This is a genomic window from Chromobacterium sp. S0633, from assembly GCF_024158805.1.
Classification (GTDB): Bacteria; Pseudomonadota; Gammaproteobacteria; order Burkholderiales; family Chromobacteriaceae; genus Chromobacterium.
In genome coordinates, this window is the sequence record NZ_JAMZGH010000009.1 from 1 (window position 1) to 114,615 (window position 114,615).

A 114,615-nucleotide genomic window follows, 5' to 3' on the forward strand; every position below is an offset into this window, starting at 1 on the left:
TGGCGCTCTTCAGCGGAATGCGGGTTTCGATCTTGGCTTCGCCCCCGCTGACGATCTCATCTAGGAACGGGCTGGCCTGGCGCGCGTGGCGCCCCACTTCGGACATCCCCTTCTTGTGGGTGTCCAGTTCTTCCAGCGTGATGATGGGGATGAACACATCGTGTTCTTCGAAGCGATACAAGCAGGTGGGGTCGTGCAGCAGCACGTTGGTGTCGAGAACAAACAGCTTGCTGGCGCTGATTTTTTTGCGGCTGGCCATGATGATCCCCTGGTTTTATCGCGGGGCGGGCCGGGAATCGGCCGACCCCGTCGCAGTTTTTAGAGCGTCTTGACGAAGTCCAGCACCGCCGCGGCGTGGCCTGGCACTTTGACGCCGCGCCATTCGCGCGCGATGTCGCCGTTCCGGCCAATCACGAAGGTGCTGCGTTCAATCCCTCTGACCTGTTTGCCATACATATTCTTCATCTTGATGACGCCAAACAGATTGCAAACAACCTCCTCTGCATCGGACAACAATTCGAATGGCAGCTCCAGCTTGGCTTTGAAGTTCTCGTGAGACTTCAGGCTGTCGCGGGAAATGCCGACAACGGCGGCGCCGGCGGCGGCGAATTCGGCGTGCAGATCGCGGAAATCCATGGTTTCGTTGGTGCAGCCGGGGGTGTTGTCTTTGGGGTAGAAGTAGATCACCAGCGGCTTGGGGCTGCTGGACAGCTGAAACGAGACGCCGGCGGTGCCGGGCAGGGTGAAGTCGGGGCAAGCAATGCCGGACATGCAGTAACTCCTGTGGTGGAACTGGGTTGGTGCGTCCGCCTTGTTTTGAGATTAGCGGATTCCCGCCCGGTTAGACAATGGGAATGGGTAACGAAATTTTCACGGCGCGTGTTCCCGCCGCAGCAGCACCAAGAGCGCGCCGGCGCCGCCCATGGATTCGCCGGCCTCGCAAAAGGCCAGCACATCGGGGTGGTGCTTGAGCCAGGCGCGCACCATGCGCTTGAGCACGGGCTGGCCGTTGGAGCCGAAGCCCTTGCCGTGTATCACCCGCACGCAGGGGCCGTGGCGCCGCGCCTGGTGCAGGAACAGCGCCAAGGCGTCCTGGGCCTGGTAGCGGTCGCAGCCGTGCAGGTCGAGCTGGCGGCAGACCGGCCAGAAGCCTGCGCGCAGCTTTTTCAGCGTGGCGGAGGGCATGCCGGGGCGGGCGAAATGGGCGTCGATCTCTGCCGGTTCGAACCACCCCACCATCTGCTGCAGCAAGGCCTGTTGCACCGCTTCCGACGTCTGGCCGTGCTGATGGCGGCGGCGCGGATGCGGGCTGGGCTTGGGGCGAGGGCTGGCGTGGCGGTTGTCCGGCTTCAGCGGCTTGACGTCGCGGAACAGCTGGCGGAAATCCGGTTCCGGTTCGGCCGGCGGCGCGGCGGAAACGGAAACGCCAGCCGGCGCGCGGGAGTCGCGCACCTGCTGGCGCAGGCCTTGCAAGGCTTTCTTGAAGGCTTTCAAGTGTTTACTTCAGGCTGTCCAGGTAACGTTCCGCGTCCAGGGCGGCCTGGCAGCCGGAGGCCGCGCTGGTCACCGCCTGGCGGTAGATGTGGTCCTGCACGTCGCCGGCGGCGAACACGCCCGCCGCGCTGGTGGCGGTGGCGTTGCCCTCGCGGCCGCTCTTGGTGATCAGGTAGCCGGTGCCGTCCATTTCCAGCTGGCCTTTGAAGATCTCGGTGTTCGGCTGGTGGCCGATGGCGACGAAGAGGCCCATTACCTTGATTTCTTCGGTGGAGGCGTCCTGCATGGACTTCAGGCGCAGGCCGGTGACGCCGGAAGCATCGCCCAGCACTTCGTCCAGGGTGGCGTTCAGCTTCAGGCTGATCTTGCCTTCCTTGACGCGGTCCATCAGCTTGTCGATCAGAATCTTCTCGGCGCGGAAGGTTTCGCGGCGGTGGATCAGGGTCACGTGCTTGGCGATGTTGGCCAGATACAGCGCTTCTTCCACCGCGGTGTTGCCGCCGCCGATCACCGCCACGTCCTGGTTGCGGTAGAAGAAGCCGTCGCAGGTGGCGCAGGCGGACACGCCCTTGCCCTTGAACGCTTCTTCGGAGGCCAGGCCCAGGTATTTGGCCGAGGCGCCGGTGGCGATGATCAGCGCGTCGCAGGTGTATTCGCCGGCGTCGCCCACCAAGCGGATCGGTTTTTCATGCAGATGGGTGGTGTGGATGTGGTCGAACAGGATTTCGGTGCCGAAGCGCTCGGCGTGCTGCTGAAAGCGCTGCATCAGTTCCGGGCCCATCACGCCGGCGGCGTCCGCGGGCCAGTTGTCCACGTCGGTGGTGGTCATCAACTGGCCGCCTTGCGCCAGGCCGGTGACCAGCACCGGCTTCAGGTTGGCGCGCGCCGCGTAAACGGCGGCGGTGTAGCCGGCGGGGCCGGAGCCAAGAATCAGCAGGGGGCTGTGGCGAGTCGTGGTCATGATGTTTTCCTGTGTGAGAAGCGGGTAATGAAACCGATTGCGTCAAACCGGGGCGGCCGGTTGGGCGCCGAGGTCGAGTCGTTCAGTTCTGAAGTATGGTGTCTGTCCGTCGGAATCCAAGAGCAAGAGCGGACTATTCAGCCAGCGGGCCCGCGCGCGGGCGCCGGCGTTTCGGCTGACAATATACAAGAGCGGCGGGGCAAGGTTAAGCGTTGGCTTGATTGGAATATTCAACATTGCTGATTGAATTCCTTTATCGCCGTTCCCGGCCGTCCTATCGGCCGGGCTTGGTTCTGGCTGAAATCATTTGCGCATTCACGCGTCGATTCAAAAGCTTGCCGTTTTTCGGGGCGCCGTCATGCCGGAATCCGCGGCGGGGCTAGGCCCGCTTGGCCCGCCGCGGCCGCGCGGCGGCTACTTGCCAGCACCGGCCGCGTGCTATACTGTCCGTTTTCGCGTTGGGTGCGTGGTGTAACTCCGCGCAGCGCCACTTCTGAGGTGAGGCAATGTCCTTCGTGTCTGCCGATCCGTGGCGTCGTACCGTCCCAGATGACTAAACCTGTCACACACTTAAGGATTTAACATGCAAGTACAGCTGGAAACATTGAGCAATCTTGAGCGCCGCATGAATATCGCCCTGCCGATGGCGGCCATCGACACGCAAGTGGCCGAGCGCCTGAAGCGCGTGGCCCGCAACGCCAAGATTCAAGGTTTCCGCCCGGGCAAGGCTCCGCTGAAGATCGTGGAAATGAACTACGGCGCCCAGGTGCGTGAAGAAGTGATGGGTGAACAGGTTCAACAGGGTTTCTACTCCGCCGTGAGCGAGCAGAAGCTGCGCGTTGCCGGCTACCCGCGCTTCGAGCCGGTAGCCGCCGGCGACGACAAGGAAAACTTCAAGTTCGCCGCCACTTTCGAGGTTTACCCGGAAGTGAAGGTTGGCGAGCTGGCCGGCAAGGAAGTGGAAAAGCCGCTGACCCCGGTGACCGACGCCGAAATCGAGAAAACCATCGATATCCTGCGCAAGCAGCGCACCCGCTACAACCGCGTTGAGCGCGAAGCCGCCACCGGCGACCGCGTGATCATCGACTTCAAGGGCGCCATCGACGGCGTGCTCTTCGAAGGCGGTTCTTCCGAGAACTTCCCCTTCGTGCTGGGCCAAGGCCAGATGCTGGCCGAGTTTGAAGCGGGCGTCGCCGGCATGAAGGAAGGCGACATCAAGAGCGTGGAAGTGAGCTTCCCCGAGGATTACCACGGCAAAGACGTGGCCGGTAAAACCGCCGTGTTCGAAATCCTGCTGAAGAACGTGGCTGAAGCCGTGCTGCCGGAAGTGAACGAAGAGTTCGCCAAGCTGCTGGGCATCGCCGACGGCGACGTTGAGAAAATGCGCGCTGAAATCCGCAAGAACGTGGAACGCGAAGTGAAGCGCCGTCTGCAGGCCCGCACCAAGGAAAACGTGATGCAGGCGCTGTTGGACGCCACCGAGATCGAACTGCCGAAAGCCCTGGTCAGCCTGGAAATCGGCCGTCTGGTCGAGCAAGCCCGTCGCGACATGCAGCAACGCGGCATGAACGTCAAAGACATGCCGTTCCCGCCGGAACTGTTCGCTCAGCAAGCCGAGCGCCGCGTGGCTCTGGGCCTGATCCTGTCCGAAGTGGTGGAGTCCAACAAGCTGGAAGCCAAGCAGGACCAAGTCAAGGCCATGATCACCGAGTTCGCCGACAGCTACGAAGATCCGGCTGAAGTGCTGACCTGGTATTACGCCAGCCCGGACCGCCTGGAAGGCCCGACTTCCATGGTACTGGAAGACAATGTGGTTGAATTTGTGCTGTCCAAGGCCAATGTTGTAGAGAAAGAACTGTCCTTCGACGCCCTGATGGGCAACAACGCCTGATAACAGCTGGAGTGGCCGATGAAATCGATGATGGAACCTCAAGGTCTGGGCCTGGTGCCCATGGTGGTGGAACAGAGCGGCCGCGGCGAGCGCGCGTATGACATCTACTCGCGTCTGCTGAAGGAACGCATCGTGTTCCTGGTGGGCCCTGTCACGGATGAGTCGGCCAACCTGGTTGTGGCGCAGATGTTGTTCCTTGAATCGGAAAATCCGGACAAGGACATCCACTTCTACATCAACTCGCCGGGTGGGTCGATTACCGCGGGCATGTCCATTTACGACACGATGAACTTCATCAAGCCGGATGTTTCCACCTTGTGCATTGGCCAGGCCGCCAGCATGGGCGCCTTCCTGCTCGCCGCCGGCGCGCAGGGCAAGCGCTTCGCGCTGGCCAATAGCCGGGTGATGATTCACCAGCCGCTGCTGTACGGCGGCGGCCTGTCCGGCCAGGTCACCGATATCGAGATCCATGCTCGCGAACTGGTCAAAGTCAAGGCCAAGATGAACGAGCTGCTGGCCAAACATAGCGGCCAGCAACTGGAGCGGGTGATCGCCGACACCGAGCGCGACAACTTCATGTCCGCCGACGAGGCACAGGCCTACGGCTTGATCGACAAAGTGCTGACGTCCCACAAGGACGTGAAAGCTTAAGGAGCGATGGAATCCGCCAATGGCTGATAAGAACAGCAATGAAAAGCTTCTCTACTGCTCTTTCTGCGGCAAGAGCCAGCATGAAGTCCAACGCCTGATCGCCGGGCCGCAGGTCTTCATCTGCAACGAATGCGTCGAGCTGTGCAACGACATCATTCGCGAGGAGCTGGAGAAGGGCGTCGGCGACGCCGCGTCCTCCTCCGAAGACAGTCCGCTGCCTACGCCTCAGGAAATCCGCGCGGATCTCGACCAATACATCATTGGTCAGGATTTCGCCAAGAAGACCCTGTCGGTGGCGGTGTACAACCACTACAAGCGTCTGAGCAGCCCGGCAAGCAAGAGCGAGGTCGAGCTGGCCAAGAGCAATATCCTGCTGATCGGTCCGACCGGTTCCGGCAAGACCTTGCTCGCCCAGTCTCTGGCCCGCTTGCTGGACGTGCCCTTCGTCATCGCCGACGCCACCACGCTGACCGAAGCGGGTTACGTGGGCGAGGATGTCGAGCACATCATCCAGAAGCTGCTGCAAAAATGCGACTACGACGTGGACAAGGCCCAGCGCGGCATCGTCTACATCGACGAGATCGACAAGATCTCGCGCAAGTCGGAAAACCCGTCCATCACCCGCGACGTATCGGGCGAGGGCGTGCAGCAGGCTTTGCTGAAGCTGATCGAGGGCACCGTGGCCTCGATTCCGCCGCAGGGCGGCCGCAAGCATCCGAATCAGGAATTCATCCAGGTGGACACCACCAATATCCTGTTCATTTGCGGCGGCGCTTTCGACGGGCTGGAGAAGATCATTCGCCAGCGCTCGGAAAAGGGCGGCATCGGTTTCGGCGCCGACATCAGCTCCAAGGACGACGGCAAGAGCTTGTCCATGTTGTTCCAGGAAGTGGAGCCGCAGGATCTGATCCGTTTCGGTCTGATTCCCGAGCTGATCGGCCGGCTGCCGGTGGCGGCCACGCTGGAGGAGCTGGACGAAGAGGCGCTGGTCACCATCCTGACCCAGCCGAAGAACGCGCTGATCAAGCAGTATCAGAAGCTGTTCTCGATGGAGTCGGTGGAGCTGGAAGTGCGTCCGTCCGCCTTGCGGGTGATCGCCAAGCAGGCGCTGAGCCGCAAGACCGGCGCGCGTGGTTTGCGCTCCATCCTGGAACGGGCGCTGCTCGACACCATGTACGAGCTGCCGTCCATGGCCGACGTGGAAAAAGTCGTGGTGGATGAAAAGGTTATCGACAAGGGCGACAAACCGCTGTTCATTTATCGCGACAAGGACGACAAGGCGCAATCGGCCTGATTGTCCGCCGCGACTCCGGAGACCGCCCAAACCGGGCGGTTTTTTATTTGTAGAGCCGGAAATCTGATTTAGTATGGGGGTGTTGAATTTTACTGTCCGCCCCCCCATCTCCCAAGCATTGTTTCATAAGCAAGGTTAGGTGATATGCCGCAACCCGCAGAACTCAAAGAAGAAGCCACGCTGCCATTGCTGCCGCTGCGCGACGTGGTGGTCTTCCCCCATATGGTGATCCCGTTGTTCGTCGGCCGCGCCAAGTCCATCCGCGCGCTGGAGCTGGCGATGGACGAGGGCAAGCAAATTCTCTTGGTGGCGCAGCGTTCCGCCTCCAAGGACGAACCGTCCGCCGACGACCTGTATCAAGTCGGCACCATCGCTTCGGTGTTGCAGATGCTCAAGCTGCCGGACGGCACCGTCAAGGTGCTGGTCGAAGGCCGTCAGCGCGCGATGATCGAATCCGTGGGCGAAGAAAACGAATGCTTCGTCGGCGCTTTCAAGCCGCTGAGCCCGGAGGCCGAGGAATCGACCGAGACCGAGGCGATGCGCCGCGCGCTGCTCGCGCAGTTCGAGCAGTACGTCAAGCTGAACAAGAAGATTCCGCCGGAAGTGTTGAACTCGCTGGCCGGCATCGACCGCGCCGGCCGCATGGCCGACACCATCATCGCCCACCTGCCGCTGAAGCTGGAGCAGAAGCAGGAGGTGCTGGAGATGTTCGACGTGCAGCAGCGCCTCGAGCACCTGATGTCGCAGCTGGAAGGCGAAATCGACATCCTGCAGGTGGAAAAACGCATCCGCGGCCGCGTCAAGCGGCAGATGGAAAAGAGCCAGCGCGAGTACTATCTGAACGAGCAGGTCAAGGCGATTCAGAAAGAGCTGGGCGAGATGGACGAGGTCAGCGACCTCGACGAGCTGGAAAACAAGATCAAGGTCGCAGGCATGAGCAAGGAGGGTCGCGAGAAGGCGATGTCCGAGCTCAAGAAGCTGCGCATGATGTCGCCGATGTCGGCGGAAGCCACCGTGGTGCGCAACTACATCGACACCCTGCTCGAACTGCCGTGGAAGAAGAAGACCAAGATCAGCAAGGACGTGGCCAAGGCCGAGGAAGTGCTGGACGAGGATCACTTCGGCCTGGAGAAGGTCAAGGAGCGGATTCTGGAGTACCTGGCGGTGCAACAGCGCGTCGACAAGCTCAAGGCGCCGATTCTGTGCCTGGTGGGGCCGCCGGGCGTGGGCAAGACCTCGCTGGGCCAGTCCCTGGCGCGCGCCACCAACCGCAAGTTCGTGCGCATGGCGCTGGGCGGGGTGCGCGACGAGTCCGAGATCCGCGGCCATCGCCGCACCTATATCGGCTCCATGCCGGGCAAAGTGCTGCAGAACATGAGCAAGGCGGCGGTGAAGAACCCGCTGTTCCTGCTGGACGAAGTGGACAAGATGGGCGCGGATTTCCGCGGCGATCCGTCGTCGGCCTTGCTGGAGGTTTTGGACCCGGAGCAGAACCACTCCTTCATCGATCATTACGCCGAAGTCGAATTCGACTTGTCCGATGTGATGTTCGTGGCCACCGCCAACTCGCTGAACATTCCGCCGGCGCTGCTGGACCGGATGGAAATCATTCGTCTCGCCGGCTACACCGAGGACGAAAAGGTCAATATCGCCACCAAATACCTGCTGCCCAAGCAAATGAAGGCCAACGGCGTGCAGGAGGGCGAGCTGGCGGTGCAGGAGACCGCGCTGCGCGACATCGTGCGCTACTACACCCGTGAAGCCGGCGTGCGCAGCCTGGACCGCGAAATCGCCAAGATCTGCCGCAAGGTGGTGACCAGCGCCTCGCTGAAGGCCGGCAAGGCGAGCAAGGTGACCGTCAGCGGCCGCAACCTGGACAAATTCCTGGGCGTGCGCCGTTTCGATTACGGCATCGCCGAGGACGAGAACCGCATCGGCCAGGTCACCGGCCTGGCGTGGACCGAGGTGGGCGGCGAACTGCTGACCATCGAGGCGGTGTCGCTGCCGGGCAAGGGCAACATCATCCGCACCGGCCAGCTGGGCGAGGTGATGCAGGAGTCCATCACCGCGGCGATGAGCGTGGTGCGCAGCCGCGCGCGTTCGCTGGGCATCAAGCCGGACTTCTACGAGAAGAGCGATATGCACATCCACGTGCCGGAAGGCGCGACGCCCAAAGACGGGCCCAGCGCCGGCATTGCGATGACCACGGCCCTGGTGTCCATCCTGACAGGCATTCCGGTGCGCGCCGACGTGGCGATGACCGGCGAGATCACGCTGCGCGGCGAGGTATTGCCTATCGGCGGCCTGAAAGAGAAGCTGCTGGCGGCGCATCGCGGCGGGATCAAGCACGTGTTGATCCCCAAAGGCAACGAAAAAGATTTGGTTGAAATTCCCGCCAATATCAAGCATAAAATCGAAATCCATGCCGTTAAGTGGATAGACGAAGTCTTGGCTTTGGCCTTGGAGCGGCAACCGGAGCCTTTGTCGGAAGAAGAAAAGCCGGCGGAGGAGTTGCGAGGGACGCAGGAGGCAGCGCAAGGCGTGTCCGTGATGAAGCATTAAGAATCATGGCCTTAGCCGAACGCTGAATAACTTGTGTTCAAGCGGCTTTCCAGTGTGTTTGCGAAATGGCAAAATGCCCGTCAAAGCCGCTTGACACAAGGATTTCGCCCTTGCTATAAAGCAAGCGGTTTTTATCCGAATTACGTAGACCGAGAACGACGAAAGGGGACTTACGTGAACAAGTCTGAACTGATTGACGCTATTGCCGCTGAGGCCGATATCTCCAAAGCCGCCGCCGCCAAGGCGCTGGACGGCATGGTGGCCGCTGTAACCGACGCTCTGAAAAAGGGCGACACCGTGACCCTGGTGGGCTTCGGCACCTTCTACGTTGGCGAACGCGCTGAACGCAGCGGCCGCAACCCGAAGACCGGCGCCACCATCAAGATCCCGGCAGCTCGTTCGCCGAAGTTCCGTGCTGGCAAGGCACTGAAAGACGCGCTATAATTAGCGGCCTTGGCAGCCCCTAGCGGCTGGCAAGGTGTTTCGAGGGGCGTTTAGCTCAGTTGGTAGAGCGTCTGCCTTACAAGCAGAATGTCGGCGGTTCGACTCCGTCAACGCCCACCACAGTCCGGAGCGGTAGTTCAGTTGGTTAGAATACCGGCCTGTCACGCCGGGGGTCGCGGGTTCGAGTCCCGTCCGCTCCGCCAGAACTCACAAAAAGGTGAACGAAATACAGCGTTCACCTTTTTTTTTGACAAGGGTGGCTCAAGCCAATCGCCATGTTCGAGTTTGTCCAGAACAATAAAGTCTTCATTCAGGTTGTATTGGGAGCTGTTGCGTTGACCTTCGTGGGCTTCGGCGTGGGCAGCTATGAAGCAGCTTCCGACGACCCTTATCTCGCCAAGGTAGGTTCCGCCAAGATTTACAAGCGCGATCTGGATCGAGCCTTGGAGGGCCAGCCCACCGATCCGGCAAGCCGCCAGGCCGCGCTGGAAAACCTGATCCGCCAGGAACTGCTGCTGTCCGACGCGCACGACCGCGGCGTCACCGTCAGCCCCGAGCAGCTGCGCAAAGTCATCGCCTCCATTCCCGCCTTCCAGGACAACGGCAAGTTCAGCCCGGAACGCTATCGCGAATTCCTGCAAAACCGCTATCCGTCTCCTGAAGCCTTCGAAGCCCAGGTCAAGCGCGACATCGTGCTGCAAAGCCAGCTGACCGGCATCGCCGGCACCGAGTTCGTCGCCGGCACCGTGGTCAACCGTCTGGCCGGCCTGTTGGGCGAGGGCCGCGAAGTGCGCTCTTTGCTGTTGAAGCCGGCGGATTTCGCCGCCGAGGTCAAGACCGACGACGCCGCGCTCAAGGCCTTCTACGACGCCAACCTGAAGCGTTTCCGCGTACCGGAGCGGGTCAAGCTCGACTACGTGCTGCTGTCCCAGGACGCCTTGGCTCAAGGCCTTAAGCCCAGCGACGCCGAGCTGCAGAAATACTACGAAGAACACAAGGCCGAGTTCAGCAACGAACAGCGCCGCGCCTCCCATATCTTGCTGACGGTGGCCAAGGACGCCAAGCCGGAGCAGAAGGCCAAGATCAAGGCCGAAGCCGAGGCCTTGCTGAAGGACGTGCGCGCCAATCCGGCCCGTTTCGCCGAACTGGCCAAGGCCAAGTCGCAAGATCCGGGCTCCGCGGCCAATGGCGGCGATCTGGGTTTCTTCGGCCACGGCATGATGGTCAAGCCTTTCGACGACGCGGTGTTCCGCATGAAGCCGGGCCAGATCAGCGAAGTGATCGAAACCGAGTTCGGTTATCACATCATCAAGCTGGACGAAGTGAAGGCTCAGGACTTCGCCGAAGTGAAAGCGGCTATCGCCGAGAAGCTGCAGCGTCAGCAGGCGGGCAGCCTGTTCCGCAGCCAGGCCGACAAGCTGACCGAACTGGCCTACCAGCAGGGCGATTCGCTGAAGGCGCTGCAAGAGCAGTTGAAGCTGCAGCCGCAGCATTCCGATTGGCTGAGCCGCGGCAAGCCGGCGGCGGACCCGCTGCTCAACAGCCCCAAAGTGCTTGAGGCGGCGTTCAGCGAAGACGTGCTGAAGAAGAAGCACAATAGCGAGCCGGTGGACATCGGCAACAGCCGCCTGTTGGTGGTGCGCGTGGCCGAACATCAGCCGGAGCGTCAGCAGACGATGGACGAGGTGCGCGAGGTGATCAAGGCCGAGCTGGTGGCCAAGGAAGGCGCCAAGCTGGCCGAGAAGAAGGGCCAGGCGCTGTTGGCCGAGCTGAAGGCGGGCAAGGGCGAGGGCAAGGCTTGGAGCGAAGCCAGGACCCTGCTGCGCCGCGATCCGGCCGGCCTGCCCATCGCCGACGCGCGGGCGGTGTTCGCCGCTCAGGCGGGCAAGCTGCCGGCCTTCGCCGGCGCCAAGCGCGACAACGGCGAATACGCGCTCTATCGCATCGACAAAGTGATTCCGGCGCCGGCGGCCAGCGAGGCCGAACGCGGCCAGCTGAGCGCGATCCTGGGCGAGATGAACGCCAACGCCCAGCTGTCCAGCTATCTGGACACCTTGCGTCAGAAGTACAGCGTGACGATGGGCAAGCAGGGTTTGTCCGACGCGCAATAAGTCCGGTTTGAACGATGTCCGATCGCCGCCGCCAGCGTTTGCTGGCGGCGGTTTTTCATATGCCGCGCGCTGATTTGCTTATAAGTTTGAGCGCTAAGCGGGCAATTTTTTTTGAGTGGGATGAGATAATTTCAATCTTTTTTAGTCGGAACTATTGACTGGAAACGAAAATAGATGTTCAATCATAAACAAATTTAGTCGCCGATTTGAACACAGCTTGCGGGCGTAAAACAGCTAAAGCGTGGGTAAGCAGCCCCAGGACGTGATCCAGCATCTGCTTACAGTAATCTCGATTCCGCAGTGATTCCGAAGATTCCCATGCAAGGCCCGCCAAGTTCATTGGCGGGCCTTGTGTTTTTGGAGTATTTGGAATGATTCATCTGCAAAATGTTCGTAAGCGTTTCCGTCACCCCGAGGGGGGCTGGTTCGATGCGGTCACGGACACCTCTCTCACGATTCGTCCGGGCGAAGTCTTCGGACTAATCGGCTTTTCCGGCGCCGGCAAATCCACCTTGCTGCGCCTGATCAATCTGCTGGAGCGTCCGGACCACGGCGCCGTCATCGTCGACGGCGAAGACCTGACCAGCCTGTCCGCCAAGGCCTTGCGCCGCGCGCGCCAGAATATCGGCATGGTGTTCCAGCAATTCAATTTGATGGCCAACCGCACCGTGGCCGGCAACGTCGCCTTCCCGCTGGAAGTGGCGGGCTGGGCCAAGGCGGATATCGACAAGCGCGTCCATGAATGCCTGGAAGTGGTGGGCCTCTTGGACCGCGCCAATCACTATCCGGCGCAATTGTCCGGCGGCCAGAAGCAGCGCGTCGGCATCGCCCGCGCGCTGGCGCCCAATCCCAAGGTGATCCTGGCCGACGAGCCCACCTCGGCGCTGGACCCGAAAACCACTCAAGCCGTGCTGGATTGTCTGAAGGACATCAATCAACGCTTTGGCGTCACCATCGTCATCGTCACCCACGAGATGGGCGTGGTGAGGGCGATCTGCCATCGCGCGGCGGCCCTGGACGCCGGCCGGGTGGTGGAAGTGGTGGATGTGTCGAATAACGAGGTGGCGGCGGATTCCGATCTGGCGCGCTCGCTGCTGGAGGCCGCGTAATGGATGCCGCAACCCTGAACGAAGCATTGCAAAACCTGGTGAGCATGGGGCCGGAAATCTGGCAGGCCTTCCAGGAAACGCTGGTGATGCTGGGCATAGGCCTGAGCGCGGCCGTCTTGCTGGGCGGTCCGCTCGGCATCGTGCTCTACCTGACCCAGCCGGGTCAGCAGTTCGCCAACCGCGCGCTGAACGGCGTGCTGGGCTGGGTGGTGAACCTGGTGCGTTCCTTCCCCTTCATCATCCTGATGGTGTCGCTGGTGCCGCTGACGCGAGCGCTGGTGGGCAGCACCATCGGTCCGGTGGCGGCTTCGGTCCCGCTGGCCTTTGCCGCGATTCCGTATTTCGGCCGCCTGGTCGAGCAGACGCTGCGCGAAATTCCGCGCGGCGTGGTGGAGGCGGCCGAGGCGATGGGCGCCAGCCCGCTGCAGATCATCTGCAAGGTCTTGCTCAACGAGGCGCGCTCCGGCCTGATTTCCAGTCTGACCATTCTGACCATCAGCTTCCTGAGCTATACCGCGGTGGCGGGGGTGGTGGGCGGCGGCGGCATCGGCGATCTGGCCATCCGTTACGGCTACTACCGTTATCAAACCGATGTGATGGTGGCCATGGTGCTGATGCTGGTGGCGCTGGTGCAAGTCATCCAGCTGCTGGGCAACCGGCTGGCCGCCAAGCTGGACAAACGTTGACATCCGCCGGCGCCAGGCGCCGGCAGGGCTAAGCTTTTACCTATCAATGGACAAGCAGGAGAAACAAATGCGTAGATTCGTGATCAAGGCAGTGGCGGCGTCGGTATTGGGCTTGGCGACAGCGGGCGCGGCGCTGGCGGCGGACCCGGCCAAGAAGGACATCGTGATCGGCACCACCGTCGGCGATTTCGGCGATATGGTCAAGCAATCGATCAAGCCCATCCTGGAAAAGCAGGGTTACAAGGTCAAGCTGGTGGAGTTCACCGATTACGTGCGTCCTAATCTGGCCTTGCAGGAAGGCGCGCTGGACGTGAATGTGTTCCAGCACAAGCCCTATCTGGACAACTTCGTCAAAGAGCACAAGCTGAACCTGAAAGAGGCGTTCCAGGTGCCGACCGCGCCGCTGGGCATCTACGCCGGCAAGATCAAGGCGCTGAAAGACGTCAAAGTGGGTTCCACCGTGGCCGCCCCCAACGATCCGTCCAATTTCGCCCGCGCGCTGGTGATGCTGGCCGATCTGGGCTGGGTCAAGCTGAAGCCGGGCATCAACCCGCTGACCGCTTCCGAGCGCGACATCGCCGTGAATGTGAAGAAGATCAAGATCATTCCGCTGGAAGCCGCGCAACTGCCGCGTTCGCGCAGCGATGTGGACTTCTCGGTGATCAACGGCAATTACGCCACCAGTTCCGGCATCAAGCTGACCGAGGCGATCTATCAGGAAAAGAGCTACGCCTACGTCAACTGGGGCGCGGTACGCACGGCGGACCTGGCCAAGCCCTGGGCCAAGGACGTGGTGGCGGCTTACAACTCGCCGGCGTTCAAGGCTTTCGCCAAGCAGAAGTACGCGGGCTACAAGCTGCCGCAGAATTGGAACTAAGCGAGATCGCTTACTCGCGCGCCGGCAGACGGCCGGCGGCGCAGGATTTCTTGTAACACTCCTGGCTACAAGACTTGATGGGAGGGCTTAGCCCTCCCAATTTTTTTGCGCGCTTAGAACGTGTTTACGATCTCGCGAGCGAAGGTGAGACAAGGCGAAAACCGCTGAGAAAGCGGAGTGTACACACGGTACATGAGTATTTCGAAGGGATACTCACCGTGTAACGCTCCACAACGCGCAGCAGATCGTAAACAGGTTTCTCAGGCCCGCTGACAAAACCCCTGATCCTGCGTTGCGCCTCCTTGTCGTACTGGTACTGTCTGTGTCGGCGCGCCGTAGCTCAGGTGCGCAGCGCGGTTTTGTTAGGGCTCTTATTTCAGATAGGAGCGTAAGACACCCACCACCTGTTCCAGGTCCCGGCTGCGCTGCAGCGGGTCGTCGGCCTCAGGGCCCAGATGTTCGCGCAGATGGCCCTCCATCACTTCCATCATCAGCCCATTGACGGCGCCGCGCACCGCGGCGATCTGTTGCAGCACGGCCGAGCAATCGACTTCCTGTTCCAGTGCGCGTTCCAGCGCTTCCGCCTGGCCCTTGATGCGGCGGACGCGGGTCAATAATTTCTTCTTGTCTTTCACGGTATGCGGCATGCGCGCAGCTTCCTTCTATTGATAATATACTGGGGTATAGTATATTGACGCCAATCCGCCGCCGGACGCGTTGATTCCAATCGTCCACGGCGGCCAAATGGAACTCATTGTAAAGAAGGTCAAAGATGCCGCCAATCGCCGAGCTGATCCAACAGGGCAACATCAATCTCTGGCTGTTCATTCCGTCCGCCATCCTGTTGGGTGCGCTGCACGGGCTGGAGCCCGGGCACTCCAAGACCATGATGGCGTCTTTCATCATCGCCATCCGAGGCAGCATAGGCCAGGCGGTACTGCTGGGCCTGTGCGCGGCCTTGTCGCATTCGCTGATCGTCTGGCTGCTGGCGGCGCTGGCGCTCCAATACGGCAATCAGTTGATCGCCGAACAGGCGGAGCCGTATCTGATGCTGTTTTCCGCCGTAGTGGTTTTGGCGGTGGCGGCCTGGATGTTGTGGCGCACCCGGCGGGACAATCTGGTGGCGCGGGCCATGCGGCGGCCGCCAAACGGCGGCAGCATGATAGACACCGGCCATGGTCTGGTCGAGGCCTTGCTTCTGCGCGAGGACGGTCTGCGCGTGGCCTTGTACCAGTACAGCGCCGGCCTGCGACGGCTGAAACCCGATGGGCGCGGCTTGGCGCTGGCGTGGCAAGGCGAGGAGGAGGCCGGGGAACTGGCTTTTGAAACTGAGGGGGAGTATCTGCTCAGCCCGCGCTTGCCGGCCGGGGCGATGGCGAAGGCCTTGCTCCTAAGCCATGGCGGCCACGTTCATCGCTATCCCGTGCGTTTCGCGCCGGCGGTGGCCGGCGTCGAGGGGGCGGGGACGTATCGCCGGGCGGTGAGCGCGGGGCCGGCCAAGCCGGCGCGAAGAGCGACGGCGACGCTGCCCGCCTATCAGGACGCGCATGAACGCGCGCACGCCGAGCACATCCAGCGGCGCTTCGCCGGCAGGAAGGTGGGTAATGCGCAGATCGCCTTGTTCGGCCTGACCGGCGGGCTGATACCGTGTCCGGCCTCGGTGACCATTTTGCTGCTATGCCTGCATCTGAAGCGCTTCTCCCTGGGCGCCACCATGGTGGCTTCGTTCAGCCTGGGGCTGGCCTTGGCGCTGGTCAGCGTCGGCGTGCTGGCGGCCTGGGGCGTGCGCCAGGCGGGCGCCCGTTTCGGCGGCCTGGGCGAGTGGGCGCGGCGCGCGCCCTATCTGTCCGCCGGCCTGATGTTCCTGGTGGGCTTGGCGATGGCCGCGCAGGCCGCGCGCGGCCTCGCCGCTTAGCGCTTGTTCAAGGTCTGCCGCGCTTCGTGGGACGCGGCGCGGCGAGTACGGCTTCGAAATGCCCATGCAGCGCTTGCACGCTCCGCTTTCTCCGCCGCAAGGCCTTGTCCCGCTCGTGCTCGCGCGACTCTGAACGGTTTCCTAGGACGGCTGCCGCGCGGCGCCGGCGCGGCCCAGGTAACGTCCCAGCCAGCGGTCCTGTTCCCACAGCATGTGCAATATCGATTCGCGAGCGCGGTAGCCGTGGCTTTCCGCCGGCAGGGTCACCAGCCGCGCAACCGCGCCCAGGCCTTGCAGCGCCTGGTATAGACGCTCGCTTTGCAGCGGGAAGGTGCCCGGGTTGTTGTCCATTTCGCCGTGGATCAGCAAGAGCGGGTCCTTGATCTGATTGGCGTAGTTGAACGGCGACATGGCTTGATAAACCTCTTTGGCCTGCCAGAAATTGCGTTCCTCCGATTGGAAGCCGAAGGGCGTCAGCGTCCGGTTGTAGGCGCCGGAGCGGGCGATGCCGGCATGGAACAGCCGGGTGTGTGCCAGCAGATTGGCGCTCATGAAGGCGCCGTAGGAATGGCCGCCGACGGCGATGCGGGCCGGGTCGGCCACGCCCAGGCGCACCACTTCGTCCACCGCGGCCTGGGCGTTCATTTTCAGCTGCGGCAGATAGCTGTCGTTCGGCTCTTTCTCGCCTTCGCCGACGATGGGCATGCCCGGATCGTCCAGCACCGCGTAGCCGCGCGCCAGCATGGCCAGCGGTCCCCAATAGCTGATCCGATTGAAGCGGTAGGGCGATTCCGTCACCTGGCTCGCCGCGGCGGCGGTTTTGAACTCGGTGGGATAGGCCCACATCAGCACCGGCAGCGGGCCGTCGCGCTTGGCCTCGTAGCCGGGCGGCAAATAGAGGGTGGCGGTCAGCGCCACGCCGTCGGCGCGCCGGTAGCGCAGCAGTGTCTTGGCGACGTCCTTCAATTGCGGCGTCGGGTGCGGCACATGGGTCAGCGCCAGCGGTCCGGACGCTTGCCCCAGCGTCAGACGGTAGAGATTGGGCGGCTGGCTGACGGATTCGCGGCTGAGCAGCAGGTCCCGGCCTGCGTCGTCCAGCAGCGCGGCCGGCCGTTCGAACCAGGGCGCTTGCGATTGCCACAGCCGCGTGGCGCGTTTGTCGTCCAGCGCGTAGCGGTCGACGAAGGGACGGTCGCCTTCGGGGCCGGCGCCTTCGCCCAGCAGATAGATGGCCTTGCCGTCCGGCGTGGTTTGCAGCACGGATTGTCCGTTGACGTTGCTGATCATGGCCGCCTCGCCGGGGTCGCTGTAGCGGTCTTCCGATTTGCGGCTGCTTAGCAGTTCCGGCGGACGATCCTGGTCGGGGCGCGCGCGCCAGACTTTCAGTTCACGGCTTTTCCACCAGTGTTCGCGCACCAGGGCCAGGTCGCCGCGGCCCCAGCGGACGTCGGCGAAGCGGCTGGCCAGCCGCTGCAGCTGCCGCGGCGCTTGCTGGAAGGGCGCGGCTTGCAGATAGAGCGCGTCGCGCTCGGCGGCGTTTTGTCCGGGGTCGCCGCCGTCCAGCGCTTCGACCCAAAACAGGCTGGCCGGCGCGTCGGCGCGCCAGGCGATTTCGCGCGGGCCGGTCTCCACCGCGTCGTTGCCGGAAGGCATGCGTTCCAGCAGCGGCCGCTGGGTCACGGTATGCGCGATGCGGCCTTGCCGGTCCAATACGTCGACGCGCTTGGGGAAGCGGGAGATCGGCACCAGGCCGGAGTAGGGGCGTTGCAGTCGGGTGGCCAGCAGGTATTGGCGATTGGGCGAAGCGCTGACGCCGAGATAGCGGTCGGGCTGGCCGATGGGGCTGAGCTTGCCGTCCAGGCTGAGCAAGGCCAATTGGCTTTGCAGCTGGTAGTCCAGCAGGTCGGCGTCGTACGGGGTCTTGAGCAGGTCGGGATAGGTCCGGGTCTGGGACAGCGCGCCGCCTTCGCTTTGCTGGATATTGGGGCCGCTCGGAGCCTGGGGCGGCCGCGGCGCCGGGCCTTGCTTCGCCGGCACGCGCTTGATCAGCAGCTGTTCGCCGAACCAGGCGAAGCCGGGGCCGGTGGTGGCGTTGAGGTGGACCTCGCCCAGCCGGCGCGCGCGGGCGTCGGCCACGTCCAACAGCCACAGCTCCACGCCCTTGGCGCCCCATAGGCTGAAAGCCACGCGGCTTTCGTCGGCGGACCAGGCGCTGTCGGCGATGCGGGCTCCGGCGGGCAGGCCGCGCACCGCGCGGCTGCGGCCCTGTTTCACGTCCAGCAGGCTTAGCGCGTTGCCGAAGTCGAAACGGCTGGCGGCGCGCATGGCGGGGTTCAGGCGCAAGCCGGCCAGCTTGAGTTCGGGCTGGGCGACGTCGGCGATGCCGGGCAGACCGGGGCGATGGATTTGCAGCAGGGTCCGGCGCTTGGGGCCCAGGCTTTGCAAGGGCGGGCGCGGCGCGTCCACCAGGGCGCGCAATTCGGCGGGCGGGGTCTGATAGCCCTGTTCGGCGGCGCTTGACGGCGCAGCGGCCAGCAGGCCGGCGATCAGCGGCGCGCCGGCCAGCAGCGGAATACGAGGGGGCATGCGGGGCTCCTGTGAGGGATGGCGGGCAAGCGGAAAAACTTGCCCTAGTCTCGCAGGAGCGTCAAGGCGCGCCGCGCGCGGGCGGCGGAAGGCGCGAGCGCCCTAGAGCGGCGCGGGAACGCTAAGTAGTTCTTTTTGTTGCGGATTGGCCGGCGTCACCGGGTAGTCGAAGAACTGCAGCGTCAGGCCGCCGCCGTCCGCGCTGAAGCGGGCCGGGAAGCCCAGCGGCAGCGTGGTCTTGTCGTGGACATGACCAAAAGGAATGCCTGTCAGCACCGGAACGCCGGTCAGACGGCGGATTTCCGCCAGCACCGCGTCCAGGGTGTAGCCGGGGTCGTAGAGGTCGACCTGGCGGCTCATATTGAAATCGCCGATGAAAATGGCGCGCTGTTTGGCCAGCACGCCGGCCAGATGCAGCTGCTGCAGCATGCGTTCGATGCGGTAGGGCTGTTCGGCGACGTCCTCCAGGAACAGCAGGCCGCCCTTGATGTCCGGCAGATAGGGCGTGCCGACCAGGCTGCTGAGCACGCTGAGGTTGCCGCCCCAGAACACGCCTTCGCCGCTGGCGTTGTGGCGCTGCGGCGCGTCGACGCGCAGCTGGCGGTTGGCCGTGGTGGTGGTGGTCAGGAATTCATTGAGGGTGAAGGCGCTGGGTTGTTTGGCGCCGAAGTCGCTGACCATGGGGCCGGCGAAGCTGCCCAGCCCGCCCTTGGCCAGCAAGGCCAGCTGAATGGCGGTGAAGTCGCTGTAGCCGATCAGCTGGCTGCCGGATTCGCGCAGCAGCGGGCAGAGCCGGCCGTAGTCGATGTGGGGCAGCAGCCGCGTGGCGCCGTAGCCGCCGCGGCCGGCCACCAGCAGCTGCGGCGCGCTGCGGCGCGAGATCAGCTGATTGAGGTCGGCCAGCCTTTGCGCGTCGCTGCCGGCGAAACGCTGATGGCGGCGGTCCAGCGCCTGGACGTTTTCCAGCTGATAGCCGGCCAGGCGCAGCCGCTCCACGGCTTGCTGCTTTTGGCGCGCGTCCGGCAGCGGGCCGGAGCAGGCGGTGAAATAGAGGCTGCTGCCGACGGCTGCCGGCGCGGGAAGGGATTGGTCAACCATGGTGCGACATCCTTGCAAGAGGCCAAGGCCGGCGCTGAGCGCGCCCATCTGGAGTAGTTGGCGACGAGAGTATTGAATGCGGGCAGTCATTGAATCCGGGGCCGAAGGGCCGGTGCAAACGGGGTTCGACAGCGCGAGGCTGCGTGAGTTGCGTCAGTATACGGCAAACGCCGCGACGGCGCAGAGCGCCGCCGCCGGCGTCGCCGCGCTCAAGCCAGCAGATTGGCCAGGCTGGAGGTGGACTGCTGCATGGCCGACAGCTCGCTGTTGAGCGCGGTGTATTCGTTCAGCAACGAGCTTTTCTCGTTGGCCAACTGGTTGTTGAGCTGAGCCTGCAGATTGGTTTCGTCGTTGATCTTGACGTTGATGTCGCCCTGATCGGCGGTGATCATGCCGTTGGGGCCCAGCAGATTGTTGATGGCGGTGTTGAAGGCGTTGGCGTAGCCGTTGTTCTGGGCGTTGCCGAACAGATTGGCCACCGCGCCGGGATCGGCGTTCAGCGCGGTGGTGAAGGCGCTGGAATCCAGTTTCAGCGTGCCGTCCGCCTGCTGAGTGATGCCGACCTGGGCCAGATAGGCGTAAGAGGAGGAGGCGTTGACGCCCGGCACCGGCGTGCTGAGCAGGCCGGACAGCTGCTCTTGCAGGCCGATGACGTCGCTATTGTTCTTCATGCTGCCGTTGAGGGCGGCGTTGCTGGCGCTGATCACCTGGTTGTAGGCGCTGACGAAGGTTTGCAGCGTGGAGGTGACGTTGGCGGTGTTCTGGCTCATGTTCAGCGTCACCTGGCCCAGCTTGTTGAGGTTGACGGTGGCGCCGTTGATCACATTGCTCAGGGTGTTGCTGCTGCTGGACACATTGACGCCGTTGACGGTGAGCAAGGCGTCCTGGGCCGCCGCGGATTCGCCGGCGGCCGCGCCGCTCTGGCTCAGGCCGGCCAGAGTGTTGCCGGACGCGGCGCCGCTGTCGCTGCCGCCGGCGGCGATGCTGAAGGCGTTGGCGGGGCCGGATTGCGCGGAGGCCAGCACCAGCGAGAACTTGCTGTTGTACTCCACCACCGAGGCGTTGACGCCGATGCCGGCGCTATTGATGCTGTCGGCGATGGAGGACAGCGAGACGGCGGAGCCGTTCTGGCCCAGCTGCACGGTGCTGGTGGTCCCGTTGACGGTGAAGCTCAGCGCGCCGGGCGCGCCGGCCAGCGCGGCGTTCTGGTCGGTGATGGCTTGCCCGCCCGAGGTTTGGTCGAACACCAGTTGTCTCGGCTGGGCCAACTGGGTGACGTTGAGCGCGTAGTTGCCGGCCACGCCGCCGCTGGTGGCGCTGGCGCTGGCGATGGTGTTGTCGGTGGAGGCGATCTGGAATTGCTGCAGAAAGCTGCCGGAGGCCATGGCGGTGGAGGCGGTCTGCAGGCTGGACAGCGCGGAGCTGATCTGGCCGATGGAGCTGAGCTGGGACTGATAATTGCTGACCCGGCTCTGGCTTTGGGTCAGCGGTTGCGAGTCCACTGCGATCAGCTGGCTGACAATGCTTTGCACGTCCAGCGGCCCTACGCTGGTGGTGATGGATGCCATGACGACGCCTCCCTGGCGCGCCGCTGCCGCTGGCGCGCTTGTCTTGCGAGAAAATCAAGCGTTGTGGTCGTTGCGTGTTCCATCACGGGGCCGCCGGCTGCCAGCCGGCGGGGGAATACTGTCATGTTATCGGCCGTTTGGCCGTCAACTTTAATCCCCGGCCCGACTCTCGCAATAACGCGGGCCGGGCCGGGCGGTTGACGGCCCTGCGGCGGTTCAAGAGTGGTTTTTGAGCTCGGCGGCGGGGTCCGCGGCGGCGTCTTCCTGCGCGACGGTCTTGGGCGGCAGGAAGAAGGACAGCGGCGCGCTGAGGAAGCGCTTGAGCAGCATCGGCACCAGCGGCCACAGTAGGCTGCCGGACAGCTTGCGCGAGCGCAAGGCCACCCACAAAGCCAGCGAGAAGCTGACCGCCAGATTGGTCAGGCCGATCAGCGCCACGCCGGCGCAGCCGAGCAGCACGGTGGCCAGGGGCAGCTGGAAGTCCTGCGCCACGGTGGCGAAGGCCAGATTGGCGGCGGAGAAGGTGATGTGGCGGATATCGATGGGCAGGCCGAGGATGAAGCCTATGGTGCCGGTCAGGCCCAGGAACATGCCGAAGTAGAAGTTGCCGGCCAGCGCGCCCAGATTGTGTTCGATATAGTTGCCCAGTCTCCAGGCGCGGTGTTCGCCCAATAGCCGCTTCAGCCCGGCGTGGGAGGCGATGCGCTCAGGGATGCGGCGGTAGATCGCCTTGTTGTCGTAATAACCGGCGATCAGGCCGGACAGGAACAGAAACACCCCGGCGATGGCGGCGTGAGGCAGCGCCAGGCTGTGGATGGGGTCGATGTCGTGCAGCAGACTTTGCGCCTTGGCCACGTCCACCACCGGCGCGCCGAAGGCGGCCTGCCAGGCGAAGGCGATCAGGCCGGCGGTGGGGATGGCCAGCAGCACATTGCCGAGGATGGCGACGAACTGGGTGCGCATCACTTTGACCACCAGGTCGGCCAGGTCCTCCAGCTGCTTCTTTTGTCCGTTGTTTTCGTGCAGCACCGCGGCGATGCGCGCGGCGGTCATCGCCGGCTGCTTGGTGGCGATGGTCAGGTGCAGGATTTGCACGATGATGAAGCCGATCGCGTAGTTGAGGCCGAAGGCGATGCCTTCCCACAGCGGCGGCAGGTGGCCGCGGCTGAGCATCAGCTTGATCAGCGCCATGAAGCCGACGATGAGGCCGGCGCCCATCGCCGCCTTGGCCATGGCGGACCACTCCTTGCGGCTTTCCGCGATGTAGTGCTCGCCGTGGCGGCCGGCGTGCTCGGTGACTTGCAGCGCCAGCAGTTCCACATTGGACTTGAACAGATCGCGCAGGCTGTATTTGCGGTTTTCCGCGCGCGCGAAGGTGACGATGAGCTGGAACAAGTGCGGTTCCGCGGCCGGGTCGTGTTCCGGGTCCAGGATGGCCAGCAAGGCGCGGATGCGGGCGATGCTCTGCGCCAGCCGCAGACCGTGGTAGGTGAGGTTGACCGAGATGCCGAAGCGGCGCGCGTTCTTGCGCACCTTGTTGAGTATGCTTTCGCACTGGTCCAGCAGCACCAGCACGTGCTTGTCGTCCTCGGCGCGCGGCAGGCCCTCGATCAGATCGCGGCGGTAGCCGTCGACGTAGCGCTGCACTTCGGCGTTCAGATTGAGAAACGGCGATTCGAAGCGTTCGATGTCCGGATTGATGCGCACCAGCTCCGGTTCCAGGCCGATGGCGGTGATCTGGGCCGACAGCACTTGCACCGATTCCAGCAACTGCAGCCGAGTCTGCTGCCAGCCGTCGGCGTTGTCGTTCTCCTGCCAGGCCATCGCCCGCCACAGCGCGTGCCAGGTGGCGTCGGGGATGGCCGCCAGCCAGATGTAGTCCTGCTTCCAGCTGAACAGCCGGCTGAAGCGGTCCTGCAGCGAATCCGCCTTATAAGGCATGGGCAGAATGCGTTCGCCGACGCGTCGCAGCAAGGTGGAGCCGAAGCCTTCGTTGGCCAGGATGCCGCATTCGGTGTACAGCGGAATCTGCCGGGTTTCGGTCAGCAATTGCAGCAGCGCCTTGCGCAGGGCCGCGCGGTATTCGGCATGGTGTTCCAGCAGATAGGACAGCGCCTGCAGATTGACGACGGCTTGTTGCGGCTTGCCGGCGTCGTCGGGGCGCAGGCACTGCAGCAGCGCGGACAGGGCGTCGAGCTGGGCCGGCGCTTGGCTGATCTGGCGCAAGGCCTGCTCCAGGCTGGGGGACTGATTGTTTTCGCTCATCTAGGGTGCTGGTTAGGGGGCTAGTGGGTGATGGGGGCGCGATTCCGGCCCATGACCTTAATGGTAGGCGCAAGCGGGCTGATTTTCCGACGCGGCGCGGACGGCCGGCGGCGCGTGGAATCGGCATCGGGGTTTAGAGATGGGGACGATTGATTCAGTTTCCAGCTTTGCTTGCAAAATCGCGCAATTGACACCTTACTGACCAGTAAGTAGAGTGCTTCGCATGACTCAAGGCCCAGATCCCAAGACCGACACCCGCAAGCGCATCCTGGACATCGCCGAGCAATTGCTGCTCAGCCGGGGCTTCAACGCTTTCAGCTACCAGCACATCAGCTCGGAGCTGGGCGTGCGCAACGCCGCCATTCATTATCACTTCCCCAAGAAAAGCGATCTGGGCGTGGCCTTGATCCAGCGTTACCGCCGGCGTTTCCAGCGCTTCATCGATCAGCAGGCGGCGCTGGATCCCCAGGCGCAGCTGGAGGCGTATTTCGGTCTGAGCGACAGCTATTATCGGCAGCACCGGCAGATCTGTCCCAGCGGCATTCTCAGCACCGAATTCCTGACGCTGCCGGAGGAAATGCAGCGGGAAGCGGCGGCCTTCATCGACGAGATGCGGCTGTGGGCGGTGGACATCACCAGGCGCGGCGCGGCCAGCGGCCAGATGCGTTACGCCGGCACGCCGGAGGCCATCGGCATGATGCTGTTCTCCGCCTTGCAAGGGGCGCTGCAGCTGGCGCGCATAGATCAGCACGCGCTGGAGACCATCAAGCAGCAAGTGCGCGCGGTGCTGGGCCTGGGCGGGCATTGAGTGCCGGAATCACGACAACAACAGAGGGGCGCTACATGGAGTACAAGAAAAACAGCATGAGCCGCATTGCCGACAAAGTGGGCAAGTTGCCGGCGGGAATGCGCAGCACGGTATTGAGCATGATGTTCGGCAAGATCGTGCCGTTTCTGTCCACCGCGGGCCTGCGTTTCGAGGAGGTGGGCCATCAGCGTTTGACAGTGTCCATCCGCAACCGCAAGAAGGTGCAGAATCACATCCGCGGCGTGCACGCCGCGGCGATGGCCCTGCTGGCGGAGACCTCGACCGGCTTCGTCGTCGGCATGAATATGCCGGACGACAAGCTGATGCTGCTCAAATCGATGAAGGTCAACTACGTGCGCCGCTCGCAAGGCGATATGCGCGCGGTGGCCAGCCTGAACGCGGAGCAGATCCAGCTGATGCACGACACGGAAAAGGGCGAGGTGCTGGTGCCGGTGCTGGTCACCGACGAGTCCGGCGAATCGCCGATCGAATGCGAAATGCTGTGGGCGTGGATTCCCAAGAAACGTCCGGAACAAGGAGCGGCGGCATGATCAATCTGGAAACGATACGGATCGAGCTGAACGAACACGTGGCCTTGATCCGCCTCAATCGCGCGGACAAGGCCAATGCGCTGAACCAGCGGATGTGGCAGGACTTGCGGGCCGCCTTCGAGTGGCTGGACGACACCCCGGCCGCGCGCGTGGGCGTGCTGGCCGGCGAGGGGCGTCATTTCTGTTCCGGCATCGACCTGGGCATGCTGATGGGCGTGCAGGCGGAGATCGCCGACGACTGCGAGGCGCGCAAGCGCGAGAAATTGCGCCGTCTGATCCTGGATCTGCAGGGCTGCGTCAATAGTCTGGAGCGTTGCCGCAAGCCGGTGATCGCCGCGGTGCACGGCGCCTGCGTCGGCGGCGGCCTCGACATCGCGCTGGCGGCGGATTTCCGCTTCGCGGCCGCGGACGCGGTATTTTCGGTGCGCGAGATCGACGTCGGCATGGTGGCGGACGTGGGCTCGCTGCAACGGCTGCCGCGGGTGGTGGGCGAAGGCCTGGCGCGCGAGCTGGCCTTGACCGGCCGCGACGCGACGGCGGAAGAAGCGTTGGCCATCCGCCTGGTCAACCGCGTGCTGCCGGATGCGGACGCGGTGCTGGCGGCGGCGCTGGAATCGGCGCGGCTGATCGCCGGCAAGTCGCCGCTGGCGATGCGCGGCTGCAAGGAGGTGCTCAATTACAGCCGAGACCACTCGGTGGCGGACGGCCTTGAATATGTGGCGAACTGGAACGCGGCGATGCTGATCTCCGAAGACATCCAGAAGGCCGGCATGGCCATCCTGACCGGGCACGCGGCGCAGTTCCGCGACTGAGCGAGGCTTGTCTCGCGGGTTTCCAATGGCGCCTTAGGGCGCCATTGTTCGTTCTTGGCCCCGTTCACCCGCCGCCGCGCTTCGTGAGCGGCGGGGCGCAAAAAAAGAGGCGCGGAGCGCCTCTTCGGTTCAAGCGGTAGGACTGGGCTTACTGGGCGGCGCTGGCGGCCGGCGCGGCGGCGGCTTCGCCGCCGACGGTGGACACCACTTCCCACTTGCCGCCCTTGACCTGGTACACGGTCACCGCGCCGTTCTTGATGTCGCCCTTGTCGTCAAAGGCGATCTTGCCGGTCACGCCGGTGTAGCCGGTCTTGCCCACTTCGGCCAGATAGGTTTTGGGGTCGGTGGATTTGGCGCGTTTCATCGCGTCCACCAACACCATCACCGCGTCGTACTCATACGGTGCGTAGATCTGCACCTCGGTGTTGAATTGCTTCTTGAACTTGTCGTTGAACGCCGCAAAGCCCGGCATCTTGTCGCGCGGCACGCCGCAGCTGGACGCGTACTGGCCGTCGGAAGCCTCGCCGGCCAGCTTGATGAATTCCGGCGTCTGCCAACCGTCGCCGCCCATCAGCTTGGCCTTGAGGCCCAGGCGCTGCATCTGCTTGGCCAGCGGGCCGGCTTGCGCGTCCATGCCGCCGTAGAAGATCAGGTCCGGCTTGCTGGCCTTGATCGAGGTCAGAATGGCGTTGAAGTCGGTGGCGGTGTTGGTGGTGAACTCGCGTTTCACCACTTCGGCGCCCTTGCCCTTGACCGCGGCCTCGAACTGATCGGCCAGGCCCTGGCCGTAGGCGGTGCGGTCGTCGATGATGGCGATCTTCTTGGCTTTCAGACCGGTGGCGGCGAATTCGCCCAGCGCGCGGCCTTGCTGCACGTCGTTGGCGATCACGCGGAAAGTGGTCTTGAAGCCTTGCTTGGTGTAGTCCGGGTTGGTGGCGGACGGAGAGATCTGCGGAATGCCGGCGTCGGAGTAAATCTTGGACGCGGGGATGGTGGTGCCGGAGTTCAGGTGGCCCACCACGCCGGCCACGCCGGCGTCAACCAGGCGCTGCGCCACTTGGGTGCCGATCTTCGGGTCGCCCTGGTCGTCTTCCGACACCAGTTCGAATTTGAGCTTCTTGCCGCCGATCTCCACGCCGGCGGCGTTCAGGTCGGCAATGGCCAGCTTGGCGCCGTATTCATTGTCCTTGCCCAGATGGGAAATCGGACCGGACATCGGCGATACCTGGCCGATTTTGACGACGGCGCCGTCGCCTGCGGCTTGAGCCGGGGCCGAAGCCGCCTGGTTGGCGGCCGGTTGCTCTTGCTTGCCGCAGGCGGCCAGGGTCATGGCGGCAGCGGCAATGACGCTGAGGCGGACATATTTGTTCATGTGATGTATCCCCTGATTCTCTATTCTGTAGACTCTAGTCATCTCTTTGTGGCCAACGGTATTTGGTGAAAATGACCATTGGTTGCGTTTGATTATGGGTAGCTGTTTGCGCGAGTGTCAATGTCAAAACCGGGGAGGGGTGCAACTATTTGTAAACTTCTTGGGTAATGGTGTGTCTAAAGCGCAAACGCCACCTGGAATAACTGCCAGGTGGCGTTTCTTGTTTTTCAAGTTTTTGAATTTAAACGACTTGTTCGGATTTTTGCCGGCAGTCCGGTTTCAGGTTTTGGCGCCCAAGGCCTTGGCTCGTTCCTGGCGTAGCGGGGCGTTTTCCTCCGGGGCCTCGCACCATCCCGCCAGATTCTGTTTGATCATAGTCGAGATTGCGTGAATCCATTGCGGGTTTTCATTCAAACACGAAATGTATCGATATTCGCCGCCGCCATGGCTGAGAAAGGTCTCCTTGCCTTCCATCGCGATTTCTTCCAGCGTTTCCAGGCAATCGGCGATAAAGCCGGGACAGAGAATATCCAGCTTGCCGGTCTTGTCTTTGCCCAACTGAGCCAATACTTCGCTGGTATAAGGCTGCAGCCATTCCGCGCGGCCGAAACGGCTTTGGAAACAGACTTGGTACTCCTGTTGCGTCAAGCCCAGCGCTTCCGCCAATAAGCGTCCGGTTTTCTGGCATTCGCAGTGATAGGGGTCGCCCTTGTCGCGGGTGAAGCGCGGCACGCCGTGGAAGCTCATCACCAATTTGTCGCCGCGGCCGTGTTCGCGCCAATGCGCGCGCACTTGTTCCGCCAGCGCGCGGATATAGCCGGGGTCGTCGTGGAAATGGCGAACGGTGCGCAGCTCCGGCATATTGCGCAGCTTCATCAGCGCGCGGAAGACCTGGTCCAAGGCGGTGGCGCTGGAGGAGGCCGCGTATTGCGGATACAAGGGCAGCACCAGCAGCCGTTCCACGCCTTGTTCGCGCATGCGGGCGATCACATTTTCCACCGAAGGCTCGCCGTAGCGCATGGCGAAGTCCACCACCAGATTGCGCAAGCCCATCTCGCCCAACTGGCCCTTGATCAGCGCCGCCTGTTTGCGGGTGTGGGTGTAGAGCGGCGAACCGTCCTTTTCCCAGATCGCCGCGTATTTCTTGGCGGATTGGGCCGGGCGGGTGTTCAGGATCACGCCATTGAGGATCAGCCACCAGAGCGCGCGCGGGATTTCGATCACGCGGCGGTCGGACAGGAATTCTTTCAGGTAGGGGCGCAGCGCCTTGGCGGTGGGCGCTTGCGGCGTGCCCAGATTCATCAGCAGCACGCCGGTCTTGGGCGCGTAGTCGTGACGAAACGGGGGTTCGGGCTTGAAATCCGCCATGCGGGACCTCTTGGTTGAGGCCGGGCGGCATGGCGCCCGGCCGGGTTTGGTGGCTTGTCTTAGTCTTCGCGGGACGGCGCCAGCACTGCGCGGTTGCCGTTGCTTTCCATCGCCGAAACCAGGCCGGCGGACTCCATTTGCTCGATCAGCCGCGCGGCGCGGTTGTAGCCTATGCGCAGATGACGCTGCACCGAGGAGATGGACGCCTTGCGCGTCTTGAGCACGATGGCGACGGCTTCATCGTAAAGCGGGTCGGCTTCGCCGTCGGATTCGCCGTCGAGGCCGGAGGACGCGCCGTCGTCGCCCTCGCTTTGGCCGGTAAGAATGCCTTCCACGTAGTCCGGTCCGCCGGTGCTTTTCAGGAACTCCACCACATGGTGGACTTCCTCGTCGGCGACGAAGGCACCGTGCACCCGCACCGGGTAGCCGGTGCCCGGCGGCAGATAGAGCATGTCGCCCTGGCCCAGCAGGGTTTCCGCGCCCATCTGGTCCAGAATGGTGCGGCTGTCTATCTTGCTGGACACCTGGAAGGCGATCCGCGTCGGGATATTGGCCTTGATCAGGCCGGTGATCACGTCCACCGACGGCCGCTGGGTGGCCAGGATCAGATGGATGCCGGCGGCGCGCGCCTTCTGCGCCAGCCGCGCGATCAATTCCTCGATCTTCTTGCCGGCCACCATCATCAGGTCGGCCAGCTCGTCGATCACCACCACGATCAGCGGCAGGGTGTCCAGCGGTTCAGGCGTTTCCGGCGACAGGCTGAAGGGGTTGGGGATCTTCTCGCCGGCCTTGTCCGCGTCCTTGATCTTTTGGTTGAAGCCGGCCAGATTGCGCACGCCCAGCTTGGACATCAGCTTGTAGCGGCGCTCCATCTCCGCCACGCACCAGTTCAGCGCGTTGGCGGCCTGCTTCATATCGGTGACCACCGGGGCCAGCAGATGCGGAATGCCTTCGTAGATCGACAATTCCAGCATCTTGGGGTCAACCATGATCAGCCGCACTTCCTTGGGCGTGGACTTGTAGAGCAGGGACAAGATCATCGCGTTGATGGCCACGGACTTGCCGGAGCCGGTGGTGCCGGCCACCAGCACGTGCGGCATCTTGGCGAGGTCGGCGGACACGGGCTGGCCGGCGATGTCCTTGCCCAGCGCCATGGTCAGCCGGGAGGCCATGTTCTGGTAGCCGTCGGAGCCGACGATTTCCGACAGACGCACGATCTGGCGTTTGGGATTGGGCAGCTCCAGGCCCATATAGGTTTTGCCGGGAATGGTCTCCACCACACGGATGGACACCAGGGACAGCGCGCGCGCCAGGTCCTTCATCAGGTTGACCACCTGAGCGCCCTTGACGCCCACCGCGGGCTCCACCTCGTAGCGGGTGATCACCGGGCCGGGATAGGCGGCCACCACTTTGACGTCGACGCCGAAGTCGGCCAGCTTGCGTTCGATCAGCCGCGAGGTGTATTCCACCGTGTCCTGCGATACCGGCTCCTGCTGCTCCTTGGGCGCTTCCAGCAGCGTCAGGCCGGGCAGCGCGCCGTCCTTGGGATCGGCGAACAAGGAGTGCTGCACCGGCTTTTGCGCCTTGGTGGACAGCGGCACGTCCAGCACCGGCGGTTCGATGCGCAGAGGAATTTTCTCTTCGTTCTTCTTTTTCTCGGTGGTGATCTTGGCTTCGCGCTTCTGCGCGGTTTCCTTGCCGATTTCCCTGTCCTTGCGCGCCTGCCAGCTGTGCCACAGCTTCAGGGCGCCGTCTTCCAGCGCGCCGCCCAGGCGTTCCATGATGTCCAGCCAGGACAGGCCGGTGAACAGGGAGAAGCCGATGGCGGCCAGCACGCTGAGCAAGAGATAGGCGCCGGACAGGCCCAGGCCGTGGGCGATGCCTAGGCCGATGAAATGCCCCAGCATGCCGCCGGCGGACAGCGGCAGGTTCAGCGCTTTTTCGGCCAGGATGATGGCTTCAATGCTGGCGCTGGAAAACAGCAGCAGCAGAAAGCCGCCGATGGCGGCGACGGTGATGGGATTGAGCTTGAAGCCCAGGGTTTCCATCCGCTGATAGCCCCAGGCGATGGCCACCAGGCAGAACACCACCAGCCACCAGGCGGACAGGCCGAACACATAGAGCAGCATATCGGACAGCCAGGCGCCGAAAGCGCCGCCGTAGTTGCGCACCGTGGGGTCGGAAGAGCTGTGGGACCAGGAGGGGTCGAGCGGGGAGTAGCTGGCCAGCACCAGCACCAGATAGACGGCCAGCACGGCCATCAGCAGCCACCACGCCTCGCGCAGCAGCGAGGCCAGCTGCGGCGGCAGCGGCGTCTGGCTGTTTTTGACTACGGCTTTGCGCTTGAAAAGTCGCATTTTTCTCTTGTTCGGCTATGACTGTCGCTGATTATAGCCTGACACGCCCGGTTTAAGCGTGTCGGAATGTATTCAGCTCCGCTGACAAGACTTGATGGCGTTCCCTATTGAAACGCTTAGCGGGGATACAGCGCGCCGAGCACGCGTCCGCCGGCGGCGCCGGTCACTTCCGGCAGGTTGCCGGCCAGGCGGCGCAAGAAGCGCCAGCCCAGCCAGGCGAAGGCGGCGGCCTCCACTTGGTGCTCGGGCAGGCCCAGCGCGGCGGTGCCGGCGATGGCTTGCTCCGGCAGCAGCGCGGCCAGCCGGCGCATCAGCGCGCCGTTGCGCGCGCCGCCGCCGCAGACGAAGACCGTCTGATTGCCGGGGCAGTGCAGGGCGATGGCCTGGGCGATGCCGCGCGCGCTCAATTCCAGCAGCGTGGCTTGCACGTCCGCGGCGGGCACATGGCGGCCCAGCAGCTTTTGCTCCAGCCAGGGCAGGTCGAACAGATCGCGTCCGGTGCTCTTGGGCGGCGGCAGACGGAAGAAGGGTTCGTCCAGCAAGGCCTGCAGCAGCGAGTTCTCCACCGCGCCCTGGGCCGCCCACTGGCCGTCGGCGTCGTAGGGCCGGCCCTGGTGGCGCAGGCACCAGGCGTCCATCAGCATATTGCCGGGGCCGCAGTCGAAGCCGACCACCGCCTGGCCCGGATGCAGCCGGGTCAGATTGCTGATGCCGCCGATGTTCAGGATCACGCGGTTTTGTTCCGGCGCGCCGAACACCGCCTGGTGGAAGGCCGGCACCAAGGGCGCGCCTTGGCCGCCGGCGGCCAGGTCGCGGCTGCGGAAGTCGGCGATCACGTCGATGCCGCTCAGTTCGGCGAGGCGGGCCATATTGCCGATTTGCCAGGTGTAGCCGGCGTCCGGCGCGTGACGTATGGTCTGGCCGTGGCTGGCGACGGCGGCGATGTCGGCCGGCTTCAGCCCCTCGGCCGCCAGCAGGCCGTTGACGGCCTGAGCGTAGAGTTCGGCCAGTTCATTGGCCAGCCGGGCGGCGCGGTCCAGTTCGTTGTCGCCGATCGCCTGCAGCGCCAGCGCCTGTTCGCGCAGCCGCGGCGGGTAGGCGACGAAATGGTCGGCTTCCACGCTGGGCGCGCCCTGTTCGTCGAAGCGCACCAGCACGGCGTCGACGCCGTCCAGGCTGGTGCCGGACATCAGTCCGATCAAGCGTTCATTCATCAGTCTAGCAATGCGATATTGGTGGGCAGTTCGCGCAGCAGTTTCAGGTGCGCGGTCAGCGATTGGTTGCCGGATTTGAACTCGGCCAGCTGGGTGGCGCTCAGGCCCGGGGTCGGCAGCGCGTTGGTAGCCGGGTCCACTGCCTGGCCGTTGATCCGCACTTCAAAGTGCAGATGCGGGCCGGTGGAGCGGCCGGTGCTGCCGACATAGCCTATCACCTCGCCGGCCTTGACGCTCTTGCCGGAGCGGGCGCCTTGGGCGAAGCGGCTCATGTGCGCGTACAGCGTGGTCATTTTCTGATTGTGGCGGATTTCCACCATATTGCCATAGCCGTTTTGACGCTCCACCTTGACCATGGTGCCGTCTGCCGGGGCGATGATGGGGGTGCCGGTGACGGCGGCGTAGTCCACGCCGGAATGCAGGCGCAGAGAGCGCAGGATCGGGTGTTTGCGGAAGCCGAAGCCGGAGCTGATGCGGGCGTTGGCCACCGGCTGGTGGCTGAAGCCCTGTTTGATCGGCTTGCCTTGCGCGTCGTAATAGGCACCGGATTCGCTGTCGTGGGCGAAGTAGAACGCCTGGTGCAGCTTGCCGGAGCGCTGGATTTCCACCGCCAGCAGGTTGCCGGCGGCGATGGGCGCGCCGTTGTAGAGCAGGGTTTCGTACACCAGATTGATGCGGTCGCCCTTGCCCAGGGAGTTGATGTTGAACTGATCGGCGAAGATTTCCGTCAGCTGGGCGCGGATGTCGCGCGGCACCTGGGCCTTGGCCAGCGCGGCGCCGACCGAGCGGGTGATCAGCAGCGAGCGCACCGTCTGCACCGCCTCGGTGGCGATCGGGTCGGCGCTGGCCTGCCATTCGCCTTTGACCTTTTCGATGGCCACCAGCACCTGTTCGCCGTTCTCGTCGTCATTGAGGAAGCGCAGGCCGAAGAGTTCGCCCAGATCGTTGGTTTGCACCGACAGCGTGGCGCCGGTCTTCAGCTTGAGCAGGTCCTTGGACAAGGGGCTGGAGTGCAGGAAGCGGTTGGCTTCGCTGTCGCGGATGCCCAGCCGGTTCAACACGCGGGCGATGGTGTCGCCTCGCTGTATCGCCTCGTCCCGCCAATAACGGGTGCCGCTCTCGCTGAAGCTGAAGGCGGGCAGGCTGAGTTGTTCGGTCACTTCTTTTTGCTGGATGTCCGCGGCGGCGGGTTGGGCGCCGTTCTGAGCCACGGCGAAAGCGGTGGCCATGCCGAACAAGGGCAGGGAGGCGGCCGCGCCGATCAAGCTCAGATGGTGGTTCATCAGCTTGTGGAAGCATTTTTGCGGGATATGTAGCAGTTTGCGATAATCCATCGTTCACTATAAAAGGCTGGCCATGAGCCAACCTTATGTAAATTCCGTATTTGCCAATCACAGGCCTTGCGGCCGCGTCTCAACATTTGGGGAGCTTGCGCGGCATAAGTTCCTGTGCAAACTGTAAATTATAGCCGCGATTCCGGATGCTATCCGCCTGATTTCGCCGGGCGCCCATGCCAGGGCGTTTTTGCAAGGCTTTGATATTACTTCGATCTTGTCATCCATGTGTAGCGATAAATGAAATTGACATTGTTGTTGCCCGGTCTGCTCTGGCTGGACGGCCACGACGGCGCCGATGTGTGCAAGGGCCTGGATTTGCCCGCCTTGCAGCGTCTGCTGGGCCAGGGCGAACGCGCCGCCAGGCCGGCGGCGCTGAGCGAACTGTTGACCGCGCCGTGGCGCGGCCCCGCGGCGGGTCTGGCGCGGCTGCGGGCGCGCGGCGCCGGCCTGCCGGCGGAGCGGGGGGACTGGCTGCTGGCCGATCCGGTGCATGTGCGCGTGGACCGCGACCGCGCCTTGCTGGCCGATATCGGCGTGATGAGCTTGAGCCAGGCCGAGGCCGAAACCCTGGCCGACGCAGCGAACCGTCATTTCGCCGACGACGGCTGGCGCATCCACCCGCTGGAGCCGGGCCGCTGGCTGCTGCAGCTGGACGCGCCGGCCGCCGCGAGCTTCAGTCCGCTGCCGGACGTGGTGGGCGAGGACATCAACGCGCATTTGCCGCAGGGCGAGCGCGGCCTGGACTGGAGCCGGCTGCTGAATGAATTGCAGATGCTGTTGTACGCCCATCCATTGAACGACGAGCGCGAGGCGCGCGGCGAACTCGGCGTCAACAGCCTGTGGCTGTGGGGCGGCGGCGCGGAGCCGGGCTGGCGCGCGCCGGCCGAGCAGGTGTTCGCCGACGAGGACTGGCTGGGCTGGATCGCCGCCGAGGCCGGCGAGCCCTGCTTGCCGGCGCCTTACGATTTTTCCGGCTTCGTCGACCAGGCCGGCGGCCGCGACAGTCTGCTGGTGCTGGACGCGCTGCAGGCGGCGGCGCAGTACCGCGACGCCTGGGGCTGGCGCGAAGCGCTGCAGCGCCTGGAGCGCGACTGGTTCGCGCCCTTGCTGCAGGCGCTGCGCCAGGGCCGGATCGACAGCCTGGTCTTGCGCGCGCACGGCCCCGAGGGGCTGGAGCTGAGGGCGCGCCGCAACGACCTGTGGAAATTCTGGAAGCGGCCGCTGCCGCTGTCCGCCTTGTATTGAGAAAACATGTCCCAAATCGTTTCCCGAACCATTCCCGCCGACACGCATGAGCAATTGCTGCGCCAGGGCCTGAGCCCGCTGATGGCGCGGCTGTACGCCGCGCGCGGCATCTGCGACTGCGCCGAGCTGGATTACGGCCTCAAGGCCTTGCTGCCCTATCAGAGCCTGAAAAACATCTTGCCGATGGCGCGCCGCCTGGCCGACGCCATCGCCGGCCGGCAACGGCTGCTGGTGGTGGCCGATTACGACGCCGACGGCGCCACCGCCTGCGCGGTGGCGGTCAAGGGCCTGTCCATGCTGGGCGCGCGCGTCGACTTCATCGTGCCCAACCGCTTCGAATACGGCTACGGCCTGACGCCGGAGATCGTTGAGCTGGCCGCGCGCCAAAGCCCGGACATCATCGTCACCGTGGACAACGGCATCGCCAGCGTGGACGGCGTGCTCGCCGCCAAGGCGCGAGGCATCGAGGTGCTGGTCACCGATCACCACCTGCCGGGCGACACCTTGCCGGAGGCGCTGATCGTCAACCCCAATCAGCCGGGCTGCGAGTTCCCGTCCAAGAACCTGGCCGGCGTCGGCGTGATGTTCTACGTGCTGATGGCCTTGCGCGCCGAAATGCGCCAGCGCGGCGTCTTCGACGAGCGCGGCCAGCCCAATCTGGGCGAACTGCTGGATTACGTGGCGCTGGGCACGGTGGCCGACGTGGTGCGGCTGGACCAGAACAACCGCACCCTGGTGGAAAACGGCCTCAAGCGCATGCGCGCCGGCCGCATGGCGCCGGGCATCGCCGCCTTGTTCCGCGTCGCCGGCCGCGCCCATTACAAGGCCAATACCTTCGATTTGGGGTTCACGCTGGGCCCGCGCTTGAACGCCGCCGGCCGTTTGGACGATATGAGCCTGGGCATCGCCTGCCTGCTGTCCGGCAACGAGGAGCAGGCGCAGCGGCTGGCGCAGCAGCTGGATCAGCTCAACCGCGAGCGGCGCAGCATAGAACACGGCATGCAGGACGAGGCGCTGGCGGCGCTGTCCGGCATCGACGCCGACAACCGCTATACGCTGACCCTGTTCCGCGACGACTGGCATCAGGGCGTGGTGGGCATCGTCGCCTCCCGGCTCAAGGAGCGCTTCCACCGGCCGGCCATCGTGTTCGCGCCCGGCGACAACGGCGAGATCAAGGGCTCGGGCCGCTCGATTCCCGGCTTCCATCTGCGCGACGCGCTGGACCTGGTGTTCAAGCGCCATCCCGGTCTAATCCTCAAGTTCGGCGGCCATGCGATGGCGGCCGGCCTTAGCCTGCGTCAATCGCGCTTTGACGAATTCCAGCGCGCCTTCGAGGCGGTGGCGCGCGAACTGCTGGAAGAGCGTCACCTGACCCGCACCATAGAAACCGACGGCAGCCTGGCGCCGCGCGAATTGAACCTGGCGTTCGCCGAGCAATTGGCGGCCGAAGTGTGGGGTCAGGGCTTCCCGGTGCCGTATTTTCACGACCGTTTCGCGGTGATGAGCCAGCGCGTGGTCGGCGACAAGCACCTGAAGCTGCGGCTGGCGCGCGACGGGGAGGAGTTCGACGCCATGCTGTTCAATCAGGTGGAGTGGCTGCCGGACAATGTCGACGCGGTCTACCAGTTGATCGCCAACGAGTGGCAGGGCCGCAAGGAACTGCAAGTGTATTTGCAGCACTGGGCGGCGACGTGAGTCGGCCGGCGGATTCGCGGCGGCTGGTGCTGACCGGCGGTCCGGGCGCCGGCAAGACCGCCTTGTTGGAAGCCTTGCGCGACGCCGGGTTTTCGGTGATGGACGAGGCCGGCCGCGCCGTCATCCAGGATCAGGCGTTGATCGGCGGACGCGCCTTGCCCTGGGTGGACCCCGGCGCTTTCGCCGAGGCGATGCTGGCCTGGGAGTTGCGCAGCCTGCGGCTGGCCGAGGGTTTGCCCGGGCCGGTGTTCTTCGATCGCGGCCTGCCCGATGTCTTGGGTTATCTTGATTTGCAGGGCTTGCCTATACCTGCGCATATGCAAGCCGCCGCCGAGCGGTTTCCCTACCATCGCCAAGTGTTTTTGCTGCCGCCGTGGCGCGAAATCTTCATTCAGGATCAGGAGCGCAAGCAAGGCTTTGCCGAGGCGGAGCGCACTTGCGCCGCGATGGAGCGGACGTATCGGCGTCTGGCTTATCAAATCATCGAAGTGCCGCCGGCGCCCTTGGCCCAGCGACTCCGCTTCGTCATCGAACAATCGCGGCTTGGCCATGGAGAGCGGGCCGGCCAATTTAAGGCTTCATGATGGAAATGTTGGTGATCGGTCTGTTGCTGGGCTTGCTGGCCGCCGGCGCGGCCGCGGCCTTGCTGCGCGGGCGCTTCGCGCGGGAGGGGGCGGATCTGCGGGCGCAGCAGGAGATGTCGCGCCTGCAATTGGAAGAGTGTAGGCAGCGGGAACGGGCCGCGCTGGCGCAAGTGCAGCAACAGGGGCAGCAACTGGGCGATGTTCAGACCCAGTTGGGCGCCTATGTGGCGCGCGCGCAGCGCGTGCCGGAGCTGGAGCGGCAGGCGCAGGAGCGGGAGAGGCAGCTGGAGCTGCTGCAGGCGGAACTGCGTCGCCTTGGCGCGCAGCTGGCCGCCAGCGAGGAGCAGGGCAAGATGCTGGCCGTTTTGCAGGGGCGCGCGCAGACGCAGGGCGAGGAAATCACCCGGCTCACCGCGCGCGAGCAGGAGCTGGCGACCTTGCTGGAGCAGGAGCGCGGCCAGAACGCCGAAAAGCTGGCCTTGTTGACCGAGGCGCGCGAAAGCATGGCGGGGCAGTTCAAGGCCTTGGCCGGCGACATCCTGGAAGAGAAGGCCAGGCGCTTCACCGAGCAGAACCAGCAGAACCTCGGCCATCTGCTCGGGCCCTTGCAGCAGCGGCTGCAGGATTTCGGCAAGCTGGTGCAGGACAGTTATGAAAAAGACAGCCAGGGGCGCTTGTCGCTGGAGGCGGAGCTCAAGCGGCTGCAAGAACTCAACAGCCGGCTGGGCGACGACGCCATCGCGCTGACCAGGGCTTTGACCGGCGCCAGCAGCAAGGCGCAGGGCTCCTGGGGCGAGATGGTGCTGGAACGGGTGCTGGAAACCTCCGGCCTGCACAAGGACCGCGAATACCGGGTGCAAGTGTCCGACGTGGTGGCCGGCGAGGACGGCAACCGCCGCTACCAGCCCGACGTGGTGATAGACCTGCCGGAAGGCAAGCAGCTGGTGGTGGATTCCAAAGTGTCCTTGAACGCCTATGTGCGCTACACCGCCGCCGAGGACGAGGCCGAGCGCGCGGCGGAAATGAAGGCGCATGTCGCGGCCATCCGCAACCACATCCGCACCTTGTCGGAGAAGCGCTATCAGGACCTGTACCGCTTGAACACCCTGGACTTCGTGTTCATGTTCATCCCGGTGGAGCCGGCCTATCTGCTGGCGGTGCAGCAGGACATGAGCTTGTTCAACGAGGCCTTCGAGCGCCGCATCATGATCGTCGGCCCCAGCACCCTGCTGGCGACGCTGCGCACCGTGGCCAGCATCTGGCGCTACGAATACCAGAACCAGAACGCCCAGGAGATCGCGCGCCAGGGCGGGGCGATGTACGACAAATTCGTCGGCTTCGCCGCCAATCTGGAAAAGCTGGGCAAGCAGCTGGAGGTGGCGCGCGACAGCTTCGGCGACGCGATGAAGCAGCTGTCCAGCGGCCGCGGCAACCTGGTCGCCAGCGCCGAGCGCCTGCGCAAGCTGGGGGTGCGCAATAACAAGCAATTACAGCAGCATCTTAAACTGGGCGCGGCGGAAGACGAGGGCGCGGAAGGGGCGGAAGAGCCCGGTCCGGACTGACGGAAGTCCGTTGGAGATGACCGTTTCGTGATAGAATACGAGCTGTCATTACCTATGCTGGCCGCCCTGCGGCGGGCGCGTGAATGCACCCGCAATCGCAGCGCGGCCTGTTCATCCTTACGAATCAAGAAACTATGACCGATAACCAGTTCGCCAAGGAAACCATCCCCATCAGCCTCGAAGAGGAGATGCGCCGCTCTTATCTGGATTACGCGATGAGCGTGATCGTGGGCCGCGCCTTGCCTGATGTGCGCGATGGCCTGAAGCCGGTGCACCGTCGGGTGCTGTACGCCATGCACGAGCTGTCCAACGACTGGAACCGCGCGTACAAGAAATCGGCGCGTATCGTTGGCGACGTGATCGGTAAATACCACCCGCACGGCGATAGCGCGGTATACGACACCATCGTGCGTCTGGCGCAGGATTTCTCGCTGCGCTACCCCTTGGTGGATGGTCAGGGCAACTTCGGTTCGGTGGACGGCGACAACGCCGCTGCGATGCGGTACACCGAGATCCGCATGGCGCGCATCGCCCATGAGCTGCTGGCCGACATCGAGAAGGAAACCGTGGACTTCGGTCCCAACTACGACGGTTCCGAGCACGAGCCGCTGATTCTGCCGGCCAAGATCCCCAATCTGCTGATCAACGGTTCCTCCGGCATCGCCGTGGGCATGGCCACCAATATTCCGCCTCACAATCTGAACGAGGTGGTGGACGCCTGCCTGGCCTTGCTGGCCAACAGCGAGCTGACCATTGACGAGCTGATCGACATCATTCCGGCGCCGGACTTCCCCACCGCGGGCATCATCTACGGCACCGCCGGCGTCAAGGAAGGCTACCGCACCGGCCGCGGCCGCGTGATCATGCGCGCGCGCGTCCATTTCGAAGACATCGGCAAGGGCGACCGCCAGGCCATCATCGTCGACGAGATCCCGTACCAGGTGAACAAGGCGCGGCTGCTGGAACGCATCGGCGAGCTGGTGCGCGACAAGCAGATCGAAGGCATTTCCGACCTGCGCGACGAGTCCGACAAGTCCGGCATGCGCGTGGTGATCGAGCTCAAGCGCGGCGAAATGCCGGAAGTGGTGCTCAACCACCTGTACAAGCTGACCCAGCTGCAAGACAGCTTCGGCATCAATATGGTGGCGCTGGTGGACGGCCAGCCGCGCTTGCTGAACCTGAAGCAGATCCTGGTGGAATTCCTGCGTCACCGCCGCGAAGTGGTGACCCGTCGCACCATCTTCGAACTGCGCAAGGCGCGCGAACGCGGCCACATCCTGGAAGGCCTGGCCGTCGCGCTGTCCAACGTCGACGAAATCATCGCGCTGATCAAGGCGTCTGAAACCCCGCCGCAAGCCAAAATCGCGCTGATGGAGCGCGAATGGCGTTCGCCGCTGGTGGAGGAAATGCTGTCCCGCGTGGATCAGGACAAGGCGCGCCCGGACGGGCTGGCGGAAGAGTTCGGCCTCAAGGCCAGCGGCTACCGGCTGTCCGACGCCCAGGCCCAGGCCATCCTGGAGATGCGCCTGCAACGCCTGACCGGTCTGGAGCAGGACAAGATCGTCGCCGAATACCGCGACATCATGGCGGTGATCCTGGACCTCCTGGACATCCTGGCCAAGCCGGAGCGCATCAACCAGATCATCAGCGAAGAACTGACCGCCATCCGCGCCCAGTTCGGCGACGCGCGCCGTTCCGAGATCGAGCCTTTCGGCGGCGACATCAATATCGAGGACCTGATCACCCCGCAGGACATGGTGGTGACCATTTCCCATACCGGCTACATCAAGGCCCAGCCTATCGACGACTACAGCGCCCAGCGGCGCGGCGGCCGCGGCAAGCAGGCGGCGGCCACCAAGGACGACGATTTCATCGACACCTTGTTCGTGGCCAATACCCACGACTTCGTGCTGTGCTTCTCCAGCCGCGGCCGTTGCTACTGGCGCAAGGTTTACGATCTGCCGCAGGGCGGCCGTCAGAGCCGCGGCAAGCCCATGGTCAACGTGCTGCCGCTGGAAGAGGGCGAGAAGATCAACGCGCTGCTGCCGGTCAAGGAATTCCGCGACGACCAGTACGTGTTCATGGCCACCGCCGACGGCACCGTGAAGAAGACGCCGCTGCGCGCCTTCTCCAAGCCGCGCGCGGCCGGCATCATCGCCATCAATCTGGACGAAGGCAATTATCTGATCGGCGTGGCGCTGACCTGCGGCAAGAGCGTGGCCGGCCAGGGCGACGAGGATGACGAGGCCATCGTAGAAGAAGACATCGCGGTTGAAGGAGAGCTGATCGAGGACGGCCTGCCGGTCGAGGGCGATCAGGTGATGCTGTTCTCCGACGCCGGCAAATCGGTGCGCTTCAGCGAAAGCCAGGTGCGGCCGATGGGACGCACTTCCAGAGGCGTGCGCGGCATGAAGCTGGGCGAAGGCCAGAAGCTGATCTCCCTGCTGGTGACCAACTCCGAAGACCAGATGGTGCTGACCGCCAGCAACGGCGGCTACGGCAAACGCACCCGCACCGGCGACTTCCGCCTGACCAGCCGCGGCACCCAGGGCGTGATCGCCATGGACCTGACCGACAAGACCGGCTTCAAGCTGGTGGCCGCCAGCCTGGTGGAGGAAACCGACGACGTGATGCTGATCACCACCGGCGGCGTGCTGATCCGCACCAAGGTGGCCGAAGTGCGCGAAACCGGCCGTTCCGCCCAGGGCGTGCGCCTGATCAATCTGGACGAAGGCGAGCAGCTGATCGGCCTGGAGAAAGTGGCCGAGGGCGATAGCGACGACGAGGCGGACGCGCTGGAAGGCGAAGACGGCGTCGAAGCCGCCGACGAGGGCGGCGAGGCATGATTCCGACGCCGGCCAATCCCGAAGTACTGGAGGCGATGAGCCAGCTTTTCGTCTCCTTTCCGCACTGTCGCGCCCTGGGTTTCCAGTACATCGGCACCGAGGGGCGCCGGCCCACTCTGAAAGTGGACTGGCGCGAGGACTTGGTCGGCAATCCGGTCACCGGCATCCTGCACGGCGGGGTGATCACTTCGCTGGTGGACACCTGCAGCGCGGTGGCGGTGACGGCGCATCTGCCGGAGATGGAAACCATCGCCACGCTGGATCTGCGCATCGATTACCTGAAGGCGGCCACGCCGGGCAAGCCCATCTTCTGCCGGGCGGAATGTTATCGCCTGGCCAGCCAGATCGCCTTTACCCGCGCCGTGTGCTATCACGAATCGCCCAGCGATCCGATCGCCCACGGCGTGGCCACCTTCATGCGCGAATCCAGCCGCACGCCGATGTTGCCGGAGGCCGCCGCATGAGCCGCTTCATGGAACGTTTCAACGCGCTGCGCGATCAAAAAGCCTATGCGCTCATCGTGGAAGAGCTGCCCTACATCAAGCTGATGGGGGTGGAGCTGGGCGAGGACGAGGCCGGCGAGCTGTTGTTTCAGCTGCCCTTTTCCGAGCGCAATGTCGGCAACACCGCCTTGCCGGCGCTGCACGGCGGGCTGATCGGCGGCTTTCTGGAAAGCTCGGCGATGCTGCACCTGATGTGGAACCGCGAATCGCTGGAAACGCCGAAAATCGTCGATTTCTCGCTGGACTATCTGCGTCCGGGCCGGCCGCAAACCCTGTACGCCAAGTGCGAGATCACCAAGCAGGGCAAGCGGGTGGCCAATGTGCTGATCGAAGCCTGGCAAGAAGACCGGCGAAAGCCGGTTGCCGTGGCGAGAGCCCACTTCCTGCTCAGTCAGTAAGCTATAACAAAGGCCCGGCGCTTCGCGATCGGGCCTTGTCGCATACCAAGGCCCGAAAGTTCGCCGGTGCGGGCGCCAAGGGCCGTCAACGCAAATAGAGGATGAACATGGCCAAAGTGTACAACTTCTCCGCCGGCCCCGCCGTGCTGCCGCACCAGGTGCTGGCCGAAGCGCAAAGCGAAATGCTGGACTGGCACGGCTCCGGCATGTGCGTGATGGAAATGAGCCATCGCGGCAAGGAGTTCATGGAGATCATCCATGACGCCGAGCACGATCTGCGCGAGCTGATGGGCATTCCCGCCAACTACAAAGTGCTGTTCCTGCAAGGCGGCGCCTCGCTGCAGTTTTCCCAGGTGCCGCTGAATCTGCTGGGCGAGCGCGACAGCGTGGACATCGTCAACACCGGCCACTGGTCCAAGCTGGCGATCAAGGAAACGCGCCGCTACGCCAAGGTGAACGTGGCGGCCAGCAGCGAAGACCGCAATTTCGCCTACGTGCCGGACGAAGCCGGCTGGCAGCGCGATCCCAAGGCGGCCTATCTGCATTACACCTCCAACGAGACCATAGGCGGCCTGCAATTCCCCTTCGTGCCGCAAAGCCTGCCGGACGTGCCGCTGGTCTGCGACATGTCCTCGGACTTCCTGTCGCGGGAAGTGGACGTCAGCCAGTTCGGCCTGATCTACGCCGGCGCGCAGAAAAACATCGGCCCGTCCGGCCTGGTGGTGCTGATCGTGCGCGAAGATCTGCTGGGCAAGGCGCGGGCCGATTTGCCCACCATGCTCAACTACCAGGTGCACGCCGACGCCGATTCCATGTACAACACGCCGCCCACCTTCCCGATCTACATCTCCGGCCTGGTGTTCAAATGGCTGAAGGAGCAGGGCGGCGTCAAATCCATCGCCACCCGCAACGAGGAAAAGGCCGGCTTGCTCAATCATGTGATCGAGTCCAGCGGCGGCTTCTACCACACTCATATCGACGCGCCGTTCCGCTCGCGGATGAACGTGGTGTTCCGCTTGAAGGAAGAAGCGCTGGAGGAGACCTTTTTGCTGGAAGCGCGCAAGAACGGCCTGATCCAGCTGAAAGGACACCGCGCGGTGGGCGGCATCCGCGCCTCCATCTACAACGCGATGCCGATCGAGGGCGTCAAATCGCTGGCCAACTTTATGCAGGACTTCGCCCGCATGCACGGCTGAGCCGTCGCGCACGCCTTCCAGCCCGCCGTCAGGCGGGCTTTTTCATGGCGGAGGCGAACGAAGCCGCCGCGCCGCGGTCTATCCCCGGTCGCCGCCGAATGGCCGGCGGCCGGCAGCCAAGAACAGGAGTGAAATGATGAAATCCGCCGTATTCGCCGTACTGGCCCTGAGCAGCGCGGCCGCGCTGGCCAAACCGCTGACCTTGCCGGAGATCCCGGCCGGACAGCGCCAGATCGTCAACTACGTCTGCGCCGACGGCGCCAAGCTGACGGTCAAGTATTACAACGTCAAGAACGGCCAGAGCTTCGCCGTATTGCCGATCAAGGGCAAGACCATGCTGCTGAGCAATGTGCTGTCCGGTTCCGGCGCCAAATACGCGGCCGAGCAATACAGCTGGTGGACCAAGGGGCCGGAAGGCTCGCTGCGCGACGAAATCGCCGACAAGGCCTTGCTGGACGACTGCAAGGAAAGCCGGCGCTAAGAGCCGGGCTCAGACGCGCGGCAGATCGTAAACAGGTTCTAAGGCGCCGCGTCGGCGTCGGACGCCGCCGCCCGCGCGGCGTCCAGTTCCGGGCGCAGCAGAAACTCGCGCAGCGGCATCGGCCGCGCAAACAGATAGCCTTGCAGCCAGCCCACGTCCAGGCGGGTCAGGTAGGCGCGCTGGGCCTCGGTTTCCACCCCTTCCGCCACGATTTCCAGTTTCAATTTGTGCGCCAGCTCCGCCACGCTGTCGACAATGTGGCTGGACGGCGCGTCTGCGCCTATGCTGGCGGTGAAGCTCTTGTCTATCTTGATGCCGTCCAGCGGTAGCTGTTGCAGATAGACCAGGCTGGAATGGCCGGTGCCGAAATCGTCTATCGCGATCTTCACCCCCAGCTCGCGCAGCCGCGCCAGCCGCGCGCAGGCCTCCGGCGTGGGCTCCACCATCTCTCTTTCCGTCAACTCCAGCACCAGATTCAGCCCCCCGGGCGGGAAGTGGGCGAGAAATTGCCGGCAGTCCCCCAGCAAGACGTCGTCGCGCAGATGAGCGGCGGTGATGTTGATGCCCAGGTGAAATTGAGGCGGCAGCCGGCTCCGCCCCAGGGTCCGCGCCAGTTGGCGCATCATCTGCCGCGTCATCGGCACGATCATGCCGCAATCCTCGGCGCGAGGAATGAACAGGTCCGGCCGGATCAGGCCGTCGCGCGGATGGCGCCAGCGCATCAGCGCCTCCGCGCCTTGCCAGCCCAGCCCGTCCGAGCGCACCACCGGTTGCAAAAAGGGCTCGAACTCGCCGTTGTCCAGCGCGCGCTGCAATTCCACGGTGGGCGAGGCCGGCCGGTTCAGCTGCCAGCGCAGCGCGGCGGCCAGCACCAGACCCAGGGCCGCCATGCTGAGAAACACCAGCTCGTAGCTGTTGGCCATCTGGCGGTACAGGTCGCGGTGGTTGAAGCCGCTGATCACGGCATAGGGGTGGCGGGGGGAGGCGCGTTCTATGGTGAGCAGATCGAAGGACGGGCTGGGGTTGAGGTGTACCGCGTGGTCCGGCCCTATCCAGTGCGGACCTACGCGCATATAGACCGGACTGTAGTCGCTGGCCATGTCCAGGCTGAACTGCAGATGCACGCCGTCGATGGCGATGTAGATGGCCGTCGGACCCGCTTGCTTGCGGTAGATGATCAAGGGCCGGTCCGGCGTCAGCTCGTTGCCGGACATCAGGCGCAGTTCGGTGGCCGACCGCGGCGTGTCCGGCGGCGAAATCTGCCGGTGGTAGACGCCGAACAGCGAGGAGCAATAAAGAATGCCGTCGCGTTCCAGGGTGACGCTGCGGATGAAGGGCACGATGGTGACTTGTTTGCGCAGCGCCTGTTCAATCCGCGAACACGGCTGGCCGGTCAGTGGGGCGACGGTGACGGTGGCCTGTTCCGCGTAGTCCAGCATCAGATCCAGCATGTTTTCCGCCTGGCTCGTCTGCAGGGTGGCCTGCTGCCGCAGTCGGTTGCTTTCCTGCCAGTAAACGATGGGGGTGATCACGGCCAGCGGCAGGAGCGCGGCGACGCCGATCAACAGCCAGCGGCTGATGCGGGCGGGCAGGGTGAGGCGGCGGGACATCATGGCGCGGATGCGGAAGTCGGCATGGTTCATGATATACGAGGGCCGCCGCCGTTGCCGGGCCGGCTAGCGCTCCGCCGCTTCCGGCTGCGACAGGTAGACCAGGCTCAGCAGGATGAAGCCGATGAAGGCGTAGGCCTTCATCTGGCCGTTCCACTGGCTGGCCCACATCGCGAAGTATTCTCCGCCTATCACCGCGAAGCCGGTGTACCAGACCAGCAGCGCCGGAACGCAGCCCAGCGTGAACAGCGTCTTGCCACGCAGATAGGCGTCCTCGCGTCCGCATAGCGCGCCGCGCAGCATGGCGCAGCCGCCCCAGGCGCAGATCAGGCCGAACAGCAGCTCGCCGGCGATGATGGCCAGATAGGCGGCCTGCTGCAAGCCGGGATTGGTGATGGCTCGGCTTTTCAACGCGTGGCCGTTAAACCAGGGTTCCATGCCGTCCATGGCCAGCACATGGCGGACGAACTGCCAATTGCTGTCGTAGTCCAGCATATTGCCGCTGGCCGCCAGCAGGCCGAACAGGGCGATGGAGAGCGCGAGCAGGCTTTTCAGGCCTTGCTGGGCGCGGCGCAAAGAGGGCAGATGCATGGGATTTCCTTATCGTGAGGGATGGGGCGATTGTGCCAGCGCGGCAAGACGCTGGGAATGGCCGGCGCCGGCGTAAAAAAACCCCGCGCAAGCGGGGTTGGGACGGCTTTGGACGCACTGGCTTAGAACCAGCGGCCGTAGCGTTTGATGTAAAGGGTTTTGACGATCTGGGTCAGCGTCATATAGCCCAGCATGGTCGCCAGCAACCACCAGAAGTAGCTGGGGTCCAGCTTGACGAAGCCGATGCTGTCCGCCAGCGGCGAGAACGGCAGGTAGCAGCCGATGGCGATGGCCACCGAGGTGGACAGCAGGACCGGCAGCGAGGCGGTGCTTTGCAGGAAGGGGATCTTGCGCGTGCGCAGCATGTGCACCACCAGGGTCTGCGACACCAGGCCTTCGATGAACCAGCCGGAGTGCATGATGCTGGCGCCGCCGTCGCTGACGCCGTGGGCCAGGCCGGCGTAGTAGGCCGCGCCGGCGCCGAACACCGTCCACATCAGCGTGTAGGTGGTGATGTCGAACACTGAGGAGGTGGGGCCCAGCCACAGCATGAAGCGCTTGATGTTGTTGGCTTCCCACTTGCGCGGCTTCTTCAGGAACTCCGGATCCATCTTGTCCCAGGGCAATACCATCTGCGATACGTCGTAGACCAGGTTCTGGATCAAGAGGTGCATCGCCAGCATCGGCTCCCAAGGCAGCCAGGCCGAGGCCACCAGCACCGAGAACACATTGCCGAAATTGGAGCTGGCGGTCATGTTCAGGTACTTGAGGATGTTGCCGAAGGTTTCCCGGCCCTTGATCACGCCTTCTTCCAGCACCATCAGGCTCTTTTCCAGCAGGATGATGTCGGCGGTTTCCTTGGCGATGTCCGCGCCGCTGTCCACCGAGATGCCGACGTCGGCGTCGCGCAGCGCCGGCGCGTCGTTGATGCCGTCGCCCAGGAAGCCCACGGTGTGGCCGTTGGCCTGCAGGGCCTTGACCACGCGGGACTTCTGCAGCGGAGTCAGCTTGGCGAAGATGGTGGTGTGCTTGACCGCGCTGCACAGCGCCACGTCGTCCATCGCCTCGATGTCCTTGCCGATCAAGGGCACGCCGGGGCTGAGGCCGACGTCGCGGCACACTTTGGCGGTGATGATGGGATTGTCGCCGGTCAGCACCTTGACCGCCACGCCGTATTCCTTCAGCGCGCGGATGGCCGGCGCCGCGGAGTCCTTGGGCGGATCCAGGAAGGTCAGGAAGCCGCGCACCACCAGTTGGGCCTCGTCATTGGTCTTGTAGTTGCGCTTGGCTTCTTCGGCGGGGATGTCGCGGGTGGCGACCAGCAGCACGCGGTAACCTTCGGCGTTGTAGTCCTGGCTGCGCTTGAGCAGGGCGGCGCGCTCCTCGGCGGTCAGCGGCTTGATCTGCGAACCGTCCTGAACATGGCTGGAGACGGCCAGCATTTCCTCCACCGCGCCTTTGGAGATCATCAACTGGCGGCCGCGCTGGTTTTCCACGATCACGGACAGGCGGCGGCGCACGAAATCGAACGGCATTTCGTCCACCTTGTTATAGCCGTCCGGCTTGACCCGGCTGCCCAGTTCGTCCGCGTGCTCCACCACGGCAATATCCATCAGGTTCTTCATGCCGCTCTGGTGGAAGCTGTTCAGCCAAGCCAGTTGCAGCACGCCTTCGTCTTTGAGCCCATGGATATTGTAATGGTGTTCCAGGATGATCTTGTCCTGGGTCAGGGTGCCGGTCTTGTCGGTGCACAGCACGTCCATCGCGCCGAAGTTCTGCACCGAGTTCAGCCGCTTGACCACCACCTTGCGCCGCGCCATCGCCACCGCGCCCTTGGCCAGGTTGGCGGACACGATCATCGGCAGCATTTCCGGGGTCAGGCCCACGGCCACCGCCAGCGCGAAGGTGAGGGCGGACATCCAGTCGCCCTTGGTCAGGCCGTTGATCATGAACACCACCGGCACCATCACCAGCATGAAGCGGATCAGCAGCCAGGATACGCTGTTGACGCCGCGGTCAAAGCTGGTTTCCACGCGCTTGTGGCTGACCACGCTGCGCGCCAGCGAACCGAAATAGGTGTCGGTGCCGGTGGCCACCACGATGGCGGACGCCTTGCCGCTGACCACATTGGTGCCCATGAAGCAGACATTGGGCAGGTCCAGCAGATCGGCGTCGCCCTTGGCCTGGCCGTTGGCGGATTTCTCGGCCACCGCGCCCAGGGTGTCGTACTTCTCCACCGGCAGCGCTTCGCCGGTCAACACCGCCTGGCTGATGAACAGATCGCGGGATTCGATCAGCTTGATGTCGGCCGGAATCATGTCGCCGGCCTGCAGGTGGACGATGTCGCCCACCACCAGCTCGCTCATCGCGATTTCCTGGCGGATCGGGCTGCTGCCGTTGGCCGGGCGCCGCTGCGCGGTGGCGGTGTTGCGCACCAGCGATTTCAGCTTTTCCGCCGCCTTGGCGGAGCGGAATTCCTGCCAGAAACGCAGCAGGCCGCTGATGCCGACCATGGTCAGCAGAATGATGATGCCGGTCCATTCCTCGTCGCCGGGGCTGGCGAAATAGACATCGGTGAAATAGCTGATGGCGGCCAGCACCATCAGCACCACGACAAAGGGGTTCTTGAACGCTTGCGCCAGCTGGATCAGCGGGTGCGGAGCCTTGTCGTGGGCCACCTCATTGGGTCCGAACTGGGCGTAGCGCTGATGCGCCTCCGCCATGGTCAGACCGTCCTGGTGGCCGCGCACGCGTTGCAAGGTTTCTTCCACGGAGCTTTCGGCTTCCTGTACCGCGCGGATAACCGGTTTTTCCTGTTTTGCGCCTGGGGTGGCGACATAGCCTTTCAGCTTGTGTCGGCTGCTAGTGTGTTTCGTCATTGTTTCGTCTCCTGCGCGCCTGTTTCGCGCAGAGCGGTCGGGCCTGTTCAGGCCGGCCTGGTATCTGGCGGACGCAGCACGGCGGGTGTTGCGGATGTTCCGGGTTGTTGTTTTGCGCCCGCCTGCGTTGTTGTCGGTGTGTGCAGGGCGGGCGGTAGCGGGTAACTGTCGTCGGTCATGGTGTTTCCTTCATGTGGGCTTGAGGCCCGTGCCGCCGCGGCTGGGCGGCGCGGGAGGGTGAATCAGGATTGGGCCAGCGGACGGACTCCGGCGGACCACTCGGGCCGGACCTGGCCGGGCAGGATGTCCAGCCGGACCCGGGCCAGCGGCAGGTTGCCGAGCCGCTGCATGACGGCTTCCAGGAAATGCATGGAGGCGTCGCCGCGGGAACGGAACTCGGTGGCCAGCATCCAGTTGGCCGGCGCGCCGGAGGCGTGGCATTCGCCGGCCAGCAGGGTTTCGTTCCAGCTGGACACTTTCAGCCCGTGGCCTTGGGCGGCGGCGCGGATTTCCCGGCGCGCGGCCTTGACCGCTTGCGTGGGGCAGATGACCGACAGTTGATAGCGCTGCGGCCGGATGTTGTGGCGGATGATGTCGTTCATGGCGATCTCCTTGCGATCCGGCTTCCGTCGCGTGCGGACGTGCCGGCCCCTGCCTGGCGGCATGCGATGACAGGGTTGTTTTTGACGGTGGCGAGGCGCGCGGGCCTATCCCGCCGCCGTCAGGCGGAGGAGATCAGGCGGTGCGGGCGGCCTCGGGTCTGCAAGATCGGGGTTCCGGTTCTTCAGACATGGCTGGCCTTTCTTGGCGGTGGGGTTGAACTCAATGGATGCTCAGGCGCTGGCCGCCCAGCGACGGGGCGTGGCCCGCGTCTCCGGCTTGCGGCGTCCCCAGCGGACGCGGTGAATCTCCGGCATCTTGCTCAGGCGCAGCGCCATTTCATTGAAGGCGCGGCGCAGGGCGACCGGGCAATCCAGGCGCACGCTCAGGCAGGCTTGTCCGGAGGCGGCGGCCGGGGTGATGGCGACGTGGGTCGCCGCCAGGCCCAGGGTGTGCATTTCCCAGAATAGTTGTTTGCGCAGCGCGGTAATGACCGGGATGTCGCAAATCACATTCAGGTGGCAGCTGGTTTCGTCTTGGCGTTTGCTTGGATTGCGCGCGAGATAATTGAATAACCAAGCCAGTTTATTGTGGCGCATATTTCACTCCCTCATTTTCATTTTGAAAATGCGACGGACAGCATTATTCCCTTTCTGTGTTTTATAGACGCAGAAATAAAAATAATTTAATGGTCGATTGCGATGGTCGGCGGCGGCTAATTGGCCGGTCCCGTTGTCGCAATAAGGGAGGGGCTCAGATCAGCAATTCGCCAAGGGCCGGCGCGGTCGCGGTTCAGGGTCTTCTATCAACATCGGAACCTCCTGCTGGCTGGCAGCGTTTGCGTTTAGTGGGATCGCGCGGACATGGCCGCGCGCGGGAAGTCGGGGTGGGTTCAGTGCGCCAAATGAGCCCGTTGGGCCAGCAAAAAGGCGCGGTTGGGCACGCGCGGGCGCTGCGCGTGGCGCGCCCAGTGAACCCGGTTGACCTGGGGCAGCTGGCAAAAATGCGCGGCTAGCTGGTTCAGGCAACGGCTGGCCACGTCCGGACAGGCGAAGAGCACGCTCAGACAGGCCAGGTCGTTGTCGCCGGCGGTCAGGGCGATGCGTTCCACCTCCAGGCCGCGGGCGTGCAATTGCTTGGCCGCTTGCACGCGCAGCATGGTCAGGTCCGCATGGACGCAAAAAATGTTCAACTGGTAAACGGCGGCCGGGGCGGTGGTTTTGCCTGGGCGCAGCAGGGCTGCCAGTTTAGTGATCAAGCGCATGATGATTCCTCCCATTGGCGATGCAAGGAGGACGCGACGAAATCCGAAGGCAAACGCCGTCAAAGGGAATCCGTGCGCAATCAGGCGGCAAGCCGCCTGCGCGGCGCGAATCTGGGGATGTCTGAAAAGCTTGGCCGTTCGGCCTGGGTTCCGGCTCGCACTGGGCCGCGCGCTAGGCGGGTCGCTGATGTGCGTTGTTGCCGAATTTTAGACACCACACCCTGTCATTGCAGGATGTGGCAGAGAAAAGGTTCTGCTAAATCCTGCAAGACGGCGTTGCGATACAAGATCGACTACTTCCGTCGTTGTCCACGATGAACCTTTGCAGTATTTGAGATGCCCGGATTATAGGGGGCTTTACGAGGATAGGCAATCCTGAATCAAACTTTTTTACATTTTTGTGTGCGGCGCAACACTAAATAAGCCATGGGCATGGGATGGAATGAAAAACGGCGTCGCAATGCCTGAAGCCGGGTCTTCAATGCGGCGGATATTCGCCGTTTATTAATATAAGAAACGGTTCAAAGTCTCGCGAGCCAGAACAAGACAAGGCGAAAACGAGCGTAAGAGCGGAATTGCTCGTGGCGCATGAGCCTGTTGAGCTCGCACTCACCCTGCAAGGCTTCACGAAGCGCGGCAGACTTTGAGCCGGTTTCAGCAGGAATCAATCGTCGCCGTAAGCGTAAGGCCCGCCTTTTTCCAGCGCGGCCCGATAGGCCGGCCGCGCATGGACGCGGCGAAGGAAGTCCAGCGCATGCGGATGTTCCCGATTCAGATAACCGCGCGCGCGCGCGGCTTCCAGCGGAAAACTCATCTGGATGTCGGCGGCGCTGAAGACGGGGCCGGCGAACCAGCCGTGGCGGGCCAGACAGCGGTCGGCATGGCTGAGCAGCGCGTCCAGCTGCGGTTGCAGATAGGCGCGACGGACGCCGGCGGCCAGTTTGCGCGCCAGCGGCCGCAGCAGCCAAGGGACCGGCGGCCGGTCCAGCCGCGAGAACACCAGGCTCATCACCAAGGGCGGCATCAGCGAGCCTTCGGCGTGGTGCAGCCAGAACAGGTAGTCGCTGTGCTCCGGTGCGCCGGCGGCGGGCTTGAGCCGGCCTGAGCCGTAGGTGTCCACCAGGTAGTCGACGATGGCGCCGGATTCGGCCAGGGTCAGCTCGCCGTCGCTGATCACCGGGGACTTGCCCAGAGGGTGCGCCGCCTTGAGTTCCGGCGGGGCGAGCAGGGTGAGCGGATCGCGCTGGTAGTGCTGAATGCGGTAGTGCAGGTTCAGCTCCTCCAGCAGCCAGAGCACGCGTTGCGAGCGGGAATTGTTCAAGTGGTGGACGGTGATCATGGGCGGGTTCTTCCATTGCGCCGGAGCGCGCTAGATGGGGAGCCGGCTGCCGGCCTTGACTTCGCGCAGCGCCAGGCTGGAGTGGATGGAGTGCAGGCCCGGGGTGCGGCGCAGCACGGTTTCGATGAAGTCGCTGTACGCGTCCAGATTGGGCGCGACCACTTGCAGCAGATAGTCGGCGTCGCCGGTGATCTTGTGGCAGGACAGCACCTCCGGGCGCTCCCGCATCCGGTCTTCAAAACGATTGGGCGCGTCGTCGGCGTGCTGGCCGAAGCTGAGCCGGACAAAGGCCAGCACATCATAGCCCAGCTTGCGGCGATCCAGATTGGCCTGGTAGTCCTTGATGTAGCCGGCTTCCTCCAGCCGCTTCAGCCGCCGCCAGCAGGGGGTGACGCTGAGGGACAGCCGTTCGGCCAACTTGGGGTTGGACATCGCTCCGTCCTGCTGCAGCAAGCGCAACAGAGTCAGATCCGTATCATCCAGCGGAGTTTTGAGTCTATTCATGCTCAACAATCGCTTTCAATATTGCTTTCTTGCTCCAGATTAGCGTCGAAGGCGGGGCAAAAGCAAAACTATTCCAGCGGCCGCGGCGCATACTGGGGCCTTGCCTTATTCAAGCGAGACAGGAGGGACGGCGATGTTGACGATTTACAGCGACGCGCACCATCTGCACCATGGTTGCGAGTTGAAAGACGGGGTGTTGATGCCCTGTTTCGAGCAGCCGGGGCGCGCCGACACCATCTTGGCGCGAGTGAGGGCGACGGGGCTGGGCCCGGTGGCCGCGCCGAGCGAATACGACAGCGAACGTTACGCCCGCGTGCACAGCCGGCGCTATGTTCGTTTTCTGGAACGGGCCTGGGACGAATGGACCGCCGCCGGCCGCAGCCACGACGCCTTGCCGCTGATCTGGCCGGTGCGGGATCTGCGCGGCGACATCGAACCCGAATTCATCGACGGCAAGCTGGGTTTTTACGCGATGGACGCCGGGGTGGCGATCACCGCCGGCACCTGGAGGGCGGCGCGCGCCAGCGCCGACGTGGCCTTGACCGGCATGGACGCCTTGCTGGCGGGAGAGAAGAGCGCCTTCGCGCTGTGCAGGCCGCCCGGCCACCACGCGGCCGCCGAGTATATGGGCGGCTACTGCTATCTGAACAACGCGGCGATCGCGGCGCAGTCCTGCCTGGACGGCGGCGCGGCCAGGGTGGCCTTGCTGGACGTGGACTACCATCACGGCAACGGCGGGCAGAGCATTTTTTACGAGCGCGACGATGTGATGTTTCTGTCCTTGCACGGCGATCCCAAATCCTCCTACCCGTATTTTTCCGGCCATCGCGACGAGCGGGGGCGGGGCGCCGGCCTGGGCTTCAATCACAATTACCCGCTGCCGCACGGCACCGGCTGGCCGGCCTACGGCGAAGCCTTGCGCCACGCTTGCGGGCAAATAGCCGCTTATGCGCCGGACGCGCTGGTGGTGTCGCTGGGCGTGGACACCTTCAAGGATGATCCGATCAGCCAGTTCCGCCTGGAGAGCGAAGACTTCCTGCGCCTGGGCGCATGCATCGCCGGGCTGGGCTTGCCGACGCTGTTCGTGATGGAGGGCGGTTATATGGTGGACGATATCGGCGTCAACGCGGTGAATGTGTTGACGGGCTTCCAGGCGGGCGGCGTAGGCGTTTGACCTGGGTCAGCCCGGCGGCGAATAAATAGCCGGGCCGCCGGCCGGCAAGCCGAACTTGTGAAAAAAATGTAAAAAGCATAGAGTGGCGGGTGTAAAATTGCTTACACCCGACAACTTCAGAGTTATTTCTCATGAAAAGCGGCCATCCCGATTCCGCAGATCGAAGTCCCAGCGCGTTTTATCAGCATTTTTCGCCCAATCTGCCCCTGGCGGGCAAACGCCATGTCAAATGGCGGCTCAGCGCCCGACAGGAGGAAGTCTTGCTGCATGCGGCGTTGATCGCCTGTATCGCGCTGGTGGGGCTGTTCGCCTATCTACGCCACTAAGCGCCCGTTCCAAGGAATCCATTCAAAGTCCGCCGCGCTTCGTGAGGCGCGGCGCGGCGAGCGCCGGCGTTCGGCATGCTCGCGCGCGCCTCGTACATTCCGCTTTCTCAGCCGCAAGGCCTTGTCTCGCCTTAGCTCGCGAGATCGTAAACACGTTCCAAGGCCCGCCGGCAAAGCCTTATCCTGCGTTGCGCAGCGCGAGGCGGGGCGGATTTTGAACGGCTTCTAAGCCGGCTGCGCCTGTTCCGCGAGATCGATTTCGCGCCGCAGCTGTTTCAGCGTCGGCGTCACGATGGCGATGAAGCTGGCCTCGCGCAGCCGGCGCTGCGCCGAATGCGACAGCAGAAAGCCGGCCGCGCCGGCGTGCAGTTGAGCCGACATCGCCGCGCGCAGACACAATTCGCCCACCGCGGCGCGCAAGCGCAGCACGCTCAAGGGTTGAACCTGGCCCGCCTCGGCCTGAGGCGCCAGCGTTTTCGCCTCGCGCCACAAACCGGCCAGTTCGGCCGCCAGATCCTGATACGAGTGGTCCAGCCAGCGATTCTGCTCGCCGTCGCGCAGATTGGCTTCCTGGATGTCGTCCAGGCAGCCTTGCACAATGCCCAGACCCGCCGCCGCCTGCGCCAGCACGAAGCCGGGGCGGACGCGCCGTATGAAGGCGGCGAAGTCGGCCGGTTCCGCCGCCACCCGCTCGGCGGGCACCAACACCTTGTCCAGCCTCACGCTCAATGTGCGGGTGCCGGCCATGCCGGCGGTGGGCGGCCCGTCGCAGAGCCGTACCCCCGGCGCGTCGCAATCGGCGACGAAGACCAGCTTGCCGCCGTCCGAAGCGGCCGCCGCCGCGGCGAACACATGGCCGCCGCCGATATTGGACACCCAGGGCAGATCGCCGGATATCCGGTACCCGCTGGGGCAAGGTTCGGCATGCAGCCGCAGCGGCTCAAGGCCGGCCAGGTGCTTGATGGCGTTGGATAGGCCGGGGCCGCCCAGGCGCCGGCCCGCGGCCAGTTCCGTCATCAGCGATCTCAGCTCCGCCCGCGGCGCCGCGTGGCGCAGCAGCCAGACGCTGGCGCTCTGGCACCAGGCCAGAAAGGCGGTGCTGCCGCAAACCGCGCCGACTTCGGCGATGGCCGCCATCGCCGCGGCCAGGCCCGGCCCGTCGCCGGCTTCCGTCGGCAACAGGGCCGCGTAGGCGCCGTCTTCGCCCAGGCCGCGCAATATCTCCTCCGGATAATGTCCTTGCTGATCGATGGCGGCGGCCAGCGGCGACAGTTGCAGGCGGACGCGTTGGTCTACGCGGCGGAGCAGGGCGAGGGATTCGGCTTGGTGCATGGCGCGGGGAGGGGCGTGGTTGATTTCAGCGGCATTCTGGGCGGGATAGACGGCGCTGTCTATGTGTACAGCATGACATCTGTCCCTGCCGATTGAGCGCGCGGCGGAACTTGTCCACGCCATCGCGGCTCTATCTTTTTTATCATTGACACCGTTCCCGCCGCGCTTTGGCGCGGGCAGTTCATAAGCGCGGAACGGGGAAAGGTTCCGATGAGCGCATCTCCCACTCTATCTCTTGGCCTGCTGCTGGCCGCGCTAGGCCTGGCAGGCCCCAGCCTGGCGCTGGACCTGGACCTCAAGCCGACGCCGCCCGAAACGGCGAGCCCCGCGGCCAAGCCGCCGCCGGGCTGGAGCCTGGGCTACGACAGTAAACGCTTCAGCTATCCGCCGTCCGAGCGCACCCGCCTGCTGGCGGACCAGGCGCTGCGCAGCAAGCAAGAGCCCAAGACGCCGGTGGACTGCCAAAGCCATCCCGGCTATGCCTATTGCCAGCCCAAGGGCGCCGAACGCGCCTACGCCTCCGCGCCGCCCCAGCCCATGGGCAGCGCCAAGCTTTGCGATCAGGACCCTTATTCGCCGCAATGCGCGGACAGCGCCTTGCAGCTGCATACCCGCAACAGCAATTGCGCGCCGGACGACAGAAACTGCCAGGGGCTGGGTCTCAGCCTCAAGTGGGGCGACTGAGCCGAGGTCCGGGACTGGACGGGACGCGGCAAGCCGGTAAACTGCCGGGCATTGAACCCACACAGCGGCCGGCATGCGCATCCTCCACACCTCGGACTGGCACTTGGGCCAGCATTTCATCGGCAAAACCCGCCTGGCGGAGCACCAGGCCTTCATCCACTGGCTGCTGGAGCAGGCCGACGTCCACCGGGCCGACGTCGTGCTGGTGGCCGGCGACATTTTCGACACCGGCGCGCCGCCCAGCTACGCGCGCGAACTCTACAACGGCCTGATCGCCGCCGCTCATCGCGCCGGCGTGCAACTGGTGCTGCTGGGCGGCAATCACGACTCCGTGGCCACGCTGGCGGAAAGCCGCGCGCTGCTGTCCTATCTGTCCGCCAGCGTGGTGCCGGCCCTGAGCGAGGACCCGGCCGATCAGGTCCTGATGCTCAAGCGCCGCGACGGCGAGCCGGGCGCGCTGCTGTGCGCTTTGCCCTATATCCGCCCGCGCGACGTGCTGCGCAGCCAGGCCGGCCAGAGCGCCGAGCAAAAGCAGCAATCCTTGCAGGACGCCATACGCGAACGCTACCGGCAGGTGTACGAGCAAGCGCTCCGCCGCCGCGAACAATTGGGCCTGCCCCTGCCCATCGTCGCCAGCGGCCACCTGACCACGGTGGGCGCCAGCGCCAGCGAATCCGTGCGCGAAATCTACGTCGGCGCGCTGGAAGCCTTTCCCAGCAACGCCTTCCCGCCGGCCGACTACATCGCCCTGGGCCACATCCACCGGCCGCAGAAAGTGGGCGGCCACGAGCACATCCGCTACAGCGGCTCGCCCATCCCGCTGAGCTTCGACGAAGCCGGCCAGGGCAAGGAAGTGTTGTTGGCGGAGCTGGACGAGCAGGGCCTAGGCTCCGTCCGGCCGCTGGCGGTGCCTTGCTTCCAGCCCTTGCGTTCGGTGCGCGGCAGCCTGGCGCAGTTGCCGGCGCTGTTGGCGCAGGCGGCGGAGGCCGGCAGCGCGGAACGGCCGGTCTGGCTGGAGATCGTGGTCAGCGCCGACGACTACCTGAGCGATCTGTCCGCCCGCGCGCAGGCGCTGTGCGCCGATCTGCCGCTGGAGCTCTTGCGCGTGCGGCGCGACCGCGGGCAGGCCGCCTCAGGGCTGGCCTCGGCCGCCGGCGAAACCCTGGACGAACTGACGCCGCTGGACGTGTTCGAGCGCCGGCTGGCGCTGGAAACCCTTGATCCGCCGCTGCAGGAGCAACTGCGGCTGCGCTATCGCGAAACCCTGGCCGCCCTGCGGGAGGAACAGGCATGAAGATACTGAGCCTGCGCCTGAAAAACCTCAACTCGCTGCAAGGCGAATGGAAGCTGGATTTCAGCGCCGAACCCTTCGCCGGCAGCGGCTTGTTCGCCATCACCGGCCCCACCGGCGCGGGCAAATCCACCTTGCTGGACGCCATCTGCCTGGCGCTCTACCACAAGACGCCAAGGCTGGACGCCGTGACCCAGGGCAGCAACGACATCATGAGCCGGCACACCGCGGACTGCCTGGCGGAAGTGGAGTTCGAAGTCAAAGGCCGGCGTTACCGCGCCTTCTGGAGCCAGCGCCGCGCCCGCGACAAGCCGGACGGCGCGCTGCAAGCGCCCAAGGTGGAGCTGGCCGACGCCGACGGCGAGATCCTCAGCAGCCAGGTGGCGGACAAGCTCAAGCGCGTCGAAGCCATCACCGGCCTGGATTACGAACGCTTCACCAAGTCCATGCTGCTGGCGCAAGGCGGTTTCGCCGCCTTCCTCAATGCCGACGCCAACGCGCGCGCGGAACTGCTGGAAGAACTGACCGGCAGCGAAATCTACGGCCTGATCTCGCAACAGGTGTTCGAGCGCGCCCGCGACGCGCGCCAGACCCTGGAGCAATGGCAGGCGCGCGCCGACGGCGTGGAGCTGCTGGAACCGGAGCGGCGCGCGGACATGGAGGCCAGGCTGGCCGCGCTGGGCGCGGCCTCGCGCCAGGCGCAGGCGGACTGGGAGCTGGCGCGCAAGCAATGGCAGTGGCGCGAAGCCCTTGAACAGGCGCGGCGTCAGAGCGCGGACGCCGACGAGGCGTGGCGGCGGGCCAGCGAGCAGGAGGCGCGGGCGGAGCCGGAACTGGCGTGTTTGCGCCGCGACGAGCCGGCGCAGCGCATCCTGCCGCAATGGCGGGAAGCGGAGCAGGCGCGGGCGGAGCTGCTGCGTCTGAGCGCGGAAAGCCAGGCGCTTGGCCATGCGCAAGCGGCGCGGAACGCGGACTGGCAGGCCGGCCATTGGCGGGCCTTGAGCCAGGCCCGCCGGCTGGAGCGGACCCAAGGAGCGCGTCTGGACGCACTCAAGGCCGCGGCGGAGGAACAAGAGGCCGCCGCCCGGCGTCTGGGACACCACGCTCGCCTGGGCGAGTTGCTGGAACGTTGGCGCGCCGGTTTCGATCAACAGCAGCGCTTGCGGCAACAGCGCGACGGCTGCGCCGCGCGCGTCGCGGAGCTGGACGCCCGGACGCTGAACCAGCGCCAGGGCCTGGCGGCCTTGAACGCGGAGACCGAGGCGGCGGAAGGACGCGGCCTGGAGACCGCCGCCGCGCTGCGGCGGGCGGAAGAGAGCGGCCGGGCGGCGCTGGACGGCCGCAGCCTGGCCGAATGGCGCGAGCAATGGCAGCGCGCGCTGCGCCAAAACACGGCCTTGCGCGGCCTGGCGACGCTGGCCGCCGAACTGAAGCCGCTGGAAGAGCGGCTGGCCGGACGGCGCGAGGAAAGAGCGGCGCAGGAGGCCGAGCGAGCGCGCCGCGACGCCGACTTGCAGCGGCTGCGCGCCGATTACCGGCTGGCGCAGGAACAAACGGCGGACAAGCGGCGGCTGCTGGAGCAGGAGCGGCGCATTCTCAGCCTGGAACAGCACCGCGCCGCCTTGCGGCCGGGCGAACCCTGCCCCTTATGCGGCGCTTGCGAGCACCCGGCGGTGGCCGCCTATCAGGCGCTGGACATCGGCGCCGCCGAAGCGGCCTTGAACGCCAAGGAGGCCGCGCTGGAGACGCTGCGAGAACAAGGCCAGCAGGCGGCGGCGCAGCTGGCGCGAGACGAAGCGCAGCTGCGCCAGCTGGACGCGGCGACGGAGCAGGAACAAGCGCGCCGCGAAACCCTGGCCGCGCAATGGCTGAGCGAGGGCGCGCCCTGGGGGCTGGCGGACGGGGACTGGCGCGGACCGCGGCTGGAACAGGCTTGCCGGGACGCGGAAGGGCTGCAGCAGCGGCAGGAAAGCGCGCTGCGCGCCGCCGAACAGGCGGAAGCGGCGCTGGAACGGGCGCGCGCGGACGCGCAGCGGCAAAGCGAGGCCGTTCAGGCGCTGGGCCAGAAATGGGCCTTGCAAGAACACGGCCTGCGTAGCCTGGAACAGAGCCTGCAAACGCTGCGGGACGAGCTCGCGCAGCGCGAGGCCGAGCTGAGGGAACTGGCCGGCGGCCGCGACGCCGACATCGCCGCCGCCGGCTTCGAGGCCCCGGAAGCGGGGCAGGAGGCCAGCTGGCTGGAACAGCGCGCCGCCGACTGGCGGGACTGGAAAGATTTGGAACAGGCTCGCCGGCAAGCGGAAACCGACGCGGAGGCCCAGGCCGCCGCGCACCGGCTCGCCGGAGAACGGGTCGCGGATTGGGACGCGCGCTGGCGGGCGCTGCGGCTGCCGGACGGCGCGCCGCCGCAGGAGGACGGCGACGCCGAGGCCGCCTGGCTGGCCGCGGTCGCGGATTGCGAGGAATCCGCGCGGACCCTGGCCCAGATCCAGGGCGCGCTGGAACGGGCGGACAGCGACGCCGCGCGCCAGCGGCGGCGCGCCGAGGACGCGGAACAGGCTTGGGCCCAAGCCCTGGCCGCCAGCCCGTTTGCGGACGCCGCCGCCTTTCTGGCGGCGGCCTTGCCGGAGGCCGAGCGCGAGCGCTTGAGCGCGCTCGGCCGGCAACTGGAGCGGGAAAGGCTGAGCGCGGCGGCGCTGCGGCAACAGGCCGCGGAACGGCTGGCGGCGCTGGAGCGGGACAACGCCTCGCCGCAGCCGGAACCGGAATTGCGCCAGCGCATGGAAACGCTGGACGCCGAGCGGCAAAGCCTGGCCGGCGAGGACGGCGCCTTGCGCGCCCTGCTCGACAACGACGCCGCGCGCCGCGACGGCCAGCGCGAGCTGTTCGCCCGCATCGACGGCCTGCGCGAGGAGGCCGACGTTTGGCAGCGCTTGAACGGCCTGATCGGCTCCGCCGGCGGCGACAAATACCGCCGCTTCGCCCAGGGTCTGACGCTGGAGCATCTGGTGGTGCTGGCCAACCGTCACCTGAGCCGGCTGCACGGCCGCTATTGGCTGCGCCGCCGCGCCGACGGCGAGCTGGAGCTGGAAATCGTCGACAGCTGGCAGGCCGACGCCGCGCGCGACACCCGCACCCTGTCCGGCGGCGAAAGCTTCCTGGTCAGTCTGGCGCTGGCGCTGGCCTTGTCCGACCTGGCCAGTCACAAAACCTCGATCGATTCGCTGTTCCTGGACGAGGGCTTCGGCACTCTGGACGGCGACACGCTGGAACTGGCGCTGGACGCCCTGGACGCGCTCAACGCCGGCGGCAAGACCATAGGCGTGATCAGCCATGTGGAAGCCTTGAAGGAGCGCACCCCGGTGCAGATTCGGGTGGGCCGGGCCGGCGCCGCCGGTTGCTCCGCGTTGACGGTGAGCGGCTAAGAAATTGTTCACGATCGGCGGCGCGTCGTGACATGCTGCACGGTGAGCGCCGCTTCGAAATGCTGATGCGCCGCGTGTGCATTCGGCTTTCTCAGCGGTTTTCGCCTCGCTCTGGCTTGGAGACCATGAACAGGCCCGCCTCAGCCGGCGGCGAAGTCGGCGAGCGCGGCGCCGTCCATCCGGTAACGCACCCATTCCGCCTGCGGCTTGGCGCCGATGGACAGGTAAAAGTCTATGGCCGGCTGGTTCCAGTCCAGCACGCTCCATTCGAAGCGGCCGCAGCCGTGTTCCACCGCCAGCTGGGCCAGGCGGCGCAGCATCAGCTTGCCGGCGCCGCCGCCGCGTTGCCGCGGCGAAATATACAGGTCTTCCAGATACAGGCCCTGCTTGGCTTGCCAGGTGGAATAGCTGAAGAAGTAGACGGCGTAGCCGGCCGGTTCGCCGTCCACCTCGCAAATCAGCGCCCGCGCCGGGCTGTCCGCGCCAAACAGGCTGGAGACGATGCTGTCCTCGGTGGCGGCCACTTGATCGCCGGCGCGTTCGTAGACGGCCAGCTCCTTGATGAGGCGCAGGATCAGCGCGGCGTCTTGGGCTTGGGCGGGGCGGATATGGATGGACATGGACGGAACCTGAATAGTGGTGAATGGATTAAGCGCTATACTACGGCCAAGACAAACTGCATGCGCTGCATTGTTTTCAAGTCATGATGAACATCCTGCATTCCGACCTGCGCCGCTTGGACCTGAATCTACTGCTGGTCTTCGACGCCTTGCTGCGCCAGCGCTCGGTCAGCGCCGCCGCCGACGAACTGGCGATGAGCCCGTCGGCGTTCAGCCACGCGCTGGCGCGGCTGCGCGCCGCCCTGGGCGACGATCTCTTTGTGCGCATCGGCAATGCGATGCAGCCCACCGCCTACGCGGAAAGACTGGCCGGCGCGGTGAGCGCCGCGCTGGAAACGCTGTCGCAGGGGCTGGCCGAGGCCGGCGGTTTCCAGCCGGAGCGCAGCGAACGGGCTTTTGTGATCGCGGTGACCGACTACACCGCCTTCGCGGTGATGCCGCGCCTGCTGGCGGGCTTGCAGCGGGCGGCGCCGCGGCTGCGTTTCAAGCTGGTGCATTCCCGCGGCCGCGAGTCCGCCGAGGATCTGGCCGCCGGCCGCATAGACTTCGCGCTGGGTTATGTCGAGGAGATTGCGGAGCCGGCGGCCGGGATTGAAAGCTTCGACTGGCTGGAAGACCGCTACGTGGCCATCGTCAGCCGCGCCCATCCGCGCATCCGGGACGGCCTCAGCCTGGATCAATACCTGGCGGCGCGCCACGTGGTGGTGACGCCCTGGGGAGAAAGCCGCGGCGGCATCGATCGCGCGCTGGAGCGCCGGGGCCTACGCCGCGACGTGGCGCTGCAACTGCCGTCGGTGTTGGCCGCGCCCTTCATCATCGCGGAGTCCGAATGGATCATGACGCTGCCGCGGCTGGCGGCGCAGGCCTTGAGCCAGGCCGCGCCCATCGCCGTCCACGCCGCGCCGTTCGATATCCCGTCCTACACCCTCAAGGTGTACAGCCACGCCCGCCACGGCCGCAGCGCCGCCCATGATTGGCTGCGCGCGCAATTGCGCGCCTGCGCGCCGTCGCTTCAGGCTTAGAAGGTGTACACGCTCTTGCGAGCGAGAGCGAGACAAGGCGTTGCGGCTGAAGAAGCGGAGTGTTCCTGTGGCTGACGAGCATTCTGACGCCGTACTCGCCGTGTAAGGCTCCACGACGCGCAGCAGATCGTAAACAGGCTCTTAGCGCCGGCTCAGCCCAGTCGTCGCGTCCAATGCCCCTGGATGCGCAGGGCCTGGAAATAGCGCTCCGGCGCGGCGAAACCGGCGTTTTGCAGCAAGGCTCGCTGTTCGGCCTCGGTCAAGGGGTGGAAATCGCGCTCCAGCTTGAGCCGCATCTGGGCGGCGTCCTCCGCGCTCATGCCCAGGCTTTGAGAAGCGTGGCCGCCGGCGGCGGCCAGCGCGGCGGATGGGGCCGCGGCAAGGTCGGCCAGCAGCAGCGGGGCCTCCGGCCGCAGTCTGGAGCGGGCGGCGCTCAGCAGCGCCCGCTTGGCCGGAGAAGGCAGGAAATGCAGCACCAGCAGGCAGAGCGCCGCGTCGAACTCTGTTTCCGGCAAGGCGTCCAGCGCGCAGGGGCGGAAATCCACGCGGCCGGCGACATCCGCTTGCTCCAGGCGCCGCCGCGCAATGGCCAGCATGTCGGCGGACGGGTCTTGCGCGCAAAAGCGCCAGCCGGGATGCCGCCGCGCCAGCGCGAGGGTGTCGCTGCCGGTGCCGGCGCCGACGACCAGCACGCGCGCATCGGCGGGCAACAGGCCGGCGAGCAAGGCCTCGCTCAATTGGTGCAGCAGGGCGTAGCCCGGAATCAGCCTGGCGATGCGCTCGTCGTAGCCGTCGGACCCGCCGCCTTGAAATCTGTCCATACCTTTTCCCCTTAAAAACGAGGCGCCCTGGGCGCAATGACAGGCGTGGCGGCGGCTGGGCCTGAAATGCGCTTATCATGGTGGCTTCATGCATGCGCGGTCAAGCCGGGCCGTTGTTCGGGGCGGCCGCGCCAGGAGAAGCCGATGCAAGCAGAATGGAGCGGTCTGGACCGCTATTACACCGCGGCGCTGCGGGTGGAGGACGGCGTCTTGAACGGCGCGCTGGCGGCCAACGCCGCCGCCGGCCTGCCGGCGCAGGACGTGTCGCCGCTGCAAGGGCGCTTTCTGCATATTCTGGCGCGTTTGATGCAGGCGCGGCGGGTGCTGGAGATCGGCACCCTGGGCGGCTACAGCACCATCTGGCTGGCGCGGGCGCTGCCGGCAGACGGCCGGGTGGTGACCTTGGAAGCCAATCCGGCGCACGCGGACACGGCGCGGGCCAATCTGGCCGCCGCCGGCGTGGCGGACAAGGTGGAACTGCGGGAAGGCCCGGCGCTGGACAGCCTGCCGCTGCTGGCCGGGGGCGAGCCCTTCGATCTGATTTTCATCGACGCAGACAAACCCAACAACCCGGCTTATCTGGAGTGGGCGCTGAAGCTGGCGCGCCCCGGCGCCGCCATCGTCGGCGACAATGTGGCGCGCGGCGGTGCAGTGGCCAATGTGGTCAGCCAAGACCCCGGCGTGCGCGGCGTGCGCCGCTTCATAGAAGACATGGGCGCCGAGCCGCGGCTGACCGCCACCGCGCTGCAAACCGTGGGCGTCAAGGGTTGGGACGGGTTTTCCATCGCCATCGTCAATGAAACGGCCTGAGAATCTGTTTACGATCTGCTGCGCGCCGTGAGACGTGACACGGTGAGTGCCGCATTCGAAATGCTCATGTACCGTGTGTACACTCTGCTTTCTCAGCGGTTTTCGCCTTGTCTCGCCTGAGCTCGCAAGATCGTAAACACGTTCCGAGCGCCGGCTCGCGGGAAGGCAAACCGGCGCCCGCGCTCAAGAGCAGGCGGAGTCCAGCGCCGGATTCGCGTCCGTTTCCTCCGTCTGCGCCTGAGCGACGCCGCGCAGGAACAGCGCCACCACCAGCGCGCTGAGCACGGTCAGGGCGGACAGCACCGTCAGCAGCCGTTGGAAGGCGGCGGCGTAAGCCTGGGACAGCGCCTCCGGCGCGAGGCCGGGCAAGAACTCGCCGACGGCGGCCAGCTTGCCCAGCGCCCCCTGGCTGGCGGCCGCGGCCAGCGCCTGGGGCGCCGCCGCGGACAAGGGGGCGAGACGTTGTTGCAGCAGGGCCGCCAGCAGCGCGCCCACCAAGGCCAGCGCAATGCCTTCGCCCGCCACCCGCGTGGTGCTGAATATGCCGGCGGCCATGCCGGCGCGCTCCTTGGGCACCACGCTGACCGCCAGACCGTCCATCAGGCCCCAGGGTAGGCTGATGCCCACGCCTATCAGCAGCAAGGGCCACAAGGTCTGTTGCAGCGCGGACAGCTGCGGATAGCGGCTAAGCCACCACAGCCCCAGCGCGCACAGCAGCAGGCCGCCGGCGGACAGAACCGCGGCGGACAGCCAGCGCGTCAGCCAGGCCGCGCACAGCGGCAGCGCCAGCATGGGCGCGGACAAGGCCAGCATCACCCGGCCGGCCTCCGCCTCGCTGACGCCTTCCGCCCCCACCAGGCGCAGCGGCAGCAGCACCAGCAAGACCACGAAGGCGTAAGCCGGCGCGGCGGCCAGACATTGCACGCCGACAAAGCGCGGATAGCGGAACAGGCTCAGGTCCAGCATGGGACGCGCCGCGCGACGCTCCAGCGCCACAAACAGCCAGAACGCGGCTACGGCCCCCAAGAGCAGGGCAATCACCCGCGGGCTGCTCCAGCCCAGCTCCGGCGCCGCCAGCGCGCCGTAAGTCAGCAAGCTCAGCGCCAGCGTGAAGCTGAGCGCGCCCGGCCAATCCAGGCCGGCGGCCTGAGGGTCGCGCGATTCGCGCATGCAATAGACGGCCAGGCCCAAGGCGAGCAGGCCCACCAGGCCGGCCAGTGCGAAGATGGAACGCCAACCCAGCGCCTGAATCAGATAGCCGCACAGCAAGGGGCCAAAAGCCAGGCCGATGCCGAAGGTGGTGCCTATCAGGCTGAAGGCGCGCGTGCGCGCCGCGCCGGCGAAGCTTTGCGCCAGCGCCGCCAGGCCGCTGGCGAAGGACAGCGCCGCGCCCAGGCCCTGGGCCGCGCGCAGCAAGTCCAGCCACAGCAGGCTGCCGACCAGGAACAAGCCCAGCGAGGACAGGGAGAACAGGCCAATGCCGAGCAGAAACACCCGTTTGCGGCCGTATTGATCGGCCAGCGCGCCGGCCGCCATCAGGCAGCCGCCGAAAGTGAGCATGAAAGCGTTGGTGACCCAAGTCAGGGCCAGCGCGTCGCCGCCCAGCTCGCGGCCTATCGCGGTCAAGGCCAGCGCCGGGCCGGTGAAGCTGAGCGGCGTGGTCAGCGCGGCCAGGCAGACCGCGGCCAGGGTCAGTAAAGGAGCGCGTTGGGAGGGCGCCGGTTTGGAGGGATGCATGATTTCGCCTTTCAAAGAGTGGGACAAGCGCCCGCGCGGCGCGGCGGGCGGATGCGGATGGTCATTGGGCGAACACATGATAATTTGACGGCAATTGACGAAAAACAGGCGCCGTGTCCAAATTAAGCGGACAAAAAATCCTCAATAAGGACATCGGCATGGATGGTTTGAGCAGTTTGGCCGCTTTTGTACGCGCCGCGGAGGCGCAAAGCTTTGTCGGCGCCGGCCGCGCGCTGGGCGTGTCCTCATCCGCCGTGGGCAAGAGCGTGGCGCGGCTGGAAGAAAAACTGGGCGTGCGGCTGTTCCAGCGCAGCACCCGTCATGTGCGGCTGACGGCGGAGGGCGAATTGTTCTACGAACGCTGCCGCCGCATCCTGGACGATATCGACGACGCCGAGGCCGAACTGGCGCAGAGCCGCGCCGCGCCGCGCGGCAAGCTGCGGGTCAGCCTGCCGGTGGTGGGTTATCGCATGCTGCTGCCCATCTTGCCGGACTTCATGCAGCGTTACCCGGAAGTGGAGCTGGACCTGGATTTCTCCGACCGCATGGTGGACGTGATAGAAGAGGGCCTGGACGCGGTGGTGCGCAGCGGGCCATTGGCGGATTCCCGGCTGATGGCGCGGCCCTTGGGGCCGTTCCGTCTGCTGGTGGTGGGCTCGCCGGGCTATCTGCGCGAGCGCGGCGCGCCGCAAAGCCCGGAGGACCTGGCCCATCACGCCTGCCTGCGCTATCGCTTCCCCAGCACCGGCAAGCTGCAGACCTGGGCGCTGGACGGCGCGCCGGCCGGCCAGGACTGGCCGCCGAGCAGCGCCTTGAGCTGCAACAATATCGAGGCGCTGATCTGCGCCGCCAGCCAGAATCAGGGCCTGGCGTACTTGCCGGACTTCATCGTGCGCGACGCGCTGGCCGCCGGCCGGCTGCAAATCGTGCTGGAGCCCTATCTGGGCCAGACCGGCATGTTCCATGTGCTGTGGCCGTCCAGCCGCCAGTTGTCGCCCAAGCTGCGCGTCTTCGTGGACTTCCTATGCCAGCGCATGTTCGCGCCGCCTACGCGCCGCGCTGACGGCGGAAAGCCCACCAGGCGGCCAAGAGACTGAAGCCGGCCACCAGCAGCACCAGCACCCAAAAGCCGTGCGGATGATTGGCCAGCGGCACGCCGCCCACGTTCATGCCGAAGAAACCGGCGACGATATTGATGGGCAGCGCCAGCACCGTCACCAGGGTCAGCGTGAACAGGGTGCGGTTGCTCTGCTCGTTCAGGCGCGCCGCCAGTTCTTCCTGCAAAAGCTTGATCCGTTCCACCAAGGCGGCCAGATCGTTCAGCGTCAGCGCAAATTCCTCGGAAGACTGACGCAGCGCCTGCGCGTCGGCCGCGTCCAGCCAGGCCGGCGGCCGGTTCAGCAGGCGGAACAGCGCGCTGGGCTCGGGCGCCAGCAGGCGCTGCAAGCGCACCAGGGAACGCCGCATCGCCGCCAGCTGCGCGCGCTGATCGTCCAGCCTTTGCGCCAGCAGCCTGTCTTCCAGCACATCCACCTGCGCGCCGCTGGCGCGTACGATGCCGGCCAGCGCGTCCGCCTGGTTCTGCAGCAAATGCACCAGCAAGGCCGCCGGCGAGCGGAAGGCCGCGCCGGCGCGCACCGCCGCGCGCAGCCGGTCCACCGAGTGCAGCGGTTTGACGCGCGCGGTGATCAGCACCCGCGGCTGAGCATGCGCCCACAGGGTGGCGATGTCCGACGAGGCCAGGCCAAAGCTGAAGGCCACGTCGTTGATCACCGCCAGCAAGGCCTGATCCAGCAATTCGATGCGGGTGGAGTTGGAGCCGCCGCGCAAGGCCTCGAAAAAATCCTCCTGCAAGGGCAAGGCCGCGCGCAGCCAGCGTTCGCTGGCGGCATTGGCCAGATTGAAATGCAGCCATAGAAAGGCGTCGCCGTCCGGCGGCGCGCGCAGCCAGGCTTGCGCCTGAGCGGAATCGATCTCTTCGCCGGCGCAATCCGGATGAAAGCGAAAGCCGCAGATCAGCCCGGCCTGGTCCGAGCCGTATTGCTGCTGGGTAATGACATGGTTCATGGCGCGCGGCCGACATGGTGGAATACAGCTCAGCTTAGGCGCGGCGGATGACGAAATGGTGACGATGAGATGAAGGGGAGGGGCTGAAGTTTTTTGGGGGGGCTTTGAGTGCAGCGTTTAGTAGTTGAAGTACATCACGCCGAATGCGCCGGGGTCGCCTGGCTTGCGCTTGGTTAACTTAGGTAAATCTATATTTTCTGGCTTGTTTAGACCTAAGGTATTAAATATTTTTTTGGATGCCTGGGTAAATATGAGGAATTTTTTGCCATAGAGATATGTGAATATTCCAAAAAATATATAAAATCCGATGGAAATATATAAGTATCCTACTTCAAGGAAGATGTAATTTTCTTGGCTGGGAGATATGAGTTCAAATAATATGAAGGTTGCTGGAATTAGAGTAGTCAGGAGGAATGTGACAGAGTAGAGCCACCATTTTATGATGTTCTTTATGTGCGCGTGCTTGCCTCTTGTACAGTGAGGGTAAAGTGAAATGACTCTATCTTTGGGGCGAGCTATTGCAATAATTTCAAAATAACCATCTTGTTGAGTTCCAATAAGCTCAACTTCATCTCCATCTTGAAATGGACTAAACCAGACCCAGCCTTTGGCAGGTTGCCCATTAATCATCATTTCAACATAGTCGGCCTGCTCGCGTAGGTTGGCTGCATCTCTGGCAGTGCTAGCCGCCATGCCAGCTGCACCAGCTAGCGCCCCTGCAATGGCTGATAGGCCCATGATGTTGCGGTCGCGGTCGGTAAAGAAGAAGTTGGCCATTTCTCGTGTTTTTTTGTAACGGGAAATTTTGCCGTTAATTTTGCTTAGCTGCATGGTTGGCGTAAGAGCAACTAAGTCGTTTGTTACAGACATGGCTATGCTTGGGCCAGGGTCAGTAGTTGAAATACATCACGCCAAATGCACCTGGATCGCCAGGCTTGCGTTTTGTGCGTTTGGGTAGGTCAATATTGTTGGGGTCTGGCAATCCTAATGCTTTAAAAATCTGTGTAGCCGCGTGCACATACATCATGAATTTTCTTCCAGTGACGAGCGAGTAGGTTCCAAATAGTAAGTACGCAAATATGGATGCGTAAAAATATTCTACGCCTAAAAAGCCAAGTATTTTTTCTTTTCCCCGGATAACTTCAAATATAGTCAGCAATGCTGGAGTAAATATGGCCACCAAAAATGTTGTTGCCATGAGCCACCATTTTATGATAGTGGTGATGTGGGCATTTTTGCCTCGGGAACAGTGAGGGTATAGGGCGATGGTGCGATCTTGAGGTCTCGCAATGGCAATGATTTCAAAGTAATCCCCTTGAAATGTCCCGATTAGTTCTACGTCGTCACCATTTTTAAATGGGCTGAACCAAACCCAGCCTTTGGCGGGCAGTCCATTAATTTCCATCTCAATATAGTCGGCTTGCTCGCGTAAGTTGCTTGCATCCCTAGCGGTGCTAGCGGCCATGCCGGCAGCGCCTGCCAGGGCTCCTGCAATGGCTGACAGGCCCATGATGTTGCGGTCGTGGTCAGTAAAAAAGAAGTTGGCCATTTCCCGTATTTTTTTGTAACGGGAAATTTTGCCGCTGATTTTGCTTAGCGTCATGCTAGGTATGTTGGGGGCTAAGCTGGTCGAACGAGATATGACCATGGTAGACTGGTGCTTAGTAATTGAAGTACATTACACTGAATACGCCAAGGTCGCCAGTTTTGCGCTTAGTCCGTTTGGGAAGGTCGATGTTGTCAGGGTCTGATAGTCCCATGGTTTTAAATATCTGTGTGGCTGCCTTAACAAACATCATGAATCTTTTTCCGGTTACAAAAGAATATAGCCCAAATAAAGTGTAGAAAAATATGCAGGTGTATATGTAATCAAAGCCAAAGAATAGTTTAATTAAATCGTAACTGGTGAAAATATTTACGATAAAAATAAATGCGGGAAATAATAAAAACAACATGAAAGATACGGAAAGTGCCCACCATTTTATAATGTTTTTTATATGTGCATTTTTTCCTCTGGAACAATGTGGGTAGAGTGCGATTACTCTATCCGCTGGTCGTAATATCGCTACAATCTCAAAGTAACCCTCTTGTTGCGTTCCTATAACTTCCACTTCATCGCCCGCTTGAAAAGGGCTAAACCAGACCCAGCCTTTTGCCAACTGTCCATCGACTTTCATTTCAACGTAGTCAGCCTCTTCGCGTAAATTTGCTGCATCTCTAGCCGTGCTTGCAGCCATGCCAGCAGCTCCGGCTAGTGCTCCTGCTATGGCGGCTAAGCCCATGATGCTGCGATCATGGTCGGTAAAAAAGAAATTGGCAAGTTCTCTGGTTTTTTTGTAGTGCGAGATTTTTCCGCTGATTTTGCTTAGCTTCATCGTTGATGAAGTGGGCACTAAGCTGCTAGGTGGTGACATCGCCATGCCGGGGGCTCAATAGTTAAAATACATCACGCCAAATGCACCTGGATCGCCAGGCTTGCGTTTTGTAAGTTTGGGTAAGTTGATGTTGTCAGGCTCTTTTAAACCTAATGCTTTAAAAACTTGAGTAGCAGCATGTACATACATCATGAATTTCTTACCGTTTACAAATGCAAAGGTTCCCGTCAGTAGACTTATCCCGATGGTAAAGTATGGGAAAGCTGTTGTGGATACGAAGTAGTCCATGCCATCGTTGGCAAGGGCTGCTATGGCAATATCAAAAACGATTGCAAAAATAATTGCCGCTAAGGTAATGAAAAACCACCATTTTATAATATTTCTTATATGAGCATTTTTTCCTCTTGAGCAGTGAGGGTAAAGTGCTATAGTCCTATCTTTTGTTCGGACTATTGCAATAAGTTCAAAGTAATCGTGCCGTTGATTTCCAATAACTTCAACCTCATCTCCATCTTGGAATGGGCTAAACCAAACCCACCCTTTAGCTAGTTGTCCATTAATTTCCATCTCAACATAGTCGGCTTGCTCGCGTAAGTTGCTTGCATCCCTAGCGGTGCTGGCGGCCATGCCGGCAGCGCCAGCCAGAGCACCCGCAATGGCTGACAGACCCATGATGTTGCGGTCGTGGTCAGTAAAGAAGAAGTTAGCCATTTCCCGTGTTTTCTTATATCGAGAAATCTTGCCACTGATTTTGCTTAGTTCAGTAACTGAGTTGCTGCTAACAGAGCTATTAACAATCATGGTTGATGTCCTTAAACTTGCTCAGATGTTTTAGGTTTTGTAAATATCTTTTCTAGTGACTGAGTTAAGTCGTTTATATCTTTGGGGGATTTAGCATTTTTGCTATCTTTTCCGAAAGGAGTTTGACTGATCCAAATTTGCAGGTCATCGTCCTCCAAGGCCCAAATTAAGCCCTGTAAAACAAAGATAGTTAAGCTAACCCAACTGCCAACCGTCATAAAGACTATGCGGGTTGCGAGTATTGCTGCCGAGCGGGCCCCGAGAGCAGCAGCTGTTTCTGCAATGGCGACGTTACTACTTACCCGCATGATGACTGGTGCGGCATATGTGAAAGTAGAGAGCCCAGATGCACCTAGGCCAATGGCACCGATAGTGGCTTTTGCTATATACAATGCTTGGATAGTAGTTTGTCCTTTTGTACTGGCATCTCTGGCACTGAGGCCATCTTGTACAATCCCAATTCCATTCGACGCAGCCATCAACAAACCGCCCATCAGTTTTAGGCGCTGTATGCTGCGGGCTTGCTCGCCGCCCTGCATGACCTTGCTCAGGGGCAGGCTCATGATATCGATGGCCTGGGCCGTCAAGGCCAGGCCGGAGGCGGCCAGGCTGGCGTAGACCGCGCCGTCCTTCTCGTTTTGCAGCAGCAAACGTCCCAGGTAGACCCCTTCTATCATCATCACGAGCAGAGTCAGGCGGGCGTCCTTGACCACGGACAGATGGTCTTTTGGCTTGTCCACCCGTAGCTTATCGTAGGCCCGCTGCAGTTTGGCCCCCTGAGTCCGGCGGTATTCCGCCTCTTTGCGCAGAGCCTTCTGCAAGCGCTTGTATTTGGCTTGCGGGGTGGGCTCTTTTTTAAGTTTTTTGCGTTGGACATTATCCGCATACTCTGCCGCCACCAGCGCCTTGATGTCGGCGGTGCTGACCAGCGCGCGGCAAGCCAACACCATTTGCAGCAGCTTTTCGCCCAAATAGATCTCGGCCTTGTCCAGTTTCAGGGCGGCGCCGGCGCGGCCGGCGGCTGGAGCGAAGGCCTTGATGATGGCGTTGCCGGCGGTGACGATCACATGGTCTATCTGCCCGGTGCGCGCGGTGAGGAGGCTGACCCCGAAGGCGGTTTTGCCTTGGGGGCTGCGAGCTTCAAGGTTGTTCTCGTACAAGGCGGCATTTTCCTTGTACATGTCCAGCAGCTTCTGGAAATAGTTCTTGGTGGTTTCTATGGTGCGCACCGCCGCGTCGCTGTACGGCGTGTCCTGATTCTGCTTGGCGTCCTTCAGCGCGGTTTTCAGCTCGGTTTCTATTTTCTTCTGATTGAGCGCCAGCGCGCGGTAAAGCACATTGTTGCGCGCTATCGCCACGTCCTTGGCCCAGGCGTCCAGCTTGGCCTGGCCGCTGACGGTGACGTTGATGCCGCTGATGGCGTGGCCGATGACGGCTTCGAACTCGATGCCGTCCTTGGGATCGGCGTCGTGGTAGTCCTCCAAGGTGTCCAGGAACAAAGGCGCTTGCAGCCAGCGCAGCAGGGCGCCCACGGTTTTGTTCTGGCGCGCGCCGATGGCGGCGTCCAGCTCGTTTTGGAATTTCTGGAAGTTGGACAGGCGGTCCGGGTCGATTTTCTTGCGGTATTTGGGCCAACTGCGGTCGCCGGCCTGTTCGATGTTGTTGTCGTAGTTTTCGCCGCGTTTGGCGCGGAAGGCGGCCACCTTGGCCTTGAGCGCGGCGATCTGCTGGCTGCGTTGCGGTTCCGGGACGCGGCGCAGGTCGATGGCGTCCAGCTCATTGGGCGCGATAGAGGCCGGGATTTGCCAGCCGGCCCATTGGTCCAGCAGGTCGCACACTTCCAGGCGCTGGCGTTTCAGCACCGGGTCTTGCAGCTTGGCGATGGCGGCGCGGCGTTGGGCCATGACGGCAGGGTTGTACCAGGTGGCGGTATCGCGCCGCATCATGTCGTCCTGGAACTTCTCCTGTCCTTCCTGGGCCTGGGCGCTCAGCGATTTCCGGATGTTTTCCAATGCCTGGATCGCGTGCAATTGGAAGCTGCGCTCCTCGGCGAACAGCAGCGCCAGGCCGGCGCTGTCGTTGACGTATCCGTTAAGCTCCTGGGCGGTGCCGATGGCGTCCCACAGCGCCAGGATGTGCGGGGTGTTGTTGCCGCCGCTTTTCTTGGCGCGGGCCTGCATGAATTGCAGGCTTTCCTCGGCCTTGCCGCGGCGCGCGTGGATGGGGTAGCGCGCGTAGTTTTTGTCCACCCGGGCCTTGTCGTAGCTGCCGTCCTCCTTGCTGAAGGCGTCGGTCTTGGGGTCGTAGGCCAGCTGGGCGGGCTGGTAGCCGGGATGGTATTCCATCACCGCTTCGATCGCGGCCTTGCTGGCGGTGGTGCCGTGGGCGTTGGAGCTGCCGGCGGCCATGGCCTTGGGGTCTATGGCCTGCATGCGGGCGGCGCGCAGCTTGGCGTCCTGAGCATAGCGCCGCAGTGTCAGGTCGCCCCATTTGTATTCGCTGAAAGCGATCCAGGCCGGGCCGCATTTTTCCGGCTGTTCGATGATCAGGTGGTGCAACCGGCTATTGCTGTGGCCGGCGGTGTTGCAAACCACGCTTTTCCCAGCCGCTTGCGCGGCCTTGGGCGAGGGCTGTTTCAGCAGGACGCCGTCTTCGGTGACGCTATAGCACTCCCATAGATTGGAGCCGCGTGCGTGCTTGGCATAAAACAGGTAGACGAAGCCGGCGCGCAGGGTGCGCAGCGCGTAATGGAAGTCCGCGTCCAGCGCGATGTCTTTGACTTTATCGGCACAGGCCCAGGCGGGCAGGGCGGCTTTCACCGTTTTGGGCACCGGCGCGTAGCGTACCGGCATGATGGGCAGGCCGCTGGCCTGACAGGCTTTACACAGTTGGCTCATGATTTGCTGTGGTCCGGGTGTATGAGGTGCGTCATGTCGGCTGCGCTCAGGCGCTGGCGGCGATGGCCGCCCAGTCCGCTTCGCTGAGCGAATCCGTCAGCCCGCTGTAAAAGTCGTCCGCCTCGCGCCCCGCCAGCAGCGCTTGCACGCGGGGGTGCAGATAGAAACGGGGGTGCACGGTGACGGCGTGCAGGGCGAAGCGGGACAAGTCTTCCTCGTCGTCAAAGCCCAGCGCGCCGGCATGGCGCAAGGCGGCGAAGGCGTGCAGGCGCGCGGTTTCCAGCGTGCCCGCGTCGCATTCCGGCGCGTGCTCGCGCCAAGCCAGCAGCGCGCGGTTGAGCGGGCCGATGCGGGCGATGTCTTCCCACAAGCCGGGCTCCCAGCGCGAGAACGGCCGCGCCGCGCCTGTCGCGGGCGGCGCCGGCTCCAGACAGGTGAGTTCGCCGGCCGGGTCCAATAGCCACCAGCGGCTGACCGAGCCCAACAGGCCGCGCTGCTGCGCGGTGTTCAACAGCGGCCACAGCGCCCAGCTCACCGCCGGGTCGTGCAGGCGCAGCAGATGGGTCTCGCCATTGGGACTGCGGCGTATCATCTGGCGGCCAATATGGGCGGCGGCCAGTTTGGCGGAGCCGGTGATTTCCAGCCAGCCGGCCACGCGCCGGCCTTGCCCCAGCGCCAGCGCGTCCGGCTCGGCTTCCGCCAGCGCCTGAGCGATGCTGTCGGCCAGCGCTGGCGCGCCGGCGTTCAGCGGCAGCCAGGCCGGCTGGCGCGCGGGGTCCAGTTGCGGATGTTTCAGCGGCAGCAGCAGGCCTTGCTGCCGGGCTTGTTCGTTCAGTTCGGCTTCGGCGCCCGCCAGCGGGCGGCTGGGCGCGTCCAGGGCCAGCAGCAGTTGCGCGCCGGCCTGTTGGCGGGCTTGCAGCTGTTGCAGAATGGCGGCGTGTTTAGCGGATGCTTGCATGGCTCAGCCCAGGCGCACGGTGGCGGATTGGGTTGCGGCGGCGCTGTTCAGCGCTTGCTCGCAGCCTTTGTTGAATTTGGGCAAGGGCGCGTTCAGGCTGGTGGGGCCGCTGAGGTTATGGCTGGCGCCTTTCACCGTCACGGTGCCGGGGCAGTGCACTTCGATATCGCCGCCCTTGAGCCGGATGTAGCCGCCGCCGGCGGTGACCAGGATTTCCTCCTTGGCGGTGATGACGATGCGCTCCTTACAGGAGGTGATGGTGACGTCCTTGTCCGCGGTCACTTCGATAGTGTCGCTCTGCGCCTGCATCTGGATCTTGCCCTTGGCGGCGATCAGCTTCAGCGCGATCTTGTCTTGCAGGCCGGTGACGAACAGGCTGATCTTGTCGCCGACGTTGTGAATCCAGCGTCGGCCCGAGGTTTGGTTGGTGTCGCGCTGCGCCACCAGGTCCAGATTGGTTTCCGCGGCCAGAGTCTGGCTTTGCTGGCTCAGGCTGGCGATGCCGGCCGGCGCGGACAGGATGAGCAAGGGCTGGCGGCCGGAGATGTCCTGGCCGGTTTTGCCTTCTTTGTCGGTATTGGTTTCCGCCTCCCAGGCTTTCAGCGCTGCTTGCTGGTGCTGCAGGTGGCCGATCAACTGCTTGCCTTCCCGCTTATTGTCGTCGCCTATGCCTTCCGGCCCGGTTTCCATTGTGTCCGCCTGCTGGCCGCTGGCGGTGTCGCCCAGGCTTTGGCTTAGGGCCAAGGCCGCGTCCAGCTGGCTTTGCGCCTGTTCGCGCGCCAGTTGTTTGCCGGACGCGCCGTTCTGCGCTTCGGTGCTCAGCAGCAGGCCGTGGCCGGCGCGGATGGCGCCGTGGCTGTCGGTGCGCAGTTCGAAGCCGTCGCCGCGCGGCTCGGCTTTACCGTTGCTGCGCGGCTGGGTGAGGAAGCCTTGGTTGAGTTGGGTTTTGCCCGGCTCGCTTGATAGCTTGGCGCGCACTTCGCCCGGGGTGTCGTCGAACAGCAGTTCGTTGTACTGGCCGCCCTGGTGTTCTTTGGATTTGATGCCGGACAGGGTCTTGTTGGCCGGCAAGGCGCCTGCGCCGCTGAAGTCCGGCGTCGGGTGGCTGCCGTTGTAGAGCACGCCGGTGATCACCGGGCGGTCGATATCGCCTTCGATGAAGTCGACCAGCACTTCCTGGCCGATGCGCGGGATGAATTGGTGGCCCCAGCCGGCGCCGGCGCTGGGCATGACCACGCGCAGCCAGCAGGAGGATTTGTCGTCCATCCCCGCGCCTATGCTCGGGTGTTCGTCCGGCCGCTGCCAGTGGAACTGCACCTTGATGCGGCCGTGCTGGTCGGTGTGGACTTCTTCACCCTGGGGGCCGACCACGGTGGCGGTCTGCACGCCACGGGATTTGGGTTTGGCCAGTTCGGTATGAGCGTAGGCCGGGGTCAGCGGCACGCCGCGGCGCTGGGCGTCGAAGTCGGCGCGGAAGGGTTGCGCTTCCTTACCATCCTGGAAGGCTTTGAGATTCGCCGGCAGGTTGTTGCGCGCGCTTAAAGCTTGGCGGGTGACGACGAATTCGCGCTGTTCGCTGCTGTCGCCGTCGTGGGCCGGATGGTCGTCCAGGCGGAACCACTGGCCGGCGGCCAGGCCGCGCACGCTACCGCCGCCGCTGAATTGCTTGGCGTTGAGGTCATGCGCTTGCTGGCGCAGTTGGGCGTAGTGGCTGAGCTGGTCGGCGTCGCCGGCGTAGTACAGCGATTGCGGGTCGTAGTCGTGCAAGGAGGATTGCAGCGCCTTGCCGTTCTGCCCCTGGTCGATGCGGCTGTCGTCGCCGCTGTGCTGGGTCTGCACCGGCTGGTAGTCGAAGCTGGCCAAGGCCACCGCGCCGGGGACGATCTGGCGCTGGGCGTTCCACTCGGTCAGGCCGTCCTCGGCCTCGGTGGCGTCGCTGCGGTGGAAACGCACCCGCTCGACGCCGGCCGGCGGCAGGCTGTAAGGGTCGTCGAAGGCGACCAGTTGTACCTGGGGAATCTCGCCGTCGAGGTGATCGAAACGCCAGGCGTAACCTTCTTCGTGCAACAGGCGCACGATGAAGTCGTAATCGCTCTCGCGGTACTGCAGACAGTAGCTGCGCGGCGACGCCGGGCCGGTTTTGAAGTCCTGGGCCTGGACGCGGGCGAACACCGGGTTGGCCTGCTGATGCTCGCTCAGAATCTGCGTGACGATGTCCGGTACCGACTGATCCTGGAACACCCGCGAGCTGACGCGGTGCCGCAACAGCGCGAACGGCGGCTCAATGGTCAGCTGATAACGGCTGAAGCCGCCGTCCGAGCCCAGGCACTCGGCCTTGGACACCACGCCGCAGCGCAGGCTCTCCGCGCCGGCGGCGTCCAGGATGCCGAGCCGGGCCGGCAGGCCGAGCAGGCTCTTGAGTTCGATCTTGCCGTCCGGAGACAAACAGGTCAGCTGGTAGGCGTAAGACCGGGACACGCCTTCCTCGCCGGCCAAACTCAGTGGCAGCAATTGCTCGGCCGCCACGCTGCCGTCGCCCAGGCTGAGGGTGAGCAGGCGCTGGTCCTGGTTGAAGGCGGAGGCGAAGCTGGCGAGCAGGGTGCTTAAGTCCATGGGTTCAGGGCTCTATCTGGCGAAGGTTTGCGAGCAAGCGTTCAGGCGCCGTAGCGGCGGCATCGTGGCTTACGCGATAGCTGTTGATAGTTATTGTTAAAAAGCGAGCTTATTCTATGTGTTTTTACTGCTCCGCACAAAGGCTTTGATGCCAAAGGGATTTGGTTTTAATCAGTACCAGCCGGCAAGCCCGACGCGCGTCCGCCGTGCCGCGTCAGATCAAGTCCGGCCGGCTTTGGGTTTGCCTGCGATAGGCGGCGGGTGAGACAATCCGGCGCTGACATGGTTCACGCACTGTTCTACAATGCCAACCGTATATTTTTGACCCTGCCCGCGGGCAGGTTTTTTTATTGGGAGACGTCTGAGCCATGACTTGGCAGGATTTCAAGACGCAATACCTGGTGCGCTTCTGGGCGCCGGTGCCGGCGGTGATCGCCGCCGGGGTGTTGTCCGCATATTATTTCGGCATTACCGGCACTTTCTGGGCGGTGACCGGGGAGTTCACGCGCTGGGGCGGCCACGCCTTGCAGCTGTTTGGCTTCCATCCGGAAACCTGGGGCTATTTCAAGGTGATCCATCTTGAGGGCACGCCGCTGGACCGTGTGGACGGCATGATGATCATAGGCATGTTCGCCGGCTGTCTGTCCGCGGCCTTGTGGGCCAACAACGTCAAGCTGCGCATGCCGCATCATCGCGTCCGCATTGCGCAGGCGGTGCTGGGCGGCCTGATCGCCGGTTTTGGCGCGCGGCTGGCCATGGGCTGCAATCTGGCGGCCTTCTTCACCGGCATTCCGCAGTTTTCCCTGCATGCCTGGCTGTTTGCGCTGGCCACCGCGGCCGGTTCCTGGTTGGGCGCGCGCGTGACCATGCTGCCGGTGTTCCGCATTCCGGTGAAGCTGCAGAAGGTGAGCGCGCCGCAGCCCTTGCAGCAGCGCGAGGACCAGGCGCGGCGTCGTTTCCGCCTGGGCATGCTGATTTTCGTCGCCTTCACGCTGTGGGCGCTGGCCCGCACCTTCTCCATGCCCAAGCTGGGGCTGGCGGCCTTGTTCGGCCTGGCTTTCGGCCTGATCATCGAGCGCGCGCAAGTGTGCTTCACCTCGGCCTTCCGCGATTTGTGGCTGACCGGCCGCACCCAGATGGCCAAGGCCATCATCGCCGGCATGGCGGTGAGCGTGATCGGCGTGTACAGCTATGTGCAGCTGGGCGTGCCGCCCAAGATTCTGTGGGCCGGCCCCAATGCGGTGATAGGCGGGGTCTTGTTCGGCTTCGGCATCGTGCTGGCCGGCGGCTGCGAAACCGGCTGGATGTATCGCGCGGTGGAGGGCCAGGTGCATTACTGGTGGGTGGGGCTGGGCAATATCGTCGGCGCCACCTTGCTGGCGGCGTGGTGGGACGATATCGCGCCGGCGGTGGCCACCGACTACGCCAAGGTCAACCTGCTGGCGGTGTTTGGCCCGCAAGGCGGCCTGGTGCTCACTTACGCGATGTTGGCGCTGGCGATGCTGGCGGTGATGTGGTGGGAAAAACGCTTTTTCGCCAATAAGGCGCAGGCGGCTAGATTCAGCAAGGAGGCGGCATGAGCAAGCAGAGTTATACCCCAAATTACCGTTTGGACATGATGGGCGAGCCCTGCCCGTATCCGGCGGTGGCCACGCTGGAGGCGATGCCGCAGCTTCAGCCGGGCGAAATCCTGGAGGTGGTGACCGATTGCCCGCAGTCGATCAACAACATCCCGCTGGACGCCAAGAACCATGGCTACACCGTGCTGGAAATCCAGCAGGACGGCCCGACGATACGTTATCTGATCCAGCGTTGAGCCTGTGTAAATAGTGCCATTCCGCCGCAGGGGCGGAACCCGACGGCCTGTCGTTCACTCACTTATTAAGTGTTTTGGCGGCAGGCCGTTGTCGTATGCGGCCGGCCTTGGTTTCCCTTATTGAATAAAGGTGTTGCCATGTACTCATTCAGCCGCGGTCTCGCCCGCTTGGCTCTTGTCTGTGTTCCCATTGCGCCGGCGCTGGCCGGCACCGGTTCCGCCCATCTCAACTATCCCAATGTGTCCGCCGACATCCTGATGATGACGGTGAAGGTGTTGAACACGCATCAGCACACTTATTACGAGACCCTGGGCTGGAACGGCGGCCGCGATGCCGGCGGCTATACCGGCATTCAGAGCCACAACAACGGCGCGCCGGCCTATATCTTTTCAATCTGGGACCCGGTGTCGGTGCACGGCGTGCCGATACGCGCGGTGTACGCCAAGCCCGGCGCCAAGGTGGAGCGCTTTGGCGGCGAGGGCGAGGGGCTGAAGTATTTCGATTTGCAGACCAAGTGGACGCTGGGCCAGCCGGTAACGTCCCTGGTGCGCAATTGGCAGCAAAACGGCCACACTTACTTTGGCATGTGGACGCGGGACGCGGCCACGCGGATTTGGACCCATCACGCCACTTTCGATTTCCCGGCGGCCAATATCGACTTCGCCGCCCAGTCCGCCAACAGCTTCATCGAGAACTGGAGCGGCCAGGCCAAGGAGGTGACCCGCAGCGCCGAGTATTACGATGTCTGGGCGCGTGGCGCTCAGGGCTGGCAGGCGATCAATCGCGCCACGCCCACCGTCACGGAACTGACGCCGGCTCAGGCCAAGCAACACGCGGTGTCCGCACAGGGCCGCTTTGTGATGCAGCAGGGCGCGCCGCTGGCCGGCTTCCAATCGCCGTTGATTTCCACCGCCCGGCGTCCGGCGGCGCCGGAAGCGGATCCGGCCAAGATCGATCAGTTGAACGCCGCTTACGACGCCGCCGCGCGCGCGGTGACGGCGAGCTGGCAAACCAGCCCCTATGGCGCGCCGCAGTTTAAATACCAGCTCAGCGTCAGCGACGCGGCCAGCGGCAAGATCCTGGCGCAGGGCGGCGAAATCGCCGGCGAGCGCCGCGCGGCCAGCTTGAAGCTGCCGGCGGGAACGCCGACGCCGGCCAAGCTGCAAGTGAATCTGACCGTGACCGACGTGCTGGACCGCAGCGACGCGCGCGCCGGCAAGCTGATAGACAGCAGCGCCGTCGGGCCGCAGGCGGGCAAGTCTTACCGGCTGCAGTCCCTGAGCAGTGGGCTGTGGCTGACGGTCAAGGACAATAGCGCGTCCGCCGGCGCGGCCGTCGTTCAGCAGGCCGCCGCCGGGCAAAACCAGGTGTGGCAGCTGGCCGCCAGCGGCGACGGCTATCAATTGATCGCCGCGCATTCCCGGCAGTGTCTGGACGTGGAGGGCGGCGCCAAGCAGGACGGCGGCAAGCTGATTCAGTGGCCGTGCAGCGGCCAGGCCAATCAGCGCTTCAGCCTGAAGGCGGACGGAGCCGGCGCGTACAGCCTGGTGGGTGCGCAGGCCGGCAAATGCCTGGACGTGGCCAATGCCTCGTCCCAAGCCGGCCAGCAACTGATTCAATGGAGCTGCCACGGCGGCGCGAATCAGCGCTGGCGTTTGCTGGCCGCGGAGTGAGCGTAGCCCGCGCCGTCAGGCGCGGGCGGCTGTTACGATCTGCTGCGCTGCGGCGATACGGCGTTGAAAACACCTTCGAAACGCTCATGTACCGCTTGACCATTCCGCTTTCTCAGCCGTTTTCGCCTTGTCTCGCGCTTGCTCGCGAGTCTTTGAGCCGCTTCTTAGCTTTCGCAGCTGGCGAGGAAGGCGCGGGTGGCGGCGGCGCCGGCCTGGAATAGCCGCTGATACTTGTCGTCGCCGGTCTTGATATTGAAGTCCGTGGCCAAGACGCCTTCGGTGGGGATATTGATGCTGCGCGCCTGATCCCGCGGCGAATACTGATAGTTCAGGTTTTGCGCTTGCCAGGCGCTCTGGGCGATGTTCTGGATGTGCTGGATCAGGTTGGCGTCCGAAGACGGCTTGCCCGGCGGCGCGTCGAAACGGGCGCCGAAGGTTTTCTCCTCCTCCTCATCTTCTCCCTGCTTGGGCTTTGCTGGGTACTTGTCGTCGAAGAAGTTGATCGGGTAGTTCCAGATGGTGCCGCCGTCGACGAATACGCCGGCTGGCTGGCCGGGGTAGCTGAAGTTTTGCGCTTCGAAGAAGAAGGGGATGGACATGGAGATGCGCACCGCCTCGGCCACTTCCACGTCCGGCGTCAGCTCGGCGGAGAATATTCTGGCCTGATGGGCGTTGGCGTCGCAGCCTATCACGTGGAGCTGGCGGAAGGGCTGGTCGTTTTTGTGCAGCGCCGGCTTGGCGAAGTCGGCGAAGGTGTATTTCTTGTCCGGCCGGCCGTCCTTGAACTGGCTGGCGACCACGCCTTTCAGCCAGTGGTAGAAGTAGTCGCTGGAATACCAGCCTTTCTTGTTGAACAGGCGCAGCAGGCAGATGAAGTCTTCGAGCGAGACGTTTTTGGCGTGCGGCTGCAAGGCCAGCTGGGCCTGGAAGGCCTTGTGCGCGGCCTGCAGTTGCGGCGTGGCCGGCTCAGCCGCTTTTTGCGGGATCTTGCTGTAGTCGAGGGAGTCGGACAGTTCCTGGGTCTTGGCCGCGCTGAGGCGGAAACTGATCAGCATGGAGGAGATGGCGCCGGCGGAGGCGCCGACCACGCGCTGGATCTGCGCCAGCGCGCCGGCCCGCTCCAGTTCCTCCAACATGCCCAGGTAGGCGATGCCCCAGACGCCGCCGCCGGACAGCGCCAGGTTTTCGAATGAATATTTCATATACCGCTCCTTGTCGTTGAAATGGGAATGACTCGCCATTTATGTGTACGGCATGGCGCGGCGTTTGCCGCTATTAGTTGACGCGGGGCCCGGGCTTGCCGGCCTTTCGGCCAGGTGTGGCCACCGCGCCGCGTACTTCGAAACGGATTTTCTCCACCACCAGGCCCTTGGCGTCACGCAGTTCCAAGGCGTGGCGGCCGGGCCAGGGGAACCAGGCCAGACTGGCGCCGGCGCCCAGGCGCTTGCCGTTCAGCCACCATTGCGGGCGGGCCACGCCGCGCGCGCGCAATAACAGGCGCTGGTTGGCCGGCGGAATGTCCGGGTCCAGCGCGTAGACGCTGCCGTCCACCGGCGCGGCGATGCCCGGCGTCTGGCTGGCGGCGCTGCCGCGCTCCGGCACGATCAGCGCGCGTTGGGTGCCGGCCAGGAACCATTCGCGGCGGCTGGCTTCCACATCTCCTTCATAGCGCACGTTCTGGCTCACCACGCCGGCCGGCGGGGATGGCGGCAGCGAGGCCGGCGCGCCTTGCTGCGCGCGGTCCAGCACCGCCTGCCACACCGGCGCCGCGCCGTGCATGCCGGATACGTCCCACATCGGCTCGCCGGCGGCGTTGCCCACCCATACCGCCACCGTGCGCTGGCGCGAGAAGCCCACCGCCCAGTTGTCGCGCATGTCCTTGCTGGTGCCGGTCTTGACCGCGCTCCAGTAACGGGTGGACAGCGCGCTTTCCAGGCCGAAGGTGCGCGCGCGCGCGGTGCGGTCGGACAGGATGTCGGCGATGATGAAGCTGCTGCTGGCGTCCAGCTGCCGCTGCGGCTTGGGCTTGGGGTCCGCCAGCGTCCAGCGGGTCGGGCTGGCCAGGCCCTGATTGGCCAGGGTGCGGTAGGCGTTGGCCAGCTCCAGCAGGCGGATGTCGGCGGCGCCCAGCGCCAGGCTGAAGCCGTAATAGTCGCCGTCCTGCTGCAGGCTGCTCAGGCCCAGCCGGTACAGGCGGTCGCGCAGCGCGTTGGGGCCGACCATTTCGATGGCGCGCACCGCCGGCACATTGAGGGAGGAGGCCAGCGCGGTGCGCGCCGACACCAGGCCCTTGAAGTCCTTGGCGTAGTTTTGCGGCGCGTACAAGCCGGCGCCGGTTTGCAGGCTTAGCGGGCTGTCGTCGAGCAGGGAGGCGGCGCTCAGGTAGCGTCGCTCCAGCGCCAGCTGATAGAGGAAGGGCTTGAGGGTGGAGCCGGCCTGGCGCAGCGAGGTGACGCCGTCCACTTCGGCGGCGTTGGACAGGCCGCGGCCGCTGGAGCCCACCCAGGCTAGGATGTCGCCGCTGGCGTTGTCCAAGACCACCAGCGCGCCGTCCTGCACATTGCGCTGCGCCAGCGCGGCCAGGTGGCGGCGCAGCACCGAAGCGGCGTAGCGCTGCAGGCCCAGGTCCAACGTGGAGGCGATGCGGCTGCCGGCCGTCAAGGGCTGGCGCTGCAGCAGTTTTTGGGCGAAGTGCGGCGCGTCCTGCTCCGCCAGCGGATTGGCGGCGCGGCTCTGCGCCAGCGCCTGGCGGGTGCGCACCGCCAGCGCCGCGCAATTGGGCTGGCGGCGCATGTCCTGCAGGATGCGGCAGGCGCGGGCGGCCACTTTGTCCGGCGCGGCGTTGGGCGCGCGGATCAGCGCCACCGCGATGGCGGATTCTTCCAGATTGAGGCCGGCCGGCAGTTTGCCGAACAAGGTGGCGGACAAGGCGGACAGGCCCACCAGCTCGCCGCGGAAGCCGACCAGATTGAGGTAGGCCTCCAGGATCTGCGCCTTGCTCCAGTGGGTTTCCAGCCAGGCGGCGGACCAGCCCTGGCCCATCTTCTGCCACAGGCTGCGGCCGTTGCGGCCCACCTTGAGATCGTTATCCAGCAGGCCGGCCAGCTGCATGGTCAGCGTGGACGCGCCGCGGGTGCGGGTGTTCCACAGATTGCCCCAGGCCGCGGCGGCCACGCCGGACCAGTCCACGCCGCTGTGCTGATAGAAGCGCCGGTCTTCCGACACCACCAGCGCGTGGCGGAAGGCCGGCGAGGTATCGGCCAGGCCCGCCCAGTCCAGCCGTCGGCCTTGCTTGTCCACCCGCAGCCGCTGCAGCGGCTGGCCGTTGCGGTCCAGCACCACCACGTCCGACGGCCGCCATTCGGCCTTGACCTGCTGAAAACTGGGCTGGGCCAGCGCCGGCGCGGCGGCGGCGCACAGAATCAGGGCGGCCAGCCACGGCCCCCCCTTTATGGAGGTTTGCTCCCAAAGGCAGGCTTGGCGTGGAGGTTTAGAGCGCAGCAGTCGAAGAGGGAGGATGCGCGTCATGTGCGAGACCGAGTTTGTGGCTGAGTGGATGGCATGAAAGTGGAGCATGCATTGCATGTGGCCTTTACGGCAAATAATTTTAATTGTGATATTACGTAATAAAACATTTTAATATGCAATTAACTATATCTGTATGTTGTCAATTAGGTATTTGCACTAGGTTCTATTTTCTTGATCCTGTCGTATCAATAAATGGCCTTGGGGCGAAGCGGCCTCTCCTAATTAATGATCTACATGTGGAGGAAAGAATGAGCAATATTGTCAACATTGAAATGGTGTTCGATACGCAAACCATTCTCAACAAGTATCCTGGCCCAAGCCAAAACTCTGGTCAGCCAACCGGCATCGCCCATAAAGATGTTTACATGGTGGCGGAGAGCCGCTTTGTAACAGGCGGACAAGCTTCCGCTGATTTGGCGGTGAAGGCCGAGGTGGATGACGTGATCCGGTGGCGCGCACTGTCTTTGTCTTCAAACGTCAGCCAAAGCGTTATCGTTTACAAAATTCAAAAATTCTCCGGCAGTCAGGTGACCTCCATCCCGGTTCCGACCGAGTCCAGACCTTGGGTGCCCATTCCCAATCAGAATGCGGACAAAGTGGTGGACCCGCTGAATTATACGGCGCAACAAATTCCAAACTACTATCTTGGCTGCAACGTAACGGATACGGGCACTGAAAATTATCAGGTTTGGTTCTATATCACCGAGCAAGTAAGCGGCAATCAAGTTAAAACGCTTGGTTATTTCTATTGGGATCCCGTTATTCAGGTTTCTTGAACTATCAGATTTCATTGAAACCGAAGTGCCGGCAAACTGTTCAGCTTGCCGGCACTTCACCTATTGTAAGGATGCATTATGAATCCGGTTATCGACTTGACCCTGGCGCTGCAACCGGACGTGCCGCAAAACGTCTTGGGTCTGCAGGAGGATTCGCCCGCAGCGGTCAATGAAGGCGCTGTACGGGTTTTTTCCAGTCATACCCTAGTCGAGGAGCGTTTACAGAATGGTCTGCTCCTATTGTCTCTGCCCGATGCCAGGGTGGGGAATACGATACGCTGGTATGGCGCGAGCGCCTCTCCAAGTCAGGGGATGGGCATCATCCCCTATGCCGTTGACCGTGTCGGAGGGCAAGCAGCCACCTCGATCACCGCTCCATGCCTCTGCAAAAGAGGGCAGTTGCTGCCCGAGCAGGATGCCGCCACTTCCGAAATCAATATGGAGCGGCTCCATGCTGAAAAAGCATCGTTTTTTTACTGGACTCATGATGTGACGGACTCTGGCCGAGAAGATTTTCGCATCACGCTCCATCTCTACGGCCGCCCCAAGTCTGACGGCTCCCATGGAGAAAGGCTGGGAACGCGCGTGCTCAGCGTGTCCATCGTCATTCCGTAAGCGGCGGCTGCCGGAGGCGGCGACCTCTCCCTTGAACGCAAGCTGTCGACGCGCGGGCATGAGGCATTGCCCGCTTGCGGCGCCCCCTCTTTGACATTGGCCAAAGAGGGGACGCCGGCTTAATTTTCCCCTTTTCCTACCTTGAACACCGAGTTGGGCAACATGCCGAACACATCCGGCGCGTACAGCGCTTCCACCCGCGTCGGCGGCAGCTTGAAGGCGCCGGGGTTGTTCAGACGCATGGTGTAGCTGGCTTTCAGGCCGCCGCGCGGCACGTAGCCGTAGTAAGCGCGGTAGCCGGAGAAGCGGCGCTCCACGTAATCGGCGGGGTCGCCGTCGTTGTCCGCCTTGGCGTTGATCGCGGAATCCCGGCCCAGGCCGGAGCCCAGGATGGTGGCGCCGGCCGGGATCGGGTCGTTGACCACCACCCAGGTCATATCGCTTTGCGCCTGGATCTCCAGCGTGACCTTGACCACGTCGCCGGGCTGGTACTGGCCGCTGGTTTTCTGGCTGACCGGGCTCAGCGTTTTCTTGATGCTGTAGCCGGCGTAGCGCGGGGCTTTGAGCACGATGGCGGCCTCGGCCTGCACCGTGGCCCACGGCGCGCCGCCGCCGGCGTGCTTGAGCTGCAGGCTGCCGCCGCCCGCGGGCCAGGGCAGCAGGCCCAGCGCCTTGACGCCTTCCTGCGGCCAGCCCAGGTTCAGCTTGGCGCCGCCCAGCGCGGCGCTGGTCTGGCCGCTGACCGGCGTGGTTTCGAACTGACGCGAGAATTGCGCGACGGCCAGGCTGCCCCACAGATTGGAAGTGGTGGTGTCCCAATGGCCTTTTTGCTGACGCCCCAGCAGGCCGGTGAGCAGGCGCGGCATATCCGCCTGCCAGCCCGGCAGCTTGCGCACCGTCAGCAGCAGCTTGGCGGCGTTGACGTCGGCGCTGCCCATCAGCCACCAGGCGTTGTCGTTGGCCTCGGTGCTGAAGCCCATGCGCGTGCCCTGGTAGGTGAGCCGCGCGCGCAGCAGGTTTTCCGCCTCGCTCAGCCGCGCGGCGCGCTGCGGGATGTCCGCTGCGCGGTTCAGCAGGGCCAGCCAGTCCACCAGCATGGCGGTGCTCATCTTCTGCGGGTTGAGGTCCAGCACGTCCAGCATGGCCGGGCGGAAACGGCCGTAGCGCGCCAGCGCTTCCATCGCGCTCAAGCGGCGGGCGTCTGCGTCCTGGCGGCCCAGCGGCAGATCGCGCTTGATCCGGCCCTCGACGAAGGCGGACAGGCCGTCCAGCAGCCGCGCGCGCTGGGCTTCGGGGATGACGACGCCGGCTTCGTGGGCGGCGGCCAGCAGATAGCCGCTGAGGATGTCGCTGCCGCGATCCGGCGCGCCTTCGGCCAGCGGGAAGTAGGCGGCGAGGCCGCTGCCGTCCAGATACAGCGGCAGTTCGCTCATCAGCTGATCCCAGCGCTTGGCGTCGGCCAGACCCAGCGCCACCGAGCTGCGCTGTTCCAGGCAGACATAGGGGTAGTCCTGGAACCAGCGGCGCACGCCGGGCAGTTCATTGCCCAGCTTGGCCTGCAGGCTGACGCGGACGCCGCCGCGGCCGGGCAGGACGCCTGGCGGCAAGGCGACGGGGATGCTCAGTTCCGGCTCCACGCGTTGCAGCGTGGCCTGCTCCACTGTGATGGGCACCGCCGGCTCGATTTCCTGACGCACCGCCAGCTTGTCGGCGGCCTTGCCGTCCACTTGCTGAGCGCTGAAGCTCCATTTCAGTTCCTTGACGTCGTTGGGCACCGTCACCGGCCAGCTCAAGAGCCGCGCCTCGCCCACCGGCAGGCTGATCTCCTGCGGCGGCAAGTCCGGCAGGCCGGGCGCGCCGGCCTGGACCTTGACCTTGAGCGGCTTGTCGCCGCCGTTACGCACGGTGACGCCGGCGCTGAACTGGTCGCCTTCGCGCGCCAGCGGCGGGATGCCGGAGCTCAGTTGCAGGTCCTGGGTGACGTTGAAGCCGGCTTCGCCGGTGCCGAACAGATCATTGCCCGCGTCGGCCACCGCCACCAGGCGGAAGCGGGTCAGCGCGTCGTTGATAGGCACTTTGACGCGGGCGCTGCCGTTGGCGTCCAGCACCACGCGCGGCTGCCACAGCAGCAGGGTGTCCAGCAGTTCACGGGTGGGCGCCTTGCCGCCGCCGCCGCCCGGCGGCAGCGATTTGCGGCCGTAATGGCGCTTGCCCACCACTTCCAGTTGGGCGGTGGCGGTTTCCACGCCGTAGCTGTGGCGCTGGTACATCGCCTGCATCAGCTCCCAGCTGCGGTTGGGCTGCAATTCCAGCAGCGCCTCGTCCACCGCGGCGAAGGCTACTTCGGTCCCGGCCGGCGCCGGCTTGCCGCCGGGCAGTTTGACCTGGATGCTCACGTCGGCGGTTTCACGGATACCGTAGCTCTTGCGCGCCGGGCTCACAGTCACGTCCAGCCGCTTGGCGGCGTCGCCCACCTGGATTTCGGCGATGCCGTATTTAAAGGCCGGCCGCGACAGATCCACCATGCTGGTGGGCGGGGTGTAGTCGCCGCCTTCGTTCCAGTAGGCGTCCCACCACTCGCTCGGGGTTTTCCAGCCCCAGGTGAAGAAGGAGTACCACGGCACTTCGCGCACGCGGCCGCGCACCGCCAGCACCGAGACGTAGACGTTAGGGGTCCAGCCCGGCTCGACCTTGAGCTCGATCACCGGGTTCTTGCCTTCCAGCTCCACCACACGGGTTTCGATCACGCCTTCGCGCTCTATCGCCAGCCAGGCGGTGGCTTTGCGGAAGGGCATGCGCACCTGGAAGCGGGCGGTTTCGCCGGGGGCGTAGCTGATTTTTTCCGGCAGGATGTCGATGCGATCATTGTTGTCCACGTCGAACCACAGCTCGTCGTGCTTGCTGACCCACACCGATTGCGCGCTTTGCGCCAGATTGCCGTTGTCGTCGCTGGCTTCGGCGATCAGCTCCATGTCGCCGGCGTCCTTGAGATTGATTTCGCAGAACATCAGGCCGCGGCCGTCGGTGCCGCCGCTGCACACCTTGCCCTTGTCGTCGGTTTCCTCATTGTGGTCCCAGGCGTAGAAGCCGCCCACCAGCCGCTTGCGGCTGGACAGGTAGCGGTGTTCGCGCAGGCTGATCTTGACGTTCTTGCCGGCCAGCGGCTTGCCGGCGGTGTCCAGCACAACGGCCTTTAGCTGCAGCGCGCGGCCGGCGGTGATCCAACTGTCCACGCTGATGCCCACTTGCAGGCCGGCAGGCCACAGCGGAATGCGGCGGGTCAGGGTTTGCACTTCGCCGTTGGGATCGCGGTAGGCGGCTTCGGTGACCAGGTCGTAGCGGCGGTCCAGCTTGGGCAGCTTGTCCAGCGTGGCCTTGCCGTTGCCGTTGGCGTCCAGTTGCAGCGCGGACTTGTCCAGCAGCACCTTGCCGTCCAGCGAGGATTCGGCCTGATCGCGCTGACGCTGCGGCGGCGAGAAGCTGTAAGCCTCATAGCCCTTGATGCGCTGATAGGCGTCGGCCAGCATGGCGCTGACTTCCACCGGCCAGCCCTTGGCCGGGCCGCCGTTGCCCCAGGACAGGGACACATTGAGCGGCAGCTGCTTGGGGGCGATGCCGGCGTTCTTCACCGTGGAGATGCGGCCGGTCATGGTGGGCAGGCGGAATTCCTCCACCCGGAAACCACCGCTGCGCAGCGAGTAGCCGTCCAGCTCCGGGCTGGACGGTTTGTCCTTGTCGTCCGGACCGCGCGCGCCCTTGCGTTCCAGGTAGAGCGTGTATTCGCCCAGCTTGGCTTCCTTGGGCAGCGCGTAGCCGCTCTCCGCGTAGCGGCCGTTGCGCCAGCTCAGCGGCAGGCTGATTTCGTCGCCGCTGCCGTCGTGGACGATGCGCAATTGCTGAGGCAGCTGGCCGGGCTTGAGCTGGGCCAGACCGCGGCTGACCTGGGTGCGCAGCAGGTGCTTCATCGACACGGTTTCGCCGGCGCGGAACAGGGCGCGGTCCAGGATGGTGTGGGCCAGGATGTTGGGGCTGTCGCTCCACTGGGTGGGGAAGGGGAAGCGCCAGGATTCGATGCCGCGGTTCCAGCTGGAGCGGACGAAGGACACGTCGTCGTTGCCCTTGGCGTCCTTGGCGGCGGCGGTGATGAAGAGGCCGGACAGCTCCTCGTTGTCGCACTCGCCGGCCGGCAGTACGGATTTGACCGCGGCCACGCCCTTGGCGTCGGTCTTGCCGGACCACAGCGCATTACCCTTGCAATCGTAGATGTTGACGCGGGCGGCTGGCACCGGCTTGCCCTTGTCCAGCGTGGTCACCCACACCGCGGCGTTTTCCTTGGAGCTTTTGAAGTGCACCGCCATATTGGTGACCAGCGCGGCCGTGCGCACATACATGGGCTTGGTGCTGGCCAGCAGCGATTTGCCCAGCAGCCGCGACGATACTTCCACCACGTAGAGGCCGGGTTTGGGTAGGGGAATGCCCACCACTTCGAACGGCCATTTGCCCTGCTTGTCCGGCTGGCTGGGCAGCTTCAGCGGCTGGGCGGCTGGCTCCTTGGCCAGCAGCGACAAGCGACGGCTTTCTATGGTCTTGTCCTTGCCGGCGGGCAGGGCGCTCTCGTGATAGCGCAGCACCTTGGCCAGCCAGGCCATCATGTCCTGGTCTTTATTCAGCCGCAGCGCCTGGCCGCCCAATTGCACGGATTTGATGTTGAGATCGCCCTCCACCCCGCGCAGGGTGATGGGCAGCGCCGCGTCCGCGCCGGATTCTATGATGCCGAACGGCGCGGCGGCGAATTTGGCCAGCGGCGGATAGTCGGCCAGCTTGATGGCCAGCGGGAAGCGCTCGGCGTTGACCAGCGGCCGGCCCACCTCGTCGCCAAAGTCCTTGGGCAGCTTCAGCGTCAGCGTTTCCAAGGGCGGGAACGGCGGCGCGAAGCTGATGCTGTCCACCGGCTCGCCCTTGCCGCGTGCTTCCGCCTGGGGCGCGCGTTCGGCGCCGGCGCCGCTCAGGCGCACCGCCATCGCCAGTTTTTCCGGCACCGGCGAACTGAAGTTGAGGGTGATGGGCTTGAACGGGATGCAAGCGCCTTTAGCGTTCTCGCGCAGGCAGCTCATGCTGGCGGTAAACGGCGGCCGCACCTGGTAGTTGAGCCGGTCCGGCGCGGCCGCGCCGCGCAGATGCACCAGGGTGAGCTTGCTGTCCGGTGCCAGGCGCTGGCCGCAGCGCAGCGTCAGCACCTTGGCGGATTGTTGTTCCAGTTTCAGATGCTTGAGCAGCGCCGCGCGCTCGCCGGCCGGCAGGGGCTGGACCGGGATGCGTTCCGGCAGGCTGGAGGATTGGCAATACAAGGACGAGGCCGGCACGCCGACGCCGTTGAATTGGAGCACGAAGGCCTGGTCTTCCTCGATGCGGCCGTTGCGCGGCCAGCGTTCCACCACTACCGGCGCGCCGGTGTAGAAACGGAAGCTCAGGCCGGCGTCCACGGCCTTGCCCTGCAGGTCCTTGAGGCCGGGCTTGGGCGTGAAGCGGCAGTCGGTATTGGCGGCCGGGGTTTCCGACACGTCCAGCACCCAGGTTTTGTCGTCCACCCAATGGCCCTTGGCTTTCAGGCCGCAGCTCCAGGCGAACGGCGCCGGCGCGGCGCTATTGCCCAGCGGAATCATGCTGCTGTTGAAAGTGACGCGCACCTGCTGCACTTCTTTGACTTCGCCCTGAGGGCTGAAGGTGGTGACGCCGGCGGCAAGAGCGGCGGCGCCGACGAAACCCAAAAGCGCGGGCGCAAGGCGGAATGGCAAAGACATGGACGAGGCTCCGGAAAATACCATCGCAATTATACGCGGCTGGAGCGGCGGCAAGGAAAGAGATGTAAAAAAAGACCGGCCCATAGGCGCTCGCCGCACTCATGCGACCCAATGGCTCATGCGCCGTTGCTAGCGCCCAAGCGAGCTCAACGGAGGTGGCGCTTGGGGCCGTGAAGCTTAGCGCTGTTGCGCGGGCATATGGGCCAGGCTTGACTAGCCGCTGATGGACTGCATCAGCTGCTTCAGCTCTTCCAGTCTCTTTTGATGAATGGAGTTAACCAGCTCTTTCCCGCCGATATTTTCCAAGTGCTGTTTTTGCCGTTCAAGCAAGGTTTCTCCTTTCTTGTTAATCTCCTGCGCCTCTCTGCCCGGCCGGGCGGTAACGTATTTCTCCAGCCTGCCGCGGCCTTGGGTGTGCTTGTAAAAAGAGGGGGGGATCAATTGGTCGGACTCCACGGATGAGGAGAAGAATCCATTGCTGGAAGGGATGGCGCCCGAAGCATTCATTTGATGCAGTTCTGATACGGCCTGATGCTCTTTGAACAGCTTCTTGGCCAAAGCCAGGCTGAAAATAGCGCATTCGCTCCCGCTTCTTTGAATGTCCATTTCCATCATGGAAAAGCAGATGTTGTGGGAGCTTAGCTGATCCAGCGCGGATTTTGCTCTGAAAGCCAGGAACATTGGGCCAGTTGAGTTGAAGTTGGCGGGTTCAAACATCAGAACGGAGGGTTTGCCTTCTACCAGCCTATAGTCAAACACGGCAAAATGAATGCCGTCGCTGCCCATGTTTACGATATATCTTCCCGATTCGCTTCCCTTGTGAAATATCTCCAATATTTTGTCAGACAGGTCCCTCGCGTCGCTTGCGTAAGTCAGATTAAGTCCAGGCTTGGAGGTGTTGGCGGATGCGATTAGGCCGGGTATGAATTCTTTATCCAGTTTGGCAAAACTGGATGTTGTCCAAGCGCCGGAGTCCAAGCTTTTTTCCACGTCGCGGATGTAACGACCGAGATCGGTTCGATAACTATCGCTCCTATCAAAGTGAGAAGAGTGTGTCGCGCTAGAGATTGATCCCGGCATGGCCTTGTTCCGATGAGTATTTGAAGTGGCGATTGTAGATGGCGCTTAATAAAGCTCTTTCAAAATTCGATCACGACATAGCCTGGCATAGCATCGAAAAACAGGCGGAGATTGCCTTTCATGGTCTTGAGGCGTAGAAAAACCCGCATCAGCGGGTTCCAGGCATGGGGTGGAGCGCTTGTCGTCAAGCGGCTCGCGTGTCGTCGCAGCAATTTTAGAACGAGTAAATCAGCCCTACGCCCAGCGAACGGATTTCGGCGTCGTAGAAGCTGATGTCGGCGTTGGATTTGCCGTAGGCGGCGCTGACGAAGGCGGACAGCGCTTTCTCGCCGAACAGCTGATGGCGCAGGTAGTTGAGATCGACGGCGTAGGCGTTGCTGTCGGCTTTTTTATTGCCGAACAGCGGGTTGCTCTGGTCGAAGCGCTGTTTGCGGAATTGCAGGCCGGCGCTGAGGGTGTTGAGGTCGCTGCTGTAGGCGTAGTCCAGGCTCAGGCCGTAGCTCTTGTTGCTCATCGCGCCGCCGTCCAGCTTGTCCTTGCCCCAGCTTAGACCCGGGGTCAGCGTTTGATTGGGAGCGAAGGCCCATTCATAGCCCGCTTTCAACAAGGTGGCGTCGCCGTTGCGGTTCAGCGTGGCGCGGTCCGCCGCGCTGAGGCCGGCCACGCTTTGGCCGCTGCGCTCGTCGTCTATCTTGATGTTGCGTTGGGTCAGCTGGGCCTTGAAGCCGGTGCCCATGATGTTTTCCCAGCCCAGCAACAGGCCGGTGGATTTGCGTTTGGTGCCGTCGCGGTCCACGCCCACGGCGTAGGGATCGGTCCAGGTGTTTTTGCTGAGGCCGCCGTAGAGCAGGCCGGCGGAGACGATGCCGTTGTTGCCCACTTGCTGGCGCACGCCCAGTTCCAGGGTGTCGTCCATGCCCAGCGGGTCGTGAATCTGGCTGTCGAACACGATCTGGGTGCGGCTGGCGGCGAAGGTGTAGCTGAGATCCAGCACTGGCAGCGCGAAGGAGTCGTTATGGGACTCCGGCGCGCTGTTCAGGCTGTTGGTTCTTTGGTTTTTGTCCCCCTTGAAGAGGTTGGATTTGACGCGGTTGCCGCCCACGCCCAGGCCGATGCTGCCGGAGAAGCCGTTTTCTTCCGGTATCGGGTCCGCCACTGCGAGTTGAGCCGCCAACAAAGCCGACAAGCCTACGCATATAGTGCGCATATTCATCATCCTCAAAATAAAAGAGCTGCCATGGTTTCCGCCGACGCCGCGCCAAGCCGCATGGCGGGCGTCGCTTGTTTATGCAAAATGAATTGACTGTCCATATTAAGCCGGGGACCGGTCGAAATGTCGCTTCCCCCGCAAATTAAGCCTGAGATTGCTTTGTTTTAGCCGCGGCTTGTTGCGGAATTGCCATCGACGGGCCTGCCGCCCGCAAGCCGGAAAGACTGTCGCTTTGCGGACTAAGCGAGCCCGCGGCTAGGCCGCCGATGCGATGGGGGAAGCGGTTCGGTTTTGTGCATATATTAAGTTTGTGGCGGAGTTTGATGCAAGAGGCGCTGCAACGCCGCCTCGTAGGTGTTGAGCCGGTCGATGTACTCGAACACGTCCAGCGGCGCGATGCTTTGCGTCAGCACTTGCTCGATCAGATGGAAGAAGCCGGTCCAGCAAGCGCTGGCCGCGTCCGGGGCGCTGAAGTCGACGTCTTCGGCAATGCGCGCCAGCAGGAAGCGGTCCGCGCTGCCGGGGTTGTCTTGCAGGAAAACGAGGTAATGGCCCGCGTACTCCCGTCCCAGCAGATAGGCTTGGCGGCGATCGGCCAGCGGCGGCACTGTCCAGCAGTGGGGCCGGGCCTGGCCGGGCAGTTGCGCAGCGAAGGGCAGCGCATGGTAAGGCAGGGGTTGGGGATCGGGCTGATAACGGCGGCGAAGGGGGTGATTGCGTTTCATGAAGAGGCTCCTTTGCGAGGTTCATGCCCGCGACTCCGCTCTCATTCGGGATGGCGAGCACGTGACAGGGTTGAGAGACCGGCGCAAAGGACCCGGCAGACCATGAAGGCCTCCCCGCCACGGCTTGCCGAAAAATGGGCGCAGCAATGGCGCCGGTTGCGCTGAACAACCGGGAATCTTTGCAGAACGGGCTCTCAATCCCGGTGCCTGTAATCTCAAGCACGGGCGCATTATTGCCGGCTCGTGGCGTGCTAGGCAAGCGCGGCGTTTCGCCCGGACGGAGGTGCGCGGACCCGAGGTGACAGGCGGGGCTGGAAATATTGGTGGTAGTATTGAACGATCAGCAACCATGCCGTGAAAGGGCTGGCATGACGAGGATTCGCCGCTTTGCCTGGGCCGTGCCGTTGTTGCTGGTCTTGTCCGCCTGTTCGCAGCAGCGTTCCGCCGATGGTTCGCTCCAACGCCGGCTGGATCTGCAGGAAGCGCTGGCTTTCGTGCATCAGGATGTGCCGCTGGCCGGCAACCATCTGGTGCTGCGCTCTTCGCTGGGCGGGCGCTTCGAGCTGAAATTCTATGATCGCCAACTGGTGGCGCCGCTGGACGCGCAATGGCGCCGGGTGCGCATCGCGGACGCCCGCGTCGTCGGCGAGGACGCGCTGGTGCTGTTGCGCGCGGACGATGCGGAATGCGCGCCGGCTTACCGCCTGCTGCAAGTGCGCGACTACCGGGTGCGCAGCTGGACGCTGGTGGCCAGCTGCAATCAGGAGGGGGCGATGACGGTGGATGAGGACGGCGGCGCGTGGCGTGCGCGTCAGGCGCGCAATCGCTTGAACGCGATGCTGTGGACCTGGCGCGGCGGGACCTTGGAGGCCAGGCTGGAGCGCCCGGCCTCGGCCTATGATTCGCCGCGGACGCTTTCCCGCGGCGGCGGACGGGTCGCGCGCGGTCCGCGCGGCGGCCGCGGCGAGATGCCGGACAGCGAGCGCGGGCTGCCTCCGGCGGAGTAGGCGCTTAGACCCGCTAACAAAACCCCTGATCCTGCGTTGCGCCTCCTTGTCGTACGACTTGTACTGCCTGCGTCGGCGCGCCTTGGCTCAGGTGCGCTGCGCGGTTTTGTTAGCGGCTCTTAGAACGTGTTTACGATCTCGCGAGCTAACGTTGCGGCTGAGAAAGCGGAATGTAAAAGCGGTACATGAGCATTTCGAAGCGGTACTCACCGTGCCACGACTCACGACGCGCAGCAGATCGTAAACAGGTTCTTATTGCGCCGGCGTCACTCGCACCTTGATGCTGCGCTCCAGCTGCACATTGCTGCGGCTGACGCCGATGAGCACGGTTTCCTGGCCGCCTTGGTCGCGGCCTATGCCGCCCACGGTCAGCCATTCGCCCACTGCGCCTTCCACGGTGGTGGCCAATTTGGCGCTGTCCAGGCTCTGGCCGTTGAAGGCTTGCTGGCTGGCGGCCAGTTCCAGCGTCACCCGCTGGCCGTGCAGCCGCGGCCGGGCGTAGAAGCCGGTGACGGCGTCCTGGTAGCGCACGCCCACCACTGGCCGGCCGTCAGGGCCGAACATCAGCCAGGGCAGCGGCCGGCTGCTGCCGATCTCGATGAAGCCGGTTTTGCCGTCCAGCATGCGCAAGGCCTGGCTGGCCTGCAGCCGGGTGTTGGACTGGCTGGCGCCGCCGGCGATCACCACCTGGCTGCCGGGGCGCACCGTCATCGGCTTACCGGTGCTGATGCTGTAGCCGCCGCCCTGTACCTGGCCGCCCAATTGCACCGCGGATTTGCTTTCACGGCTGACGCCGTCCTGGGCCACTTCCACCAGCAGGGACGAGGATTTGACGTCCAGCTGGCGGATCAGCCGGCGCAGCTCGGCGCTGCGGCCGGGCGGGGCGTCCAGGATCAGCTGGTTGCCCAGCGCGCCCAGTTTTTCGCCGTCGCGCAGTTGCGGCCGCAAGGCGGCGGCCACTTCGTCGCCGTCGCGCCAGTTGAGGGTGATCACGTCGGCGGCGTTGGCCGCGGCGGCGAGGCCCAGCAGCGCGACCGCCAATAGGGTTTTCTGTTTCGATCTCATGTCACAAATCCTTGCCGGAGCGCCAGATGGCCCAGACCAGCCACACGCTGTTGAACATGGCCAGCATGAAGCCGACGAAGCCGAAGAAGGGCAGGCCGAACAGCTTGGGCCCGGCGTTGACGGTCATCACGATGGAGGAGCCGATGATCAGACAGCCGGTGACGATGCCCATGGTCAGCCGGTTGGTGCTGCGGTCCAGTTGACGGCCGAAGCTGTCCAGCCGCTGCAGGTCCAGATTGACGCGGAACTTGCCGTGGCGCATGTCCTTGCCCATGCGCATCAGGTCGCGCGGCAGGCTGGAGAGCATGGCCAGCGCTTCGCCCAGCGAATGGCGACCGCGTTTGAGCAGGGCCGCCGGGTGGTAGCGGGCGATGGAGAGCTCGCGCACAAAGGGGGTGATGTGGGCGATGAGCTGGAAATCCGGGTCCAGCTGGCGGCCCAGGCCTTCCAGGGTGATCAGCGCCTTGAACAACATGGCCATGTCCGGCGGCAGCAGGATGGAGTGGTCGCGGATCAGCGCCATGATGTCGGCGATCAGCTGGCTGATGTTGATGCCCTTGAGCGGCACGTGTTCGTACTGGAACAGGAATTCGCCCACGTCGTGGGCGAACTGGCGTTCGTTGACCGGGGTGTTGCCGGTCCATTCGATCAACACGTCGATGATGCCGGCTTCGTCGCGGTTGGCCACGGCGGCGAGCAGATCGACGATTTCATCGCGGCGGCCATGGCTGATGCGGCCCACCATGCCGAAGTCGATGAAGGCGATGCGGTGTTCGGGCAGGAAGAAGACGTTGCCCGGATGCGGGTCCGCGTGGAAGAAACCGTGGATCAGGATCATCTTCAGCACCGCGTCCGCGCCGCGCTGGGCCAGTAGCACCGGGTCCAGGCCGCTGTCGGCCAGTTGTTCCAGCCGGGCGGCCGGCACGCCGGCGATGTAGTCCTGCACGTTGACGGCGGCGTTGGTGTAGTCCCAGTAGACCTTGGGCACCTGGACTTCCGGATCGTCGGCGAAGTCGCGGGCGAAGCGTTCTGAATTGCGGGCTTCCACCGCCAGGTCCATTTCCCGCTTCAGCGAGCGGGCGAACTGGCCGACGATTTCCACCGGCTGAAAGCGGCGCACGTCGGGAAATTCCAGTTCCAGCAGGCCGGCCAGGTGGTTGAGGATGCGCAGGTCGGCTTCCACCTTGTCCACAATGCCGGGGCGGCGCAGTTTCACCGCCACGTCGCAGCCGTCGTGCAGGGTGGCGCGGTGCACCTGGGCGATGGAGGCGGAGCCTATGGGGTTGAAGTCGAAGTGGGCGAACACGTTTTCAGGCTCGTCGCCCAGCGCGGCCTTGACCAGGCGGCGCACCGCTTCCGGACGCACCGGCGGCACCCTGTTCTGCAGTTTTTCAAACTCGGCGATCCAGTCCGGCGGGAACACGTCCACGCGGGTGGAGAGAATCTGGCCCAGCTTGATGAAGGTGGGGCCCAGTTCTTCAAAGGCCAGGCGCACGCGCACCGGGGTGGGCGGGCGGTTTTCCGCCTCCGGCAGGTTGAGGTTCAGCCATTGGCCGGCCTTTTCCACCGCGCGCGGTAATTTTAGCCTTTGGGCGAATTCGCCCAGGCCGTGACGGATCAGAATGCCGCTGATTTCCTTCAGTCGCGGCAGGTCGCGCATGGCGATCAGGGTTTCTCTCAGCATCGGTTCTGCCTTGTGGGCATTGGGTTTTCGCTCAAAAACAAAGGCTTGCCGTCCAGGTGCGCCGGCGCCGTCCCGCCGCGCGGTTTCGCCGCCGGCCATGCCAGTGCGATGGATTGTACGCCATTAGTGCCGGCTGTCTCGTCCAAGGTTCAAGCGGGCCGGCTCAAAGCGCTGGAAACGGCCTGCCTGCGGCTTTACACTACCGCCCCCGTCCGATAGAGTTCGGCCTATGAAATTGCAACTCCGCTTAATGACTCTGGTGCTGGCGGGCTTTATGGTATTCGCTGAAGCGGCGCCGGAAAAGGCCCCTCCGGAAGGGCGCCCCGCGGCGGAAGCTAGCGCGCAGTCTGGCCAGGACGACCCCATCTCGAAATTCTCCTCCCCCGCGGAAGACGCGGTGGGGGATTTGTTGTTGCAAGCCATGAGCCTATTGGGCGTGGCCTATCGTTTCGGCGGCAACTCGCCGGAAAACGGCCTGGATTGCAGCGGCTTCATCCGCTATGTGTTTCAAAAGTCCTTGAAAGTGAATCTGCCGCGCACTTCCGCTGAAATGGCCCGCGTTGGGAAATCCATCAACCGCAGCGAACTCGTGCCCGGCGATCTGGTCTTTTTCAATACCCGCGGCTTCAGTTATTCCCATGTCGGCATGTATATGGGCAACGGCAAATTCATCCACGCGCCGCGCACCGGCAAGAATATCGAAGTGGCCAACATCAACCAGAGCTACTGGAACGGCCGCTTCAACGGCGCGCGACGGGTGAACCGCAGCACGGCGGCGCAGGCGGCGGACACTTCCGACGATCTGACCGTGGCGACGCCGACGCGTAAGGCCGCGGCGGTAAGCGCTCCGGCGGCGAAGTGCCGCAAGGGCAAGAAGTGCAAGCCGGAGGTCTCCGCCAAGAAGGGCGGCAAGGCCGAAGCCAAGAAGTCCGGCAAGAGCGGCGGCAAAGCCGCGGCCAAGAAGGGCGGCAAGGCTGCCGGCGGCGCCAAGAAAAAAGCCAAGCGTTGATTGGCGGCTTAAGCTGATAAGGATGCAGGAACAACATTGCCCGCGTTGCGGGCAATGTGCTTTGGAGCGAAACGATGGCATTGAAAGTGGACATACCGGTGTGGAAAGACCCGCAAGGCAATGTGGTGGCCTGCGTGGAGAAGCTGAAAGTGATGCAGGAAAACCTGGAGGAGCTGGCCCAATTGGCGCAGGACGCCTTGGAGGACGCGGTGCTGATGGGCTGCGACGAAGGCCAGGTCAAGGATTTCCTGGTGCAGGTGATGCAAAGCCTGCACAACCCTTATCAAGGGCGCTGAGCGCCGTTTTCATCCACCCCCTCGGGCTACGCGCGGCGAGCCCGCGACTCGCTCCGGAAAGGAGCTTTTTTGATGCAGTGGCCTTTTGAAGCCTTTATCGGCCTGCGTTATCTGCGGGCCAAGCGCCGCAACGGTTTCATTTCCTTCATTTCCCTGATTTCCATCGTCGGCATCGCCCTGGGCGTGGCCGCGCTGATCATCGTGCTGTCGGTGATGAACGGCTTCCAGAAGGAAATCCGCGGCCGCATTCTGAGCGTGGCCTCGCATCTGGAGGTGAGCACTTACGACGGCCGGCTGGATCATTGGCGGCAGGTGGCCCAGCTGGGCGGCGCGCAGCCGCATGTGCTGGCCGGCGCGCCCTTCGTCAACAGCCAGGGCCTGTTTACCGCTTACGGCAATGTGCGCGGCGGCCTGGTGCGCGGCATCGAACCGGCGCTGGAGGACAAGGTGGTGGATGTGGGCCAGCACATGGTGACCGGCAAGCTGGAGAATTTGCGCCCCGGCGAGTTCGGCGTGGCGCTGGGCGCGGAGCTGGCGCGCCAGCTCAATGTGGGCCTGGGCGACAAGGTGATGCTCTTCGTGCCGCAGGGCATGATCACGCCGGCGGGCATGTTGCCGCGTTCCAAGCAGTTCACCGTGGTGGGCATCTTCAAGGTGGACATGTTCGAGTTCGACTCCTCCTTGGCGATGGTGAACCTGCGCGACGCCCAGGTGTTGTCGCGGATGGGGGACAGCGTCAGCGGCGTGCGCTTCAAGCTGGACGATCCGATGCTGGCGCCCACGGTGAAGCAGGCGTTGCGCGCCAAACTGCCGCAAAACCTGGTGACGGATTGGACCGACACCAATTCCAACTATTTCCGCGCGGTGCAGATCGAAAAAAGGATGATGACCATCATCCTGACGCTGATCGTGGCGGTGGCGGCTTTCAATCTGGTGTCCACGCTGGTGATGGTGGTGACGGACAAGCAGGCGGATATCGCCATTTTGCGCACCCTGGGCGCGTCGCCGGCCAGCATCATGAAAGTCTTCATGATTCAGGGTTCGGTGGCCGGGGTGCTGGGCACCTTATCCGGCGTGGCCTCGGGCGTGTTGATCGCCTTGAACTTGGACGTGATCGTGCCGCTGATCGAACGCGTCATCGGCAGCAAGATTTTGTCCAGCGAGGTGTATATGATCGACTACCTGCCGTCCGACGTGCAGTGGGGCGATGTGTCCACCATCACCCTGATTTCCCTGCTGCTGGCCTTGTTCGCCACGCTGTACCCCAGCTGGCGCGCGGCGCGCACGCAACCGGCGGAGGCCTTGCGCTATGAGTAATGTGTTGTCGTGCCAAGGGCTGGGCAAGTCCTATAACGAAGGCAAGCTGCAGCTGACGGTGTTGTCCGATGTCAGCCTGACGGTGGAGAAGGGCGCCAGCCTGGCCATCGTCGGCGCGTCCGGCTCCGGCAAGAGCACGCTGCTGCATCTCTTGGGCGGGCTGGACACGCCCAGCCAGGGCCGCGTGGAGGTGTTGGGGCGGGATCTGGCGACGATGTCCGAGTCGGAGCGCGGCCGGATGCGCAACGCCTCCTTGGGCTTTGTCTATCAGTTCCATCATCTGCTGCCGGAATTCAGCGCGCTGGAAAACGCGATGATGCCGCTGCTGATCCGCCGCATGCCGCGCAAGCAGGCCGAGCGGGAGGCCGGCGAGATGCTGGGCCGCGTGGGCCTGGGCCAGCGCTTGCAGCACAAACCGGGCGAACTGTCCGGTGGCGAGCGTCAGCGGGCGGCGATTGCGCGCGCGCTGGTGACCCGGCCGGCCTGCCTGCTGGCGGACGAGCCCACCGGCAATCTGGACGTGCACACCGCCAAGCAGGTCTTCGATCTGATGTTGGAGCTGAACCGCACGCTGGGCACCAGCCTGATCATCGTCACCCACGATCTGGAGCTGGCGGCGCGCACTCAGCGCACGCTGCGGCTGAACGAGGGCCGGCTGATGGATATGGAGCAGGAGCGCGCGGCCGTCGGCCAGGCGCTTTGATGTTTAGAAACCGGTTCACGCTCCGTCGCAAGGCGAGCGGCGCGTCGGTCCGCCCTTGGCGGCGGCCCCGCTTCTGCTCGCTAGACTTTGAGCCGGTGCTTTGAAAACCGAGCAAACCAACTCTGGGAGAAACCACATTGCTGTTCAAGCGTGAAGAAATCGACTTCGATGCCTTGCTGGATATTTTGCAAACCCCGTCCGGCCTGATGGAGTCGGCGATAGGCGTCTTGTGCGTGTTCATCGCTTTCTATCTGGCCCGTTTCGCCTTCAAACAGTTTTTCGATCACAATCCGGAGCGCTATGAGCGCTTCTTGCCCTATGTGGGCTTCCGTCTGGTGCTGCCGGTGGCGGCGCAGGCGCTGGTGATGCTGTCCCGCTCCGCCTGGGTGCATCTGCTGCACGAGCGCGCGATGGTGCTGCACTTGCTGAGCGCGATGCTGTTCTGGCTGACCCTGATCCGGCTGTGCTGCGCGGTGGTGCGTCAGGCGCTGCCCAAGGGGCGTTTCGAACGCCATACCGAGCATTTCCTGGCCACGGTGCTGTGGCTGGGCTTTGTCAGCTGGGCCATCGGCTTCGACATGGTGGTGATCGAGTGGCTGGAGTCGATGTCGTTCTCGGTGGGCAAGACTCGTTTGAATATGCTGACCATACTCAACGGTCTGTTGTGGGTGTCCATCATCGTGATGGTGGCCTTGTGGGTCAGCCGTCTGATCGAATCCCGCTTGCTGAATCTAAAGCAGTTGGACCCCAGCCTGCGCATCGTCATGGCCAAACTGACCCGCACGATATTGCTGGTTTTGGTGGTGCTGATCGCGCTGCCGGTGGTGGGCATCGATCTGACCGTGCTGTCGATGTTCGCCAGTGCGATGGTGTTCGGCTTGAGCTTCGGCATGCAGAAGATCGCCAGCAACTTCGTGTCCGGCTTCATCATTCTGCTGGACCACTCCATCCGCATCGGCGACCGGCTGATGGTGGAGAACCGCGTCGGCTACGTGACCAAGATGACTTCCCGCTACGTGGTGCTCAAGGGCGCGGACGGCACCGAGGCGCTGATTCCCAATGATGTACTGATGACCAACACCGTGGTCAACCAGTCCTATTCCGACAAGAGCATGTGGACCAGCTTGCCGGTGTCCGTGGCTTACGGCACGGACCTGGACAAGGCGCTGGCTCTGCTGCAACAGGCGGCAAGCACACAGCAGCGGATTGTGAAGGACCCGGCGCCGCGCGGCTTCGTCACCTTGTTTGCCGACAGCAGCATCAATCTGGAGCTGGGCTTTTGGGTGGCGGACCCGGAAAACGGTTTCATGGGCTTGAAATCCGATCTGAATATGGCAATCTGGCGGCTGTTCCAGCAACATGGCATACAAATGCCGTTCCCGCAGCGGGAAATCCGCATTCTCAACGATAAGCCGCAAGACTAAGGCAGGGGAGACGCCGCCATGGCAGGCAAACGCTTGGCAATCATAGACGACGACGCCGCAGTGCGGGAGTCGCTGGTATGGCTGCTGGACGGCCAGGGTTATCTGGCCAGCGGCTTCGACAGCGCGGAGGAGTTTCTGGCCTGCCCGGACGGCGGCGACTTCAACGGCATCATCCTGGACCTGAGGCTGTCCGGCATGAGTGGCATCATGCTGCTGGAAAAACTGGCCGGCTGGCCTTACTGTCCGCCGGTGATCATGCTCACCGCCCACGGCGACGTGCCGCATGCGGTGGCGGCGCTGAAGCTGGGCGCGCTGGATTTCATGGAAAAGCCTTTCGACGACGAGCGCTTGCTGGAGCGCGCCGAGGCCGCGGTGCTGCGCGACGAGCAGAACCGCCTGCTGCACGGCCGCCGCAGCAAGGTGTCCGCCGCGCTGTCCTTGCTGACGGACCGCGAGCGCGAAGTGATGCAGCTGATCCTCACCGGCAAGCTCAACAAGCAGATCGCCGAGGAACTGACCATCAGCATGAAAACGGTGGAAGTGCACCGCGCCCGCGTGTTCGACAAGATGGGCGTCAAATCCGCGGTGGAGCTGGCCGGCCTGCTGGCCAGCCAGAGCCCGGCCAACGGAGGCAAGCGCTGATGGGCGACAAACAACCGGTGTCGGTGCTGGTGGTGATTCACACCGCGGACGGCCAGGCGCTGTTGATCGAACGCGCCGACAAGCCCGGCTACTGGCAATCCGTGACCGGCAGCCGCGAAGGCGAGGAAGCCTTGCGCGACACCGCGCTGCGCGAACTGGCCGAGGAGACCGGCCTGATCCTGGCGCGCGACGACGCCCGGCTCAGCGACTGGGGCCTGGTCAACCGCTATGAAATCTATCCGCACTGGCGCCACCGTTATCCGGACGGCGTCACCCACAACGACGAGCATGTGTTCGGCCTGTGTCTGGAGCGGCCGCAGACGGTGACGCTGGCGCCGCGCGAGCATCTGGCCCAGCTCTGGCTGCCGTGGGACGCGGCCGCCGACAAGGTGTTTTCGCCGTCCAACGCCGAGGCGCTGCGGCTGTTGCCGCACAGGCTGGCGCCGGCGACGGCGCGGCCATGAAGCCGCTGATCTGGCTGGCCGAGGACGAGGCCGGCATCGCCGACACCCTGATTTACACGCTGGAGACGGACGGCTTCGACGTCGAGTGGTTCGAGCGCGGCCTGCCGCTGCTGGAGCGGCTGGAGCGGGCCGTCCCGGCGCTGTGCATCCTGGACGTGGGCCTGCCGGACATCAACGGTTTCGACCTGTGCCGCCGCTTGCGCGAGCGCGCCGATGTGCCGCTGATGTTCCTGACCGCGCGCAGCGAGGAAATGGACCGCATCATCGGCCTGGAGATCGGCGCCGACGACTACGTGGCCAAGCCGTTTTCGCCGCGCGAGGTCAGCGCCCGCGCGCGCACCATCCTGCGGCGCTACGCCAAGGGCCAGGCGCCGGCCGCCGCGCCGGCGCCCGCCGGTTTCGAACTGGACGAGGCGCGCGCCTGCGTCCATTTCGCCGGCCGCAAGCTGAACCTGACCCGCTACGAATACCTGCTGCTGAAAACGCTGCTGGCGGAGCCGGGCCGGGTGTTTTCGCGCCAGCAGCTGATGGAGCGGGTGTGGCGCGACGCCGAGGACAGCTTCGACCGCACCGTGGACACCCACGTCAAGACCCTGCGCGCCAAGCTGCGCGACATCGACCCCGACGCCCAGCCCATCCAGACCCATCGCGGCCTGGGTTACAGCCTGGGCGAGTGAGATGCGCTTCGGCCTGCGGCTGTTCCTCGGCTATTTCCTGATCGTGGCGGTGGCCGGCTGGTTCGTGCTGGCCATTTTCACCCAGGAAGTGAAGCCGGGCGTGCGACGCGCCACCGAGGGCACGCTGGTGGACAGCGCCAATGTGCTGGCCGGCATCGCCGCCGCCGACCTGGCCGACGGCGACATCGCCAAGGGACGGCTGGCCCGCGCCTTCCGCGATAAGGCGCGGCCGCCCATCGCCGCCAATATTTCCGGCATCGTCAAAAACAATATGGAGTTCCGCGTCTACGTCACCGACGCGCGCGGCGTGGTGATTTTCGACTCCAGCGGCCGCGATCTGGGGCGGGACTACTCGCGCTGGAACGACGTCTACCGCACGCTGCGCGGCGAATACGGCGCGCGCAGCACCCGCAGCAGGCCGGACGACGAAAACAGCAGCGTGATGCACGTGGCCGCGCCGGTGCGCCTGGACGGGCGCATCGTCGGCTCGCTGACCGTGTCCAAGCCCAATGTGACGATGGAGCCGGTGATCCGCCGCAGCGAGCGCAAGATCATGCTGGCCGGCGGCGCGCTGCTGGGCGCGGCCTTGCTGATAGGCGCGGTGATGGTGTGGTGGATCAACCGCTCCATCCGCCGGCTGGTGGGCTACGCCGAGGCGGTGGCGGCCGGCCAGCCGGCCAATGTGCCGCGGCTGGGCAGCCCGGAACTGGACAGCCTGGGCCTGGCGGTGGAGGCGATGCGGCGCAAGCTGGAGGGCAAGGCCTATGTGGAAGGCTATGTGCACACGCTGAGCCATGAATTGAAAAGCCCGCTGGCGGCGATACGCGGCGCCGGCGAACTGCTGCGGGAAGACCCGCCGCCGGACACGCGCCGCCGCTTCGTCGACAACATCCTGGCGCAGAGCCTGCGCATGCAGCAGTTGATCGAAAGGCTGCTGTGGCAGGCGCGGGTGGAGTCGCGGCTGCGGCCGGACGCCCAGCCGCTGGACTGGCCGGCCTTGATCGCGGAAACCGTGGACGGCAAGGCGCTGGCCGCCGCCGGGCGCGGTGTGAGCTTGGTTTGCCGGCTGGCGCCGGCCCGGCTGAACGCGGACCGTCTGCTGCTGGCGCAGGCGCTGTCCAATCTATTGGACAACGCGCTGGAGTTCAGCCCGCCGGGCGGCGTCATCGAATTGAGCGGCGCGCCGGAAGAGGGCGGCTATCTGCTCCGCGTGCGCGACCACGGGCCGGGCGTGCCGGATTACGCGCTGGAACGGGTGTTCGAGCGCTTTTATTCGCTGCCGCGGCCGGACAGCGGCAAGAGCACCGGCCTGGGCCTGAGCCTGGTGCGCGAAGTGGCCCAGCTGCACGGCGGCCGCGCCGAACTGGCCAACCACGCCGACGGCGGCGCCGAGGCGCGGTTGTGGCTGCCGGCGGGCTGAGCCCGCTTCGATAGCGAGCGGCTTCGGCCAACTTCACCGAGACTTCACACGGGCTCATTCCCGCTTCATCGCCTGGATTTAGGCTGTCTCCCGTCATGCAACCAGGAGACAAGCGATGAAGAAAAACCCCTTATTGACCAAGATACTGATCCTGCTGGCGCTGTCTTTGGCGCTGCTGGTGCCGGTGAGCGCGATCAGCAATCTGATTTCCGAGCGCAAGCACTACCAGGAAGAAGCGGTGGAAAAAGTGGTGGCCAGCACCAGCGGCGAGCAAACCGTGATCGGCCCGGTGCTGGTGATCCCCTATGTGGAAACCGTGGAGGAAAAACAGAACGGCAAGACGCAAAGCGTCAAGCACGAACTGGAACGCTATGTGTTGCCGCGCCAGCTGGCGGTGGACGGCAAGCTCAAGGTCAGCCCGCGTTCGCTGGGCATTTATCAGGCGCTGATCTTCGGCAGCGAGGCCGGTTTCAGCGGCCATTTCGAGATCCCGCCGCAGCCTGAGCTGCTCAAACCGTCGATTCAGCTGAAAACCCCCTATCTGGCGGTGGGCATCAGCGATCCGCGCGGCATCGGCAAAGTGCCGCAGCTGAGCGCCGGCGGCAAGCCGCATCCGTTCGCGGCCGGCGCCGGCCTGCCGCGGATGAGCGAGGGCATACACGCGCCGCTGCCGCAGTTGCTGGACTTCGCCAAGCCGCAGACGTTGCCGTTCGCCTTCCAACTCAATTTGCAGGGCACGCGCAGCATCAGCTATGTGCCGGTGGGCGAGAGCAGCACGCTGAGCCTGACGTCCAACTGGCCGCACCCCAGCTTCATCGGCAATTTCCTGCCGGTGCAGCGCAGCGTGGACGCCAAGGGCTTCAAGGCGCAATGGGAGAGCAGCTGGTTCGCCAATAATCTGAACGACCGTTTCCAGCAGGCCGCCTTCAGCGACGGGAAATCCGGCCTGAGCGCCTTGCCGTCCTTCAGCACCGGCCTGGTGCAGCCGGTGGATCAGTACCAGCAGAACGAACGCTCGGTCAAATACGCGGTGCTGTTCATCGGTCTGACCTTCTTGTCCTTCTTCCTGCTGGAAACGCTGCGCAGCCTGCGCGTGCACCCCATCCAGTACGTGCTGGTGGGCATGGCGCTGGTGATGTTTTTCCTGATTCTGCTGGCCTTGTCCGAACACCTGGGCTTCGGACCGGCCTATCTGCTGGCGGCAACGGCCTGCGTCGGACAGATAGGCTTCTACGTCAGCCACATCCTGGGCGGCTGGAAACGAGGCCTGGGTTTCGCCGGACTGATCAGCCTGTTGTACGCGGTGCTGTACGGTCTCTTGCAGTCCGAAGACAACGCCTTGCTGCTGGGCAGCTTGCTGCTCTTCGCCGCGCTGACCGCCATCATGACGCTGACCCGGCGGCTGGATTGGTATCGTTTCTCCGCGCGGAGCGAGGAGGCCGCCGCGCCGCTGGAGCCGCCCCAGCCTTGAGCGCGCCAACGCATTGACAAAAGCATTTTTTGGCTAATTCACAAAACCGACATCATTAGGTAACGCGTTCTCGCTATCGTTTTCCCGCCCGGCCTCATCGCCGGGCTGGGCAAGGGCCTGGGATTCCGCCCCCGGGTCCTTGGTTTTTCACCGCGGCGCGCAGCGCCGCCACAAGACGATTGCACCCCGATGACGCTCACCACTCTTTCGCCCAGCTCCGCCCTTTGGGCGCGCCGGATGGCCGCCTGTCTGCTGGCGGCCGCGCTCGCCGGCTGCCTGGGCGACAATCAGGACCAAGCCGGCCAACCGGGCAACGGCAATTCCAATCAAACCAAGCCGCCGGCCACGCTGCGCTGCGCGCCCTGAACCCGGATAGCCCGCCATGACCGACACTCCCGTTTCCGCTTCCCGCCGCCAGTTCATCAAGCGCGGCAGCGCGCTGGCCGCCAGTTCCTTGACCTTGTCCCTGCTGCCGGCCTCCATCCAGCGCGCGCTGGCCATTCCCGCGAACAACCGCACCGGCACCCTTCAGGATGTCGAGCACATTGTGATCCTGACCCAGGAAAACCGCGCCTTCGACCATTACTTCGGCAGCCTGGCCGGGGTGCGCGGCTTTGGCGACCGCTTCCCGCTGCCGCTGGCCGACAGCGCCTTGCTCAAGCGCAAGACCGTCTGGTATCAGACCAATCAGGGGAACAGCGCCACGCCGCCGCGAGTGGTGGCGCCGTTCCACCTCAACACCGCCCAGACTTTCGCCTATATGCGGGTGGAAGGCACGCCGCATGTGTGGTCGGACGCGCAATACGCCTGGGGCAAGGGCGTGATGAACGCCTGGCCCACCTATAAGCAGAACCACGCCATGGGCTACTTCAAGGAGACGGACCTGCCGTTCCAGTACGCGCTGGCCAACGCCTTCACCCTGTGCGACGCCTATCACTGCGCGTTTCAGGGCGGCACCAACCCCAATCGCGTCTTCCTGTGGTGCGGCGGCAACGATCCCTTGCAGAAGGGCAAGGGCCCGGTGATCGCCAACGCCTACGACTCCGTCGATTACAACCCCAAGGGCGGCTACACCTTCAGCACCTACGCCGAGCGGCTGGAAGCGGCCGGCGTGAGCTGGAAGATTTACCAGGACATGGCCGACAACTTCACCGACAACCCGGTGGCCGGCTTCCGCAGCTTCCGCGCCGCCTACTTCGGCGAGGCCGGCGCCAAGCCCGCGCTCAAGAGCAAGGGCTTGTCCACCTGGACGCTGGACGATCTGCGTCAGGACGTATTGGCCAACCGGCTGCCCCAGGTCAGCTACATCGTCGCCACCGCCGACGGCTCCGAGCATCCCGGCCCGTCCAGCCCGGCGCAGGGCGCCGATTACACCGCCCGCGTGCTGGACGCGCTGACCGCTAATCCCGAGGTGTGGAGCAAGACGGTTTTCCTGGTCAATTTCGACGAAAACGACGGCTTTTTCGACCATCTGCCGCCGCCGGCCGCGCCCAGTTATCTGAGCTGGGACGCGGACCCGGCCAAAGCGGTGCTGGCCGGCGCTTCCACCGTGGCCACCGATGGCGAATATCATCATCTGCGCAGCAGCGAAACCGGCAATGAGCGCGCCGACCTGATCCACGTGCCTTACGGGCCGGGGCCGCGGGTGCCGATGTACGTGATCTCGCCGTGGAGCCGCGGCGGCTGGGTCAACTCCCAGGTGTTCGACCACACCTCGGTGATCCGCTTCATCGAACAGCGCTTCGGCGTCAAGGAGCCCAATATCACCGCCTGGCGGCGCGCGGTGTGCGGCGATCTGCTGTCCTGTTTCGACTTCGTCAATCCCAACGCCGAGCTGCCCAAACTGCCGGCCACCGCCGCGCTGGCGGCGCGGGCGCGCGCCTTGCCCGGCCGCACCAAGCCCAACGCGCCGGCCTTGCCGGAACTGCCGGTCCAGGCCGTCGGCCTGCGCCGCTCGCGCGCCTTGCCCTACGAGCTGCACGCCAGCGCGCGGGTGGACGGCAACGCCGGCGCCGTGGAATTGATCTTCGCCAACAGCGGCAAGGCGGCGGCGGTGTTCCACGTGTACGACCGTCGCCATCTGGACGCGCCGCCGCGCCGCTACGCGGTGGAGGCCGGCAAGCAGCTATCCGGGCTGTGGCGGATCAATTACGACGCCAATCTTTACGATTTGTGGGTGCTGGGCCCCAACGGCTTTCATCGCCACTTCAGCGGCGACGCCGGCCAACTGGGCCGCGTGAGCAAGGCGCAGCCGGAGATTCAGGTCTGTTACGACCCGGCCGCCGGCGACGTTTATCTGAAGCTGCACAATAGCGGCCGCGAAAACTGCGAGTTCCTGGTGCGCGCCAACGCCTATGCCAAGACCGACCCGCAGCGCGTCACCGTGGGGCCGCAGGGCGAGGCGGTGTTGAACTGGCCGTTGAAAGACAGTCACGGCTGGTACGACGTCAGCGTCAGCGCGCCGGTGTTCCCCGGCTTCAGCCGCCGCTTCGCCGGCCGGGTGGAAACCGGCCGCGACGGTTATAGCGATCCGGCGATGGGCGGCGCGGCGCAGGGCGAGCAGTGGGCCACGTCCTGAGCCGGCCGGTCTTGCCGGTTTAAAACGGGCGGCGCCGACGGCGCCGCTTTTTTAATGGCCCGGCGTGTCCAGGCGCTCGAACCGCATCACCCTGGCCGGCGGCAGATTGCGCCAGATCAGTTGGCTGTCGCGCAGCGCAAAGCCCGCGCCCAGCCAGTCCGCCCGCGCCTGCAAGGCGTAGCTGAATTGCAGCAGCGCGCCGCCGGCCGGCAATACGCGACGCCATTGTTCGACGATGGCCAAGGCTTCCGCCCGCGGCAGGGAGCGCAGCGGCAGGCTGGAGACGACGGCGTCTATCGCCGCGTGCTCCGGCAATAAGGCCGCCAGCCGCGCGGCGTCGCCCTGTATCACCTGGACCGAGGGAAAACGCTGCCGCAGATGCCGGGCAAAGGCCGGAGAGCGTTCGACCACCCGCAAGCGCTCGCGGCTCAGTCCTTGCGCCAGCAAGGCCTGGGTAATGGCGCCGGTGCCGCCGCCCAGCTCGATCACCAAACCGGTGCCGGACATCGGCGTCTGGGCGGCCATGCACTGCGCCAGGCGCTTGGAACTGGGCCAGACCGCGCCCACCCGGCCGGGCCGGTTTATCCATTCGCGAAGAAACAGGCGGGGAGCGCGGGCGGTCAAATGGGCCCGGCAGACGGCGGGCGCGTTCAGCGCTTTGGCGCAAATGGGGCAAAAGGCGGGGGAGGCTTCGAGTGGATCAGGGCTGCGCATGGGACTTTCTCCGGTTTGACATGCTGGTTTGTCCTGGAGAAGCCATGCTAGAAAACAATGCTTAAGCGCAGCTGAAGCGCCGCGATGATTGTCGCATCGCGGCGCTTTGGGGTTTAACAACAGTTCACGATATCGCTAGCCGTGCGCAGCTTCCTAGAAGAAGCCCAGCGGCTTGCCGTCAAAGCTCACCAACAGATTCTTGGTCTGCTGATAGTGATCCAGCGCGCGCTTGTGGGTTTCGCGGCCGATGCCGGACTTTTTGTAACCGCCGAAGGCCGCGTGCGCCGGGTAGAGATGGTAGCAGTTGGTCCAGACCCGGCCGGCCTTGATCGCGCGGCCGACGCGGTAAGCGCGGTTGATGTCGCGGGTCCACACCCCGGCGCCCAGGCCGAACTCGGTGTCGTTGGCGATGGCGACGGCTTCGGCCTCGTCCTTGAAGGTGGCGATGCTGACCACCGGCCCGAAGATCTCCTCCTGGAACACCCGCATCTTGTTATTGCCCTTCAACAAGGTGGGCTGGATGTAAAAACCCTGCGCCAGGCCGCCCTCCAGCGGTTCCAGCTTGCCGCCGCTCAGCACCTCGGCGCCTTCCTGGCGCGCGATGTCCAGATAGGACAGGATTTTGTCGAACTGCTGCTGCGAGGCCTGGGCGCCCACCATGGTGTCGGTGTCCAGCGGGTCGCCGCGCTTGATCGCCTTCACCTTCTTCAACACCTCGGCCATGAAGGCCGGATAGATGGATTCCTGCACCAAGGCGCGGGACGGGCAGGTGCAGACTTCGCCCTGATTGAAGAAGGCGAGCACCAGGCCTTCGGCGGCTTTCTCGATGAAGGACGGTTCCGCCTGCATGATGTCTTCAAAGAAGATATTGGGCGATTTGCCGCCCAGCTCCACGGTGGACGGGATGATGTTCTCCGCCGCGCATTGCAGGATGTGACGGCCCACCGGGGTGGAGCCGGTGAAGGCGATCTTGGCGATGCGCTTGCTGGTGGCCAGCGCCTGGCCGGCCTCCTTGCCGAAGCCGTGGACCACGTTGATCACGCCCGGCGGCAGCAGATCGCCTATCACTTCCATCAGCACGGAAATGCCCAGCGGCGTTTGTTCCGCCGGTTTCAGCACCACGCAGTTGCCGGCGGCCAGCGCCGGCGCCAGCTTCCACGCCGCCATCAGGATGGGGAAGTTCCACGGGATGATCTGGCCCACCACGCCCAGCGGCTCGTGGATGTGATAGGCCATGGTGTTGTGATCGATTTCCGCCGCCGTGCCTTCCTGGGCGCGGATGCAGCCGGCGAAATAGCGGAAATGATCGGCCGCCAGCGGGATGTCGGCGTTCAGCGTCTCGCGCACCGGCTTGCCGTTGTCCCAGGTTTCGGTGACGGCCAACACCTCCAGATTGGCTTCGATGCGGTCGGCGATCTGCAGCAGCAGATAGGAACGTTGTTGCGCCGAGGTCTGGCCCCAGGCGTCGGCGGCCGCGTGGGCGGCGTCCAGCGCTTTATCGATGTCGGCGGCGTCGGAGCGCGGAAATTCGGCGATGGGCTGGCCGTTCACCGGCGAGGTGGTGGTGAAATGCTGGCCGTGGACCGGGGGCGTGAACTCGCCGCCGATATAGTTGCCGTAGCGGGGCTTGAAGGCGATCAACGCGCCGGGCGTGCCGGGGTGAGCGTAACGCATGGTGTTTCTCCTGTTGTGGATAGACCGCTTGCCGCGCAAGCTTGGGCGCGCAGCAGGGCATTGTAGAATGCGATGCGTCGGTTCGGGCGTGTCACCTGTCCTATTGGCCGTGTCGTTCAAAGGCGGCGGCGCCATCGCCGCCGGCCCGTCTTGACGGGCCGGATCTGGCGATGGCGGGTTGGGAAATGGTCCAGCCCGCCGCGCGTCGTGAAGCGTGGCGCGCAGAGTTGAAGGCAAGGCATCAGCCGTAGCCGCGCTGTTTCAGCGCCAGATAGAGCATGGCCGCGTTGATGGCGTCGTTGAGCGCGTCGTGGCGCGGCGGCGCGGGCATGTCCAGATCCCGGCAGATGCTGGCCAGCCGCAAATCGATGTGGGCGTCCGGGTTCTGTCTCAGCTTGTAGTCGTAATAGCGGCCGGAAATCTCGATGCGCCGCTGAGGCAGCGGCACGCCCAGCCAGGGGCGGACGTAGCGGTTGAGCACGGCCAGGTCGTATTCCAGGTAATAGCCCAGCAGCGGCCGGCCGCCGATGAAGTCCAGCAGCAGACGCACGGCGTCCCGGGCCGCCAGGCCCTGATTGACGTCGATGGGCCGCAGGCCGTGGATGCGCACATTGTCCGCCTGCGGCGCGCGCTCCGGCCGCACCAAGAGATAGAGCGCCTCGCTGGCGAGGATGCGGTTGCCGCGCAGCTTGACCGCGCCTATGGACAGCAGCTCGGCTTCCGCCGGATTCAGGCTGGTGGTTTCGCAGTCCAGGCTGACCAGTTCGTCCGGGTGTTCGCTATACATGCCGGCGTAGGCCGGGTCGCGCAGCCGGCGGCGTTGCCATTGGCGCAGCAGGGCGGACAGCATCAGAAACTGCCCAGCCGGTAATGGTGGCGCAACTGCGTCTTGAATCGTTTGACCACGCCCAGCGCGTCTTTGAGCAGGTCCCGTTCCAGCGAGGACAATTTGTCCGGCTCCAGCAGATTGTCGGCCGCCTTGCCGGCGCTCATCCGTTCCAGCCCTTGTTCCAGTCTCAGTTGCATCAGATAGGACAGCGCCTCGCCCGCGTCCTCGGCCAGGCCTCGCTCCAGCCGTCCCTGGGCCGCCAGCGCCTGCAGCCTTTGCTGTGAATTGTTCTCGCTCACCCCGTATTCCAGCGCCAGCGCGCGGATGCCGTGCACCAGCGGAAAGATGCCGCCTTTTTTCAGGTCCAGCGCCGCGCGGCCGTCGCGCTCGCGGGTTTGCAGATGGGAGAACAGACCCAAGGGGGTGTCGAATTGTTCGATGGCGCGAGCGAAGCGGGAGAAGAAGCCGGCGTCGTCGCGCAAGGTGGCGCGCAGATAGTTTTGCGCGTCTTCCAGCAGCGCGGCGTCGCCGCAGACGGCTTCCGCGTCCACGAAGATGGCCAGCCGCATCAAGGCGTCTCCGTCCGGACTGTGCACCCAGCGGTGCAGGCGGTCGCGCAGCTCGGCGCCGCTGAAGCGCCAATCCGGGTGGCTGAGCATGATGTTGCCGGGACAGGGCGGGTAGCCGAAGCGGGACAGCGCGGCGGAAAAGGCCTGGCAGCTGGCTTCCAGTTGCGGCCAGGGCGCGCCGTCGCGCAGCAGCAGCGCGTTGTCCTGATCGGTTTTGAGTATCTGTTCGCCGCGGCCTTCCGAACCCAGCACCAGCAGGCAGCTGT

The 114,615-nt window shown here is 64.3% G+C and carries 94 protein-coding genes and 2 tRNA genes (1 of these 96 only partly in view); 50 read left to right on the plus strand and 46 right to left on the minus strand.

Annotation, left to right across the window (positions count from 1 at the left end; all coding sequences use genetic code 11):
• The 4 genes from NK214_RS08455 to trxB all read right to left on the minus strand — a co-directional run.
• A partial coding sequence (locus tag NK214_RS08455) for a PIN domain-containing protein (RefSeq protein WP_253314229.1) occupies positions 1–259 on the minus strand: 259 nt, incomplete at its 3' end.
• Positions 260–318: 59 nt separating this feature from the next.
• Positions 319–771 carry a peroxiredoxin gene (locus NK214_RS08460; RefSeq protein WP_048414751.1) on the minus strand — a complete coding sequence of 151 codons (453 nt, stop codon included), beginning with the start codon at positions 769–771 and terminating at the stop codon, positions 319–321.
• A 99-nt stretch (positions 772–870) separates the two neighbouring features.
• On the minus strand, positions 871–1,494 hold the full coding sequence (locus NK214_RS08465; RefSeq protein WP_227108205.1) for a Smr/MutS family protein: 624 nt from the start codon (positions 1,492–1,494) through the stop codon (positions 871–873).
• Between the two features lie 4 nt (positions 1,495–1,498).
• Positions 1,499–2,455, minus strand: coding sequence for a thioredoxin-disulfide reductase (trxB, locus tag NK214_RS08470; protein ID WP_235088794.1), 957 nt, complete (start codon positions 2,453–2,455; stop codon positions 1,499–1,501).
• Positions 2,456–3,038: 583 nt separating this feature from the next.
• Between trxB and tig the strand changes: the two genes are divergently transcribed.
• The 11 genes from tig to NK214_RS08525 all read left to right on the plus strand — a co-directional run bounded on the left by tig (position 3,039) and on the right by NK214_RS08525 (position 14,080).
• A complete protein-coding gene (gene tig / locus NK214_RS08475; RefSeq protein WP_107799213.1) occupies positions 3,039–4,346 on the plus strand; it encodes a trigger factor in 1,308 nt (435 codons plus the stop codon).
• A gap of 18 nt (positions 4,347–4,364) precedes the next feature.
• The gene (gene clpP, locus NK214_RS08480) at positions 4,365–4,997 is read left to right on the plus strand and encodes an ATP-dependent Clp endopeptidase proteolytic subunit ClpP (protein WP_107799212.1); all 633 of its coding nucleotides are present in this window, start codon (positions 4,365–4,367) and stop codon (positions 4,995–4,997) included.
• 19 nt (positions 4,998–5,016) lie between these two features.
• Positions 5,017–6,291, plus strand: coding sequence for an ATP-dependent Clp protease ATP-binding subunit ClpX (clpX, locus tag NK214_RS08485; protein ID WP_107799211.1), 1,275 nt, complete (start codon positions 5,017–5,019; stop codon positions 6,289–6,291).
• Between the two features lie 144 nt (positions 6,292–6,435).
• Positions 6,436–8,853, plus strand: coding sequence for an endopeptidase La (gene lon / locus NK214_RS08490; RefSeq protein WP_107799210.1), 2,418 nt, complete (start codon positions 6,436–6,438; stop codon positions 8,851–8,853).
• Between the two features lie 174 nt (positions 8,854–9,027).
• Positions 9,028–9,297, plus strand: coding sequence for an HU family DNA-binding protein (locus NK214_RS08495; protein ID WP_019101406.1), 270 nt, complete (start codon positions 9,028–9,030; stop codon positions 9,295–9,297).
• Positions 9,298–9,341: 44 nt separating this feature from the next.
• A tRNA-Val gene (locus NK214_RS08500) sits at positions 9,342–9,417 on the plus strand.
• Positions 9,418–9,423: 6 nt separating this feature from the next.
• Positions 9,424–9,500, plus strand: a tRNA-Asp gene (locus tag NK214_RS08505).
• 72 nt (positions 9,501–9,572) lie between these two features.
• A complete protein-coding gene (locus NK214_RS08510; RefSeq protein WP_253314230.1) occupies positions 9,573–11,408 on the plus strand; it encodes a SurA N-terminal domain-containing protein in 1,836 nt (611 codons plus the stop codon).
• A gap of 371 nt (positions 11,409–11,779) precedes the next feature.
• Positions 11,780–12,517 (plus strand): methionine ABC transporter ATP-binding protein, encoded by a 738-nt coding sequence (locus tag NK214_RS08515; protein WP_107799208.1) that lies wholly within the window; start codon positions 11,780–11,782, stop codon positions 12,515–12,517.
• Entirely contained in the window at positions 12,517–13,203 is a 687-nt protein-coding gene (locus NK214_RS08520) for a methionine ABC transporter permease (protein WP_107799207.1), read from the plus strand. Before NK214_RS08515 ends, NK214_RS08520 begins: the two co-directional genes overlap by 1 nt.
• Before the next feature lie 67 nt (positions 13,204–13,270).
• Positions 13,271–14,080 carry a MetQ/NlpA family ABC transporter substrate-binding protein gene (locus NK214_RS08525; protein ID WP_107799206.1) on the plus strand — a complete coding sequence of 270 codons (810 nt, stop codon included), beginning with the start codon at positions 13,271–13,273 and terminating at the stop codon, positions 14,078–14,080.
• 371 nt (positions 14,081–14,451) lie between these two features.
• Here NK214_RS08525 and NK214_RS08530 read toward each other — a convergent pair whose 3' ends face one another.
• A complete protein-coding gene (locus NK214_RS08530; RefSeq protein ID WP_107799205.1) occupies positions 14,452–14,727 on the minus strand; it encodes a metal/formaldehyde-sensitive transcriptional repressor in 276 nt (91 codons plus the stop codon).
• A 125-nt stretch (positions 14,728–14,852) separates the two neighbouring features.
• Here NK214_RS08530 and NK214_RS08535 point away from each other — a divergent pair, with 125 nt between their 5' ends.
• Positions 14,853–15,995 carry a sulfite exporter TauE/SafE family protein gene (locus NK214_RS08535; RefSeq protein WP_253314231.1) on the plus strand — a complete coding sequence of 381 codons (1,143 nt, stop codon included), beginning with the start codon at positions 14,853–14,855 and terminating at the stop codon, positions 15,993–15,995.
• A 141-nt stretch (positions 15,996–16,136) separates the two neighbouring features.
• Here the strand turns inward: NK214_RS08535 and NK214_RS08540 are convergent, their stop codons facing one another.
• The 4 genes from NK214_RS08540 to NK214_RS08555 form a co-directional block, all read right to left on the minus strand.
• Positions 16,137–18,581 carry an alpha/beta fold hydrolase gene (locus tag NK214_RS08540; RefSeq protein ID WP_253314232.1) on the minus strand — a complete coding sequence of 815 codons (2,445 nt, stop codon included), beginning with the start codon at positions 18,579–18,581 and terminating at the stop codon, positions 16,137–16,139.
• 102 nt (positions 18,582–18,683) lie between these two features.
• Complete coding sequence (locus tag NK214_RS08545) at positions 18,684–19,679, minus strand: LD-carboxypeptidase (RefSeq protein WP_235088790.1); 996 nt, start codon at positions 19,677–19,679, stop codon at positions 18,684–18,686.
• A 209-nt stretch (positions 19,680–19,888) separates the two neighbouring features.
• Positions 19,889–21,247: a flagellar filament capping protein FliD gene (fliD, locus tag NK214_RS08550; RefSeq protein ID WP_253314233.1), complete on the minus strand. Its 1,359-nt coding sequence runs from the start codon at positions 21,245–21,247 to the stop codon at positions 19,889–19,891.
• Positions 21,248–21,463: 216 nt separating this feature from the next.
• A complete protein-coding gene (locus NK214_RS08555; protein WP_253314234.1) occupies positions 21,464–23,512 on the minus strand; it encodes a site-specific recombinase in 2,049 nt (682 codons plus the stop codon).
• 223 nt (positions 23,513–23,735) lie between these two features.
• Between NK214_RS08555 and NK214_RS08560 the strand changes: the two genes are divergently transcribed.
• The 3 genes from NK214_RS08560 to NK214_RS08570 are packed head-to-tail and all read left to right on the plus strand — an operon-like array spanning position 23,736 to position 25,683.
• Complete coding sequence (locus NK214_RS08560) at positions 23,736–24,320, plus strand: TetR/AcrR family transcriptional regulator (RefSeq protein WP_107799199.1); 585 nt, start codon at positions 23,736–23,738, stop codon at positions 24,318–24,320.
• A gap of 56 nt (positions 24,321–24,376) precedes the next feature.
• Positions 24,377–24,871, plus strand: a complete 495-nt coding sequence (locus NK214_RS08565) for a DUF4442 domain-containing protein (protein ID WP_227108215.1) — start codon at positions 24,377–24,379, stop codon at positions 24,869–24,871.
• Entirely contained in the window at positions 24,868–25,683 is an 816-nt protein-coding gene (locus NK214_RS08570; RefSeq protein WP_199225860.1) for a crotonase/enoyl-CoA hydratase family protein, read from the plus strand. Before NK214_RS08565 ends, NK214_RS08570 begins: the two co-directional genes overlap by 4 nt.
• 148 nt (positions 25,684–25,831) lie before the next feature.
• Here NK214_RS08570 and NK214_RS08575 read toward each other — a convergent pair whose 3' ends face one another.
• The 5 genes from NK214_RS08575 to NK214_RS08595 form a co-directional block, all read right to left on the minus strand.
• Positions 25,832–27,055, minus strand: coding sequence for a branched-chain amino acid ABC transporter substrate-binding protein (locus NK214_RS08575; protein ID WP_019101420.1), 1,224 nt, complete (start codon positions 27,053–27,055; stop codon positions 25,832–25,834).
• Between the two features lie 279 nt (positions 27,056–27,334).
• Positions 27,335–28,423, minus strand: a complete 1,089-nt coding sequence (hemH, locus tag NK214_RS08580; protein ID WP_107799198.1) for a ferrochelatase — start codon at positions 28,421–28,423, stop codon at positions 27,335–27,337.
• 59 nt (positions 28,424–28,482) lie between these two features.
• Positions 28,483–30,780 (minus strand): DNA translocase FtsK, encoded by a 2,298-nt coding sequence (locus tag NK214_RS08585; protein WP_235088788.1) that lies wholly within the window; start codon positions 30,778–30,780, stop codon positions 28,483–28,485.
• Positions 30,781–30,896: 116 nt separating this feature from the next.
• Positions 30,897–31,994 carry an anhydro-N-acetylmuramic acid kinase gene (locus tag NK214_RS08590; protein ID WP_107799196.1) on the minus strand — a complete coding sequence of 366 codons (1,098 nt, stop codon included), beginning with the start codon at positions 31,992–31,994 and terminating at the stop codon, positions 30,897–30,899.
• Positions 31,994–33,328 (minus strand): peptidoglycan DD-metalloendopeptidase family protein, encoded by a 1,335-nt coding sequence (locus NK214_RS08595; protein ID WP_107799195.1) that lies wholly within the window; start codon positions 33,326–33,328, stop codon positions 31,994–31,996. Before NK214_RS08595 ends, NK214_RS08590 begins: the two co-directional genes overlap by 1 nt.
• 240 nt (positions 33,329–33,568) lie before the next feature.
• Between NK214_RS08595 and NK214_RS08600 the strand changes: the two genes are divergently transcribed.
• The 9 genes from NK214_RS08600 to NK214_RS08640 all read left to right on the plus strand — a co-directional run bounded on the left by NK214_RS08600 (position 33,569) and on the right by NK214_RS08640 (position 43,841).
• Positions 33,569–34,576 (plus strand): hypothetical protein, encoded by a 1,008-nt coding sequence (locus tag NK214_RS08600; RefSeq protein ID WP_253314235.1) that lies wholly within the window; start codon positions 33,569–33,571, stop codon positions 34,574–34,576.
• A 6-nt stretch (positions 34,577–34,582) separates the two neighbouring features.
• Positions 34,583–36,271: a single-stranded-DNA-specific exonuclease RecJ gene (gene recJ / locus NK214_RS08605; protein WP_253314236.1), complete on the plus strand. Its 1,689-nt coding sequence runs from the start codon at positions 34,583–34,585 to the stop codon at positions 36,269–36,271.
• Positions 36,268–36,855, plus strand: a complete 588-nt coding sequence (locus tag NK214_RS08610) for an AAA family ATPase (RefSeq protein ID WP_253314237.1) — start codon at positions 36,268–36,270, stop codon at positions 36,853–36,855. The genes recJ and NK214_RS08610 overlap by 4 nt, the downstream gene beginning before the upstream one ends.
• On the plus strand, positions 36,855–38,417 hold the full coding sequence (gene rmuC / locus NK214_RS08615) for a DNA recombination protein RmuC (RefSeq protein WP_371926200.1): 1,563 nt from the start codon (positions 36,855–36,857) through the stop codon (positions 38,415–38,417). The genes NK214_RS08610 and rmuC overlap by 1 nt, the downstream gene beginning before the upstream one ends.
• A gap of 134 nt (positions 38,418–38,551) precedes the next feature.
• On the plus strand, positions 38,552–41,263 hold the full coding sequence (gyrA, locus tag NK214_RS08620; RefSeq protein WP_227108243.1) for a DNA gyrase subunit A: 2,712 nt from the start codon (positions 38,552–38,554) through the stop codon (positions 41,261–41,263).
• Positions 41,260–41,727: a PaaI family thioesterase gene (locus tag NK214_RS08625; protein WP_107799189.1), complete on the plus strand. Its 468-nt coding sequence runs from the start codon at positions 41,260–41,262 to the stop codon at positions 41,725–41,727. Before gyrA ends, NK214_RS08625 begins: the two co-directional genes overlap by 4 nt.
• Before the next feature lie 8 nt (positions 41,728–41,735).
• A complete protein-coding gene (locus tag NK214_RS08630) occupies positions 41,736–42,164 on the plus strand; it encodes a PaaI family thioesterase (protein ID WP_371926199.1) in 429 nt (142 codons plus the stop codon).
• A gap of 107 nt (positions 42,165–42,271) precedes the next feature.
• Positions 42,272–43,360 carry a 3-phosphoserine/phosphohydroxythreonine transaminase gene (gene serC, locus NK214_RS08635; protein ID WP_107801767.1) on the plus strand — a complete coding sequence of 363 codons (1,089 nt, stop codon included), beginning with the start codon at positions 42,272–42,274 and terminating at the stop codon, positions 43,358–43,360.
• Between the two features lie 136 nt (positions 43,361–43,496).
• Positions 43,497–43,841 (plus strand): MliC family protein, encoded by a 345-nt coding sequence (locus NK214_RS08640; RefSeq protein WP_199225858.1) that lies wholly within the window; start codon positions 43,497–43,499, stop codon positions 43,839–43,841.
• A 38-nt stretch (positions 43,842–43,879) separates the two neighbouring features.
• On the opposite strand, the gene NK214_RS08645 is transcribed toward NK214_RS08640, so the two are convergent.
• The 8 genes from NK214_RS08645 to NK214_RS08680 all read right to left on the minus strand — a co-directional run bounded on the left by NK214_RS08645 (position 43,880) and on the right by NK214_RS08680 (position 52,628).
• The gene (locus NK214_RS08645; protein ID WP_227108246.1) at positions 43,880–45,484 is read right to left on the minus strand and encodes an EAL domain-containing protein; all 1,605 of its coding nucleotides are present in this window, start codon (positions 45,482–45,484) and stop codon (positions 43,880–43,882) included.
• Positions 45,485–45,517: 33 nt separating this feature from the next.
• Positions 45,518–46,042 (minus strand): DUF2165 family protein, encoded by a 525-nt coding sequence (locus NK214_RS08650; protein ID WP_253314240.1) that lies wholly within the window; start codon positions 46,040–46,042, stop codon positions 45,518–45,520.
• A gap of 122 nt (positions 46,043–46,164) precedes the next feature.
• Positions 46,165–48,921, minus strand: a complete 2,757-nt coding sequence (gene mgtA / locus NK214_RS08655) for a magnesium-translocating P-type ATPase (RefSeq protein ID WP_107799184.1) — start codon at positions 48,919–48,921, stop codon at positions 46,165–46,167.
• 242 nt (positions 48,922–49,163) lie between these two features.
• On the minus strand, positions 49,164–49,523 hold the full coding sequence (locus tag NK214_RS08660) for a hypothetical protein (RefSeq protein WP_107799183.1): 360 nt from the start codon (positions 49,521–49,523) through the stop codon (positions 49,164–49,166).
• Positions 49,524–49,754: 231 nt separating this feature from the next.
• On the minus strand, positions 49,755–50,120 hold the full coding sequence (locus tag NK214_RS08665; protein WP_107799182.1) for a hypothetical protein: 366 nt from the start codon (positions 50,118–50,120) through the stop codon (positions 49,755–49,757).
• Positions 50,121–50,413: 293 nt separating this feature from the next.
• Complete coding sequence (locus NK214_RS08670) at positions 50,414–50,785, minus strand: hypothetical protein (RefSeq protein ID WP_048414716.1); 372 nt, start codon at positions 50,783–50,785, stop codon at positions 50,414–50,416.
• Positions 50,786–51,449: 664 nt separating this feature from the next.
• Complete coding sequence (locus NK214_RS08675; protein ID WP_227108252.1) at positions 51,450–52,124, minus strand: glutathione S-transferase family protein; 675 nt, start codon at positions 52,122–52,124, stop codon at positions 51,450–51,452.
• A 30-nt stretch (positions 52,125–52,154) separates the two neighbouring features.
• On the minus strand, positions 52,155–52,628 hold the full coding sequence (locus NK214_RS08680) for an Lrp/AsnC family transcriptional regulator (RefSeq protein ID WP_227108254.1): 474 nt from the start codon (positions 52,626–52,628) through the stop codon (positions 52,155–52,157).
• 133 nt (positions 52,629–52,761) lie between these two features.
• Here NK214_RS08680 and NK214_RS08685 point away from each other — a divergent pair, with 133 nt between their 5' ends.
• A complete protein-coding gene (locus tag NK214_RS08685; protein ID WP_253314241.1) occupies positions 52,762–53,802 on the plus strand; it encodes a histone deacetylase family protein in 1,041 nt (346 codons plus the stop codon).
• 131 nt (positions 53,803–53,933) lie between these two features.
• Positions 53,934–54,128, plus strand: a complete 195-nt coding sequence (locus NK214_RS08690; protein WP_107799178.1) for a hypothetical protein — start codon at positions 53,934–53,936, stop codon at positions 54,126–54,128.
• A gap of 225 nt (positions 54,129–54,353) precedes the next feature.
• Here NK214_RS08690 and NK214_RS08695 read toward each other — a convergent pair whose 3' ends face one another.
• Entirely contained in the window at positions 54,354–55,460 is a 1,107-nt protein-coding gene (locus NK214_RS08695) for an acyl-CoA dehydrogenase family protein (RefSeq protein WP_235088768.1), read from the minus strand.
• 210 nt (positions 55,461–55,670) lie between these two features.
• On the opposite strand from NK214_RS08695, the gene NK214_RS08700 reads away from it, so the two are divergent.
• The 3 genes from NK214_RS08700 (at position 55,671) to sbcC (ending at position 60,860) form a co-directional block, all read left to right on the plus strand.
• Positions 55,671–56,144 (plus strand): hypothetical protein, encoded by a 474-nt coding sequence (locus tag NK214_RS08700; protein ID WP_227108260.1) that lies wholly within the window; start codon positions 55,671–55,673, stop codon positions 56,142–56,144.
• Positions 56,145–56,217: 73 nt separating this feature from the next.
• A complete protein-coding gene (gene sbcD / locus NK214_RS08705; protein ID WP_227108263.1) occupies positions 56,218–57,438 on the plus strand; it encodes an exonuclease subunit SbcD in 1,221 nt (406 codons plus the stop codon).
• Positions 57,435–60,860, plus strand: coding sequence for an exonuclease subunit SbcC (gene sbcC / locus NK214_RS08710; protein ID WP_253314242.1), 3,426 nt, complete (start codon positions 57,435–57,437; stop codon positions 60,858–60,860). Before sbcD ends, sbcC begins: the two co-directional genes overlap by 4 nt.
• Positions 60,861–61,000: 140 nt before the next feature.
• Here the strand turns inward: sbcC and NK214_RS08715 are convergent, their stop codons facing one another.
• The gene (locus NK214_RS08715; RefSeq protein WP_107799173.1) at positions 61,001–61,480 is read right to left on the minus strand and encodes a GNAT family N-acetyltransferase; all 480 of its coding nucleotides are present in this window, start codon (positions 61,478–61,480) and stop codon (positions 61,001–61,003) included.
• An 86-nt stretch (positions 61,481–61,566) separates the two neighbouring features.
• On the opposite strand from NK214_RS08715, the gene NK214_RS08720 reads away from it, so the two are divergent.
• A complete protein-coding gene (locus NK214_RS08720) occupies positions 61,567–62,502 on the plus strand; it encodes a LysR family transcriptional regulator (protein WP_107799172.1) in 936 nt (311 codons plus the stop codon).
• Between the two features lie 152 nt (positions 62,503–62,654).
• On the opposite strand, the gene NK214_RS08725 is transcribed toward NK214_RS08720, so the two are convergent.
• A complete protein-coding gene (locus NK214_RS08725; RefSeq protein WP_253314243.1) occupies positions 62,655–63,323 on the minus strand; it encodes a bifunctional 2-polyprenyl-6-hydroxyphenol methylase/3-demethylubiquinol 3-O-methyltransferase UbiG in 669 nt (222 codons plus the stop codon).
• A 144-nt stretch (positions 63,324–63,467) separates the two neighbouring features.
• On the opposite strand from NK214_RS08725, the gene NK214_RS08730 reads away from it, so the two are divergent.
• Complete coding sequence (locus NK214_RS08730) at positions 63,468–64,133, plus strand: O-methyltransferase (RefSeq protein ID WP_107799170.1); 666 nt, start codon at positions 63,468–63,470, stop codon at positions 64,131–64,133.
• A 183-nt stretch (positions 64,134–64,316) separates the two neighbouring features.
• Here NK214_RS08730 and NK214_RS08735 read toward each other — a convergent pair whose 3' ends face one another.
• Complete coding sequence (locus NK214_RS08735) at positions 64,317–65,870, minus strand: MFS transporter (RefSeq protein ID WP_253314244.1); 1,554 nt, start codon at positions 65,868–65,870, stop codon at positions 64,317–64,319.
• A gap of 113 nt (positions 65,871–65,983) precedes the next feature.
• On the opposite strand from NK214_RS08735, the gene NK214_RS08740 reads away from it, so the two are divergent.
• Positions 65,984–66,967 (plus strand): LysR substrate-binding domain-containing protein, encoded by a 984-nt coding sequence (locus tag NK214_RS08740; protein ID WP_253314245.1) that lies wholly within the window; start codon positions 65,984–65,986, stop codon positions 66,965–66,967.
• Here NK214_RS08740 and NK214_RS08745 read toward each other — a convergent pair.
• The 8 genes from NK214_RS08745 to NK214_RS08780 all read right to left on the minus strand — a co-directional run bounded on the left by NK214_RS08745 (position 66,918) and on the right by NK214_RS08780 (position 77,581).
• Entirely contained in the window at positions 66,918–67,937 is a 1,020-nt protein-coding gene (locus NK214_RS08745; RefSeq protein WP_107799168.1) for a transporter, read from the minus strand. The two genes, NK214_RS08740 and NK214_RS08745, sit on opposite strands and share 50 nt — an antisense overlap.
• A gap of 117 nt (positions 67,938–68,054) precedes the next feature.
• On the minus strand, positions 68,055–68,807 hold the full coding sequence (locus NK214_RS08750; RefSeq protein WP_253314246.1) for a putative type VI secretion system effector: 753 nt from the start codon (positions 68,805–68,807) through the stop codon (positions 68,055–68,057).
• Between the two features lie 19 nt (positions 68,808–68,826).
• Complete coding sequence (locus NK214_RS08755; protein ID WP_253314247.1) at positions 68,827–69,540, minus strand: putative type VI secretion system effector; 714 nt, start codon at positions 69,538–69,540, stop codon at positions 68,827–68,829.
• 58 nt (positions 69,541–69,598) lie between these two features.
• On the minus strand, positions 69,599–70,312 hold the full coding sequence (locus NK214_RS08760; RefSeq protein ID WP_253314248.1) for a putative type VI secretion system effector: 714 nt from the start codon (positions 70,310–70,312) through the stop codon (positions 69,599–69,601).
• A 54-nt stretch (positions 70,313–70,366) separates the two neighbouring features.
• Complete coding sequence (locus NK214_RS08765) at positions 70,367–71,113, minus strand: putative type VI secretion system effector (protein ID WP_253314249.1); 747 nt, start codon at positions 71,111–71,113, stop codon at positions 70,367–70,369.
• An 11-nt stretch (positions 71,114–71,124) separates the two neighbouring features.
• Positions 71,125–74,010, minus strand: a complete 2,886-nt coding sequence (locus NK214_RS08770; protein WP_253314250.1) for a T6SS effector BTH_I2691 family protein — start codon at positions 74,008–74,010, stop codon at positions 71,125–71,127.
• Positions 74,011–74,056: 46 nt separating this feature from the next.
• Positions 74,057–74,968 carry a DUF4123 domain-containing protein gene (locus NK214_RS08775; protein ID WP_253314251.1) on the minus strand — a complete coding sequence of 304 codons (912 nt, stop codon included), beginning with the start codon at positions 74,966–74,968 and terminating at the stop codon, positions 74,057–74,059.
• Positions 74,969–74,971: 3 nt separating this feature from the next.
• Positions 74,972–77,581 (minus strand): type VI secretion system Vgr family protein, encoded by a 2,610-nt coding sequence (locus NK214_RS08780; protein WP_253314252.1) that lies wholly within the window; start codon positions 77,579–77,581, stop codon positions 74,972–74,974.
• Between the two features lie 368 nt (positions 77,582–77,949).
• On the opposite strand from NK214_RS08780, the gene yedE reads away from it, so the two are divergent.
• From yedE to NK214_RS08795, 3 genes are all read left to right on the plus strand, one after another.
• Positions 77,950–79,161: a selenium metabolism membrane protein YedE/FdhT gene (gene yedE, locus NK214_RS08785; protein ID WP_227108292.1), complete on the plus strand. Its 1,212-nt coding sequence runs from the start codon at positions 77,950–77,952 to the stop codon at positions 79,159–79,161.
• The gene (gene yedF, locus NK214_RS08790) at positions 79,158–79,397 is read left to right on the plus strand and encodes a sulfurtransferase-like selenium metabolism protein YedF (protein WP_019100738.1); all 240 of its coding nucleotides are present in this window, start codon (positions 79,158–79,160) and stop codon (positions 79,395–79,397) included. The genes yedE and yedF overlap by 4 nt, the downstream gene beginning before the upstream one ends.
• 138 nt (positions 79,398–79,535) lie before the next feature.
• Entirely contained in the window at positions 79,536–81,071 is a 1,536-nt protein-coding gene (locus tag NK214_RS08795) for a DUF3472 domain-containing protein (protein ID WP_253314253.1), read from the plus strand.
• 164 nt (positions 81,072–81,235) lie between these two features.
• On the opposite strand, the gene NK214_RS08800 is transcribed toward NK214_RS08795, so the two are convergent.
• Together NK214_RS08800 and pbpC are read right to left on the minus strand one after the other, a co-directional pair.
• The gene (locus tag NK214_RS08800) at positions 81,236–82,273 is read right to left on the minus strand and encodes a patatin-like phospholipase family protein (RefSeq protein WP_158274259.1); all 1,038 of its coding nucleotides are present in this window, start codon (positions 82,271–82,273) and stop codon (positions 81,236–81,238) included.
• Positions 82,274–82,346: 73 nt separating this feature from the next.
• Positions 82,347–84,599, minus strand: a complete 2,253-nt coding sequence (pbpC, locus tag NK214_RS08805; RefSeq protein WP_253314254.1) for a penicillin-binding protein 1C — start codon at positions 84,597–84,599, stop codon at positions 82,347–82,349.
• A 248-nt stretch (positions 84,600–84,847) separates the two neighbouring features.
• On the opposite strand from pbpC, the gene NK214_RS08810 reads away from it, so the two are divergent.
• The gene (locus tag NK214_RS08810; RefSeq protein WP_227108299.1) at positions 84,848–85,375 is read left to right on the plus strand and encodes an inclusion body family protein; all 528 of its coding nucleotides are present in this window, start codon (positions 84,848–84,850) and stop codon (positions 85,373–85,375) included.
• 78 nt (positions 85,376–85,453) lie between these two features.
• Positions 85,454–85,990 carry an AidA/PixA family protein gene (locus NK214_RS08815; protein WP_107798962.1) on the plus strand — a complete coding sequence of 179 codons (537 nt, stop codon included), beginning with the start codon at positions 85,454–85,456 and terminating at the stop codon, positions 85,988–85,990.
• Positions 85,991–86,109: 119 nt separating this feature from the next.
• Here the strand turns inward: NK214_RS08815 and NK214_RS08820 are convergent, their stop codons facing one another.
• The 4 genes from NK214_RS08820 to NK214_RS08835 form a co-directional block, all read right to left on the minus strand.
• Positions 86,110–91,791, minus strand: coding sequence for an alpha-2-macroglobulin (locus tag NK214_RS08820; protein WP_253314255.1), 5,682 nt, complete (start codon positions 91,789–91,791; stop codon positions 86,110–86,112).
• A gap of 213 nt (positions 91,792–92,004) precedes the next feature.
• The gene (locus NK214_RS08825; RefSeq protein ID WP_235088727.1) at positions 92,005–92,871 is read right to left on the minus strand and encodes a YopJ/AvrA family T3SS effector serine/threonine acetyltransferase; all 867 of its coding nucleotides are present in this window, start codon (positions 92,869–92,871) and stop codon (positions 92,005–92,007) included.
• A 214-nt stretch (positions 92,872–93,085) separates the two neighbouring features.
• On the minus strand, positions 93,086–94,078 hold the full coding sequence (locus tag NK214_RS08830) for a DUF2860 family protein (protein ID WP_253314256.1): 993 nt from the start codon (positions 94,076–94,078) through the stop codon (positions 93,086–93,088).
• Positions 94,079–94,383: 305 nt separating this feature from the next.
• Positions 94,384–94,806, minus strand: coding sequence for a hypothetical protein (locus tag NK214_RS08835; RefSeq protein WP_107798970.1), 423 nt, complete (start codon positions 94,804–94,806; stop codon positions 94,384–94,386).
• Positions 94,807–95,174: 368 nt separating this feature from the next.
• Here NK214_RS08835 and NK214_RS08840 point away from each other — a divergent pair, with 368 nt between their 5' ends.
• Positions 95,175–95,813 carry a hypothetical protein gene (locus NK214_RS08840; RefSeq protein WP_253314257.1) on the plus strand — a complete coding sequence of 213 codons (639 nt, stop codon included), beginning with the start codon at positions 95,175–95,177 and terminating at the stop codon, positions 95,811–95,813.
• A 252-nt stretch (positions 95,814–96,065) separates the two neighbouring features.
• On the opposite strand, the gene NK214_RS08845 is transcribed toward NK214_RS08840, so the two are convergent.
• The gene (locus NK214_RS08845; RefSeq protein ID WP_253314258.1) at positions 96,066–96,878 is read right to left on the minus strand and encodes a hypothetical protein; all 813 of its coding nucleotides are present in this window, start codon (positions 96,876–96,878) and stop codon (positions 96,066–96,068) included.
• 1 nt (position 96,879) lies between these two features.
• Positions 96,880–98,562, minus strand: coding sequence for an AarF/ABC1/UbiB kinase family protein (locus NK214_RS08850; protein ID WP_253314259.1), 1,683 nt, complete (start codon positions 98,560–98,562; stop codon positions 96,880–96,882).
• A gap of 229 nt (positions 98,563–98,791) precedes the next feature.
• On the opposite strand from NK214_RS08850, the gene NK214_RS08855 reads away from it, so the two are divergent.
• The 12 genes from NK214_RS08855 (at position 98,792) to NK214_RS08910 (ending at position 110,563) form a co-directional block, all read left to right on the plus strand.
• The gene (locus tag NK214_RS08855) at positions 98,792–99,571 is read left to right on the plus strand and encodes a C40 family peptidase (protein ID WP_107798973.1); all 780 of its coding nucleotides are present in this window, start codon (positions 98,792–98,794) and stop codon (positions 99,569–99,571) included.
• A 74-nt stretch (positions 99,572–99,645) separates the two neighbouring features.
• Complete coding sequence (locus NK214_RS08860) at positions 99,646–99,867, plus strand: hypothetical protein (protein WP_048415208.1); 222 nt, start codon at positions 99,646–99,648, stop codon at positions 99,865–99,867.
• A gap of 72 nt (positions 99,868–99,939) precedes the next feature.
• Positions 99,940–101,184 carry a lipoprotein-releasing ABC transporter permease subunit gene (locus NK214_RS08865; protein WP_107798974.1) on the plus strand — a complete coding sequence of 415 codons (1,245 nt, stop codon included), beginning with the start codon at positions 99,940–99,942 and terminating at the stop codon, positions 101,182–101,184.
• The gene (gene lolD / locus NK214_RS08870) at positions 101,177–101,887 is read left to right on the plus strand and encodes a lipoprotein-releasing ABC transporter ATP-binding protein LolD (protein ID WP_253314260.1); all 711 of its coding nucleotides are present in this window, start codon (positions 101,177–101,179) and stop codon (positions 101,885–101,887) included. The genes NK214_RS08865 and lolD overlap by 8 nt, the downstream gene beginning before the upstream one ends.
• Before the next feature lie 137 nt (positions 101,888–102,024).
• A complete protein-coding gene (locus NK214_RS08875; protein WP_253314261.1) occupies positions 102,025–103,311 on the plus strand; it encodes a mechanosensitive ion channel family protein in 1,287 nt (428 codons plus the stop codon).
• 18 nt (positions 103,312–103,329) lie between these two features.
• Positions 103,330–103,953: a response regulator transcription factor gene (locus tag NK214_RS08880; RefSeq protein ID WP_019100757.1), complete on the plus strand. Its 624-nt coding sequence runs from the start codon at positions 103,330–103,332 to the stop codon at positions 103,951–103,953.
• Complete coding sequence (gene nudB / locus NK214_RS08885; protein WP_107798976.1) at positions 103,953–104,417, plus strand: dihydroneopterin triphosphate diphosphatase; 465 nt, start codon at positions 103,953–103,955, stop codon at positions 104,415–104,417. Before NK214_RS08880 ends, nudB begins: the two co-directional genes overlap by 1 nt.
• On the plus strand, positions 104,414–105,094 hold the full coding sequence (gene creB, locus NK214_RS08890) for a two-component system response regulator CreB (protein WP_107798977.1): 681 nt from the start codon (positions 104,414–104,416) through the stop codon (positions 105,092–105,094). The genes nudB and creB overlap by 4 nt, the downstream gene beginning before the upstream one ends.
• Before the next feature lies 1 nt (position 105,095).
• A complete protein-coding gene (gene creC, locus NK214_RS08895; protein ID WP_107798978.1) occupies positions 105,096–106,514 on the plus strand; it encodes a two-component system sensor histidine kinase CreC in 1,419 nt (472 codons plus the stop codon).
• Positions 106,515–106,629: 115 nt separating this feature from the next.
• Positions 106,630–107,985, plus strand: a complete 1,356-nt coding sequence (gene creD / locus NK214_RS08900) for a cell envelope integrity protein CreD (protein WP_107798979.1) — start codon at positions 106,630–106,632, stop codon at positions 107,983–107,985.
• Between the two features lie 189 nt (positions 107,986–108,174).
• On the plus strand, positions 108,175–108,351 hold the full coding sequence (locus NK214_RS08905) for a hypothetical protein (protein WP_253314262.1): 177 nt from the start codon (positions 108,175–108,177) through the stop codon (positions 108,349–108,351).
• 16 nt (positions 108,352–108,367) lie between these two features.
• Complete coding sequence (locus NK214_RS08910; protein ID WP_253314263.1) at positions 108,368–110,563, plus strand: phosphocholine-specific phospholipase C; 2,196 nt, start codon at positions 108,368–108,370, stop codon at positions 110,561–110,563.
• A 51-nt stretch (positions 110,564–110,614) separates the two neighbouring features.
• Here the strand turns inward: NK214_RS08910 and NK214_RS08915 are convergent, their stop codons facing one another.
• The 4 genes from NK214_RS08915 to NK214_RS08930 form a co-directional block, all read right to left on the minus strand.
• On the minus strand, positions 110,615–111,088 hold the full coding sequence (locus NK214_RS08915; protein WP_253314264.1) for a class I SAM-dependent methyltransferase: 474 nt from the start codon (positions 111,086–111,088) through the stop codon (positions 110,615–110,617).
• A gap of 342 nt (positions 111,089–111,430) precedes the next feature.
• Positions 111,431–112,951: an aldehyde dehydrogenase family protein gene (locus NK214_RS08920; RefSeq protein WP_253314265.1), complete on the minus strand. Its 1,521-nt coding sequence runs from the start codon at positions 112,949–112,951 to the stop codon at positions 111,431–111,433.
• A 241-nt stretch (positions 112,952–113,192) separates the two neighbouring features.
• Entirely contained in the window at positions 113,193–113,801 is a 609-nt protein-coding gene (locus NK214_RS08925) for a 3'-5' exonuclease (RefSeq protein WP_199225847.1), read from the minus strand.
• Positions 113,801–114,615 carry the 3' portion of a putative nucleotidyltransferase substrate binding domain-containing protein gene (locus NK214_RS08930; protein ID WP_253314266.1) on the minus strand. The gene runs 991 nt beyond the window's last position, so 815 of the gene's 1,806 nt are visible here — the last part of the coding sequence; its start codon lies beyond the right edge, outside the window; the stop codon is at positions 113,801–113,803. The genes NK214_RS08925 and NK214_RS08930 overlap by 1 nt, the downstream gene beginning before the upstream one ends.

Excerpts from the sequence above, each read along its gene's own strand:
- creC (WP_107798978.1), top strand. The coding sequence starts at position 105,096 with ATGCGCTTCGGCCTGCGGCTGTTCCTCGGCTATTTCCTGATCGTGGCG.
- NK214_RS08825 (WP_235088727.1), bottom strand. The coding sequence starts at position 92,871 with ATGCCGGGATCAATCTCTAGCGCGACACACTCTTCTCACTTTGATAGG.
- NK214_RS08595 (WP_107799195.1), bottom strand. The coding sequence starts at position 33,328 with ATGGATTATCGCAAACTGCTACATATCCCGCAAAAATGCTTCCACAAG.
- NK214_RS08630 (WP_371926199.1), top strand. The coding sequence starts at position 41,736 with ATGGAACGTTTCAACGCGCTGCGCGATCAAAAAGCCTATGCGCTCATC.
- NK214_RS08665 (WP_107799182.1), bottom strand. The coding sequence starts at position 50,120 with ATGCGCCACAATAAACTGGCTTGGTTATTCAATTATCTCGCGCGCAAT.
- sbcD (WP_227108263.1), top strand. The coding sequence starts at position 56,218 with ATGCGCATCCTCCACACCTCGGACTGGCACTTGGGCCAGCATTTCATC.
- NK214_RS08625 (WP_107799189.1), top strand. The coding sequence starts at position 41,260 with ATGATTCCGACGCCGGCCAATCCCGAAGTACTGGAGGCGATGAGCCAG.
- NK214_RS08860 (WP_048415208.1), top strand. The coding sequence starts at position 99,646 with ATGGCATTGAAAGTGGACATACCGGTGTGGAAAGACCCGCAAGGCAAT.
- NK214_RS08670 (WP_048414716.1), bottom strand. The coding sequence starts at position 50,785 with ATGCGCTTGATCACTAAACTGGCAGCCCTGCTGCGCCCAGGCAAAACC.
- gyrA (WP_227108243.1), top strand. The coding sequence starts at position 38,552 with ATGACCGATAACCAGTTCGCCAAGGAAACCATCCCCATCAGCCTCGAA.
- NK214_RS08560 (WP_107799199.1), top strand. The coding sequence starts at position 23,736 with ATGACTCAAGGCCCAGATCCCAAGACCGACACCCGCAAGCGCATCCTG.
- lon (WP_107799210.1), top strand. The coding sequence starts at position 6,436 with ATGCCGCAACCCGCAGAACTCAAAGAAGAAGCCACGCTGCCATTGCTG.
- NK214_RS08680 (WP_227108254.1), bottom strand. The coding sequence starts at position 52,628 with ATGAATAGACTCAAAACTCCGCTGGATGATACGGATCTGACTCTGTTG.
- NK214_RS08590 (WP_107799196.1), bottom strand. The coding sequence starts at position 31,994 with ATGAATGAACGCTTGATCGGACTGATGTCCGGCACCAGCCTGGACGGC.
- NK214_RS08855 (WP_107798973.1), top strand. The coding sequence starts at position 98,792 with ATGAAATTGCAACTCCGCTTAATGACTCTGGTGCTGGCGGGCTTTATG.
- NK214_RS08820 (WP_253314255.1), bottom strand. The coding sequence starts at position 91,791 with ATGTCTTTGCCATTCCGCCTTGCGCCCGCGCTTTTGGGTTTCGTCGGC.
- NK214_RS08555 (WP_253314234.1), bottom strand. The coding sequence starts at position 23,512 with ATGAGCGAAAACAATCAGTCCCCCAGCCTGGAGCAGGCCTTGCGCCAG.
- NK214_RS08795 (WP_253314253.1), top strand. The coding sequence starts at position 79,536 with ATGTACTCATTCAGCCGCGGTCTCGCCCGCTTGGCTCTTGTCTGTGTT.
- tig (WP_107799213.1), top strand. The coding sequence starts at position 3,039 with ATGCAAGTACAGCTGGAAACATTGAGCAATCTTGAGCGCCGCATGAAT.
- serC (WP_107801767.1), top strand. The coding sequence starts at position 42,272 with ATGGCCAAAGTGTACAACTTCTCCGCCGGCCCCGCCGTGCTGCCGCAC.
- NK214_RS08515 (WP_107799208.1), top strand. The coding sequence starts at position 11,780 with ATGATTCATCTGCAAAATGTTCGTAAGCGTTTCCGTCACCCCGAGGGG.
- NK214_RS08510 (WP_253314230.1), top strand. The coding sequence starts at position 9,573 with ATGTTCGAGTTTGTCCAGAACAATAAAGTCTTCATTCAGGTTGTATTG.
- yedE (WP_227108292.1), top strand. The coding sequence starts at position 77,950 with ATGACTTGGCAGGATTTCAAGACGCAATACCTGGTGCGCTTCTGGGCG.
- NK214_RS08760 (WP_253314248.1), bottom strand. The coding sequence starts at position 70,312 with ATGAAGCTAAGCAAAATCAGCGGAAAAATCTCGCACTACAAAAAAACC.
- NK214_RS08575 (WP_019101420.1), bottom strand. The coding sequence starts at position 27,055 with ATGAACAAATATGTCCGCCTCAGCGTCATTGCCGCTGCCGCCATGACC.
- NK214_RS08810 (WP_227108299.1), top strand. The coding sequence starts at position 84,848 with ATGAGCAATATTGTCAACATTGAAATGGTGTTCGATACGCAAACCATT.
- NK214_RS08600 (WP_253314235.1), top strand. The coding sequence starts at position 33,569 with ATGAAATTGACATTGTTGTTGCCCGGTCTGCTCTGGCTGGACGGCCAC.
- NK214_RS08765 (WP_253314249.1), bottom strand. The coding sequence starts at position 71,113 with ATGATTGTTAATAGCTCTGTTAGCAGCAACTCAGTTACTGAACTAAGC.
- NK214_RS08730 (WP_107799170.1), top strand. The coding sequence starts at position 63,468 with ATGCAAGCAGAATGGAGCGGTCTGGACCGCTATTACACCGCGGCGCTG.
- mgtA (WP_107799184.1), bottom strand. The coding sequence starts at position 48,921 with ATGACGAAACACACTAGCAGCCGACACAAGCTGAAAGGCTATGTCGCC.
- NK214_RS08880 (WP_019100757.1), top strand. The coding sequence starts at position 103,330 with ATGGCAGGCAAACGCTTGGCAATCATAGACGACGACGCCGCAGTGCGG.
- NK214_RS08530 (WP_107799205.1), bottom strand. The coding sequence starts at position 14,727 with ATGCCGCATACCGTGAAAGACAAGAAGAAATTATTGACCCGCGTCCGC.
- NK214_RS08910 (WP_253314263.1), top strand. The coding sequence starts at position 108,368 with ATGACCGACACTCCCGTTTCCGCTTCCCGCCGCCAGTTCATCAAGCGC.
- NK214_RS08565 (WP_227108215.1), top strand. The coding sequence starts at position 24,377 with ATGAGCCGCATTGCCGACAAAGTGGGCAAGTTGCCGGCGGGAATGCGC.
- clpX (WP_107799211.1), top strand. The coding sequence starts at position 5,017 with ATGGCTGATAAGAACAGCAATGAAAAGCTTCTCTACTGCTCTTTCTGC.
- NK214_RS08770 (WP_253314250.1), bottom strand. The coding sequence starts at position 74,010 with ATGAGCCAACTGTGTAAAGCCTGTCAGGCCAGCGGCCTGCCCATCATG.
- NK214_RS08640 (WP_199225858.1), top strand. The coding sequence starts at position 43,497 with ATGAAATCCGCCGTATTCGCCGTACTGGCCCTGAGCAGCGCGGCCGCG.
- NK214_RS08650 (WP_253314240.1), bottom strand. The coding sequence starts at position 46,042 with ATGCATCTGCCCTCTTTGCGCCGCGCCCAGCAAGGCCTGAAAAGCCTG.
- NK214_RS08715 (WP_107799173.1), bottom strand. The coding sequence starts at position 61,480 with ATGTCCATCCATATCCGCCCCGCCCAAGCCCAAGACGCCGCGCTGATC.
- NK214_RS08755 (WP_253314247.1), bottom strand. The coding sequence starts at position 69,540 with ATGACGCTAAGCAAAATCAGCGGCAAAATTTCCCGTTACAAAAAAATA.
- NK214_RS08815 (WP_107798962.1), top strand. The coding sequence starts at position 85,454 with ATGAATCCGGTTATCGACTTGACCCTGGCGCTGCAACCGGACGTGCCG.
- NK214_RS08520 (WP_107799207.1), top strand. The coding sequence starts at position 12,517 with ATGGATGCCGCAACCCTGAACGAAGCATTGCAAAACCTGGTGAGCATG.
- NK214_RS08690 (WP_107799178.1), top strand. The coding sequence starts at position 53,934 with ATGAAAAGCGGCCATCCCGATTCCGCAGATCGAAGTCCCAGCGCGTTT.
- NK214_RS08725 (WP_253314243.1), bottom strand. The coding sequence starts at position 63,323 with ATGGACAGATTTCAAGGCGGCGGGTCCGACGGCTACGACGAGCGCATC.
- creB (WP_107798977.1), top strand. The coding sequence starts at position 104,414 with ATGAAGCCGCTGATCTGGCTGGCCGAGGACGAGGCCGGCATCGCCGAC.
- clpP (WP_107799212.1), top strand. The coding sequence starts at position 4,365 with ATGAAATCGATGATGGAACCTCAAGGTCTGGGCCTGGTGCCCATGGTG.
- fliD (WP_253314233.1), bottom strand. The coding sequence starts at position 21,247 with ATGGCATCCATCACCACCAGCGTAGGGCCGCTGGACGTGCAAAGCATT.
- NK214_RS08695 (WP_235088768.1), bottom strand. The coding sequence starts at position 55,460 with ATGCACCAAGCCGAATCCCTCGCCCTGCTCCGCCGCGTAGACCAACGC.
- pbpC (WP_253314254.1), bottom strand. The coding sequence starts at position 84,599 with ATGACGCGCATCCTCCCTCTTCGACTGCTGCGCTCTAAACCTCCACGC.
- trxB (WP_235088794.1), bottom strand. The coding sequence starts at position 2,455 with ATGACCACGACTCGCCACAGCCCCCTGCTGATTCTTGGCTCCGGCCCC.
- lolD (WP_253314260.1), top strand. The coding sequence starts at position 101,177 with ATGAGTAATGTGTTGTCGTGCCAAGGGCTGGGCAAGTCCTATAACGAA.
- hemH (WP_107799198.1), bottom strand. The coding sequence starts at position 28,423 with ATGGCGGATTTCAAGCCCGAACCCCCGTTTCGTCACGACTACGCGCCC.
- NK214_RS08775 (WP_253314251.1), bottom strand. The coding sequence starts at position 74,968 with ATGCAAGCATCCGCTAAACACGCCGCCATTCTGCAACAGCTGCAAGCC.
- NK214_RS08780 (WP_253314252.1), bottom strand. The coding sequence starts at position 77,581 with ATGGACTTAAGCACCCTGCTCGCCAGCTTCGCCTCCGCCTTCAACCAG.
- NK214_RS08845 (WP_253314258.1), bottom strand. The coding sequence starts at position 96,878 with ATGAGATCGAAACAGAAAACCCTATTGGCGGTCGCGCTGCTGGGCCTC.
- creD (WP_107798979.1), top strand. The coding sequence starts at position 106,630 with ATGAAGAAAAACCCCTTATTGACCAAGATACTGATCCTGCTGGCGCTG.
- rmuC (WP_371926200.1), top strand. The coding sequence starts at position 36,855 with ATGGAAATGTTGGTGATCGGTCTGTTGCTGGGCTTGCTGGCCGCCGGC.
- NK214_RS08750 (WP_253314246.1), bottom strand. The coding sequence starts at position 68,807 with ATGTCTGTAACAAACGACTTAGTTGCTCTTACGCCAACCATGCAGCTA.
- recJ (WP_253314236.1), top strand. The coding sequence starts at position 34,583 with ATGTCCCAAATCGTTTCCCGAACCATTCCCGCCGACACGCATGAGCAA.
- NK214_RS08660 (WP_107799183.1), bottom strand. The coding sequence starts at position 49,523 with ATGAACGACATCATCCGCCACAACATCCGGCCGCAGCGCTATCAACTG.
- NK214_RS08850 (WP_253314259.1), bottom strand. The coding sequence starts at position 98,562 with ATGCTGAGAGAAACCCTGATCGCCATGCGCGACCTGCCGCGACTGAAG.
- NK214_RS08735 (WP_253314244.1), bottom strand. The coding sequence starts at position 65,870 with ATGCATCCCTCCAAACCGGCGCCCTCCCAACGCGCTCCTTTACTGACC.
- nudB (WP_107798976.1), top strand. The coding sequence starts at position 103,953 with ATGGGCGACAAACAACCGGTGTCGGTGCTGGTGGTGATTCACACCGCG.
- NK214_RS08840 (WP_253314257.1), top strand. The coding sequence starts at position 95,175 with ATGACGAGGATTCGCCGCTTTGCCTGGGCCGTGCCGTTGTTGCTGGTC.
- NK214_RS08535 (WP_253314231.1), top strand. The coding sequence starts at position 14,853 with ATGCCGCCAATCGCCGAGCTGATCCAACAGGGCAACATCAATCTCTGG.
- NK214_RS08920 (WP_253314265.1), bottom strand. The coding sequence starts at position 112,951 with ATGCGTTACGCTCACCCCGGCACGCCCGGCGCGTTGATCGCCTTCAAG.
- NK214_RS08675 (WP_227108252.1), bottom strand. The coding sequence starts at position 52,124 with ATGATCACCGTCCACCACTTGAACAATTCCCGCTCGCAACGCGTGCTC.
- yedF (WP_019100738.1), top strand. The coding sequence starts at position 79,158 with ATGAGCAAGCAGAGTTATACCCCAAATTACCGTTTGGACATGATGGGC.
- NK214_RS08570 (WP_199225860.1), top strand. The coding sequence starts at position 24,868 with ATGATCAATCTGGAAACGATACGGATCGAGCTGAACGAACACGTGGCC.
- NK214_RS08925 (WP_199225847.1), bottom strand. The coding sequence starts at position 113,801 with ATGCTGTCCGCCCTGCTGCGCCAATGGCAACGCCGCCGGCTGCGCGAC.
- NK214_RS08720 (WP_107799172.1), top strand. The coding sequence starts at position 61,567 with ATGAACATCCTGCATTCCGACCTGCGCCGCTTGGACCTGAATCTACTG.
- NK214_RS08830 (WP_253314256.1), bottom strand. The coding sequence starts at position 94,078 with ATGCGCACTATATGCGTAGGCTTGTCGGCTTTGTTGGCGGCTCAACTC.
- NK214_RS08540 (WP_253314232.1), bottom strand. The coding sequence starts at position 18,581 with ATGCCCCCTCGTATTCCGCTGCTGGCCGGCGCGCCGCTGATCGCCGGC.
- NK214_RS08545 (WP_235088790.1), bottom strand. The coding sequence starts at position 19,679 with ATGGTTGACCAATCCCTTCCCGCGCCGGCAGCCGTCGGCAGCAGCCTC.
- sbcC (WP_253314242.1), top strand. The coding sequence starts at position 57,435 with ATGAAGATACTGAGCCTGCGCCTGAAAAACCTCAACTCGCTGCAAGGC.
- NK214_RS08905 (WP_253314262.1), top strand. The coding sequence starts at position 108,175 with ATGACGCTCACCACTCTTTCGCCCAGCTCCGCCCTTTGGGCGCGCCGG.
- NK214_RS08865 (WP_107798974.1), top strand. The coding sequence starts at position 99,940 with ATGCAGTGGCCTTTTGAAGCCTTTATCGGCCTGCGTTATCTGCGGGCC.
- NK214_RS08460 (WP_048414751.1), bottom strand. The coding sequence starts at position 771 with ATGTCCGGCATTGCTTGCCCCGACTTCACCCTGCCCGGCACCGCCGGC.
- NK214_RS08915 (WP_253314264.1), bottom strand. The coding sequence starts at position 111,088 with ATGGCCGCCCAGACGCCGATGTCCGGCACCGGTTTGGTGATCGAGCTG.
- NK214_RS08585 (WP_235088788.1), bottom strand. The coding sequence starts at position 30,780 with ATGCGACTTTTCAAGCGCAAAGCCGTAGTCAAAAACAGCCAGACGCCG.
- NK214_RS08700 (WP_227108260.1), top strand. The coding sequence starts at position 55,671 with ATGAGCGCATCTCCCACTCTATCTCTTGGCCTGCTGCTGGCCGCGCTA.
- NK214_RS08745 (WP_107799168.1), bottom strand. The coding sequence starts at position 67,937 with ATGAACCATGTCATTACCCAGCAGCAATACGGCTCGGACCAGGCCGGG.
- NK214_RS08645 (WP_227108246.1), bottom strand. The coding sequence starts at position 45,484 with ATGAACCATGCCGACTTCCGCATCCGCGCCATGATGTCCCGCCGCCTC.
- NK214_RS08835 (WP_107798970.1), bottom strand. The coding sequence starts at position 94,806 with ATGAAACGCAATCACCCCCTTCGCCGCCGTTATCAGCCCGATCCCCAA.
- NK214_RS08800 (WP_158274259.1), bottom strand. The coding sequence starts at position 82,273 with ATGAAATATTCATTCGAAAACCTGGCGCTGTCCGGCGGCGGCGTCTGG.
- NK214_RS08685 (WP_253314241.1), top strand. The coding sequence starts at position 52,762 with ATGTTGACGATTTACAGCGACGCGCACCATCTGCACCATGGTTGCGAG.
- NK214_RS08525 (WP_107799206.1), top strand. The coding sequence starts at position 13,271 with ATGCGTAGATTCGTGATCAAGGCAGTGGCGGCGTCGGTATTGGGCTTG.